We start from the raw sequence: 115,343 nt of genomic DNA, 5'->3' as shown, positions 1-115,343 counted from the left end.
CTTGAAGTCTATTTTCAAGTTCATTCAATCTCTCTTCTAATTTAGACAACTCTTCCAATGCAAGCATATTGACAGGTTCTAATTCCTCCATTCTTTTCTGCAAAGCTTCCAATTTAGAATGTAAAGCATCTAAACCATTATCTCTTATCTCATCTGAAATCAAAGGCTTTGGATTAGGAAGCTTCTTCTCTAATTCAGTACAGCGAATAGTTTCCATTCGTATTTCTTCCTTCATGTTTTTTTGATCTTCCCTTACACGTTGGAGATTCCATTGCATTTCTTGTAAAGTCAATCGTTTTTTAGCTACATCAGCTTCCACGCAATCTCTTTCTCTTCGTTGTTCCCCAAAACGAGTTTCTAAATCTTTTTGTTGATTGATCAAATCTTGCCGATTGATATCTAGTAGTTTGCTCTGCTCACGCCAAGCTATATGAGCAGAAGCAAGTGTATCTATGGAATCCTTTAAGCGTTTTTCTTCCATTATTAAAGAAGTTTCTTGATCATTTAATCTATCAATTGCAAGCTTATTTTGGGATTGCTTATTTGAAATCTCATCTCTTTTATTTCTAAAAGTAAGTAGATTTTTATCAGCATTTTCTAGATCATTTTGTAATTTAGACCAAACAGATGAGTCACTTGATTTGTCTATTTTTTTCTCCTCCTGCTCAATTTCTAACAAAACGTCCTCTAAAGGTTTAATACTCAAATTAATAGCTTCTAATTGAAATACTTTTTCTTTTTTAGATTTTTTTAGATCATTAATTCTTTTGGAGCGATGACTTTGGCGTTCTAATAATGGTGAATTTGATCTTCTAGAAGTTAATCTTTCAGCATCAAGTGCTGCTTTTTCTTGTTCTAATTGACTGAGCTGAGTTCTAAGATTCTCTAGCCTATGGATGAGTTGATTTTCGTTCTTTTGACAATTACTTAAAGTCTCACCTACTTCTAATAATCTATTCTTCAAAAGATCACATTCATCATTATCTTTTACTCTTCCAAAACTCAAACCCAAGGCTCTATTATTTAAACTTCCACCAGTCATCGCTCCACTCTTTTCCAGCAATTCGCCTTCTAAAGTAACAGATCTTTTTATCCCAATTTGATTACGAGCTGATGACAAGTCATTAAAAACAATTGTTTCACCAAATACATACAAAAAAACATTTTTATATATTGAATCATATTGAATCAAATCAATAGCCTTGCCGATTAATCCAGTGCTTTTATTGAGATTAGTGTGAACAGATCTCTGAAATACATCAGACCTGTTATGAGAGTTTTTTAAAATCTTATTAAGAGGCAAAAACGTCAATCTTCCAGCTCTTTTTCGTTTTAAAAGATCAATTGATTTTGCAGCAATTTGATCACTATCGACAACAACCTGTCCAAGCCTTGCGCCAGCTGCTACTTCAAGAGCAATCCTATAACGATCTTCCACTTCACCTAAATTAGCAACAGGCCCATGTATACCTTCTAAACCAGACTCTAATAACAAAGTTATTGCATTTGTACCTCGACTTTCGGATATCATTTCTCTCCTACTTTCTAAACGTGCAATATCATTTTGAAGCTTTACTTGTTCTTTCTCTAATCTATATTTAGTGCGCTCTTGTATACCTTTCTCGGATACTAATATTTTAAATTCTTCTTTTTTAAGAGACAGTAAATTTAAAATATCATCCCATTTTTTATTCAAATTACTAATTTCTATATGTACTTTTTTATTAGAAGATTCATCAGCTTGTTGATCAGTCTCTAACTCTTTTAAAATAACATTTAATTGCAATAAACTTTCTTCAATATTTTGTTTCTCTAGTCTTTTAGGATCTAATTCCAATCGAATTTTATTAAGGTCATCTCTCGCTTTCTGATGTTTTTCTATCCATTCACCAGAACGACCAGCTACATCTGAAAGTTTCCTTCTAGAGGAGTCAACCCAAGCCTGAGCTTCTTTACATCTTAAGTCAGCTTCTTCGAGTTCTTTAGGATTTATCTCATTCATTTTACTTTGCAAATCAGTTTGATAATCTTTCTTTTTCTGTAGAAGATTATTTCTAGATTCCTGTAATTTTTCTCCTTCATTTTTATGATTCAGTCCTTGTCTTTCTAGCTCTCTATGTTGAGATTCAATCCCTGCTAATTTACCTTGAACGTCAAGCAATTGATCTTCACCGAGGTCTTTAACATTTTTTTGTAAAATATCTAATTTTTCTATGCATTTACTTAAATCATTTTCATGATTAAGTAAATTTTCTGAATCTATTTTTTCTTTTTTAAGCAATTCTTGGTGATCTATATCTAATTTTTCCAGTCCCTTTTTGGCATTTTCATAAGATAAAACTAATTCTTGCTGTTTGCCAATTAATAATTGATTTTTTAGATCTTTATATAAACTTGCTTTCTCACAATCTTTTTGCAAGCGCTGTTTTGAAAGAATCAGTTCTTGTTCAACAATCCGACAACGTTCCTGTCTTTCATAAACATCATCCAACTTGGTACGAGTTTGATCAATACGTGTATCAAATAGTGCAACACCAGCAAGTTCGTCTATCAGGCCTCTACGATCCTTATTACTCATAGAAACAATTCGAGTAACATCTCCTTGCATAACAACATTGCTTCCCTCAGGATCGATTCTTAGGCGCCTTAATTGGGTCTGCAATTGCTGTAAATTACAATTCTCACCATCTGCACTGTAAGTGGAGGCATATGACCCTCCTGGCATAACTTTTAATCTTCTTGATACAGTCCATTCTTTTTGATCAGGCTTAATCCAAGGTCCTTCCTCAGTAGGTTCTATCCCTTCTTCGGCTTCATCAGGCTTCCAATCACTTAAATCAAATTTGACAGTTACTTTGGTTTCCGAAGATTTTCCAGCTTTTAATACGCCACTATTAACTAAGTCAGGCAATCTGTCTGCTCTCATGCCTCGACTATTTGCAAGCCCTAAACAAAATAAAACTCCATCAAGAATATTGCTTTTACCTGAACCATTTGGACCTGTTACAACAGTAAAGCCTTCTTCAAGTGGAATCGACATCGATCCACCGAAGGACTTGAAATGAGACAAATCTACGTGGTTGATATGGACCAACAGAACCCATACACAATAAGAATGACTTTAGCGATATATAAAAAAAACTCAAGTCCTTCTAACTCATAAGAAATAATTACTTTTTCTTACTGAGAAGTCTGCAACCATTTTCATCCAATAACAAATCCACTTCAAGCTTGTCCCATACCAACGATAAATTTATCGAATTACGCTCCAGTGATGCAAAAGATTGCAAAAAAATACCTTGCTTGATTCTCTTTGCAACTCCTCTATTTCCTGAAACAACTTTTTCTTTGATATCAAGCCAGGAAAGATTATGAGGCGCAGTATAAACAGAATCAACATAAGGTCCATCCAATAACGGAATATCACTCAAGCGCCATGTTTTGCAAAATTCTTTATCTTCCACAAGCAAATCATAATGGACACCTTTAATATCATCTGGTGATCCAATGTGTTTCAACAAAACCCACCTAGAAACATTTTTTTTACCAAGATTACTCAATTGAAAAATATTAAAAAACTAAACAGGAAATTTCCATAAAAATTATTCAGGAGATAAATCTCCTAAATAGAAAATGCTTAATGATAAATTTTTTAGCTTTTAGCCTCAGGGACAAACCTTAAAGCAATTAAAAGAAGGCTTCCAGCACCTGCAATTGCAGCTAGAACTAAGCCAAAATCAGTAGGGATTGTATTAGAGGCAAAAACCATTGATGAAATTCCGACGCCCATGGGTCAATTAGAAGATACCAGTGACGTTTAGCACTATACGTATTCGAATAGCAATATTTGTAAGCAAAGACGACGAAATATCCTTATGAAATTTTGGACTTCAAACATTTAAGACTTCAAAAAAAGAATTCTTGTGAGGCAACTTTTAAAATTGAATTGTATTAAGGGGTTTCGATTAGGGAAATATTTCTCTATTCTTTAATAAACCTTTAGGTTTATGGAATCAGTGAATTCCTCACCCTCTTCATCATCAAATTCAGTCGAAGCTGAAGAAGCTATTGCTGATAAGCCACCAGAACAGTGGTTCAATGAGCAGTTTGATAACTTATTGCCAAAAATTCAAGAGCGATGGCCAGATTTAGCTAAACAAACAATAGAAGCAACTAAAGGCAGTCTCGAAGATTTAATCAATGTCATATCTGTTCATTCAGGAAAAAACAGTTTTGGAGTGCAAGAACAACTTGAAGAAATTTTCCATTCAGCAACTAACACAACTAGAGGGCTAGCCGAGTCTTTGGAGCCTCTCGAAAAACAGCTTGAAGATATTTTAGATGAGTTAAATAGTAAGCTAAGACCACGAATTGAAAAGCCAGTAAGAAAAAGACCCCTCTTAGCCATAGGCATTGCTGCTGGAATTGGAGTTTTATTTGGCATACTGCTAGGTGGAGGCAGAAGAAATTAATGACCAACTCAGAACGCAAAAAAGGGATAGGAGCTGCCGCAAGAGTTACTGCATTAGCAAGTTCAGTGATGGACCTTCATGTCCGCATAGCACTGCAAGAAATGGACAAAGAAAAACGCCGCCTGATAAGTGGTTTAATTTTCTTAGCTACTGGTGGGGTATTGATGTTATTTGCACTAGTTGGATCTGAATTGATTCTCGGATATTGGCTTAGAGACTTACTTCAAACAGATAGCAAATCAACAATTTTAACTTTAGTATTTTTAAATCTTATATTAGCTGGGATTAGTCTAAGAATTGGAGGATATCTTGCAAAAGGTCCTTACCTTCCAGAAACATTGGAGGGAATCGCAAAAACTACTAAAGCTGTTTTAGGCAAAAATTAAATTATTTAATTTTATAATTCAACCATCGACAATCAATTGAACCATTATTTACTTGAAAGCGTCGACTAGCTTTCATCCCTAAATATTTACTTAGTTTTGGATTCCCATTAAGTAACCAAAGTTCCCAGCCAGAAGCTTTTTCCTTGCAATATGCTCCTAATTGTTTATAAAGATTAGGTAGTTGATTTTCATCTCCTATTCTTTTCCCATAAGGAGGGTTACAAATTAAAAATCCTAATCCAGGGGGTAATTGAAATTCTTGAAAAGGACAGTTAATTATTTCTATATAATCTTCTAAGCCCGCTTTTCTAACGTTTTCAATAGCAGAATGAGCAATCATTTCATCAACTTCACATCCAATTATCTTAGGTAACTTTCTATTTAAAGGTTTTATCTTCTTCTGTGCCATTTTTAATTCTTTATTCCAAATAGAGATATCAAAATCTGGCCAATTCTTAAACAGAAATTGTCTATCCACACCAGATGCAATTCCAATCAACATGCTCACTGCTTCAATCAAAAATGTTCCGGAACCACATAATGGATCTACCAAATTATTCGTACCATCCCACTCAGTCATTCTCATTAAACCTGCAGCCAATGTCTCCTTAATCGGAGCTATTCCAAGGGCTGGTCTATACCCTCTTTTATGAAGACTCGAGTTGCTACCATCAACGCTCAAAACAGCTTGATAATTTGACAAATGTAAATGAAAACAAATATCTGGATTGTTCAAATCAATGCTTGAACGTGAACCCAATCGGTCTCTTTGTAAATCAATAATTGCATTTTTCACCTGCAAAGCAGTGAAATGAGTATGTGATAATCCTTCTCCAAATCCAGTTACATCTACTCGAAAACTTTGTGTAGGCTTAAGCCAATTGTCCCAATCAATTAACCTTTGAACACCACCATAGAGTTCATTGGGACCATGGCAAGGAAATCTAACAACCTCTCTTAAAAATCTAAAAGACAAGCGAGCTCTTAAATGTATTCTGTATAAACAAGCCTTATCAGCTTCAAATGATATATGCCTCCTTGAAGCTTTAACTGATTTAGCTCCAAGTTCTATCAACTCTTTTGCACCCTCTTTTTCAAGACCTTGTGAAATAGATGCAACAATTTTCATTACTTTTAAGTTATTAAAAAAAGGTAAAGCAGATCTTCAAACACTAATCGATTAATTCCAAAAGATCTGTCAGAATGTATTTGTCTGTTTTCTAATGGACTAGGTGATTCACACCAGTATCTCGGACAGCGGTTCGATTCCGCTCAGCTCCATAAATGGGGCTGCAATGGCTTCGACGGGGTATCAGGAGAGTGACTGAAGCCTGCTCGGTCAGAGCAAAACCATAACTGCTAACAACATCGTTAGTTTCTCCCGTCAAACAGCCCCTGTTGCTGCTTGATCTTTTAGGAGATGGGGTCAGGTCAGCCTTATTACCCAATTGATCCATGGACGCTGGAAGGCGTCCTTTTTAATTACTTTTGCAAGAACAACAAAATCCATTTTTTCAAGATTCATTTCCCCTAAATAGCAGAAGAAACAGTGAAATCGAAAAGCATAAAAGCGTTCTATTCATAAAAAAGAAATTCAAATTCACTTTTAGAGCTATAAAGCGCAGAGAGGATTTAGATTTATAAGCGATTAAATCAATTCATCTTGAAAAGGTTTTCTTACAATCTTCAATACAATAATTTTTAATAAGTAATTAAATTTATAATAAACAGCCTGATAATATTTTTTAAAAAATTAATTCCATGCATCTATCTATTTTTGCTTTAGCCTCATCAGATTGGGGCATAGCTAGATTCACAACCGATTCTTTTGCTTTGATTGCATTAGGAATATTAATTAGTCTACCTGTTCAATTACTCAAGGATAAAGTAGGCTTTAAAAATATATGGACAAGTGAAAACGCTATCTCAAACAGATAAAAAAGTATTTTAAGCTTTATCTTCAATTTATAAATTAAAATCAGGTTTTAAATAGCTAATAGAGTTGTTGAGTACATTCAAGAAATTTTTTCGAATAATTCTTTGTGATAGTCCACAACATTTTGACAACTAATAACTGGAGTAATTTCCATATCGAGACCAAACTGAGCTCTCCAGGGGGCAAAATGTTGAAAAAGTTCTTTATCACCATTTGCATTGCATAGAATAACAACTCGACCCTCTCCAGGAGCGTGAACACGAAATAGCATTTCAAATCCGTCAAACTTATCTTGTTTAGACATCTCTCCATTTTCCCAAAATTTTACAAACTGCTTATAAGCAGCAATTTGATTATCACTATCCGTGAACTGGCAATCAACCAAATAGAGTTGCATTAGAAGTTCTATAAAAACAAATTTTAGCTAGAAACAAAAAATAAATGGTTGATATATCGATCAATCAACAAATGATGTTATAAAAAGAAGACAAAGGAAAAAAGATTTGGATAAAGATTTTCAAATAAGAAAAAAAACGATAGTTCCTCATCTAAAGATTTATTGAATTATCAAGGAGAATTGAAAAATCCATTTGAGAATAAAAATAAGGCCATAAGAATTAAAGGTCCTACTCCAAATACAAAGAGGACAATCTTTGCCGTTTTAGGTGTTGCCTGGTTCTCCTTATTTACGTCAATTTTTTTAGAAGTTAATTTTTTTTTCGATTTTTTATTAGGCATATTAAAAATAGACTTGAAGTAATATAATAGCAGTTGTAAGTTTCAAACGAAGCTATATTAGAAAAAGTAGTTTCAGGTAATCACGAGTTAATTTTATGAATCTGAATAATAATCAAACCAAATAATAGAATTGCTTTTAATAATTAATAGTTTAAATGTTTTACATAGCCTCAATTACCTTTCCACTGACAACCGAGAAAAGAAAGATTAATCGATTTCTTGAATAATTTTTTCTATAGTTTTAGCAGTATCCAACCAATTAAACGACTCAGCTCGTGATGGGCCCTCTTGAAGAGCTTTTTCAAAGCATTTTTTATCATTTATGACTGCATTCATCGCAGAAGCTATTGATTGAATATTGAATGGATTAATAAAATAACCATAATTTCCAATAACTTCGCGAAGCGCTCCCCTTTCAGAAGCGATAACTGGGGTTCCACAGGCCATTGCCTCAAGTGCTGGAAGGCCAAATCCTTCCCAAAGACTGGCAATAATAAGTGCGTGACATTCGTTTAATAAAGATAATTTTTCATCGTCATTAATCCAACCTTTCCAGACACATAAATCTTTAATATTATATTTATCAATTAGTTTTAGAAGGCTTGGTGTATGCCTTTTATCAAAAGGGCCTACAAAAATAAGCTTATAACCATTAATTTTGGCATGTGCAAATGCTTTGATAACCCTTACTAAATTTTTATGTGGATTATGCCTGCCGATAATAAGAAAGAATTTTTTTCGATTTTTCTTTATTGGATAATACTTTTTATTATCAAATCCTAACTTGATTGGAAATAATTTATGCATAGGAACCTTGTAAAATCTATGTAAATCATTAGCAGTAGATATAGAATTACATAAAATTAACTTTGATTGTTTTAAAATTAGAGGGATATAAATTAAATGATATAAAGTTAAAAATGATATCGAAGGATACCTAATTGGTATTAAATCATGGGCCAAAACAATAGATTTAATATTAGAAAATAATGGCGCTTCCAATAATGGTGATAGAAAATATTCAGCATTTAAATTATTCATTAATTTTGGAACAGAATCTTGAAGCCAGTAGAGTCGTCTAAAATGACTTTTCAAGCCAGAACCTGGAGACAAGTTATTAGGTATATAAATATCACCTTTTATACCTATATCTTTTGGGATGAGTGTAGTTATTTTATTCGATGAAAAAGAATATAGTAACTCCTTAGAAACAACTCCAATACCTGTATTTTTTTTAGTTATGTAGCTCCCATTAAAAACGATAGAAGTCATGGTTATAATATTCGCATAGATATCTATCTTAGATAATAGTCAGTCAAATGTTGAGAGCAAACTTTTTTAAATTTTTTAAATATCAAAAAAATAGTAGTCATCAAATTGTGCAATATAATTCATATGAAAATTTTTCCTTAGAAGATCAAATCCAAACTAAAATTATAGAGATTGATCAAAAAATCTTTGAGAATAACAAAGCGCTAGTTGAAGCACAGATTGTAAAATTACGTTCTACATTCTCAAAAACGAATAATTTTATAGAACAAATTGGAAAGAATGTATACAAAACAAAATTAAATAACTCAATTAATTGCTACCAAACACAACTTAAGGAACTATATCTTAGTCGTAGACAATTAGAAATCAATCTAGAAAAACTTAAAGGTATCTTTTGGCTAAATCGAATCAAAAGACTTCTGAGAATTATTTTAATAGGATTTTCTATCTTTTTAACTATATTTATCTTTTTATCTGGTTTTATAATTATTATTTATTTAATGCCATTAATTATATTAATCTTATTGGGATATTTTGTATCCCAACAAAGATATTAATCCATATTTAAATGTAAATCAAGCTTAAATAATAGTCAAATCAAAATAAATTTAATAATCTCTGAAGCATATTTCTTCAAAATTTTCTTTGTGCCTTTAATAGCATTGGCGTTAAAACTCATAACCAAACACCCAAGGAACTGGCTGAATAAGCATAAATAATTTCTCAAAATTAAGTAATTTTATAAAATGATTGGTACTAGCAAAACATATCATCTATTAATGCGCCTGCTTAAGGCACTACCAGTCAGAAGAAGAAGGTCTCTGTTGAAATTAATTCCTGTAGCAGCCTTGACTGGATTAGTAGATGTAATTGTAGTTGGACTTGTTTCTAGATTATTTACTGTTTTCATAGGCCAACCTAATCAACCTCCCTTACCGTTTCAAAATTTCATACCTGAAGATCCAAAAACAAAGGTTATCAGTCTAGTCATCATATATATAGCAATGAATTGGCTAGCCTCATTTTCGAAATTATTTCTTAAAGCATCACAAGAAAGACTTCGGGTAGCAGTGTGGAAGGACTTATCAGAATTAGCCCAGAAAAAATTATTATCTCAATCATACGAATTCTTCTTAAACAAGAAAAAATCTGATTTATCATCAAAAGTTTTAATCAACATTTCTAGAGTCTCAGAATTTCTAGTCAAACCAATACTTCAGATTTCTAGTGGGTTATGTGTGATTACTTTTATATGTATTGCTGTTCTTTTTATCGCAAAATCGATAGCTCTTTATTTAATAATAAGTCTCTTATTGTTTTATATATTTATTTCATTATTTATAACACCTTTCATAAGATATTCTTCTCGTCAAAGAATCAAATTAGAGAAAGAAACAAATAATATTCTCTCAGAATCAATGCGAACAATTATTGATGTTCACCTTACTAGCTCAGAACCTTACTTCGAAAAAAGGTATAAATTAGCAAGCAAAAGCTCTTTCCCTTTCATTTGGAAAGCTGAGGTTTTACCTGAATTACCTAGGTCATTGATAGAGCCTTTTGGTATCACTTTAATTTTTGCTATTGGTCTTTTCCCATACATCACTGGAAAGAACGATTCAATACTAATTGAGATAGTTCCATTCTTAGCAACGATTGCAGTAGCTGCATTAAAACTAACTCCGCCATTACAAGATTCATTTAGAGCATTGACTTCAATGCGTGCATCAATACCTGATTTAGAGGAGATCTTAAAGTTGATAGAACTTCCTTCTACTAGGCTAACTAAAAGATCCATAGGCGTACCGAAAAAAGAAGGGATTGAGCCGAGAAACAACATAAAACTTCAGAAACTGAGTTATAAGTATCCCAACAGCAACGAATACACTTTAAAAAGCATTAACCTGACTATTCCCATTGGTTCACGAATAGCTTTTGTAGGAGAAACTGGAAGTGGAAAAACCACCACAGCGAATCAATTACTATGTCTTCTGAGACCAACAGACGGACATTTGCTATTGGATGGAGTTGCAGTAACTGATACAGAAGTGCCTGCTTGGCAGGATTGTTGCTCTTACGTTCCCCAATCAATTACATTATTAAATAGCAATATTATTCAAAATATTGCATATGGTTTAGATGAACAAATAATTGATCATGAAAGAGTCTGGGATGCACTTAGGGCAGCTCAATTAGCAGATTTGGTATCACAAATGCCAATGGGTTTACATTCCTCAGTTGGTGAAAATGGTATCAGATTGTCTGGTGGACAACGACAACGACTAGCAATAGCAAGAGCTTTTTATAGACAATCAAAATTATTAGTTTTAGATGAAGCAACTAGTGCCTTAGATAACAGAACAGAAGCTGAGGTAATGAACGCAATAGAAATTATAGGTAGACGTTGCACAATAGTCACGATTGCCCACAGATTATCTACAATTGAGAGATCAGATTGCATATATGAATTTAACGCGGGGGAGATAGTTGCATTTGGAGATTACCAACAATTACTGAAGCAATCTCAAACTTTTTTTAATATGGTAGAAATAGCAAAAAGAACACACGAATCTAATTTATAAATAAAAAAAGTTTGACTAAAATCAAACTTTAAAAAAGAATATTAAAATCTATCAATTCTTTAGTTGATAGATAAAAAATTAGCCCTGTTCCAATAATTGATCCAAGTAATCCTCCGATTAAGCCAAAAAATAATGTACTAAGGTTTTTTCCATCAGTGGTAGGAGCTTGAGTAGATATAGGCAGTTGTTCAACTAGTTTTAAGCGCTCAGTGGCAGGTCTTCGACTGGTTTGTTGATGTCTAACAAGTGCTTCGAAATCTGGCATTGAATTTGTTGAGCAATGGAACAATAGGCCGACCAACCTGACATTCGCCTGGGATCGGATCGACCTTTATCGTCTACTGCATCAATCACAGCTGATCCCTGGTTTTCTGCTTTATCAAAAGCAGATAGTAAAGGGATATCACCTTCTAATACAGTTAAGTCAAATTTTTGTAAGGCTTCTCTTGCTTCATTTGCAATTCGCCTTTGACGGAAGTCAACCTTAACTAATAACACTGCATGAGGAATATTTAACTGTTTTAACAAAGAGGCTAATTCTACGGTTAATTCAACCGATCTTGCTTTTGGCGCTGTAGGCAAAAGAACAAGGTCAGAACCAGCTGCTAAATGTTTCAATTCTTCTTCATCAGTACTTGCTTGTCCATCAGTAATAACAATTTCTGAGAATCTTGTTGCTTTGGCAGCTGCCTCTACAGGGACAATATTAAATTTAAGATTACCTCTTAAACCATAAGCAAGAGCCGATCGGTTTCTATCAGCATCAACTAAACAAACATTTTTCCCTTCGGAAGACCATACACTTGCGAGATGAATTGAGGTACAAGTTTTAGCTACTCCACCTTTTTGGCCACATACAGTTATGAACAAAGGAAGGGATTTACATCTAAAAACAATCTGGAGGATCTCATTCAAAAGTCAAGTAGCAACCAGAAGATTAATCAAGTAATACTAATAAGAACAAGCAAATTTATAAGAAAAATCTATACATATGAGTCAATTTTGTATCTTCAAATACATCTTTACATAATAATTGGTAATTCAATCATCAAAGGAAAGTATTTATACTTGCAAGAAGTTTTTTCTAATGCATATTAATAATATGATTTCAAAAAAATATGTTGATTAAAAAAATTTTAATAAATACAAAAAAGAATCTTTTAAACATTTTAAGTATTTTTAACGTCCAAAAAGGAGACTTTTCAGATAGGTCTGAAAACCTCACATCTATACCTGGCATTGGAACAAAAAACTGCAATAATTTCTATGAAGCAGGATACCTGACACCTGAATCAATTATCTCTGCTTCTGATGAAGAACTTTTAACGATACCCGGAGTTGGTATTAGCTTTGTTAAAAAGTTAAGAGAAACATTAGGAAGGGTATAATTTCAAGCGTTAAATAATTATATAAAAATTTTTTTTACCAAGGTAAGACCTCGCCATTTGAATGCCAGAAGTTACCTGTATTTTCAAGTGTAAGTTCATCAATTCTATCAATTAGTCCTTTGACTGATTCTGTAGGATGAATACCATTAGAAGTAAATCCTGTCATTCGAGTACTGACTAAACCTGGATGTAAAATTCCAACCGAAATACCTCTAGGCTTTAAATCAACTGATAAAGATTTGCCAGCCATACATAAAGCAACTTTTGACATCCTATATCCATATGAACCACCAGAATTATTGTCCTCTATTGAACCCATACGACTACTTATTAAAGCTATTTTTGCAGATTTACTGAGCTTACTGAGCAAAGTATGAACACAACATAAAGGACTTAATGCATTTACCTCGAATTGATGAACAATACTTTGAGGATCTAAATTGGAAAGAGAGTTAAATTCTGCAATTCCAGCATTTTGAATCAAGACGTCAATACTAGAATCTTTTAAATTGTCTCTAAGCTTAACGACAGAGTCTCCTGAAGTGATATCAATATTTGTCTCAACTCTTACTGACAAGGAATTCAATTCTGGAGAAGTAGATCTACAAGTAGCTATCACATCCTCTCCTCTATCTTTCAATTGTCGAACAAGTTCTAAACCAATACCTCTATTGGATCCAGTAATTAAATAAGTAGTCAAAATAAGTATCTAGCTTCCACAAGCTTAAAACAAAAATCATTCGTATTGATAGAAAATACAACTTTGAAGGGAAAAATTATTATTAAATAAAGTAAGTTTCATGAATAATTCACATCCTCATAGATAAATAATTTATATCTAAAAAAGATACTAAGAGAATATTTGACCCTACAAAAATTAAATATTACTTTGCTTGTTAATTCTCAAGATAGTCGAATGCAATAGAAATCTTTTTTATGAACAAGTAATCTCCAAAGCTCGCTTCAGTCTGTAAATTGATCTAAGATTTTATTAATATAAAAAGTCTCATCTGAAGAATTAATTTAATGATTTGTTTTTTATCATTCTTTAAAAACTTTCTCAGAACCACCAATTGCAGTATTTAATGAAATTTGATAAGCCTTTTCATGTAGACCAAGCTCATTATTTCTTATTATAGAATCAAACCAATTATCATTATCAAGATTTTGAATTTTTTTTATCCTATACCCCAAGTTTAACTTCTGATATGCAAGTTTTCTCCAACTACCATCTTTCTTACGATATCCAAACTCAAAATAATATACACCTTTGTTTACGGGGATAGGAAATGTGATAGAAGATTGATATTTACTGATCTCAATCTCTTTCATAATACAAGTTGAATCATTTCTCCTTCTATTATTACTTATATCAAATAATCTGATAGCACAAAAACAGCTATTACTAAACTCAATCCGGAAATTATCAATCTTATCAATTTCCCAAATACATTTTACATACCCATTTCCAAGATTATTAACTTTTAAAATGCTAAAGCTATTAGTTAATTTATGTAAACCACTCCAAATATATTGTTTCAAGATTAAATTACGGCTAATTTTCATTATTATTCAAAAATATTTAGTAGTTTAGTTAATTCATGTTGTTTACCGTAAATTTTAAAGTTACTAGAACTTAATAAATTAGGCTGCTTGAGTACCATCTCTATCAGAAAGAATGGCATCGACAAAATCTACAGTAGCTCTTCTTGATGAAATATTACTTGTCTTCCAGTGATTAATTAAAGTTTTCAACTCAATTATCCTTTGTTCTGCAACTTCAATTCTTTCTTTATTTGACATCGAAATAAGATGGTGACTTATATGCTTTTAGCCTAACCTTTTTAAAATATATTTCAAGAGACTACTAAAAAATATTGAATTTGGATTATCCGAATACAAATATAGATCTGGAAAGGAGTTTTAGCATAAAAAAGCCAGCTGCTAAGCAGCTGGCTTAAAAATTAATAGCTAAATACAAATCTAACTATATAAATCTATTAATAATAAAACCGTTCGAGGCAAAAGTAACAGAAAAAACAAAATTTTTTCTAGCCATTGACTCTTGACCGATTAGTAGATGCGACAATGGATCACCTCCGTAAATAAACATGTAAAAATGATAGCAAAAAAAATCTAAGTCGATAAATTAATCTACAAATTTAGAAAAAAATAAAGATTTGAAGATGATTGTAGAAAGAGGACAGCTCATTCCAAAGGAGAGAAACTCCAATCAATCATGTAATACAAATTATTCAGACCAAAGAATTAAATATTCAAACTATTTATGTTGCAACAAAGATAAATAAAAAAAGTAGAAATTTGTTTATGTTACACGTTGAGTATATTTTTTCGCTAAAAAGATAATCCTTTATATCAGTCTCATGAGTCAATTACTTTTTGGAGGTTTACTATCAACCCCAGCACCGACAGCACCTATTGTAGGCATTGCGTTTATTGTTTTATTTGCAATCGTAGGAGTTATGGTTGGACCAGACTATGACGGAATGAATGCACCTGCGTTAAACGGTTCAGAAGAAACAAATCAAGACTGATTTAATTACAGATCAAATTGTCGATTTAAAAACGAAAATAGTTAATAGATTTAAATTATCTATTAACTATTTTTTTGGGAATATGAAAGTTAGAAAATGCCTGGTATGAATTGGCCGGTAGTAGCATATGCTCCTACACCTGCAACTATGCCTAACATCGCCATCAAGCCGTTGAAACGTTCAGCGCCAGAATTCATGTCTATAAATAAAAATAACATTAACTATGTAGATCAACTCAACGAGAAGGGGAATACCGAACAAGTTAGTACGTTTCAAAAATCTAAACAGACTAAATAAGAACTTAATTACTTGAACGCGAAGACATAGCACTTGAAGCAATCAATAGTATGCTTTGCAAAATAAAAAGGGTAGAGAGAATTTCCACTTCGAACAACTAAAACTAATACTAGTGTACTATACATCAACACCTTCGCAAATCTTTTGGATTTTCGTACATGCAATGTATTAACTTTAAATAATTACAGGATTATGCAAGAAAACCCTCAGAGGAAAAAGAAAAGAAGAGAAGACTATTAAAACAAAGTCGTATTGTTCCGACTTTGTTTCCGACCTTTTAAACCTATACAAAAGTAAGATTAGCTAATGCGTTTATTGCGCCAAATCCTTTACCTATATCTACTTTTTGAGAATCTGTATAAGAAATTGGTTTGCAAGCTATTAAATTAGCAGTGAGGGCGTAAAACCCGAATTAAGTACGCCATTGATATCCGCAAAGTTGGAGAAAAAACGGCAGTAGAGCCATTAATTGAATATGCCGGCCCTAAATATCGATCACTATTCCATGCCACTGCACGATTCGATTCATGAAAATAAGCATCAATGCTATTAATACCTGTAAGTGGTAGAGATTAATATAATTGCTCTGAAAAGCTAATAATTTGTGGATTTAAATTATTTGCAGTCACTTTTTTTATTTTTATATATAATGTAATTGCGTATGATAATTATTAACTAGCTATTAATAAGTAGTAAATAATTATTAATAGCTAGTTATTGGTTCTATAAAAGAAATTTGTAATTTTTATTATGAAAATAAATACAAAAGAATCTTTTATAGTAATTATTTTAGGGTTCTTTGTCATTTTTTTCTTGCAGATATCAATTTCACAAGCATTAGAATTGGATTTAACGGCAGCTCAAAATGCAGTTGGAAAAAGATTTGCAAGTAAATTCTGCGAAGCTAAGGAAAAAGGATTTTCGTCAGAATCTTCAAGTGAGTTTGCATTAAATAATACTTATTTAAAATTTGTCGCCTTTCCTGAAGATGATAAATTTTTAGAGGATCTTTGGGAGTTTACAATAGGAAGAATTCGAAATGATTGTGGTACATACGTTACTAATAATGAAGAAGCTATTTTAAGAGACTTTTTCAAAGAAGAAGGAGAAATAGCAAGTAATCGTGATTTATATTTACCACACTAATGACTACTATCTATGATTTTATAGTCATAGGTGCAGGAATATCTGCTTGCACGTTTGCATCACTTCTGAACAAAAAATCTCCTGATATTTCTATATTATTAGTTGAACATGGAAGAAGAATTGGTGGGCGAGCTACAACCAGACAATCAAGAAAAAATAAAATTCTTGAATATGATCATGGTTTACCATCTATTAATTTTAGCAAACATGTTTCAGAAGATATATTAAAATTAGTTTCGCCATTAATAGAGTCAAAAAAATTGCTAGATATTTCAAAAGATATTTTATTAATTAATGAATTTGGCCTTTTAAGTAAAGCATTGAATGCTAATTTAATTTATAGGAGTTCTCCCTTAATGGTAAACTTTTGTGAGGAAATAATCAATCAATCTATTAACCGCAAAAAAATAAATTTTTCATTTCAAACACTAATTAAATCAATTAAACATATAAATGACATATGGGAGGTAAAAGCTAATAATGGAATACTTATTAAATCCAAAAATTTGATTTTATCGAGTTCTTTAATAGCACATCCAAGATGTTTAAAAATTCTGAATATCACCTCTTTACCACTTAGAGATGCCTTTATTCCAGGAAAAGATAAAGTCGTGGATACTTTATTAAAAGAAACAAGAAAATTGACTTATATCATGCGAAAAGTTTATATTTTTTATGTTTCTAATTTGTCTTTAGTCCAAAGCTTTAATAATCAATATTTACAAATAATCTTTTCAAATGTAATTAAAGAGGATTTAAATTTCGAAAGAATTATTTTTCAAAGACAATCCGATGGATCTATTATTATTGCCCTACACTGCTTTTATATAAATAATCTACCCGAGATCAATATTAATAATATAATCAATTCTTTGAAATCACTATTTACAAACTATAAAGTATTTTTGGATTTGTTTTCCGAAGCAAGCCTTATTGATAAGATGGATTGGAGAGCTTCTCAACCTCTTAATCACTTATTACCCAAAGAATTACAGTGGTCTGATAGTAGTAAGATTGGCTTTTGTGGGGATTGGTTTGATATGAATAGTTATGGAGGCGTAGAGTCGGCAATGAATAGTTCACTCAGTTTGGTAAATTTTTTGAATCAGAGTTGATCTATAAAATGTCTTATAAATAATATTCTCATTATGGAAATATTAAAGAAGATCAGAAAAATTTTTAGATTTATCAAAATTTCAAAGAATTTATGTTTTACGTCTTGCTTTATTTATGAGGAGTAGATATATATGATTTGTATTTGTTATTATTATGATTACGGTTGTTTTTCTACTTGTTGTAGGCTTGGCTGGTTGGACTATCTCAACATTAATGAGTAAAGGAAAGCATCAAGATGACATTACTAAAGAGCTAGGAAATATTCTTGAAAGCTTAAAGTTGCTGACTTCATCAATAACTGCACTTGTCAAACTTTTGATGAAAGATTCTATTGCTTCAGCGAAGGAAGAAGATTTTCAACCAATCAGTTCTAATGTTATTGATCTCTTAAAGCTAGAAAAGAAAGGTGATAAGAAAGCCGCTTGATTTTTCGTCCAACAAATATTTAGGTTTTTATGGTTAATTTCTAGTCTTTAATTATGTCCAAACTCTAGCTTCTACTAATCCATAAACGCGCTCCAGAAAACCATTCTCCAAGATCATCTTGATCGAGATTGTATTTACGTAGTGTTCATTTGAACTTAGATCAAGTCCATTAAGCAATTCATCGATTTGATTTGAAATTTGATCTTGTCTTTGAATTCGTGAGGCTTTTCTGATCCAACTAGACAAGCTTTGATTCTTCGTCGCATATTCATTGATATAAATCCTTTCTTAAAGGGTTACCTCATTTCCAATTGAAATTCTAGTTAATATTTCTTTTATTAGAAGACAAGAAGATGTAATAAGCAAGATTAAATATCTATTCTGTTCTGTCTAGCTTGAAATATATGAAGTGTTGATTCAACTTTAGACTTATTTTGAATTTCTAGAAATCTTTTTCCAAAGTCTTTAGTCTAGTCCACTTTAGCGATACATATTGTTCTTATTATGTGTGATTGATATTACATACGAAATTATTGCAATAACACTTTGGTTAATGAATTCGCAGCACAATTTTTTTTATATAAGTTGTTTACTATCCATAAATTATCCATTATGTGAAAATTTTTTTAATGTCTCAAGGTTAATAATTTTCAAAGTACTTTCTTCTGTTGCTTCAAGATCAATTAAAGGAGCCATTCCATCTTCAAATGCTTCTTTCCATCTAGGAGCACAAAGACACCAGTGGTCGCCTTTTTTTAAGCCAGGAAAGCCCATTTGAGGCGTTGATAGATCATTTCCTTGAGCTTTGCTGTAAGTAAGAAACTGTTCAGTGATGACAGAACAAACAGTATGCATTCCTTGATCTGATATATCTGTTCTGCATGATCCATCTCGATACCATCCAGTCATAGGACTGCAGCAACATGATTTAAGTTCAGTGCCTAAAACGTTTTTTTGCAACATGACTTGTTTTTTCCTTATGTCTATAGTATGACTTGATCTAATTATTTCTCAAGTATTAAAGGTTTGAAAAGATGACAGCCCAATTAATACAAGTTGCCTCTGGTTATGGAGGGAAAAAAAAATTAACAACTCTTATTTTTAAACTGACCTAATCTTGTTAATCATACACTTATTAGATCAAGTTGATTATCCTGAACCTATATACAAGAAAACTCTAAACAAATGAATATCAATACCATTTTTCTTTTTCTTTTAGTAATAGCTGCTTATCTAAATTTATATTTAACGTTTACAAAAAAAAAGAAAAAAACAAAACTGCCCATATCATCTAAAGAGTGGAGAGAAAAAGTAGAAGATGAAAACTTTAAATCATGGATTTCTAATCGAAAACGATTAAAAGAGAAAAGGAAAGAAAATATTGATAAACCTCAAGATTACTCATGAAAACTTTATAAATTATTCACTATAGATGATATTTTTGTAACTATGACTTAATAAAATTAATTACAACATTAACTAGATGTTCCAGTAAAGCAAAATCCATTCTTAATACAAAAGTTATACGCAAATATTTTCAATGAGTCAGGCATTTCCTGCCATTGCATTTCTTCAAGATTATTTAATTGATCTGAGTTTAAACTCTCTTTCACTTCATATGCCTCCATCATATTGGCCCAACTTGAAGAAAAGCTATCAAGATAAAAAGCTTTCTGGTTTTGATTAAAAAAATTGATTATATCCTCATTGGTAACTACTTCTCTGGAAAGTTTCTTATAGTGTTCAAATTCTGAAGACCAATCTGGAGTTAAGCTGTCAGGCATCAATCACAATTTTTAATACATCATTATAATTTATGAAGTGCACAATTATGAGAGGGATGACCAAATGCACATAATGATTTAATTAGAAAATTCAACTTTGATCTTAAAAACTAGGCTCAGGTGATTAAAGGAAAATCGCTAATGACTAAATTTTCAACTCAAATTAATAATCTATATCAATCAATCCAAATAATAGAGGTTGGAAGAATCTATGCAATCTATACGAGAAAGAAAAATCAATTCCTAATTAATCTTTATTGGTGCAATGCTGTAAATGACGTAAGACTAAATTTCGATAACTTTGTTGAAACGATTGATTTCCAATAGGATATGAAAAAAGAGTTATTAATTTCTCTATGCAACTAAGGAGTTTAGAGGGATGTCGATTGGTAATAGGTAAATATCCACCATTTAGCTACAACGCTTATGGGGGAGGAGGCGAAGCGACATTACTTCCAAATCAGAAAAATAAACTCCTACATATCAACTTTTCATCTAAAACATTCTCAATTCCTCCTCTTACTTCAAAAACAACTAAATTTTTATCTTTTCCATTACCTCCAGGTTTCAAGATAGAAATGTCTATGGAACAGCTAAAAGGAACTATTAATATGAATTCTGGAGAAGTCTTATTGAAATTTGAATCCTATTTTCTTTTTAGCATTGGATCTATGCTTAAGTTTCCTAAATTAATAATTAAGACCTTGCTCACATCAGGAAAAGTAAAAGGTAAATTACACGAAGGAGAAGGTCATGTTCTTCAAAATAATGGAAAAATAAAGTTGGTAGGTATTTCCATTATCCCTAAAACTGGTAATAAGATCTTAGATACTTTCCTTGGCCTTCCTAATGAAGCATTAGCAGAACTACGCTGTGAAATTAAATAAAAGTTTAAGATACTCATATCTCCTTCTCCTAATCCAAGCATCAAATAATAAAATCAGATCATAGTCTGATCTTTATAATCACCCCAAGAAATAAAACTTATTCAGGTCTTGTGACAGAGACTATATTGCCTTTAGATGTTATAAAACTTTCTTAATTATCTGATCTTGATGTACAGAAATTTTATTTTATTAGACCAGCGAATCCACACCGAATCCAATCAATATTTCCTTATAAGAGTTATCTAGTTCTTCAAATAACGAATTAGAAAAAAGTAATATTTTGCTTGGGTATTACATACATATGAAATATTCTGTATTTTCTTCACTAATTTAATAATTTTATTTTTCACAAGTTTTATTTGAGTTGTTTCTTTATGAAACTCCGAAGTTTCCTTTTGATAAATTAATCCAAATGAAAATTAAATTTTCTTTATAACATAAAGGAATTTAAGTTGAATCTTATTTTTCTTATCTTTTATATAAATAGAAACCGAGATCTACAAAATCTTCTACTTAACTTATTTATTGTATTTTTAAATAAGCAAACAGAGAAAATTACTGATAAAAGCTAACAAATGCCTTTTCAGTAATGAATAGATAAAAAAACGGTGCTGCTCATGAATCGTAAAAAAAATAAGCAAACTACTCAAATCTATGGAGATTCATTCAGAAACATTTACAAGCCTGATTGAATTTGTTAAAAATTATCTAGTTAAAATAGAATTTCTGTGTCATTATCAAATTCAGTATCTCCGATATCTACACGGTCCAAAGATTTTAAGCTATGTAAATCGAGTAGCAAAACATGTATCAGATAAAGCTCATTTAAAAACAGATATTTATTACAGCAGATAAAGCAATTACTAAATCTTCTAAGCCAATACACCTACAACTCAATAACGAATGACTCCTGATCTGCCGATTATTCCTTCTTCAAAAAGAAAAAAGAAAAAACTAGAAAACACTAGGATTCATAAATGGACTCTTTTTTCTCTTTGTTTTATAACTACCTTAGTAGTCGTCAGCTTGATTAAAGCATATCTTCCATTGCTAGTCTCTGCACTTGCGATGCTTTTTGTATGGAGTCAAATGACTAAACCAATAGCAGAGATAGAAACTAAGGCTACAAATGATGACACTAACCAGTTAGATTTATTCCATAGGCAATACAAGATTGGCAGAAAACATTCCAAGATCAAGAGAGAGTTACATGAAAAGGAAGATTCAAAAGTTGCATAATATAGATCGCTTTAAGAAGATAATTGAAACCAAATAATATTTTTACTCTTGAGGATAAGAGGTAAGAAATGATGATGTTATGAATTATCTATTAAGTCAATGGTCGTTGTTGTTTAGCACATGAAAGGAATTGACAAGCTCAATAGACATGTGAAGATCGATTCATCCAACCATATCCTGAAGCTCCATGATTACCCTTTTCTGACTGCTCTGCTTGCAAATCATCATCATCACTGCTACAAATATTTAACTAAATGAGAAATCTTGATAGATCACGTATTGAACTCACTGAGTCAGAACTACTTATCATTAAGAATAAAATTCAAAGCTGGAGTACAAAGGATCAAATTATAGACATAATGAGATACCGATATGGTCGACTAGAAGATAAAGCTGCATAAAAGGCTTCTAAACCAATCATGAACTAAGCACTCAGTATGATTTCTATTTCAAAAACTCACCTAAAAATGAATAACTACAAAAATCATCTAATTTCTTATAGCTAATATCGTATAAGGAAAGCAGCAAATTAGTATCATCCCTATTGCAATCATTGTCTACCTAAGTAAAGCTAAATTTATCATAATTAATTAAAATGCTTTTAGAGTTTTACATCTTAGTTATTCCATTCTGCGTTATTCCTGTATTTCTAGTCTCACTAGATTACCTAAATAAAAGTGCTGAACTCAAGCGAAACAATCGTAATGTAATTGACTTTGATAAGTTCGTAAAACGTAAAGAAGAAGGAGATGATGTAGATATTGATATCGCTAAACTATTAGATATTGAAAAAATTGCAGCATGAATATTTCTCCTCCAAGTTATGATTATTCTTTAATAGTCACTAATTTCAAGACATCCTGGACTCTTACTCCCTCATTTAACCACTCTCTAAATTCTTCACTAATAGCTAATTGATCAAATTCATTAAGTCTTTCAGCTCGAATCATGAGACCTGTCATAGAATCAGCTATTAATTCTTCAATATCTGGGCTGTTACTCACTTAAAGTTTAACGATAATTTTAAAAACTTTAACCTGAGTTTTGAGGATCAATCCATCCACAAGTTGATATGAACACCCTTAACCAATATTTAGATGATAATTTATTCATCTCAATTCGATATGCTCAAGTATTTTTACCTCATAACAAGTTAATTAAGAGAGATAATCCAAATTAACCACTTGAGCTTTTAAGTTATAGAGAACCCATAGGAGATACGATCTTCTAAAGAAAAAAATCAACTAAATACAAATCCAGCCATAAACAATGCAAAAGCTTGGCATAAAAAAATATACTCTATATAAACGAAATGACAAGTTTCATATACAGTCGTCTACACCTCGATGCCTTAGTCCATAGTATTAAAATAGACATATATTCTATTCTTGTTTAGGGGACAATTTATCGATTTTATCTTGTTGAATTTTTAGTTTTTCTCTTTCTTTTTTGGCAGCCCCATAAGTGCTTCTAACGCTATAAGCTATGAAAATGGCATTAATAGTTCCCACTAAAATAATTCCAACAATAATTTTATTAATCCCCTCAGATGAGCTTAAATATTCCAAAATAGTCTCTTGCTTAAACATCTAGTACTCAATTAGCATTTTAAATATCATAGGAATGATGGCTCCTTTACCAAAGATAAGACAAAGAGATCTAAAACCACTAAAATCAAGCCTATTTAGATAACAAACAAATAGCAGATATTGACTCTCTGTCAGTTTCACTTTTCTACTTCAATAATTTCATAATAGGGACGGTCGCCATAATCAGCATCAGAACAACAAACATCTGAGTATATCTCTTCTAACAGATCATATGCCTCGTCATAGCAGTTAAATGATTGCAAAGTAATTTCATCGGATTCTTTATCGTACCTGATGATTTTATAAACCATAAAACAATTGATTAGCGCGATAAAAGTGTTCCAAACAATCCTGCAAAGGCAGAAAGGACAAAAATTGCAACGATACTAATTGCTAAAAGTTTAGAAATGCTTTTCATACGTTCATCTTCGCAATTCAAGGGAAGGTGTCCATAAAAACTGACACAAATTGATGAAAACTTTAAAGAGTTCGAGAACATGAGTAACTTCCAATTCACTGATGAACAGTTTGTAGAAATCAGAGAAATCTGGAGAGATATCAATTCTCAATGCAAATTATTGCGAGAGCAAACTGGTTGTCCTGATAGCGAGATAGTCAAAATGATTGACTCTGCATAAAGTTATTGGGAAAGCAAGAGTTCAAAAAAAACTATTTAAGCACTAATTTTTCCAGATCAACTCTGATTCTTTGATTAAGTCAATAGCCACGTTTCTACTAAGTATCTTTTGTGCCTTGTTCATCAGTTCTATGTATCTAAAGCCTTAGCTCTTAATTATCTATACGCTGCATTTGTATCTCATACAGAAACAGACTTCTCAACCAGTGCAACATTATGACTAGTAGATGCGTGCGAAAAGTTTAAAGAGGCATTGTGGTAGCTCATTGCAATAAGTCTGACTAACTGCTAAGCGAGAGAGGGAAATTGCTATGCAGAACAATTCCCCTAGCTCTAGTTGAGTGTCAAAAAGGCGCTTTGCAAAACCTTTTCAAGCACTTGTAGGTGATTGACCAACCCACACAACTTGTTAAATATTTTGGCTAGGAAACTTAGTTAATGAGTTAATTAACTAGTACGGTTATCTTTCTTGAACGTTGAAACTGCAATTAGGCATTTCTGGATCTGGTCTGATACCTTTCAACTTTTTCCATCTGAGGTAGAGAGCGCCAAGCAACCAATTATCAGTTAATGACTTTGTACGATTTTTTAATAGGTTTTCTTGTTTCTTATTGAAATTTTCCGAATCAAGCAGTTCTTGTTTCCAATCTATTTTTTCAGTCATTGACTTTTGCCCTCAACTTGTAGAAGGTTTCTTCACACCGACAAGAAACTCCCTTGTAGTGATCTGGGAAAGATTTCATCCAAGTAAGAATTGCCATTGTCACGGGATCACCTTTGATGTGAAAAACAACCTCTTTGTTTTTCTCATCTATGAAATAGGGAGGAAGACTCATGTTGCTACCTATTCATTTCATCAATACCTTTCTATTGACTACTCCGCAAAAGGGATTTCTTGATTTTGCGACCTTAGTAGCGACTTGCCAGGGGGTATGAGTGGTCAATAGGGTCCTAGCTTATATATTAATAGTGAAGAGAAATCTATTTTATTTTTTTTACTTTTTCTCAGACCTTCACTTCATCTAGTTCTGGAAAAAGCATGTTGATATAAGCCATTATTATCACAACCAAGGGAGGCATATTTGTTTTATCTTCTTTTGTAAGTCGCTTAATTTCTGACAGGAAACCCTTAGCTTCTTGTTCGCTAATTTTGTATTCTGGATTCTTTTCTACTTCGTCAACGAGGGCTTGGATTTGATTAGCTGAATCCATTAACTAAAGTATTGTTCTATGCCAATAAAACGAATGACTGATTGGACTACAAGTATAGATTAAAAAAACTTATCATCTCTGGTATTTCAGGGTTATGGCTTCAAAAATTTGAGTAGTCATTAGACAACTGTTTCTATGAGGAGCTAAAAAAGAAGTCCACTATTTTTTTATCTCTTGTCTATAGCAGTCACCTCTCCTTGTCCTGAGAGTACCGTTAATGAGCTAGGTATTAAAAACTGGCCAATCTGGACGTGTGAAACAAGCTCTTTCGATTGGACTTATGACGACCAAGAGACTTGCTTGTTGCTTGAGGGAGAAGTCACAGTTACTCCTGAGGGAGGAGAACCTGTGAAGTTTGGTGAAGGGGACTTAGTGGTTTTTCCGGCTGGTATGGACTGTAGATGGGATGTTCATAAGGCAGTCCGTAAGCATTATCGATTTGGTGATTAAATTGTATTTGTAGTATCTCATTGCTTTATTTTTCGATCCCATTCGAGTTCGAGATAGTCTCAATGCTTCTTTCCTAAAATAATTACAGGTTATTGCTCTATTTATAAAACAGCTTTTGAGGCTTCCTATTCGCAAAATATTAAGAGTAAATCTTTTCTCAAGTTTGCAGGTCTTGCTTCGACTAACAGATCAGCAATTGAATCTTGCCAAATTCTCTCACTGATTTGTTTACCTGAACCCTGATTCGTGAAGATATAGTAATCCATCTTTTTGTATTTAGTGATCATTCGTCTTCGTTCTTAGAACTTGGCAATGGGAGCTGCAACCCAGTAAGACCTACCTGTTTTGGTCTTCTAAGCTGGCACATCAATTTTGACCCAGATCTTTCTTTCTTTTCTGGTATTGCGGTGTTCTCACCGATATCGCTCCATTTTAATTTCCGTAAGCTACCTGTTCTCATCCCAGTATCCATAGCCACTCTCATTGCTAAGTAAGCAAGCTCTCTATAGATTAATTGCTTCTTACCTCTCTTCTCTCCAAAGGGTTGATTTGATCTGGTCTGATACTTTCTATTCTTATCTTTGTTGATTATGTAATTCTCATTGAGGATTCTTATTGTTCCTTTGATCCAATTGAGCCTGGTAACTGTTTCTTGTTCTTCCCATTCTTTAGCAGTTAGGTTATCTCATCTGTGTTTTTCATCTTTTGGTAATCGGATAGATGGTATATCAGGGACTGTATCTTTACTAATAAATCCATGAGTTACAGCCACTTCTGAAAAGACTCTTCTGAGATAAGACATCTCTTGATTAATAGTCGTTTGTTGTGGAATCTCTTTTTTAAATTCAATGGCTCTTTCTTTTCTCCACCTCTTGAAGAATTATTTGCATAATAAATTAACAACTTAGCCTGTTTCCCTTTCCCCTTTATAGCTGGCTATTGGATTTTAGAGGTCATGAAATATTCTTCTTCTTCTTCTTCTTTTTCTTCACTTTAATTCTAGTGTTAACAACAATAGCTTTACTTTTAAACTGAGAATTACCTATGAGAAGTACGTGACAAATCGAGAACCTCTCTAGTTGAACTAGCTTATCTATGTGTATAGATTAATCTATTTAAAGTTAGGTGGTTTTCATGAGTTTCTCTAAGAAGTTGTTGGGTGTTATTACTTTATTTATTACGGCATTATCTTCTCCTGTTTTGGCAGAAGATGATTTAAAAGGTATATACGCCACGGGTTATTTAGGTGTAAGTCAATCTACTGATTTAGATTTTGGAGGAGCAACAGGAACATTAGGTTTTGATCCTGGAATAGAAATGCAGGCTGGTCTTGGATATGACTTTGGAGGATTTAGAATTGAAGGTTTATATAATAGAAGTGGAGCAGATTTTGAAAATACAACAAAGAGCTCAACTTATGTTGATATTATTTCATCAACATGGGTAGCAAATGTTTTCATGGATTTTAATAATGATTCTAAATTTGTTACTTCTCTCGGAGTAGGCATTGGAGGTACAAAACATGAGGTAGCTTCAGATGAAGATACGGTGCTAAATACTGATTTCATGGTAGGCGTTGGTTATCAAATCACTGATAATACTATTTTAGATATAAAATATACATATAGAATCTATGACGACATAACATTTGGAGATGTACGAATCTCTGATGAATCTAGTCAATCTATTCTTGCAGGCGTGAAGATCTATTTATAAAAAAAGAATAATTCAAAAGCAGAACTATATAAAGTGGAAAAGTGTAAATCTAACTTGATCCAACCCACCTAAGACATTCCTCTGCTGGTTTGATCTTTCTACCTTTACCAAGGATCTCAGTTTCTCATGAGCACCTTCGTAGTCAAGTCTTCTTGTGTTCTTTAATTTGGTTGGAATACCTTCTTCAGCGCAAAACCAAAGTTTATTAAAGACAGTCGGAGAAACCATCACAGATTTCTTGTCACGGATAGGAAGAAGAATAAAATCTTTAGTTCGAGCGATTAAGCAATCTGAAGGAGTTGGACGTGCTTCTCTTGCTTCTTCATTCATGTAACTGATATCTGATGGTGGATTCATTCCTATAAAGATTCTGGTGAAGTCAGTAATCAGAGGGATGACGAAGTAGAGATAAAAAAAGCACCGCTCACTCCTGCTTTGCTTGCTTGCGTTTGCGACGGGGATCAAACTAATAAAACATACTTTTTCTGTCTAGTTGCTCTGGTCATCATTTTTTGACATTAAGAAGGGGCGAGTTTGTATCGCCCCTTTCGAGTTCAGCACTTTTGTATCATTTAGAAAATTCAGGCATTTCCTTGCTAACCCTTTGCTGGAAGGGAAGTGTTAGAACTCCTAATTCATTCCAAACAAATCTGGCTCAGAAGAACATGAGACAAAACCCCTTTTTTCATGGCATGAAGAAAGGGACCCTGCTGCTTCAGCGACCTTGAGTCCCTTTCTCTCTGTGTTAACAGAACTAACACTGGTAAGGATTTGTTCTGCTTTTGCTTTCTACTCAAACCCTCAAAGAGTCTGCATCAGGATAAATTCCTAATTAGCAATCAGCGTTTGCAATACCCATACCTAGAACAGCACCTAGAGGAATAGATCATGCGGAAGCATATTTCTTGGAAATTGCTGCGGCAAGACCACTTCTAATCAATCACCCTGTAGTTGAAATAGCAGAACGACAACTGACTCCGCTTGTTCGATAACTGCGAGAAACTAATACTTGATGGTGAGTTGGTCTGCAATACATGCGATGAGTGTAAGGAAAATTATGGATGTGATGATCTCCATCTGCTATTGGAGAGAGAATAACCGCAGTTAGAACTAATGGTTGGATTCATATTGCTCATATTTATCTCTATTAAAAACAAAAGATTTATCTAATCTTATAACAAGCAATTCAGATAATAACTGAATTGCTTGACGTATTAGAACGTAGGACTTTGTAGTTAAAAATGGTCATTTATAAATATATTTTTCTAGAAAAATTAACCAACTCAAGCAAATACTGGAAGACCAATTGTTGCGGTACCTGCAACAAAAGCAGTAAAGATAAAGAAAGGAAGGAAGGGGTACTTCTTGATCATCTATAAATTTAAATTCATAACATATTATAAGTAATTTTACTTAACGGTGTCTTTCGTTAGGCACAAAAAAGCCGCCTAGTTCTGTTAGGCGGTTTCTTTGTGAGATCAGGCGCAAGTGTTTCCTTGTTTCCACTGCGGAGGATCTCAACTCCTCACACACAGAATTTACCGGAAGAGGATTAAGAATAAATCCTTAACAGGAGGGTTTATTGATTGGCACAGGCACTAAAAAAGCACCCTATTGGATGCTCTTTTGGCACAGAACTATGTGTGAGGAGTTGTTCTGTATTCCCATTCTTATATATCCAAGACCAAGATGGCAATAACAAAAATAATATCTTAAATATTGGAAAAAATTTGTGTTCCAAAAAGGGTGTGGTAATCAAACTCAAAGACTGTTTGGTTGGCAGGATAATTACATACGTAATTCAATAAGAAACACCATAGTTTCTAGAACAGGTCAATAAAAAAGAAGTTCACCAGAGGAAAACTACTGTTTAGAGACAGACTTGAATACAAGTGCATCGGCTATACGAGGAAGTTCGCCAATAAACAAATCTCTATTGTTGCTCAAGTTGAAGAGGTTGCGTTGTTGTTTTTCAGGAGACTGTCTCAAGTGCGGATAAAGCAAGACCACAACTCGAGGCAGCATTAGGAACCTTTGAGGAAGGGGAAGAAATCGTATTCACCAAATTGGATAGGGGTTTTAGAAATCAGAGGCAGTGCATCAATACTCTTTACGACCTTCAAGAGAAAGGCATTCATGTAAGGACAACGGATGGAATGATTAATACCAGAGCACTTGGAAAGTTTGCTCCAATCATCATTGGTCTTTTATCTGGCCTGGGAGAAGTAGAGCATCAGATGGTGATTGAGAGAACTCAAGAGAGCATTAACCATAGAAGAGAAATAGGAGGAAATATTGGAGGCAGACCAAAGACAAATGATGAGAAAGAAAGTTTGGTTTTGCGTTTAAGATACGAAGGTTGTTATTATCGTTCAATTAGGAAACAAACTGGACTTGCTTGATCAACCTTCCGAAGAATTATTGTTGAACATAATGTGTGTTGATAGAGGTATGAGCAAGAAGACAGAAATAATGAATGCAATGGATGAATGTGTGGTGAATGCTTGCGAGAAAATGAAAACTCTCAACCCTCAAGACAGGTTCCATCTTCTATGTGAAATGGGTGAGTGGATGTATAACCCGATTTCTGAAGAAATAGATGATGTATTGACGGTTCCTAATTTTGATGAGAAGGAATCAGCATGACTAAAAAAACATAAGGGGTTTAAATGATTACATTGTTTTGAAAGAAGAGAAGGAAGTTATTTTTTATTTGCATAATATCTATCCAGATTGATTGGTAATTCCAGCAATCATGAAGGAATCGTTTCGTCATGATTTCAAGGGCGCAGTCACAATTGACTGGAATGAGATCAAGAAGTATGGGGGAAAGTGTGATGAATATTCCTCCCTATTTCATAGATGAGAAAAACAAAGAGGTTGTTTTTTACATCAAAGGTGATCCCGTGACAATGGCAATTCTTACTTGGATGAAATCTTTCCCAGATCACTACAAGGGAGTTTCTTGTCGGTGTGAAGAAACCTTCTACAAGTTGAGGGCAAAAGTCAATGACTGAAAAAATAGATTGGAAACAAGAACTGCTTGATTCGGAAAATTTCAATAAGAAACAAGAAAACCTATTAAAAAATCGTACAAAGTCATTAACTGATAATTGGTTGCTTGGCGCTCTCTACCTCAGATGGAAAAAGTTGAAAGGTATCAGACCAGATCCAGAAATGCCTAATTGCAGTTCAAGTTTTCAGGAGTGGAATAAAAAAATTGAAGATACAAACTTATGCCAGTCTTGATAATGGGGGGGAGTATTTATGAGAAACTCCCAGAGGAAGAACAAAAAGAGTTTGCATTAGTAGAGCGTTATGGCACTGATTATTTTTATGAGAGCTATGAGTATGAAAATGCGAAGGGGAACAAGAATTATGAATGGAGTAATCGATGCTTTAAGAATCAAGAGGAATTATTTGAGTTCTTCGGTTATGAAATGATCGAAGACTTAAATGCAAATGCCGTGTATGCAAGAAGAGTCGAAACGTTTACTGATGAGTATGAAAAGGGGTTGATGAAATTCTGTGATGCTGGTAATCAAATAAAAGTCATAGAAGCCAACTAATCACACTCTGTCTAAAACTAATCACGCTTTCAAATTATCTAGCCAGTGTTAATACGCATTGAAATTAAATAGATAAGTAAAGAAGTCTAGCCATATTTTTTAGAGGTAGTTTTAATAAATAGAGTTGTAGATTTTAAATGTCCCTTGGAATCACTGAGCTTGAGTTGACCGATACAAGTACAATTTCAATTCCTACAGATGCAATATTGATACTTTTTCTATTAACTGTCTTTGCATTCATAGGTTATTACTTTCACAACATTCTCGACAATCAAACAAATCAACTTGTCGAAAAAGTAGACGATAATTTACATCTTGAATTAGTCAAAGAAAAGCCAGAGGATCAATTAACTCTTGAGTCAGCAACAGTGAATCACGAAAAATCAGAAAAGCCAAATATTAAAAAACTAAATTTCATACCACCTTCAAAATTTTGGGGGATTGGTAGTTTGGTTGTTGTAGCCATAGGAGGCTCAAGTCTTTTAAGGATCCCAACTATCCAAAATTTATATAAAGGAGTGAACACTAGTCATGTCAATATCAAGACAGAGAATCAATCGACAAAATCTTTATTATCAATAGCTCAAATAAAATCATCAAATCAATCTCAAACTAAAATAAAAAAAATCAGTTATAATGATCCATTATTATCAACTAACAATAGTTCCGAAAATAATAATTTTTTACAGGTTCAGCAAAAACGAACAGAGGATTTTTTCACTTTCTAATTGGCTGAAGCAGAATTGACTGAGCTTCCATCTCTTGGTTCCATATTTAAACAAAGGTTTATAGGATTTTTTGCACTATCTATATTTCTTTTCTTTGTAAACCTTTAAGCTGGCTTCCTGCTCTCTTCTTTTCAACTTAGATTCTTTTTACTCGAGATATTCCCATTTCATCGGTGAATCTGATAATGCGTCGAATGCTGTTTTTACTTTTCATTGCCAGCACCCCTAGATATCAACAGCAGTTAGTGACTTAAGGCATATAGCAATTGCACCTTCTGAGACACGAAAATAAGCAGCTGCACACTCACATCCATCGTGAAGACATGATCTAAAACTGCAAAGCTAATTCCTCCTTTGAACCGAATCAATGAATTGATTGATGGGTTCACATTTGCTGAAGATATTGGTGCTGGAGGAGTCTTTGAATTAAATCTTGGCGATAGCGAGATACCTTTGACAACAAAGCGAGAAAGAGAACAAAAGCTTTTTGAAGAGAAGTTGAAGAAGAAAGAAAAGATGCACTTCAATGAATTAATCAAGCTATTCCAAAATGCAATCTATATCCCGCAGGATTACTGATTTATTAAAGGAAATACAACAAATACTTTCCAAAATTCTCTATAACTATAAAAAGTAATATGTTAGTTAAATGAGCATTGGAACAACTTCCGAATGACTTGGTCACTTAAGAATATTCAAGAACTTGACACACTTGGTGTCAGTCCTCACCTGGAAAATGATGTAGACAATAGTGGTGAAGCATATCAACTCTATTACACCGGCAATGGTGGAGTAACGATTGCTGCAATGTCTACTAATCTTAAATTAACCCAAGAAGGACAAATTAATTTCATACAAGACCTTACAATTGTTACCACCACAGAAGGAATACGTAGAGCCTATTACATAGAAGTGGACCCTAATTCGGGGAAACATGAAATTTTTACAGCATTAATCTCAAAGGATGGATTAAGTCTGTCTGGAGTTTCATCAACAGGTATCTCACACAACGGTGATGAGGCTTGGGGTGTGCCGGATTCAGTTGTTCTTCCAGATGGAAGAGTGAGAATATACTGGGTAAAATCAGATACTGAAGCGACCACACTAGCCAATGAAGTTATCCTCAGTGCAACTTCAACAACTACAAAAGGAACAAACTTTTTAGTAGATTCAGGGAAAAGAGTGGAAGGGGGATATGTTGACTTTGAGGTTTTAAAAGCAGAGGACAATGATTGGATAGCAATAATGTCTTCCTCACCTGTAACACTTCCAGATCAATCCCAAGGAATTTATGTTGGAGTCTCTAATGATGGGCTCACCTGGGAAATAAATGAGACAAATTTGGCTCCTCCAGAAAAGAGTTATCTTGATCCAACTGGACTACTATTTTCTAACTCGGCAAATAAATGGAGACTTATAATGAGCTCATCGCTATCAATTCTCGGAGATCGCGAATATTCACTAGTAGCAGCCGAGCTTACCTTTACTTCTAATTCAGCCACTGATTCATCAGACATTATTAATGGAACAAGTGAGGCAAATGAAATCAATGCACTAGATGGAGCAGATTCAATTACAGGGTCTGGTGGAAATGATGTAATTGATGGTGGGGCAGGTTCCGATACTTGTATTTATTCATCAAAATTTGCTGATTATTCCTTTACACGTAGTACTGACACACTACAAATCGCAGATCAAAGAACAACCGCAACAAATGATGGTACCGATACTCTAAAAAATATCGAATACATTCAGTTCTCTGATCAGACAGTAGAAGAATCAAAAGTAGACGTTATTAAAAACTATAGCGGTATTTTTAGTGATTATAAATTCTACAATAAAGGTAATGGATCATATGAGATTAAATCAAACTCAGGAACAACTGATGACATCACAGGACTACCATTATTAACATTTACAGGAGAATCAACAACCAGCTCATTTAGAGATATCAGTGCCATTGTTGATATTAAAGGAACATTTGATCAAGTAACTGGGTTAAATACAAAAGACGCAAAGATGTTCCGTCTCTATAACGCTGCTTTTAAAAGGCTTCCAGATTCTGATGGATTGAAGTACTGGATAGGCAAATACACATCTGGAGAAAATGATGATAGAGCAGTGGCATCATCCTTTCTTGTTTCTGCTGAATTTAAACAACGCTATGGTGAAGATGTTACGAACGCTAAGTATGTTGAAACTCTCTATGTCAATGTTTTAGGTAGGGAATATGACCAAGAAGGTTATAACTATTGGTTAGGAAACTTGAATAGTGGTTTAGAGACGAGATATGAGTTGCTTTTAGGGTTTGCTGAATCAGCAGAAAACAAAGCTCTCTTCACTGAAATGACAGGTTTCGGATAAGCAATGAACAAACTCTTACAACTAGATCTCACCACCACACTCCTCTTCCCTCCCTACCCCATCACAATCAGACACCAATCACTTGGGTAGTAGTGGAGTCTTCGAATTAGATCTAGGCGATAGCGAGATACCTTTGACACCTAAGCAAGAAAGAGAGCAAAAGGTTTTAGAAGAACAATTAAAAATGAAAACTAATGAAACTAAATAGACCAAATAAATTTAATAAGACACGTCAGTCGAACCATTTGCGTTGGCTGGTGTTTCAAAGATTTCAAAGGAGCGATCATTTAGCTATAAAGTATACAAAGGATATACAATAAAAATAACTGAGAGAATTCTCAATTGTGTTTTCTATGCAATTCTTCTAATCCAGAACTGATCTCCTTGCTTCATAGTGAAGTAAATTTATCTGATTCATTTAATACTCTAAATTCAAATAATAATAGTAATAGTAATAGTAATAGTAATAATACTACTCAAACTTCTGGCCTTAAATATTATCATCTAACACAAGATTCAAGTTGGTACGATAACGTTAAAATAAATAATAATACAATTAATATATGGATTGATACTGAGGGAGTTTCAACTACTTATAACAATTATTATATAGATGCTCTTAATATGCCTTCGTATAGAATAGATTTTATAAAAGAAACAATAGCTAAATTAGATGATATTTTAGGTGTAGATTTTCAATACGTATTTAATAGAACAGATGCCAATATAAGTATCTATGAACATACATATGCAACAACAGGATCTAGTTATGCTGGTCAAATGAATCCTGAAACAGATTCTTTAGGATATATGAATCATGAAGTTGCATTGACTTCAAAGAATAATGATCATTATAAAAATAAAGGAAGTAATTTCTGGGAACATTTAATTCTTCATGAATTAGGTCATGCACTTCATTTAGAGCATCCGTTTAGTAATAACGATGGAGATGTTTATGGCACAACATATTCTACGACAGTAGAAGAAACAGCGATGGCATATGGAGCCCCTGATGAATGGGGTAAATATCAATCATGGTTTTCTCTTGTAGACATTGAAGCATTAAAGAGTTTATGGGGTGATGAAGACTCAACAGCAGACACAACTGCACCATTAATTACGGGTCCTTCAGGAAGTGCTGGAGCATCAGAGTCCTCTAAAACCATTAATGAAAACACGACAAGTGTTCATAGATTTACTGCTAACGAAACTGTTACTTGGTCAATTAATGGAGGAAATGACCCCACATTCTTTTCAATTAATTCTAGTACTGGTGAATTAACATTTAATAACGCTCCTGATTATGAAAATCATCTTGATAGCAATTCCAATGGCATTTATTCGATATATGTAAAAGCAACCGACCTCTCTGGGAATTCTTCTAATCAATGGATTGAAGTTACCATTGCAGATGTTAATGAAGACACAACAGCACCATTAATCACTGGTCCTTCAGGAAGTGCTGGTGCGGAAAATAGTAAGAAAACAATCAATGAGAATACGACAACTGTTCATACCTTTACTGCCAACGAAACTGTTACTTGGTCAATTAATGGAGGAAATGATCCCACATTCTTTTCAATTAATTCCACTACTGGTCTATTAACATTTAAAGATGCTCCTGATTATGAAAATCATCTTGATAGCAATTCCAATGGCATTTATTCGATATATGTAAAAGCAACCGACCTCTCTGGGAATTCTTCTAATCAATGGATTGAAGTTACCATTGCAGATGTTAATGAAGACACAACTGCACCATTAATTACGGGTCCTTCAGGAAGTGCTGGAGCATCAGAGTCCTTTAAAACAATCAATGAGAATACGACAACTGTTCATACCTTTACTGCCAACGAAGCTGTTACTTGGTCCATTGGTGGAGGAAATGACCCAACATTCTTTTCAATTAATTCCACTACTGGTGAATTAACATTTAATAACGCTCCTGATTATGAAAATCATCTTGATAGCAATTCCAATGGCATTTATTCGATATATGTAAAAGCAACCGACCTCGCTGGAAATTCTTCTAATCAATGGATTGAAGTTACCATTGCAGATGTTAATGAAGACACAACTGCACCATTAATTACGGGTCCTTCAGGAAGTGCTGGTGCGGAAAATAGTAAGAAAACAATCAATGAGAATACGACAACTGTTCATACCTTTACTGCCAACGAAACTGTTACTTGGTCAATTAATGGAGGAAATGATCCCACATTCTTTTCAATTAATTCCACTACTGGTCTATTAACATTTAATAACGCTCCTGATTATGAAAATAAAATTGATAGCAATTCCAATGGCATTTATTCGATATATATAAAAGCAACCGACCTCGCTGGAAATTCTTCTAATCAATGGATTGAAGTTACCATTGCAGATGTTAATGAAGACACAACTGCACCATTAATTACGGGTCCTTCAGGAAGTGCTGGTGCGGAAAATAGTAAGAAAACAATCAATGAGAATACGACAACTGTTCATACCTTTACTGCCAACGAAGCTGTTACTTGGTCAATTAATGGAGGAAATGACCCCACATTCTTTTCAATTAATTCCACTACTGGTCTATTAACGTTTAATAATGCTCCTGATTATGAAAATCATCTTGATAGCAATTCCAATGGCATTTATTCGATATATGTAAAAGCGACAGACCTCGCTGGGAATTCTTCTAATCAATGGATTGAGACTACTATTGCCGATGTTAATGAAGCGCCTACAGACCTTCGATTAATCTCAACAAGTTTCAATGAAAATATTGCTGCCTCTACAATCGTCTCGGCAATAGGTAGTACAGATGCTGATACTTCCGATCTACGAACCTACTCTTTAATCAGTGGTAATGGTGACACCGATAACAGTTTATTCACCATCTATAAAGGAGTAGCAATAACATATTTAAAGATAAATTCTTCTCCTGATTACGAGACAAAGTCTTCCTACAATATCCGCTTACAAGTCACTGATAGTGGTGGTGAAACCTACGCTAAAGCTTTCACACTCTCGGTGAATGATCTCAATGAAACACCTACAGCATTAACCTTATCTTCAAGCAGTTTTAATGAAAATATTGCTGCTGCTTCTACGGTCGCAACTCTCTCTACGACAGATGATGATACATCCGATACGCATACCTACTCTTTAGTCACCGGTACTGATGATACAGATAACAGCTCCTTTACGATTGATGGATCATCCTTAAAAATTAAAGCCTCTCCGGATTACGAAACAAAATCCTCCTACAAGATTCGCTTACAAACAACTGATAGTGGTGGTGAAACCTATGCCGAAGCATTCACTCTGTCTGTCAAGGATCTCAATGAAGCACCTACGTCATGGAACTTCTCCTCCTATTACTTTGACGAAAATATTGCTGCAGATTCAACAGTTGCCATTATTTCAGCAGTAGATGAAGATCAATCAGATACTCATACATTTTCCTTAATTGGTGGTTATGTAGAAAGTTCAGGTAACAGTAATTTTTATATAGATGGTAATCAATTAAAAATCAAGACTTCACCTGATTATGAGGCTCAAAGTACTTATACAGTTGTTGTCAGAGTCACTGATGCAAAAGGTTTAACTTCTCCTGATTTATACAACACACTTATAGTTAATGATCTGGAAGAGTTCACAGCAACAATCTCAGGAACATCTAGCACTGACATTATACAAAGCACAAGTAGTAATGACTCGATTGATGGGAAAGCGGGTACAGACACCATTGTCTACTCTGGCAGCTTCTCTAAGTACTCCTTTACCCGTGGCTCAGACACCTTACAAATCGCGGATCAACGAACAACAGGAACAACTGATGGAACTGATACGCTCAAAAATATTGAATACATTCAATTTTCTGATCAAACCGTAGAGGAATCAAAAGTAGACGTTGTTAAAACTTATAGCGGTAAATTTAGTGATTATAAGTTCTACAACAAAGGTAATGGCGTTTATCAAATCAAAACTGATTCTGGGTATGACGACATCACTGGCTACCCATCCTTACAATTTACGGGAGAAGCAACTACAAGTTCATTCCATGATGTGAGTGCAATCGCAGATATCAAAGGCACATTTGATCAAGTCACTGGTTTAAATACAGATTCAGGTCGTATGTTCCGCCTCTATAACGCTTCCTTCAAGCGTCTTCCTGATGCGGATGGATTGAAGTATTGGATTGATAATTTCAGTTCTGGTAGAAATACAATCAGAGTGGTTGCCTCCTCCTTTTTAGGGTCTGCAGAATTTAAACAACGCTATGGAGAAGATGTATCTGATTCAACCTATGTCAATACTCTCTATAAAAATGTTTTAGGTCGTGAGGCTGATACGAGTGGTTTGATTTATTGGTTAGGTCAACTTAATAGCGGAGCTGAAACAAGATACGAAGCACTGCTTGGCTTTGCAGAGTCAGCCGAGAACAAAGCTCTCTTTACTGAAATGACAGGGTTTGGTTGACTAATGAATAACTTCGTAATAGTAGCTCTTACCACTGCACTTCTCTTACCTAAGCCATCACAATCAGATACCAATCACTTTAGTACAGGAGGAGTTTTCGAATTAGATCTATGCGATATCGAGATACCATTGCCACCGAAGCAAGAAAGAGAACAAAAGCTTTTAGAAGAGCAGCTGAAGAAGAAACAAAACTAATCTTATCTAATAGATGCTATGGAATAATAGCAACCCAAGAGAAGGCAAGTCCTATACCTATCCAAATACCAGCCACCAAATTACGGCTATTAATATCAAACTTTTTGATCACTTTTTGAGATGTTGCTGTTACAACTAAAAGTAATGATCCTTGTGCAAGAAGAAGACCAAAAAAATAACCTATGAGAGGAGTCGGTTCAGCACCAACAATTGTGCTTCCAAGTAAATAGCCATGTAAAGCGAACATTGGCAATAGCCATTTTGAGCTCAAAAGATTTAGAACAATTAACCCCTCTATGGCTAAAGATAAAGACACAACTGCTTCTGCCCAGGCAGACATTACATCAGGCAATGGCTGCAACTGCACTAATGCACTACCTAACAAGCCAACCACTAAAAGAGGGAACACCCATTGCTTCGTTTTTTTGATCCCAAGAAGGGCGATGCCTAACATAAAAAGCAAATGATCAGGTCCAAGTAATGGGTGCCCGATGCCACTAAGCAGAGCTTGCCAGGCTGACAGCCCAGCACTATCTCCCATACCAAAAGGGTGATGAGCGAACACTGGAGCAACTAAAAAAGTCAACCAAAACAAGAGTGGAAGAAAAGCTGCAAGAAATTGCTTACGCCCAAAATAGGGAAACGTCATAGATCGATCCTCGTCGAATTGTGAAATAAGGCGGGCGTTCTGACTGATATCGATGAATATCGATACTTCACAGCTGCGGGACAGTAGCGGATTTTCACCGCTTTTCCCCGTTACCTCCAATGGCTGTTTCCCCTTGGAACCTCAGTAATAACTTCACTAATTGTTCTTTGAGCAGAGAGTCTAAAAAAATAGATTTAAATCAAAGGTGAATAAAGTATGACCAAAAAATTAATCCCTACAATCAATTGGCATAACATAGATCAGGAGTTACGTTGTGTAATCGCATTAAGATTAATGATCTTTACAAGGTGAACAAACGTCGCATTCTGAACATTCACAGGGACAAACACAGCCACATCCTGGACATAATTCTTCTTCATTTCCATTGGAAATAATTGCATAGCTTAAAACTCTATACTTAAAGAAATTTTTAATCATAGTAACTTTTGTTTACATCTCTAACTATAATATAAGAAGAGTTAAAAGTCTATTATAACAAGGGGATATAAACTTCTATGTCCATAGATAATTACAATGATAATCATTTTTAAATTTCATAATTAGGGTACTTGGTTATTAATTATGTATATGATAATCATTTTTATTTTCAGTTAATTAAAGATTCTATGCATTATTTAGAGCTATTAAAATCATTTTAAAAGTTTCTAAACTTCCTTATATCTGAGCTGTCAAATTCGTTTTTTATTGCTCCTTGTTGTTTACTGTCTAAGCAAGTTCTCTAAGAGTCTTACAATAAATCTTGAGAATACTTAAATCATTTCTGAAAAGATACGTTTAAATCAACTGTGACCAAAGTGTGACCAAAAAAATATTTACAATTACAATCAATTCATATGACTACATTTACGAGCTAAGTCGTGTAATCGGCATTAATACGTACATAAGAATCAAAACCCAGTGACAGCAATTGATTGCAAGGATTAAGTTAGTGGTATATTTGCAGTTTTTCACCCGAAAACCCATTCATAGAAGACTTACCGGTATTTTAGTAGTATATAACTAACTCATGTAGATAATATAAATATAAAATTTTACTTATTTTAATTTACTTTAAATAAATTTCGGTACAAAAGGGTAGATATCAATTTTATATAGATAATTTTCACCAATATATTAAAGAAATGAAAATGATGATTAACTATTAGAAGTGCTTATATTGTAGCGACTATCACTTGTCATGATATTCAAGAAAATTCATTATTAATATTATTAATTATTAGGCTTAAAAAATGTCTGATTCCTCTAGTGAAATGAGTCCGCAGGAAAAACTTATTCAAGATAGAGTTAATCAATCTAGAAGTTTCCTCCGATTAAATGGTTTCAATCAATCATTAGGAGACCTTTGGAGAGAGATAAAGGAGGATTCAAAATATGATTTATTATAAAAATTTTTAGAAGTCTACTAAGATTTAAAATTTTAGCCATAAAAATAAATGAACTCGATCGCACAAAAATACAATTTTTATTGTTAATTTGCATACATTATTAATCATGCAATTTTGTAACTATTCTAACTGAAACAATCAAGATTTAATCGTATTAGTTAATTACCTATCTAATGAATATCTCTCGTTAGATATACCTTTCTTTACGTTGTTAAATTTGTTTCTATGTCATTTCCTGAATCAACTCAATTATTATTAAAAGCAAAAAAAGAAAAAAGATTAACCTTTGCAGATATTGGAATTCTATTAGGACTAGATGAAGTCTGGGTTGCTAGTCTTCTTTATGGACAATCAACTGCCAGTGATGAAGAGGCTGATAAATTATTAACTACTTTAGGACTTGGTACGGAACTTAAAGAGATATTGACAACTCCACCAGTAAAAGGATCACTAGATCCAGTAATTCCCACTGATCCATTGATATATCGTTTTTATGAAATCATGCAAGTTTATGGCATGCCAATGAAAGACGTTATTCAAGAAAAGTTTGGTGATGGGATAATGAGTGCAATAGATTTTACAATCAATGTAGATAAAGTCGAAGATCCGAAAGGTGACAGAGTGAAGGTTTCAATGTGTGGAAAGTTTTTACCCTACAAGAAATGGTAAAGATTAATTCCTTGATATATTTTCAAGTGGTAGTTTAGAAAAACTAGACCTCAAGATCTCTTCCAGTACAATGGATTTTAGGTTATCGTGTATAGTCGGCGTTGATACGTATTACAAACCTAATTCAGTAATTAGAAATAAAGAAAAGCGAATCTGAAAAAAAGAAACTATATCTGTTGCTTGAAGTAAGAGAGTGGGTTTTCATAGACGTATCAATTAAAGATGAACTCTTAATTCCCGACTGGGAGGAGGTCAACAATGAAAGTTGAAGTTTCTTGTTTCGTTGGAGGAATGGTCATCAAAGAAATAGTACATGTAGACAAATTTGAGGATGCGGATAAGGTCGCAAAATCAAGAAATCCCTTTTGTAGAGTAGTTAATAGAAAGGTATTAATGAAATAAATAGATAGCAACATGAGTCTTCCTCCGCATTTCATAGACGCAAAAAAGAAAGAGGTTGTCTTTCACATTAAAGGTGGTTATCCCGTGACGATGAGTATTCCTACTTGGATGAAATCTTTCCCAGATGAATACAAAGGTATTTCTTGTCGATGTGAAGAAACCTTCTACAAGTTGAGAGCAAAAGTCAATGACTGAAGAAATAGATTGGAAACAAGAACTTCTTGATTCAGAAAAGTTCAATAAGAAACAAGAGAACCAATTAAATAATGGTACAAAGTCATTAATTAAAAGTTGGTTGCTTGGCGCTCTCTACATCAGATGGAAAAAGTTAAAAGGCATTCGAGAACAACCAGCACCCGATTCCAATTCAAGTTTTCAGGGGTGGAATAAAAAAGTTGAGGATGTAAACACATGCCAGTCTTGATAATTGGTTGGAGCATTTACGACAAACTCCCAATGGAAGAGCAAAAAGAGTTTGCATTAGTAGAGCGGTATAGAACTGATTATTTTTATGAGTGCTATGAGTATGAAAATGCGAAGGGGAACAAGAATTATGAGTGGAGTGATAGATGTTTCAAGAATCAAGAGGAATTATTGGAATTCTTTGGTTATGAAATGATCGAAGACTTAAATGCAGATGCTGTTTACGCAAGAAGAGTCGAAACGTTTACTGATGAGTATGAAAACGAGTTGATGAAATTAAGTGATGCTGGTAATCAAATTAAAGTAATAGGAGCAAACTAATTACTTTAATCACACTTTGGTCAAAGTGGAAATTAAAATAGTTAAATAGAGTGACTTACACCATTAGAAAGGTAGAAATTAAATCCTTGATATATTTTCAAGTGGTATAAAAGCGGTATATTTGAAAAAGCAATCTCTCAAATCCATTCCAGTGGAATAGATCTTAGGTTAAGTCGTATAATCGGCATTGATACAAATATAACTACAAAATATTAGTCATAGCAGTCAATCTCAAGAAAGTCATTACTGTTTTATTAGTGTTTTATTTCTGTTAAAACCGCCCGAAACCTAGTCATAACCCCATCACCGTTTTATTAGTGTTTTATTTATGGCGCATGTAAATAATAAATAAAGCATAATATAGATCATTTATTTGATTAACTTTTAAATGGCATAACTATGATAGATCAATTAAATAGTTCAGGTAATTATGTTTCCTAAAATATAAATTTACTTTAATATTTTGTTTACTATATCTATCACTTTGCAAGACATATCGTACACCAATGCAAGACACGTCTTACACCCTGCAAGATATAACTTTCACGAAGAACTTACGAATATTAAAAAATATTTAAGAGTTGATTCCAATCTCATATATCCTTGATATGGTCTCTTCACAACGTAGTTTTAGCAATGTCTTCCAAAATCAAAACATCCAAGATTGTACTGATATCTCAACTTGAGGACAAGAAAGAAGAACTCTATGAAGCGTGGTCAATAATTACGAATCTAATTGATCTTATGGAGAGCAAATTACCCGAAAAAGATATTGAAGAAATCCGTACGCAACATAGAAAGTGGAAAAACGGCGAATGCTGGATAAATGAATATTGAACTTGATTTGATTTTGAACAGTTATCACCATTCTCATTATTAATTTTTTTCGTAAAAACCTTAAAGATCATGATTGATTTAAAAAGACATCCCAAAAAAGGATTCGCAAAAGCGACTGGAAAACGAGTTAAAAAAAAATCAATTTACTCTCCAAGGCAGAGTAGTGATTTTCAAATGAGTAGAAGTAAATTCTCCGATTTTCTTACGTGTCTAAGATGTTTTTATCTCGATCGGGTTTCGGGTTTAGAAACGCCAAAAACTCCTGGATGGACATTAAATTCAACAGTAGACAATTTACTCAAAAAAGAATTTGATGAGAGCAGAAAGAATAAAAAACCTCACCGATTATTCAAAGAAAATGGTTTAGGACATTTGGTTCCTTTTGATCATCCTGAAATGGATAACTGGAGAGATGCATTACATCATGGATTGAGACTTCGCTACAAAAACACAAATATTATTTTATCGGGAGGTATAGACGATATATGGCAAGATACGAAAACAAAAAAATTGATTGTAGTTGACTATAAATCTCAAGCAAAGAATGGAGTCGTCACTAAGCAAGATTATTTAGATGATGCATTTCATGACGGATACAAAATCCAAATGGACTTCTACGCTTATCTGCTATCAGGAATGGGATTTGATGTTGATCCAACATCTTATTTTTTAGTTTGCAATGCCAAAACAGATGAAAATGGATTTCATGCAACGATGCATTTTGATGAATATTTAATTCCTTACAACTGGAATAAGGAATGGATCGAAGACAAGATTGAGCAAATGCTTGTCCTTATAAACCAGCATGAAATTCCTGAATCACATCCAAGTTGCAGAAACTGTGCCTATGCAGATCAATATTCAAAAATATTGAAAGTAACTAGATAAACTAACATTAGTTATGCTTCAAGAAAAAGTAATTGTTGGTGTAAATGATTTATTAACGCTGCATCCTGAAGTAGCAGCGGAGGCAGATGGGTGGGATGCGTCTACTGTTGTTTCAGGTTCTTCTAAACGATTATCTTGGAAATGCATAAAGGGACACAAATGGGAGGCATCGGTTTATAAAAGAACCCGAGTGGGATCAGTCTGTCCTGTATGCAGTAATCAACATAAAATCTGTAGGGGTTTTAATGACCTACTAACCAAGTTTCCAGAAATTGCAAAAGAAGCAGATGGTTGGGATCCTTCGTATGTTACGGCAGGTTCCTCTAAACGATTATCTTGGAAATGCATAAAGGGACACAAATGGATTAATACCCCTGCTCAAAGGACTAGAGCAAAAAAGAGTAGTTGTCCATTTTGTGCGAATAGAAAAGTATGGATTCGATTTAATGACCTACTAACCAAGTTTCCAAAAATTGCAAAAGAAGCAGATGGTTGGGATCCTTCAACTGTGCTTGCTGGTGCTTTAAAAAAAATGCCTTGGCAATGCGCTAAGGGACACAAGTGGGAGGCATCTGTTTACAAAAGAACCAAGAACGGAAACAGTTGTCCGTTTTGCGCTGGTAAAAAACTTTGTGTTGGTTTCAATGACCTCCAGAGCAAGAGTCCAGAGATTGCAAAGGAGGCAGATGGATGGGATCCGTCAACTGTGCTTTTTGGTAGTAAAAAAAAGATGCCATGGAAATGCCTAAAGGGACATACTTGGGAGGCAGCAGTTGACAAGAGAACAAGGGAGGGAACGGGTTGTCGTACCTGTGCGGAATATGGGTTCGATCCTGATAAACCTACTTGGTTTTATTTGATGAAAAGAGAAGGGGAACAACAATTTGGCATTACCAATCATATTAAAGAGAGAATTAGATATCACTCTGATAGGGGTTGGAGTGAACTTCAAACAAAAGGACCACATGATGGTAATGAACTAGAGGCAATCGAGAAAAAATTGAAAAAATGGTTAAGAACAGAAGTTGGACTAGTTAAAGGTAAAACAGAAAATTGGTACACTTCCAAAATAGAAGTTCATTCTCTTGCCGAACTCAAAGAAAAGAGTGGTATAGAGACATCATTTTTTTAAAACACCAAAATAAAAACCGCTTTTTTTGACCAAATCCCAGTCATAACGACGTCACTGTTTTATTAGTGTTTTATTTGCTATACTTATCGCTGAGATCCACTGTGCTGCAATGGGTCTTACTTACGTTGTATAGTCGGCATTGATATGGACATATTGCTCAGACAAATCACATCCCCAAGCAGTAGCCGAGCCTATTCCTTTCCCTATCCTTAATCTGATCCTGATAAGATCATCGATCAAATATTTGCCTGTTAATCTTGCTTTCATAAACTTACTCACAATTTGTTTATCAAAATCCAAAGGTGTGCCATTAGAAAATATTTCATAAGGTCCAATCCATAATTTGACATCATTGAAATTAAAAGAAGTACCTGCACGACCAAGTGCAGCAATAATTCTTCCCCAATTAGGGTCGGAACCATTGACTGCAGTTTTAACCAAAGAAGATGAAGCAATTGTACGAGCTATGACACGAGCATCTAAATCACTTGAAGCACCTTCAACCTTTATCTCAATCAAACAATTAGCCCCTTCTCCATCCCTTGCAATAGCTCTAGCCAAGTGTTGAGCTGTTAAATACAGTCCCTCTTCAAGGATTGATAAATATCTTGGATCTAATTCTGCTCCAGAAGAAAAAGCTAAAAAAGTGTCATTAGTACTCGTATCTCCATCAACTGTAATGGAATTAAAAGATGATTCTGCAACACGCTTTATCATATCTGACCATAAAACATGATCTACTCCTGCATCACAGGTAAGATAACTCAACATTGTTGCCATTGAAGGATGAATCATACCTGAACCTTTAGCCATTCCTCCAATAGATATTCGTCTTCCTCCTAAAACTGCTTGATATGCAATTTGCTTTACCTGAAGATCAGTTGTCAAAATTGCATTTGCTGCATCCAGGTATGCCTCCTTATCTAAACTGTTTACAAGTTGATCCAAGTGACTATGAACCTTTTCAACAGGTATTGCCTCTCCAATCACACCGGTGGAACATATTAAAACTTCTTCATTAGATAATCCCAAGCGTTTAGCAAGCTCATGTGTGATCAGTTCACTATCAATTTTGCCTCGATTACCTGTACAAGCATTTGCGTGTCCAGAGTTAATAATTACAGCACGTATTTTTCCCTCAGATGCCTTGATTCGATCAATACATAGATCCACGCAATAAGCACGAGTGACTGATTGAGTAAATGTCCCACTGCAACAAGCACCATCAGGTGCATATAGCAAAGCAAGATCTTTCCTCCCAGAAGGCTTCAATCCTGCGGAAATGCCAGCTGCTAAAAAACCATCAGGGGCAGTAATACCACCAGATATTGGAGACCATACAGAAGATGTCAAAAGACTCAAATTCAGAAGAGCATTTTTCACTTACTATCAATATTAATGATTGACCAAAAACAAACAAACAAACTTTGTCTTAGATGGAAAGGCAGGCAAAGAAGAATAGGCATCACTGGAGGTATCGCCAGTGGAAAAACAATCATTGGAGATTTTCTATTTCAAGCCAAGCAATGGCCTATTTTAGACGCTGACTTATACGCTCATGAAGCATTAAGTGCTGAAAGTCAAATAGCCAAAAAAGTCTTTTTGAGATATGGAAGTAAAATAATTAAAAATTCAAGTCAAAATGATCAAATTATTAATCGCAAAGCATTAGCCAAAATAGTTTTTCAAAATGAAATTGAAAAAAAATGGCTGGAGGGAGTAATACATCCATTCGTCAACAAAAGAATTGAAGAAGAATTAGAGAAATTGAAATCAAATTCAATTGTAATTTTGATCATTCCACTCCTATTTGAAAAGAATTATACAGGTTTATGTAGTGAGATTTGTTACATAGAGTGCCCTAGGAACATGCAATTAAAGAGACTTCAGTCAAGAGATAATTTAAGTCTTAAGGAGGCAAATCAAAGAATTGATGCACAATGGGAGAACTCTTTAAAAAAACAATTTGCAGATTATGTAATTAATAATTCTAATGATGATGAGACTTGGAAAGTGCAATTAAAAAAATTATATAATTTCTAACCTTGTAATTTTTTATTTAATATTTGATTTGCGAGTTTTGGATCCGCTTTCCCTTTTGTTTCCTTCATTAATTGACCAACAAAAAAACCTAAAAGTTTCTTCTTCCCAGCCCTGAAAGATTCAACCTCATTAGGATGCCTAACGATCAATTGATCAATAATTTCTTCAATCACTTTTGGATCACCAATCATACCTAAACCACGTTCTTGGACTAATTGCTTTGGGGAACCACCGTTATTTAATAGTTCAGGTAAAATGTCTTTCGCGATTTTTCCACTTATTTCTCCAGAATCAATCATTTTTAACATTTCTGCTAATTCATTTGGCTTAAAGGTTAATTGATCAAATGATAATTTATTAGACTTTATATAGGCTGCTATATCTCCTGTTATCCAATTTGCTGAAGATTTTGCTGCCCCACCTTCATTAACAACTTTCTCAAAGTATTTAGCCATTGAAGATTCATCAGTCAAAACTCGTGCATCATAAATAGAAAGACCGAGCTCTGCTGAATATCTATTTCTTTTTGCAGCTGGCAATTCTGGTAATTCTGAACGCCATTTTTCTTTTAAATCATTACTGACTTCTATCGGACCTAAATCAGGATCAGGAAAATAACGATAATCGCTACTGCCTTCTTTGGATCTCATACTTTTAGTCAGTTGCTTACCTTCATCCCATAACCTCGTTTCTTGTTTTACTTCTTCTCCGGATTCATAAGCTTTTATTTGCCGTTTAATTTCATATTCACAAGCTTTCTGAATAGCCGAAAATGAATTCATATTTTTTATTTCTACTTTTGTGCCAAATGGGTCGTTAACAGTCGGTCTGACTGAAATATTCACATCACAACGCAAAGAACCTTCCTGCATGTTCCCATCAGATACTCCCAAATAACGCATTATTCTTCTAATCTCAGCTGCATATTCCGCAGCCTCTCTACCTGTTCTTAAATCAGGTTTACTAACTATTTCAGCTAGTGCCACACCTGCCCTATTGTAATCAACCAAAGAATGTGTGGAACCTGACAATTGATCACTACCTGCGTGAACAAGTTTTCCCGCATCCTCCTCCATATGTAGTCTTTCAATACCTATTTTTTTGACATAAGTTTCTTTGCCTTTTTCAGCCACTTCTACCTCTATCCAACCATCTTCTGCAATAGGTTCATCAAACTGAGATATTTGATAGTTTTTTGGTAGGTCTGGATAAAAATATTGCTTTCTATCAAATTTGCTATGAGAAGCAATATTTAGATTCAAAGCCATTGCTGCTTTTACTGCATATTCCAAAACCTTCTTATTTAAAACTGGTAAAGTGCCTGGTAATCCGCAAACAACTGGGTCGATATGAGTATTTGGATCGTCACCAAAATTTGTTGATGCGCTGGTAAATATTTTGCTATTAGTCCCCAACTGCACATGCGTCTCTAATCCGATTACCACTTCCCATGAAACATTGGATTCTGTCATTAATTTGACCTAGATATGTGAATCTTATGAAAGAAAAGCTCTGTCATGGAAGCTAACGTAATCTAAAACATTGAAAATAACATTTTCTAAATTCAAGCAATGGGTGGCTTAAATGAAAAACCATTGTTAATCCTCGGAGGAGGATTAATGGGTCTTGCAATAGCCCATGAACTTGCTCAAAGAGGCAAACATGTAGAAGTTTTAAGTAGAAGCAGAAACGAAGCCGCAGGCTTTGTTGCCGCTGGAATGCTTGCTCCTCATGCTGAAGGGTTGCAAGGTAATTTATTAAATCTTGGTCAAACTAGTCTTCGAAGACACCCAGCATGGATAAAAAGCATTGAGTCAAATAGCAAAATGTCATGTGGTCTCAAAACTTGCGGAATTGTTGTTCCGTTTGAAAACCAGAAAGAATGTGAATCCTACCCAACTTACAAATTTGGTGAAAAGCTAAAAAAGAATGAGCTCCTTAGAGAAGTTCCTGGACTCTCAGAGAAATGGAAAGCAGGTTTACTTTTTAGACAAGACGGTCAAATCGATAATCGAAGACTTTTAATGAGAGCACTTGAAAAAGCTTGTGTTGAATTAGGTGTTCACTTTCAAGAAGGAGTAGAAGTTATTGAAATCCTGAAAGAATCAGGCGCATTTCATGGAGTCAAAATTAAAGACATTAATGGAAATATCAAGCATTTAAAAAGCGAAAAAGGAGTTCTCTGCTGCGGAGCTTGGAGCAAACAAATTTTTAAAACACTCCCTATTTTTCCTGTTAAAGGCCAGATGTTATCTATTCAGGGGCCAAAACAGATCCTGAAAAGAATTGTTTTTGGGCCTGGCATTTACTTGGTTCCAAGAGATGACGGTCTAATAATCGTAGGTGCAACTAGTGAGCGTGAGGCAGGCTTCCAGAAAGGACTGACTCCAAAAGGACAAAGCGATCTAAAAAAAGGAATTCAATCTCTTATTCCTGAACTTAATCAATTACCTCATATGGAGAGATGGTGGGGTTTTCGTCCATGCACACCAGACGAAGAACCATTAATGGGAATGTCATCAATTAATGGTCTCTGGCTTGCTACAGGGCATCATCGCAATGGGGTTCTATTGGCCGCGATAACTTCAGAATTAATAGGCAAATCAATTTGCTCGATCCCTTTAAATAATGAAGAAAGTACTTTTATGTCCCAATTCAGTTGGGACAGATTTTAAAAACCACTAACAAAAAGCTTTTGAAGTTCAAAAATAATTTATTCAACTCTCCATACTTGATCTGATGGAGTCCAATCAACAAGTTCATTTTCTTGGAACCATAAGTTGATTTCAAAAACTGCCGTCTCAGAACCATCAGAACCATGAATGACATTACGACCAATATTCACCGCTAAATCACCTCTAATAGTTCCAGGTTCTGCCTCAAGAGGCTTTGTTGCTCCAATCAATTTTCTCGCACTTGCAATAACACCTTCACCCTCCCAAACCATAGCTATAACAGGTCCACTTGTTATGAAATCAACTAAACCTGAAAAGAAAGGACGATCTTTGTGAACACCGTAGTGTTTTTCAGCAAGTTCTTTGCTTGGTTTTAGTTGCTTTAGGCCTACTAATTTGAACCCTTTAGTTTCAAAACGACCAAGAATCTCAGCGATTAAACCTCTTTGCACACCATCTGGCTTGATAGCAACAAAGGTTCTTTCCAAAGTCATTGCGATATTCAATAATATGAAGCCATAGTCTTCCTAAAACTGCCCTCTTGGCAAGTAAAACATGACACTTAATAAAACTGTTCTTAGATTTAATTGTATTAATCGTGAATGATCAAAACTTGGCAACTTTGTTATCGCATAAATGGCTGTGAAAAATACTAACCAATCTCTCTCTTGGACTATCCAAAATAGCTCAGAGCTCTATGGAATTGATCGATGGGGAAAGGGTTATTTCACTATCAATGAAAAAGGGAATATTAGTATTTGTCCTAACGGTTCCAAAAATAAATCTCATGATTTGATGGAACTCTTAGATGAACTTGAAAGTCGAAAACTAAAATTTCCTCTCTTAATAAGATTTGACGATATTCTCGAAGACTGCTTAAAAAACTTACACAAAGCTTTTGAAAAAGCGATTAATGACTATCAATATCAAGGAAAATACCAAGGTGTATTTCCAATCAAATGTAATCAACAGCGTCACGTAGTTGAAGAATTAATCACCTGTGGTTCTAAATGGAATTTTGGCTTAGAAGCTGGAAGCAAGCCAGAGTTACTAATTGCTTTATCAATCCTAGAAGATCCTCAAGCCTTACTCATATGTAACGGCTATAAAGATCAACGTTATATTGAAACAGCTATTTTAGCACGTCAGCTTGGACGTCAACCTATAGTAGTTATAGAACAAGCAAGTGATGTTGATCTTATAATCAAATCTAGTAATTTACTGGGAGCATCTCCACTCATAGGAATGCGAGCCAAGCTATCAAGTCAAAGCAGTGGGAGATGGAGTAGCTCGATTGGTGACAAGTCAAAATTTGGACTTTCAATTCCAGAAATATTGAAAACAATCAAAAGGTTAAAAGAAGCAAATCTTCTCAATGAATTAAAGCTTTTACATTTTCATCTAGGGAGTCAAATTAATGATATAGGTGTTTTAAAAGATGCCTTACAAGAAGCCGGACAAATTTATGCCGAATTAATTAATCTTGGGGCACCTATGGGATACTTAGATGTTGGAGGTGGTTTAGGAATTGATTACGATGGAAGTCAAACTGCCTCAATAGCATCTACTAACTATTCACTTCAAAATTATGCAAATGATGTAGTAGCAACAATTAAAGAATGTTGTGAATCAAAAAAGATACCACTACCCACTTTAATCACAGAGAGTGGAAGAGCTATTGCGAGTCACTTTTCGATTTTAATCTTCAATATTCTAGGCAAAAATTCGTTACCTTCTGACATTCCTAAAGAAGACGAAAAAGAATGTCTCTCTGTCAGAAATTTACGTGAAACATTAGTCCATATAAATTCTCTAGAACTTAAGCAAGAAGAAGATTTAGCCAAACTACAAGAAGCATGGAATGATTCTCTAAAATTTAAAGCAGATGCACTTGCAGCTTTTCGACTAGGTTATATAGATTTAGTTGAACGTGCAAAAGCTGAGCAGTTGACATGGGCCTGTGCAAAAACAATAGTTAATCAGTTACCAAAAAACATACTTCTACCTAAAGAACTAAAGAAATTAAGTGAAAGCTTAGCCGTAACGTATTACGCAAACCTTTCCGTATTTAGATCGGCTCCAGACACTTGGGCCATTGATCAAGTTTTTCCAATTATGCCAATCCATCGGCTAAGCAAAGAACCGAAAAAACTTGGTCACTTTGCAGATTTAACATGTGATTCAGATGGAAAGCTTGACCAATTTATTGATAATGGAAAAATTAAAAATTTGCTACCTCTTCATGAATTTAATCAAGACGAAAAATATCTAATTGGTCTTTTCTTAGGTGGCGCTTATCAAGAAGTAATGGGAAATCTACATAATTTATTTGGGAGTACAAATGCAGTCCATATAAGATTTACAGAAAAAGGGAACTATAAAGTTGAGCATGTCATTCGTGGGAATACAAAATCAAATGTTCTTGAATATTTGGAACATGATCCAGAAATATTATTAGAACGATTACGAAAATCAAGCGAATTAGCTATCCAAGGCGGGCATCTAAAAATCCATGATGCACAAAAACTAATAGAGCATGTAGAGGCAAGCCTCCGACAAAGTACTTACCTACAGAGCTAGATTAAGAGAATTGTTGAGTCAAATCCTCATTAGCTTTTTCTAAAGCTAGATCCAACGATTGAGGTTGACTACCACCAGCTTGGGCGAGATTTGGACGACCACCACCACCACCACCACACATTTTTGCAACCCCGCTTATAAATTTGCCTGCATGTAAACCATCTGAGACTAAATCAGGAGAAAATGCCGCAACAAAGACTAATTTATTATCAATCTCCTGATTTGGAATGCCTCCAAAAATAACAGCAGAGTACTTGCCTAAATGATCTATCAAACTTGAAGCAGCAGATTGCAATCCAGATCCGTCAATTCCATCTAAACGTCTAATTAATAATTTACTCTTACCAACAGATTTTGCATAACTCGCTAAACCCAGTGCCTTCGCCAAAGCGAGTTCATTTTTTACTTTGATAAGTTCTTTTGTTTTATCTTTCAATTCCAGTTGAAGAGATGAGACTCTCTCAACAATTTCATATGATTGAACTTTGAATGATTTACTTAACTCCTTAACTACCAAATCACGTTCATTAAAATAATCTAAAACTGATGGACCCGCTATGGCCTCTATTCGTCTGACACCTGAAGCAATACCTGTCTCATTAATAATCTTAAATGTACCTAATTGTGACGTGCGAGTCACATGGGTTCCTCCGCATAACTCCATAGAAACGCCTGGAACATCTACAACACGTACTACGTCACCATATTTCTCACCAAACATTGCCAAAGCACCAATAGCCATAGCCTTCTTAATTGGCATTGTTTTAATCTGAATTGGATGATCTTCGTTAATCCATTGATTTATTCGTACTTCCACATCTTCAAGTTCTTTTATTGTCAAAGGTTGTGGAGCATTAAAATCAAATCTCAATCGATGATTTGAAACTAAAGAGCCTCTTTGACTTATACTTGAGTCAATAGATAACTTTAAAGCTGATTGTAATAGATGTGTAGCAGTGTGATTTGATGTAGTTCGTTGACGAAAAGATGGAGTAACATTCATCTGAACAGATGAGTTAACTTTTAGAACTCCAGTGTTAACACATCCAGAATGAATATAAATATTCTTCTTTTTTCTAACATTTTCGATGGATACCTCAAGATTCTTAGACGTTATTAAGCCTTTATCTCCTATTTGGCCACCCGACTCAGCATAAAAAGGCGTTCTATTAACAATAATCTTTACTAAATCACCCTGAACAGCTTGTTTCACTGATTCATTATTTTTAAAAATGCCTATCACAGTTGAAATGGTTTCTAATTTTTCATAGCCCTGAAATCTTGTTTCATCAAATAAAGAAATTTCTCTTTCAATTGAACCTTCTTCAGTTAAATCAATACTGACAGAAGCCTCTTTTGCACGTTTACGTTGCTGTGCCATCTCATTCTCAAAACCATTAGTATCAACAGAAATACCTTTTTCATTCGCGATCTCTTCTGTTAATTCCAAAGGAAAACCATAAGTATCATAAAGCTCAAATGCCTGCGCTCCAGAGATAAGATCACATTCATGAGCTGTTATCTCTGCCAAAAGTTTCTCTCCCCGTTCAAGCGTTTCAAGGAAACGAGATTCTTCTATTTTTAACTCATTAAGAATAATTTTCTTTTTCTCAAGTAATTGAGGATAAGCATTTTTCATCAACTCAATAGCAATTTCAGCCAGTTGAGGTAAAAACGGCTGATTAATGCCTACCAGTCGACCATGTCGAATCATACGCCGTATGAGACGACGAAGAATATAGCCTCGCCCTAGATTACTAGCACTTACACCATCACAAATTAAATGAGTAACAGCCCTGCAATGATCTCCAATAATTTTTAATGATGTTTTATTTTTTTCATCTATAGTTTCATACTTAATTTGAGCTAATAAAGCCGCTGCCTCAATGAGAGGAAAAATAAGATCCGTTTCATAATTATTAGATTTGCCCTGCAAAATTTGAGCCATTCTTTCTAAGCCCATTCCTGTATCAATATGACAATTCGCCAATGGTTCAAGATTGCCCTTTAAGTCGCGGTTGTATTGCATAAAAACCAAATTATAAAATTCTATAAATCGACTATCGTCTTCAAGATCTATTTCATCACTTCCTAACTCGGGTTTAAAATCAAAATAAAGTTCCGAACATGGACCGCAAGGTCCTGTAGCTCCAGATGACCAAAAATTATCAGCAGCACCCATTCTGATGATTCTTTTTGCATCAACCCCTACAACTTCTTTCCATATTTGTTCTGCTTCTAAGTCTTCTTTAAAAACGCTAATGACTATATTTTGTGGATTTAGTCGAAAAACCTCAGTAGATAATTCCCATGCCCATTGAATTGCCTCTTTTTTAAAATAATCACCAAAAGAAAAATTACCGAGCATCTCAAAAAAAGTATGATGCCTCGCAGTTCTTCCTACATTTTCAATATCATTTGTTCTTATACATTTTTGACTGGATGTTGCCCTCGGAGTAGAAGACTCTTTTAGTCCTAAGAAGATAGGCTTAAAAGGTAGCATCCCTGCAATTGTCAATAAAACTGTTGGATCATCTGGAATTAAAGAAGAACTTGCTAGTTTTTTATGATTGTGTTGCACAAAAAAGTTTATAAATGCCTCTCTTATTTCATCTCCTGAAAGAGATGGCGGATTGATTAAAGAGGAAGAACTTTTTTCCATACCTAAAAATTATCTCTAAAAAGGTTTTTGAAAACAATCACAAAAAACGTCAAATTTGCTCAACTCACCCTTAAACAATAACAAAATAGAAACCCGTGAGACTTTGAAAGAGAAAAATACGCAAAAAAGGCAATCAAGAACAGTATCTATTGCAAAGAAATACTATTTACGGGAAGCAGTATCACACTTGCAATCCTCAGTATCCTATTATATTTGAGCTGATCTAGGTATTTTCACTTAGCAATCTGACTTGTTGCGACTGTCCAGCTTTCTTCAATTAATCGCTTTAGGAACATGATTTTTACTGAATCAACAGCTTTAGAAAATCAGAAAAGCGATACTCCTAAGCTTTCACTGCAATATGAACAAATTGCTACAGATACACATACTTTAAGGTCATTGGATTGGGATCGAAGCAGATTTGATATTGAATTTGGCCTTCGAAATGGGACAACATATAATAGCTTTCTAATAAGAGGTAAAAAAACTGCACTTATAGATACAAGTCATTTAAAATTTAAAGATATTTGGTTTGAAAAACTAAGACAAGAAATCAATCCAATAGAAATTGATTATTTAATAGTCAGTCACACAGAACCAGATCATTCAGGACTCATAAAATATTTAATTGAATTAAACCCAAATATTGAAATCGTCGCATCTAAAGTAGCTATAAAATTCCTTGAAGATCAAATTCATCAACCTTTTAGGTCAAGAGCAGTCAAAAGTGGAGAAGAACTCAATTTAGAAATTAATTCAATAAGTGGAATCGTACATAAAATTGAATTTATTAGTGCACCAAATCTACACTGGCCCGATACTATTTTTTCTTTTGATCACGGTACACAAGTTTTATATACTTGTGATGCGTTTGGTTTGCATTATTGCTCAGAAAAATTATATGACGAAAATCCAAGTTTATTAAATGAAGATTTTCGATTTTATTACGACTGCCTCATGGGTCCTAATGCCCGCAGCGTAGTTCAAGCATTAAAAAAAATTGATGCATTGCCAACTATCAATACTATTGGTGTTGGACATGGGCCAATCCTTAATTTTAATACGCAGTTATGGCTGAATAATTATAGAGAATGGAGTAAGCAAAGAAGTACAGGCGAAAATTACGCTGTGGTTTGCTATCTGAGCCAATATGGTTTTTGTGATCGACTTAGTCAAGCAATTGCTCATGGTATAGGCAAGGCAAACGCTCCAGTCCAATTAGTTGATCTTATTGCTTCAGACACTCAAGAGTTAAGTGCTTTAATTAGTGAAGCAAGTGCAGTCGTTGTACCAACTTGGCCTATCAAATCTGATTCAGAATTACAAAGCAATATTGGAACTCTACTTGCATCCTTAAAACAAAAGCAGTGGGTAGCGACTTATGACTCCTATGGCGGAAATGAAGAGCCTATAGACTTTATTACCAACCAATTAAGAAAGCTTGGACAAAAAGAAGCTTTTAAACCACTTCGAGTTCATGACGAGCCAAACAAAAGTATTTATCAACAATTTGAAGAAGCTGGTACAGATTTAGGTCAAATTCTTACTAGAAAGAAAAATTTAGCTGCTACTAAAAGCATTGATGGAGACTTAAATAAAGCACTTGGTTGCTTAAGCGGTGGACTCTACATTGTTACAGCGAAAGACAGTGAAGGGGCGGACAGTCGAGACGGTGCGATGGTCGCAAGTTGGGTTAGTCAAGCAAGTTTTGAACCACCAGGAATAACCGTAGCGGTAGCTAAAGATAGAGCTATTGAATCACTATTACAAGTCAATGATCGTTTTGTTCTCAATATCCTTCAAGAAAATAACTATTTGCATCTCTTCAGACACTTTTTAAAACGTTTTCCACCAGGTGCTAATCGATTTGAAGGAGTTGAATTAATGAATGATCTTGCAGTTGGGGGACCAGTTCTGTCTGATGCGCTAGCGTTCCTTTCATGTAAAGTTATGCAAAGAATGGAGACAACAGATCATTGGATCATTTATTCATCAGTTGAAAAAGGTAATTTATCTAATACTCTAAGTAAAACAGCAGTTCATCACAGAAGAGTTGGTAGTAATTATTAACAATGATAGTAGACAATATTTCTTCATCAAATTTAAATACTTTCATAAAAAAAACCATTCAGATTCCAATTGAGGAGAACTTCATTTGCTTAAGAAGCCTAAACCCAAAAAGAACAAGATTTGAAGTTGAATATTCTCTTGAAAAAGGTAGTTGCACTAATTCTTTTTTATTTAAGTCTTCTAAAGATGAACATTGTAAATCACATGATTATGTTTTAATTCATCCTCCTGGTTTAACATTTGAAAAAGAATTTTTAGAAGAGTTTGAGACATTAATTAGCAGTGATTCTTCTGCAATAAAGTTAGTCATGGGTCATATCAATCCTAATAAAGTAGCTTTTGTGAAAAGAATGAATGTGAAGTATAAAAATTTAACGGTTATTTGTTCTAATCCAGGTGCAAAATTATTCAAAGAGATTTGGAATTTACGAAAACCATCGCAAAATACAAATCCTCAAGAAGCATTGGAGACAGTTGAAGTTCTTCCAAATATACAAATCATTAAGCAATTAGAAACTCTGTCACTCGACAGTCATTTTGAGATTAATTTCATTCCCGCGCCAACAGCTCGCTGGCCTGGTGGATTAATTGTTTTTGAAAAGCAAACTGGTTTGTTGATGAGTGATAAATTATTTGGTGCACATATTTATGAAGAAAATTGGGCTGAATTAAACAGTAGTAGCACGGAAGAAGAGAGAAGACATTACTTCGATTGTCTAATGGCACCAATGTCTACGCAAGTGAATAGTATTATCGAAAAATTTGAAGACTTTGAGATTGATACGATAATACCTGGGCATGGACCTGCAATTAGCGGAAGTTGGAGGAGTTTATTAAACAACTACCAAAGCTGGGGAGAAAGCCAAAAATACAGCAACTTAAGAGTTGCTCTATTATTTGCTAGTGCATATGGAAATACTGCTGCTATTGCTGATGCAATTGCTAGAGGAATTAGTAAAACAGGGGTCAAAGTTAAGATAATTAATTGTGAATTCACCGCATCAGATAGCTTAGTCACTGAAATTCGTAAAGCAGATGGATATTTAATTGGATCGCCAACATTAGGAGGACATGCACCCACCCCGATTGTTTCTGCACTTGGCTCGCTTTTGGCTGAGGGAGATAGAGGAAAGCCGGCTGGAGTATTTGGGAGTTATGGATGGAGTGGAGAAGCCCTTGATTTACTTGAAAAAAAATTAAAAGATGGAGGCTTTAAATTTGGATTCGAACCTATCAAAATCAAATTCAGTCCCGATCCTTTAATGATTAAAAAACTTGAAGAAACAGGTATCCAATTTGGTAAGAAATTAATTAACTCAAAATTACGTCAACAAAGAAAAGCTAATGTCGGTTTAAATACAAGTAAAAGTGATCCAAAGATTAATGCACTTGGAAGAGTCGTTGGATCACTATGTATATTGACTGCTCAAAAAGGAGATAAAGATAATATGATTAGCGGAGCTATGGTTGCAAGTTGGGTTAGTCAAGCAAGCTTTTCTCCTCCTGGTATTACGATTGCAGTTGCTAAAGAAAGAGCTGTAGAAAACTTACTGCATAAAGGAGATAACTTTGCTCTAAACATTTTAGAGCAAAACAATCACCAAAGCCTCCTTAAACAATTTCTCCAATCATTTAAACCTGGAGATAATAGATTTACCGATCTTGAGATCAAATTAAGTCCAAGCAATCAGCCATTATTAAACGAAGCTTTAGCGTGGCTGGAGGGTACAGTTAATCAACGAATGGAGTGTGGGGATCATTGGCTGATATATGCTGAGATTAAACATGGAAAAGTCATTAAAAAAGATGGAGTAACAGCAGTTCATCATCGAAAAACCGGAGCGAACTACTAGATCCATTACAAAAATGACATCATCCATTTACACTTCCCTGTTGATTCACAATGTCTAATAAAAAGCTTCTTGTTATAGCTGCTAGTAATGGTGAAAATCTCAAATTAGCCAAAAGATTTCTAGCCGCAGGCAAAGAACTCAATTACTCATGCGAATTACTTGATTTGACAGAATCAAAAAATGATTTACCTATATTTAATCCACGTCATGATTCAAAAGATAAAGCACCAGAAAATCTTAATTCGATCAATACTCAAATGGAGAGCCACTCACACTGGGTCATTTGTGCACCTGAATATAACGGCTCAATTCCTCCAATTCTTACAAATGCAATAGCTTGGCTGTCTGTGCAAGGAAAAGATTTTCGCAGTTTATTCAACGAACGTCCAATTGCAATTGCAAGTTTTTCTGGAGGAGGATGTATGGAGTTATTACTTTCGATGCGAATTCAATTAACCCACCTTGGGGCTTTAGTCTTAGGTCGTCAATTAGCTACGAACAAATCAAAAGTTGCTGAGGATAAATCAATCAACGCTATTCTAAATCAACTACTACAACTTAATCACACAAATTAAATCTATTCATCATTTTTACCACTACTTGATTGGTTAGAAGTCTGCGCCTCATACCATGACTGCAACATTTTTCTTGCCATAGGGAGAGCATGTACTGAACCTCCTCCAGGAGTATTCTGAGCAAATGCAACAATAACAATTTCTCCAGAGTCATAAGGTGCAAAGCCAGCAAACCATGCATGATCAGCACCTCCACTACTATCTTCTGCTGTACCAGTTTTACCAGCAACCGGAGGTAAAATAGATGTATCTAGATTGATTCCCATAGCAGTACCACTAGTTACTACTTTACGAAGCCCACGACGAATTGTGTCAAGTGTCGTATCTTTAATATCTACTTTTTTTAAATATTTCTCTGATCTCCAGTTTATATTGGCATTAACTAAATGAGGAGTAATCAAATAGCCACCATTTGCAAAAACTGCGTATGCTCGTGCTAATTGCAATGGAGTAACTAAAACAACAGATTGCCCAATAGATGCACTAGCCATATCCTCTACGATCCAAGGCGTTTCTCCAGGATTTCCCCACCCACGACCCTCATCAGCCCATTTCTTATTCCCTACTAAACCTTTATTTTCATCAATAAAAGTTTCTATACCAGTGTAATTGTCAAAGCCAAGTTTAGTTGCCGCATCATATAAAGCCTTCGAACCAGAACCAACCCCAACTTGGTAAAAGAAAGTATTACTGGAGACTCTCAATGCATCTTCGTATCCAATCCAACCAAAACCTCTTTTATTATATTCTGGAAAACAATGACTCCCATAAGTAATACAAGGAACCGTATATAATTTTGTACTGGCAGGAAATTTGCCACTTTCCATCCCTGCCATAGCAGTTATGGGCTTCCACGTACTTCCTGGATCGTATGCATTAAATACCCTACTCAAAAGAGGAAGGTTCGATGACAAAAAAAGATTGTTATATTCTTTATTGGTAAAAGGCTGAGAAAAAAAATTAAGGTCGAAAGTGGGTTGACTAGCAATTGCTCGTATTGCACCAGTATGGGGATCAATAGCTACTATTGCCCCACCAGTTTTATCGGATAAAACTTTTTCTGCCGTACGTTGTAGCTCTAAATCTAGAGTTAATTTGATATCCCTGCCTGCTTTTGGCAACTTTAAACCTAGGCTTCGTTGAACCGTACCTATTGAATCAATCTCAAGCATTTCACCTCCCCATGTACCTCTCAATTGAGATTCAAAAGCAGCTTCTATACCTTTCCGTCCAATTCGATCAGATAGTTTATATCCTCTTTCTGAAAGCTTAGAAAACTCGTTTTGAGTTATCAGCTGTGTATAACCCAAAGCATGTGCAGCTAAAGACTTATATGGATAGTTTCTAATTAAACCAATATCAATTTGAGCACCATACAAGTTATTCTCTTGTTCTTTAAACCTAATAACCTGCTCCACCGATAAATCAGTTAAAAGTACTTTTTTATAAGGAGTGTCAGAATTACTTCTATTAAATGCAATCTCTAATTGATCAGTAGAAACATTTAATAAAGCAGATAGAGAATTTCTTAGATCAATCCAATCACTATTTGTTAGAAGTCTAGGTTGAATAGATAATGAGTAAAAGAGTTTATTATCGGCAAGAACTACGCCATTACGATCTAATAATCTTCCTCGTATTGGTGGATTAGCAATTAGCTTGACTCTATTTTCCTCTGAAAGTTTTTTATAGTATGGTCCCCTAATTATTTGTATCCAAAAAAGACGCGCACCTGTTACTGAAAAAATTAAACAAATAAACAAAAAGAAAATCAGAGGTTGATTAAAAGCACCTACATGCTTTTTAGAACTAAGATGTAATTTTTCTTTTTTCTTCATGTCTAAAAATTAAGAATATTTATTAATCATCTATACTCAATGAGTCATTACTAATCATACGTCTCAAATAATCTAAGTCATTATCAATTCTATTTAAAGTTGATACTAAAGAATCTTGATCATTGATGTCATGATCAGGATAATTCTCTTCAACAGTTACATCAACTGAAACAACTGGATAACCCAAGCCAGGAATCAATTGATCAATCTTATCCCTCACTTTCTTTGCCGAGGTTTCGCCATCAACCTGGAATTCTGAAAATGGATCTTTTGATTTAATTACATTCATTATTTTTTTTAATCCACCAGTTTTAGCATTTTTAATAATGCCCATACCAAATGGCAAAGCAGACTCCATTGCAAATAAATGGAAATCCTTTAATTGATCTTTAGCCATAATGGCTCGTTGAATGCTACTTAAGAATACCTGTTTCTGAGGTTGAAAAGTATGGAGTACAACTATTATTTGAAATACCTATGGACCAACCAGCAAAGATTGACATCACAATTATTGCTGCAAATGGCAAAAAAGCTTGATGGGTAGTTTCAAGAGTCAACCACTCTTTCCAACCTCTTATCAAACGTTCTCTAGCAAACCTATTGCGCTCTTTTGAAGCTTGATTAATTTTTTTTCTAAAAGATTTTTCTACCCAACGTTCAAACGACTTTTTTTTAGTTACTGCCATTTTTCTCTCTACCTCTAATAATTGTCCTGCAGTGAGATGAGGGTGAAAAGTACTTATTAATTCAAGCGTTTTTAAAAACATTTCAACTGCCGCGTCTTTAATAACCCGCTCTTCGTCTCTAAGAAAAGTCCAATCAAGTTCAGGATAAAAACGAGCTCTATTGAGATTGATCTGCTCCTCCCCTAACTGACCAGGCTCTCTCAACCATCTATCAGTATTGTTATCGAAGCGTCGCCAATACAGAAAGGGATTAATGTAAATAACCTTTCCTGAGATAGTAATACTATCCTTCTGAAGCCGTCGGCTTAAATGCGAATCAGTCTGATGTGCAACTATCAAAAGTAATAGGCCATTGAACTAAGTTATCTTTTTTTTTAGTAGGAGACCACCCCCCTAATAAGATTACTCAACTTAGGAATACTTACAATTGATCTAACTTAAAAAAGTACAGATAAAATTTATTCTGATCAATTACAGTCTAATTCTCTCTTTTGTTTAATTAACTGGAAAGCTATATCGGACGATTTCATACTAATTATCTTGACAAACGATATTCAGATTCTCACAAGAACAAGTATCTTCTTGAGTCAGTTGATGCGAAATAACAATTATTCAGTTATGTTCATGATGAACATACTCAAATAAAAGCAATGTTACGTAAGCAAGAAAAAAATGCTATCACAAGAGGAGTGATCCTTGCGATTGGTTGGGGATGGGGTTTAGATAGATTTTATGAAGGTGACAAAAAAGGAGGAATTCTCTCCATCATTGGCTGGGGAATTATCTTCACAAGTTTTCTTTATTTGAAATGCTCAGGAATCGAATATGTTGATGGTGTGAAAGACTATTCTAATTATAGTCTAAACCCTTTAATAGTTCTTCCCTTAATTGCTGGTTTATACGGAATATATTTAATTCTAAGAAAAGGTTTTAGATTAGCAAAACAGTTTGAGAACGCAGAAGACTAAATTAATCTTGAAGGGTATAAAACAATTTACCTTCATGATCTAAGTCATTTCCATTTTAGTAGTGACAAAAACTCTTCATTAGAGTAGAAATAAATTTAACAAGACAACTCCTCACCAAATCGTTCTGTTTAAAAAAGCACCCATCTTCTTGCAAGGAGGGTGCTTTTTTAATGACTACTTTTACGAATGCTGACATATGACAATCAATAAAGCAACCTGCCAATATTTGAGTTTGTTCATCAAATGTGCAAATAAATTTTTAATGAGGAGTTGAGATCATCCACAGTGGAGACAAGGAAACACTTGCGCCCGATCTCATAAAAACCGCCTTGGTCATAACGACGCGGTTTTTATGACATTATTTAAATTTAGAAAAAACAACATCCAAAACAAGCAAGTAGAACGGTATTCACGACATTTTTATGAAATAATTAAACCACCAAATCAATTAAATTTAAACATTAACCAAATCACTTATGACTGAAGAAAATAAAACTGACAAAAAGAAGTGTGGAGGGAAAAGTAAAGCGATGTTTGCTTATGGCATTATTCAACTAGGTTCTAGTGTTCTTTCTGCTGTGGCTCTTGCGGCTATCGCCATTAGTTTTTGTTCTCTCAAACAAGAATCGAACGTATTCATTGAATGTGTTGAAGAGGTACAAGCTACAGGCAAGAGTTCATCTAATGCAGTTCGCTTCTGCAATGGCGGTAAATAGTTTTCAATCAACAAATTTAAAGGGTTATTCCACTAATCAACTGATAACAGATATGTGATGCACTTATTTTTTATCCCATTTTTTATTTCATAGTTTATCCAGTATTCGTCCAAATACTCCTTTCAATCTTTCTGCGATAGAGAGCTATGGCAACATCTCCATTTCCTTTTCTGAATTTGCGTCAGTTCCACTCAATGACACCATTAAATCTATAGCTTCATATTCAGTAAATTATTTTCCGTTTTTGATTTGAATATCATTATTAATCAGTATTAGTAGGAAGCTGAACTACATTAGAAATTTTGTTCTTTTTATCTTGTACACCAATTGATTCGCTGAATCCAGATGCAAGTATTCCAGTGGGTATTGCAATTGCAGCAATACCCATAAGAGAAGTAATCGATGCAATTATTTTTCCAAATGCTGTAACTGGTATTGAATCTCCATATCCAACAGCACTGACAGTTGTAATCGACCACCAAAGACATCTTGGGATTGAACCTAACAATTCTGGTTGAATAGAAGATTCAGCAAGATACATAAAAGTACTGCTAATCAACAAAAGTAAAACTGTATAAAAAGTCGAAATTTGTAGTTCTTGACTCTTGGATCGAAGTGCATAATTAAAGTGATAAATACTCTGCTTAAATTTTTCACTTCTTCCAATTTTCAATATTCTTAAAAGACGAATAATTCTAAGAATCTTTAATTCGGCACGAACACCAAAAAAAGATGGGACGATTGCAATTACATCAATAATTGCCAATGGTGAGATTACATAACGCAAAACGCCTTTCCAACCTTGTCCGTACTTTTTTTCAAGTGGTGCGACCCATAAACGACAAAGATATTCCACGCAAAACAAACCGCCAATAATCCAATCCAAAAAATCTATTTGATCTCCAAATTGATAATCGATTGAGTTTTCAGTAATGATAACAGCAAAAAAAATCGAAATAAAAATAGTAACACCACAGATTTTATTGGATACAGAAGTTCTGCCTCCTGGTGAGTTATTTATTAGCTCCTTATAGATTCTTAGACGTAATTCATTCATAGCTTCCCGTAAAATGAAATAGGAATGCATACAAGTTAGGCAAATCTTTCTGATTTTTCCTCAAATTACTTGACGACACTAAACGCCGAAAGAGTGTATCTGTACTAAGATTGTCACTCACGAAAGCATTCTTGAGCAAAAAGCACCTTGTTCAATACTAGTAAAAAGGTGCTTTTTGGATCTTTTGAATTATCCAAGAGACGGATGAATGAACGAACTATGACTAGAGGCATGACCAACGATTACAGGTTGATTAGTTTATTCACAAAGAGATTTTTGAGTGTTATTTACCCTGATCCAAAATCAACAACTAATTTCCCACCTTTATTCAGTCAACTTTACTGAAAGACTATTGAAGGAAGTCCCACAAAATTAAAGACACAAAAGAAATCAATTTAGATATTGCAACAGAACTCGAAGAGAACTAATTTGCAATAGTTGGGAATTAGTAGACCATCAAATTCATAAAAATGCCACTTAAGCTTCACTGATCTCAAGGGTTGCCCTAGTTTCATCTACAAAATGAATTTCAAGTTCATTACTGAAGATGTCCGTGCCATTAGAGGGAGTAACAAGAGGTAAATCTCGGTAAGTAAGCAAACAATTTTCCATATTTAAGTCCTTTGATGAAAAATTCCCCTCGTGTAGTCCACCCTCTGTCTTAAACTCTCCTGCTTCGGTTCTCGACCAGATTATAAACCAATCCAATTGTTCCAATTTTTCTAGTTTTGCCTCATTCGATACGTGGTAGTCGTCAGAATCAAAAAACTCCATTATCGATGTCTCTACACTTTCACCATCAACTTCGACTGTTCCTTCAGCCAAGTGAATTTTGTATTCCTCTGCCCCATCCTCTTCAAGAAGAACTTCATTATTAAAAGTCTTCTGTGCTAATGCCAACATCTCTTCTTTTCTGTCATCAAGAATCTTGCTGATAACCATGTCTTCATCCCATATATGCTCATCAATAATGTATCGAAGTGAGCCAAATCTTTCAGAAAGTGCTTTATTAGCAGCATCTTTAGCAATCTTCGCTGCCTTTTCACTATCTTCATCAAGTTCCTGTTTAAGGCGTTTTAAGTCACTAGCTATTGCATCCATTTTTTTATAAAACTCGCCATAATATTTTCCAGCTCTCGTTTTTTCAGTTGAGTAGAAAACCTTAACGTATTGAATATCCCCGTTGTAAGTAACTTCAAATGACATTGGACCCTAACTATCTCTTATTTAAATGATCACGTCTTTTTTGAAGCCTCGCCATAATTTATCCTTGATTAGAATACATTGTTCTGTGCTAAGAGAGCATCCAAAGGGGTGTTTTTTTGTGCTTTTTAAGTAGTGAATACAGAAAAATATATAGAGAAATCGTCAATTAATGTTCCAAATTTAGATCCCTATAGATTTGACTAAAAATAGTAGATGTAGAGAAAAACGACTTTCTACGATTTCTCAATAGAAACGGTGACAAGTGGAAGTGGAAGTATATTTTGAGTAGTGGACAACGTTTGACTGCCCTAAACTATACCCTCTCAAAAGGTTTTCGCAAAAGAAGACCCCCTAAAACCAAGTCATACCAACAAATTACAAGGGGATATACACTCAATGAAACTTTTATAGAGAAATAATATAGAGACCTAATTTTCTTCTCGCTCTATCAGTTCCAAAATAATTTCAGAAAGAATCAACAAGGATTGGAGTATGTAGTAAAGTCCAGTAATCAAAAGATAAAAACGGCATAGTGGAAGAATCCGGTCCAATAAAAGAGGTTAAAAAAAAAGTCACTGAAATAACAACATTCCCAGTTCCATTTAGTTTAGGAGAAATTAAAGAGAATATCTCTATTTCCACTAACACGCCTTCGAAACCTTCTAAAGAACAAATAATAAATCAAGCATTTAAGTTTCATTCACAAGGAAACATTTCAGAAGCAGAAAAATATTATCAATATTTCATTAATGAAGGTTTCTCTCACCACAAAGTTTTTTGTAATTATGGAGTCATATTAAAAACTCTAGGCAAATTACAAGAAGCAGAATTGTCATTTCGCAAAGCAATTGAAATTAATCCTGAGTACAGAGATGCGTATGTAAATTTGGGAGACATATTAAAAAATGTTGGCAAATTACAAGAAGCAGAATTATCTACTCGTAAAGCAATTGAAATTAATCCTAATTGCGCTATGGCGCATTCCAATCTGGGAGTCATATTGAAAGATCTTGGCAAATTGCAAGAAGCAGAAATCTCATATCGCAAAGCAATTGAAATTAATCCTGATTTCGCAGAGGCGCATTCCAATCTAGGAAACATATTGAAAGATCTTGGCAAATTGCAAGAAGCAGAATTGTCATTTCGCAAAGCAATTGAAATTAATCCTGATTTCGCAGAGGCGCATTACAATCTGGGAACCATTTCGAGAGATCTTGGCAAATTGCAAGAAGCAGAATTGTCATTTCGCAAAGCAATTGAAATTAATCCTGATTTCGCAGAGGCGCATTACAATCTGGGAACCATTTCGAGAGATCTTTGCAAATTCCAAGAAGCAGAAATCTCATATCGCAAAGCAATTGAAATTAATCCTGATTTCGCAGAGGCGCATTCCAATCTAGGAAACATATTGAAAGATCTTGGCAAATTGCAAGAAGCAGAATCGTCATTTCGCAAAGCAATTCAACTTAAACCTGATTTCGCAATGGCGCATCTAAATATGGGAAACATATTAAATAATATTGGCAAATTACAAGAAGCAGAAATCTCATATCGCAAAGCAATTGAAATTAATCCTGATTACGCAGAGGCGCATTCCAATCTGGGCATCATATTGAGTGATCTTGGTAAATTACAAGAAGCAGAATTGTCATTTCGCAAAGCAATTCAACTTAAACCTGATTTCGCTGAAGCTGCTTGGAATTTATATGGATTAGCCAATACTATTGAGGAAGCAGAAGAAAGGATTAATCAATGCTTGAAAATAGATGAAAATCATTTAGAAGCAAAACTCTCTCTAAGTGGTCTAAAATTACATCAAGGTTATCAATCATTATTTGATAATCTTATACAATCAATTTATAAAGATCATCCTACAATCCGTTCCCTAAAATGGGTTTCTACTTTACCAAAGTTACCTGAATTGTTTTTTCATAGATGGGCATTATTTGACAGTATGATTAATAAAAGCAAAACAGATCGCCCTTTCTATGAGTTTGGTGTTTGGCGAGGTGAATCCTTTCAGTACTTAATTAATACCTTCAAAAAAGGTTATGGATTTGATACTTTTCAAGGCTTACCAGAAGATTGGCATGAAGAGAAACAAGGATTTTATTCAGCAGATGGAGTCATTCCCAACATTGATGGCGGAACATTTATAGCAGGTAAATTTGAAGAAACACTTCCAACTTTTTATTCCAAACCTAGACCTATCGCATCACTAATCAATTTTGATGCCGATCTATATTCTTCTACTATTTGTGCCTTGAACTATTCAAAGTCTGTCATAGATAAAGATACAATTTTAATATTTGATGAGTTTATTATTAATAAAAATTGGGAGCAGGATGAATATAAAGCACTCAATGAATTTTGCTCTAATAATAATTTAAGTTATGAAGTTTTGGCGATCTCCTATATGACGAAGCAAGTTGCGGTGAAATTAATAGGAATTTAAGGAAAAGACAAGACGCAAACAAACTTACAAACGTGACCAAAACATGAAGAGCAACACCCCACGACCTTCATAGGAATGTTTCAATTCTGGGCGTGTAATACGGAAAATTGAAAAGTCCACACCATAAAATATTTAATTTTGTAGAGAAAAACCATCTTTCTACGATTTCTCTGCAGAGTAGGTGACAAAGTCTCACGAGTAACAGAGCACTTGAAAACCCTTGTCACTTCCTCAGTTCACGTTCACAGAGAACTCACGGGGAATATATATTTTAAGTCTATAACTACGTTTTAGTAGTCAGTATTATTCCTACCCAATAGCACAGCACCTACTTGAATTATTTAGTGGTATATAGGGATTTGCTCCCCTGTTTTACCACATGGACCTTACGTGGAACCGTCAATTAGCAAATATTTTCATTGACAAGGGAGCAAACAATTATTTGCCTTCCCTTAACTCCGATCGATTTTTACGCCAAAACCCTCAGGCATCTCGTCATTAATATCTTTTAAATCCATCCATTTACTCTCTTCATCTACAGTTAAGTTTTTGAACTTTCTGACATAGACATCTCCTGCTAGATCAGGGTCTACAACTCCAAAGAAATCGCATATTTCTTCTACTCGTGCCCAATGCTCAATTTCATTCGTTGCTCTTTTGAATTCAGTAATCTCAAATTTCCCTTGTTCTGCCTGACTTAATTTGTTTAAAACTGAGAAGGAAACAGAGACAGTTGCACCATCCCATTTCGCCCTATCTTCTCCTTCCAACTCAATATTTCTTTGATTGAGTTCTTTTAACCAAGTTTCATCCATAATCTTCTATTTTTCACAAATCCACTCAGAAAGTTTATTTGATTCAGGATCTAATGATTGATAGAACTCGTGCAAGGTCGCCACTTTTTATTCTTGGATCCTTTGTTCTTATTCCTATTTTGTAGGTTCTCATCAGTTTATCTTTTTAGTAGTGACAAAAGGTGCATGCAGGAGTAGAAATGAAATAACAGAATAACTCCTCACACAATAGTTCTGTTATAAAAAGGCACTCAACTTCGCTTAAGTGGGGTGCTTTTTTAATACCTTATGTACAAGAATTGTCATATGTGACAGTTCAAGAACTCAAATACTCAGGATTCCTTCTAAGAGTCATGTTGATTAAGTTTATTTTGTGAGGAGTTGAGATCCTCCGCAGTGGAAACAAGGAAACACTTGCGCCTGATCTCACAAAGAAACCGCCCTAACAGAACTGGGCGGTTTTTTTGTGCCTTTTCTAGAGTGGTCTAATGATATTTCCACCTCCCCAAGTTGTTTTTGGATTACTGCTTTTAAGCACAGCAGTAGTTTTGATTTTTGATATCAGATACAACCCATTCGGAAACAGTGAGGACGATATCTAATTAGGAATTTTTTCGGATGCAGAACCTTTGTGAAATTGATTAGAAAAGGAAAAGCAGAACAACTCCTTACCAAAATTCGTTCTGTCAATGAAGAGAGGGACTCAAGGTCGCTGAAGCAGCAGGGTCCCTTTCTTAATGCAATTTAAATGAATTCAATCAGTCTCCTTTATCGTGAATATCTCCCGAATAAGATTGAGGTCCTATCTCTGGTGGTGGATTATTTCCGAAGTTATCAACTAAAGCATCTGCCTCACTAGTAAAAAGTTTGGTGAACCATTGTCTAGTTGCAATGATTGCTGTCCAAATCTTGTCTCTTTTTCTAGTCATAGAGATACCTCAAATGAAGTAAGGGGGCATGTATTTCTCCCCTTCGAGTCCATCACCCCAGAAATTGAAGTGCTTTGACTCCTGATCTTGTTCTACTCCTATTAAATGGAAATTCATAGGGGTGAGAACACCAAGGTATTTCTACATTTGGATTCTCTGCATAGATATTTTTGATTAGTGGTATTGAATATAAATTAAGAGTAATAGCACTCTCGAAGATATTAAAAAAAGGGAAATGTACATTGACTCTAAGGAGACATCTCACACCTCCTGATGTGAACAGAGTCACCTTTCGTGCGGTCTCTGCAATGGTCGGAACAACCCAAACCCCTGATTAGTTGCAGGGTTTTTTCTTTGTAGGGTAATCAGAGTTAATACTTTAGGGTTTTTGTCCTATAGATATTTTTTATTAGGAGGAGTAGATATAAATCAAGGCACTATTAGGAGGTCAAACCATGGCATGCGGTAATCCTTTTAAACATGCAATCGAAGACGTAAAAGAAACATTCTCGAAATCTTGTGGAGTTCCGATGCAAGGGAACGATTGGTGCGATCTGGTTTCGAATTATGAAGCTGATTTTGATGAGGTCGATTATGAGAATGAATGCTTGCAGTTTGGCAACTGCTCAATGGACTACTAAAAAACATTGAACTAACAGGAGGTCTAATTATGCAAACAACACGTAGTTTCAGATCCAATGGGTCGAATACTCTTTCATCGATCTTTCTTTGGTTTTCTGTCTTTTTAATCTCACTTGGAACACTTCCACACCTTGTTCCTGATTACTTAAAGTTGAAATATTGAGGTAAAACGAATGATTCCCGATCTTCTCAAACTCATTCTCAGAAAACACAAAGATTATTGGGTGGTTGGTTAAACAGGAGTTTTTTCTCATGTTCTACCTGATCTGGATTTTTAATTAATGAATTAGAAGTCACAGCACCTTCTGTGGGTCAAAGTAAATAAAGGATGAAAATTTAAGTTCAGTCAGTTGAGTGCTTGACTCAGAGGGAGCGACCAAAATCTCGCTCCCTTCTTTAATGGAACAAAATAAGTGACTTGACCTAATAGATAAATATAGTACATTTGTATTAGTATTGTCCCCATCACTAAACCGACAAAGAGAGTCAAAATGGATCGAATTAAAGCACCAAACAAAGGGGTTCATCTTTACAAATAGCACGTAAAGCCTACGTAAAACAGACCCATCCAAAACCTAGCCATAGGTTCTCTATCCTCTCATGTAAAACCTACGTAAAACCATATAAATCAAATTATCACTGGAAAGTAGACGTTTCTGCTATTCCCACTCAATAGCAACTATGGAAATTATTAAGTGGTGCATATGGTTTGCACCACTTAATATGCGGTGTGGAAATGGTGTGAAAATGAAAATGCCATAACTTTTAAGGTTTTTTCGTGTGGAACTATAAAATGTAGAGAAGTAGTATATTATTTCTCTACGATTTATGTGGCCATCTATGTTTTTGTCAGCTGGTCATATACGTAAAGAAATAATATAGAGATCTACTTTTTATTCTTGCTCTATAGGTGGTATATGATTTCAGAAAGAAGTCATAAGAGTTGAGATTAGTAGTAAAGTCAAAAGAACCAGGAGAGAAGATGGATCTTTCTAGTCAAGAAGATGAAGGAAAGAAGAAGATGTCCGAGGTGAAAACATTCCCAGTTGCATTTGATTTAGGAAAAATCAAAGAAAATCTTACTATTAATACAAATACTTCTTCTAAACCATCTAAAGAACAAATCATTAATCAAGCAATCCAGTTTCATTTACAGGGAAACGTTTCAGAAGCGGTAAAATATTATCAACTTTTTATTAATCAAGGTTATAAGGATCACAAAGTTTTTTCTAATTATGGAGTGATATTGAGAGATCTTGGGAAATTAAAAGATGCGGAATTATGCCACCGAAAAGCAATTGATATTAAACCTGATTTCGCAGAAGCACGTTCCAATCTAGGAATAACATTGAGAGATCTTGGCAAATTAAAAGATGCAGAATTATGCCACCGAAAAGCAATTGATATTAAACCTGATTTCGCAGAAGCACATTACAATCTGGGAATAACATTGACAGATCTTGGCAAATTACAAGACGCAGAAATCTCATACCTCAAAGCAATTGAACTGAATCCTAATTTCGCAGAAGCACATTTAAATCTGGGGATAATATTGACAGATGTTGGCAAGTTAGAAGAAGCATTTGATTCTTACTTGCAAATAATTAAAATTAATCCAACATATCCTAATATTTATTCCTTCATAACGGAATTTCTTAGAGATTTTGATACGTCAAAGTTAAGCAAATCAAAAGTGAAAACTATATTAAATCTTCTACTAGAAAGAAATGATATATCTCATAAAGAATTAATAAACTCATTTAACTATGTATATAACAATGAAATAATCAGTAAACTAGAAAAATTAGATTCAGAATGTTCCCAGATAGAATTAATAATTAATAATAAAGTCATAATCAATGCCCTTAAAAAAATAACTTTTCAGGATATTAGATTTGAGAAATTGCTAACGAATTTAAGAAAGTATTTATGCATTAAAATTGCAAAGAATAAAAAAGAAATAAATTACTATGAATTACAATTTATTATTACTTTAGGAAAACAATGCTTCCTTAACGAATATATTTTCTCATTAACTGAAGAAGAAAATATATCTCTAAATAATATCATCAAAAGATGCCAAAATAATGAATTAAATGAGATAAATATTTCAATTTTATCTTGTTATTTTTCTTTATATAAACTCCTGGATAGGATACCATCTTTGAAATCTTTTAATTCTTCAAATCAAAGTTTTAAAGAATTAATAAACATACAAATATCAGAACCTCTAGAAGAAATTGACTTGTCTAAGAATATAAAAAAACTAGGTAGAATAAATGATTATATTTCTCGAAAAGTAAAATCACAATATGAGAAAAATCCATATCCTAGATGGAGGTATGGGAATAATTTAGAAAGTCAAAAGATATCTATTACACAGGCAATAAATAATGAAATAAAACCTAGTTCTATCAATTTCAAATCTGAAAATAGTCAATTAAAAGTTCTAATTGCTGGGTGTGGAACAGGTCAACAGATTTTACATGCGAAAATTTATAACCATGCTACGATTACTGGCATAGATTTAAGTTTGTCTAGTCTTTCTTATGCCCAAAGAAAAATAAAAGAACTTGAAATCAATAATGTTAAATTGATTCAAATGGATATCTTAGAAGTTAATTTACTAGAGGAAAAATTTGATATCATTTTATGTTCAGGGGTTTTACATCATATGGATGAACCCTCAAAAGGTTTGAAAGCATTATTAGGGGTTTTAAAAACTAATGGATTTCTTAAATTGGGTTTATATAGCGAATTAGCAAGACAAAATATTATTAAAGCAAGGAATTATATTGCCAGCAAAAAACTTCAAACAAATGAGGACCATATTCGTAATTTTAGAGAAACTATCTTTTCCGGAAAAACACCAGAAATAAACTCTCTAACAAAGAGTTCTGATTTCTATACACTTTCTTCTTGCCGTGATCTTTGTTTTCATGCACAGGAACATAGATTCAACATTAAGCAACTACAAGAAATTCTCAAATCTAATGAATTAAAGTTTCTTGGATTCTTGCTTCAAAAACAAATTAAATCGATCTATGAGCAATATTTCCCAGAAGATAAAAAACAAACGAACTTACAAAACTGGGCAAAGTTTGAAGAAAAACATCCCAATACCTTCGAAGGTATGTATCAGTTCTGGGTTTGTAAATCGTAAATCTGACTAATTAACAAGTATAAAAATATTGAATATTTCAGAGAAAAACACCTTTCAACGATTTCTCTACGAAAATATGCATAGTTGCATAGAGCAGAAATAAACTTTTGTTCTTTATCATATGGACTTTTCAAAGGAGGACGAAGTGAAATACTGGAAAAGGAATAAGTAGTCATCTTAAAAAAGTAGTCAATAAGGAACAAGGAAACACTTGCGACTGATCTTCAAAAAGAACTGCTTTAGGTCAGGTTTTGTTGTGCCTACTCATCCTCATAACCAATCTTGTTTGATGGGTTAGTAATAAAGAGAATCATTAGAAAAACTACGTTTGCAGGCAAAGAAAGTTTTTTTAGCAGCAAAAGAGTCATACCCTGCGTCACGTTGAATTTCTCTTTTCCCTTACTCATATTATTTTTCCCAAAAAAGATACAAATTAGAGAATTGATTAGACGTATCAACCACAGCAGTACTGGTAGAGACTAATTTCCATCCCAATGAATTTCGTTTTTTAATAATTTCTCCGATCTCAGTTTCTTGCCTAGAAGTATTGGCATTCCCAACTGCATAGTAAATATCAAGATCATTTTCAGTTTTTGCCATAAGACCTAATCAGGTACTTCTAACGATTGAATTTGAATCTTAGAAGAATTAAAAAGAAATCAGGAGTTCTAGCACTTTCGTTCCAGTAGGTCAAAGTTGGTTAGTACGGATGGAAAGTTCAGTTGGAATTATGAGTGCTGAACTCAAAGGGGGCGACCAAAATCTCGCCCCCTTTTTCATGCAATGTACTTTTTGGGTCTGATTAATTTTTTAAATCCGTAGAGAAATCGTCAATTGATTTTCAAAATTAAGAACCATCGTAATTTGACTAAAAATAATAGGTGTAGAGAAAATGAACTATCTACGATGTCTTTACAGAGAAGGTGACACGTGGAACTTACTCTTCAAATCCCTGTCACTCTGTCACTTAAATTTCTACGTGGAACTCACGTGGAACAAGCACTTTGAGTGGTGGACTGGGTTTGACTGCCCTAAACTATTCCCACTCAATAGTCCTTTGCAAAAGAGCACCCCTAAACCCCAGTCATACCAACGGATTTCATCTTTATACATAGCACGTAAAACCCACGTAAACCCCAGTCGTGCCAATGGATTACAAGAAAAAATATACTCAATGATGCTTTTGTAGCGAAATAATATACAGACCTACTTTTTATTCTCGCTCTATAAATGATAAATGATTTCAGAAAGAATTAATCAGGATTGAAATTAGTAGTAAAATCGGAAAAACCAAAAGAGAGAAAAGATAAGAGAAGATGGATAGTTCTACTCAAGAAGGAGGAGAAAAGAAGAAAGTCACTGAAGTAAAAACATTTCCAGTTCCATTTGCTTCAGGAGAAATCAAAGAAAATCTTACTATTAATATCAATACTATTTCTAAACTTTCTCAAGAAAAAATAATTAATCAAGCAATTCAGTTTAATGTAAAAGGAAATATTTCAGAAGCAATAAAATATTATCAATATTTTATTAATCAAGGTTTTAATGATCACCGAGTTTTTTCTAATTATGGAATCATATTAAAAGATCTTGGCAAATTACAAGAAGCAGAATTATCTACTCGCAAAGCAATTGCACTCAAACCTGATTTCGTAATGGCACATTCCAATCTGGGGAATGTATTGAGAGATCTTGGCAAATTACAAGATGCAGAATTGTCATACCGCAAAGCAATTGCACTCAAACCTGATTACGCAATGGCGCATTCCAATCTGGGGAATGTATTGAGAGATCTTGGCAAATTACAAGATGCAGAATTGTCATACCGCAAAGCAATTGCACTCAAACCTGATTTCGCAATGGCGCATTCCAATCTGGGGAATGTATTGAGAGATCTTGGCAAATTACAAGATGCAGAATTGTCATACCGCAAAGCAATTGCACTCAAACCTGATTACGCAATGGCGCATTCCAATCTGGGAGTCTTATTGAATGATCTTGGCAAATTACAAGATGCAGAATTGTCATACCGCAAAGCAATTGCACTCAAACCTGATTACGCAATGGCGCATTCCAATCTGGGGAATGTATTGAGAGATCTCGGCAAATTACAAGATGCAGAATTGTCTCAACGCAAAGCAATTGCACTCAAACCTGATTTCGCAATGGCGCATTCCAATCTGGGGAATGTATTGAGAGATCTTGGTAAATTACAAGACGCAGAATTGTCATACCGCAAAGCAATTGAACTTAATCCTGATTTCGCAAAAGCATACTATTCACTATCATTAATTAACTATTCTGATGAGAATAAGATATGGCAGGATCAACTCTTATCAAAAAATATTTTAAAAAATAAATTACAAAAGAATCAAGTTGATATTTACTTCGCAATAGCAAATATTTTGCATAAGGAAAAAAATTATAAGGAAAGTTCTAGATACCTTAAATTAGCGAATAAATTAAAACTTGATATTAACCCATCTAAACCTAAAATAAGGTTCAATAAATCTAAAGCATTACTTATTGAGTCTGATAAGAAAGAAATTAATAAAAAAGCATCAAGAAATTCTTCTCAGAGTATTTTTATTGTAGGAATGCCTAGATGTGGTTCTACATTATTGGAATCAATTCTTAGTATGAGCAATGATGTATATGATCTAGGTGAAATTAATATTCTTGAGGAATCGTTCCTTGAGTATAAGAAGTCTAAACAAGATATAAATCTTGCTGACTTATATAAGAAAAAAGTAAATAATAAGACGGAAATGAATATCACAACCAACAAATGGTTATACAACTACCAATACGCAGGTATTATTCATTGTCATATACCCAACGCATACATTATTCACTGCTATAGAAATCCTTTAGATAATATTCTTTCAATTTACAGAACACATTTTGCTAATGGAAATGATTATTCCTCTTGCTTGGTTGATTGCACAAGAGTTTATTTAGATCAAGAAGACTTAATGACAAAATATAAGAATAGATTTAAATCAAAAATATATGACCTAAATTATGACTCATTAGTCAACAATCCTAAGGAAGAAATTAAATCCTTGATCTCTTGGTTAGGGTGGAAATGGCAAGATTCATTTTTAACACCGCATCTAAATCCACGCTCAGTATCTACGGCAAGTAGTGTTCAAGTTCGTTCCCCAATCAATTCAAAATCAATTGGTGGATGGAAGAACTATAAAGATATGCTGAAACCTGCGATTGAAATCCTTACCCAAACTGATAAATACAAAGACATCGCCTCCTAAACAAACTTACAAAACTGGGCAAAGTTTGAAGAGAAACATCCTAATACTTTCAGGGGAATGTATCTATTCTGGGTTTGTAAAGCGAAAATCAGACCTCTTCACAAGTATAAAAATAATTTGGTTGTGTAGAGAAAAGCATCTTTCTACGATTTCTTCATGGAGACGGTGAAAATGTGCCACGTAAAACCCACGTAAAACTGACACTTCAAAACCCTAGTTATATCCTCATCATACCTCTCACGTAAAACCTACGTAAAACCATATAAATCAAGTTATCACTAGAAAGTAGACGTTCCCGCTACTCCCACTCAATAGTTCCTGGTGGTTTACTTGTTATATCCAAAACAACTCTATTAACTCCCTCGACTTCGTTAACTATTCGATTAGAAATTTTCTCTAAGACTTCATACGGTAAACGAGACCAATCAGCGGTCATTCCATCCTCACTAGAAACACAACGAACAACAACTGGCCACTCATAAGTTCTTTGATCTCCCATTACTCCAACTGAATACACAGGCAACAAGACAGCAAAAGCCTGCCAAATCTGGTTATACAAGCCTGCATTATTAACCTCCTCTCTCACAATTAAATCTGCATTCCTTAAACAATTTAGTTTCTCATGAGTAACCTCTCCTAAAATTCTGATAGCCAATCCTGGACCTGGGAATGGATGTCTGCGAACAATCTCATCAGGCAATCCCAGTGATGTACCAACTTTTCTGACTTCATCTTTAAATAAACGTCTCAATGGCTCTACCAATTTAAATTGTAAATCTTTTGGTAAGCCTCCTACATTGTGATGACTTTTGATTTTAACCGCTATTCGTTCGCCAGTTTTTGGATCAATATTTGTTCCAGAACTTTCAATTACATCTGGATAAAGCGTACCTTGAGCCAAGTAATCAAAAGGTCCCAATCGAAGACTCTCTTCTTCAAAAACCCGAATAAATTCTCTACCTATGATTTTACGCTTTTGCTCAGGATCAGTTACTCCTTTTAATTTTGAAATAAATCTTTCTCTGGCATTGATATATTCAACATTAATTTTGAACTTCTCATCAAAAAAAGACATTAAAAATTCTGGCTCACCTTTTCTCATAAAACCTTGATCAATAAACATGCACGTCAATTGAGGTCCTATGGCTTTGTTTAATAAAAATGCAAGAGTTGATGAATCAACTCCACCAGATAGAGCCAATAAAACTTTTTTATCGCCTACCTGTTCTTTTACTTGAGAAACAGCTTCATCTATAAATAAATTTGTTGTCCAGTCTGGCTCACAGGAGCAAATAAAATATACGAAATTTCTTATTAAAACCATTCCATGAGTGGAATGAACAACTTCGGGATGAAATTGCACTCCATAAAAACTCTTATCGTGCAAAGCAATAGCTGCCTCTAAAGTATTTGAAGTATGAGCTAATCTGACAAATCCATTGGGTAATTTCTGAACTGAATCAGCATGACTCATCCACATTGTTGATCCACTTATAACATTAGTTAATAACGCTGTTGGATCATCAACTTCTAAAGGAGCCTTTCCATATTCGGCTTTGCCAGTAGCAGGTTTTACAGATCCTCCTAGCAAATGAACCATTAATTGCATTCCATAACAAACACCAAGAACAGGAATCCCTAAATTAAAAATCTCTGGATCACAATATGGAGCACCTTCTTCGTAAACAGATCCAGGGCCTCCGCTTAAAATAATTCCCTTAGGCTTGAGATGACGTAATTGGTCAGCAGATGTTGTGTAACTCATAACTAATGAATAAACCTCTGTCTCTCTAACCCTTCGAGCAATTAATTCTGAATATTGAGAACCAAAATCGAGAATTACGATTGCTGGATTACGTTTTTCAGCTGAAATCATTGAAGCCATATCAACCTGATGAATCCTTATGAAACATTCTTATCAAATAGACTAATTAAGAGAATAGGAATATGCCTATCGCTTAAGAATTAACCCAAAAGAATTAATTTGTTTTAACCCGTCAAAACCAGCCCAACGAATTTGTCTTTTACGATCAAATAAAACAGATCCTATTTCCATCGATGAAGACAAGTATCTATTCACATAGTTTCTGCTTTTAATTTCAATTTCTTTGGCCATCCTTCTCCAAATCAACGACACAGCCTCTGGGTTACTAACTTCAAGGGTCAATAAAGCATTTTCCACCGATGTTGATTTACTTATTAACTCAATCAAATCAAATGAGATGCCCTCTCTAAATGCAAGTGAGGTGAGAATTTCAATCCTTCCATCGGCAAGATGATGATGTGTATGAAAAACGCCACCAGACAGTTTTATCAGTTTTCCATGATACCCAAATAATAAAAGTTTCTTGACTCCATTTTCTGCAGCAGCAACAAGAAGAGGACCTAACCAATTCCCCGTTTTAATAATTTGATTAGCTGGAAGTCCATATTTCATTGCTAAGTCCATTCCATTTTCACCAATTACAAAAGTCAGACATCCATCAAATGTTGCTTCAGAGCATTTGTGTTCCAAGATCTCTTTACAGTTTTTCAACTGATCGGGAGACGCACTAATTTGAACCTCCGCCTGTGTCCCAATGAGAGACAATCCATCTACAACTCCAAAGGCTTCATTACTTGTCTTTAATGCACGGTCTTTCCCTTCAGGTAAAATAATTTCGACTTTAATTAAATTACCCTTGGGCAAAAGGGGGTATAGGTTCATACAAAGCAAATCACGCGCAAACTGAGATATACATGGCTGACCGGATCCTTGCAATTTACCTACTCCAAAACCTGCATGAAAATCAAGCCAATCGGGGAAACCATTTTCAACTACCCTTTTAGATTGAAAACTTGTTTTACTAAATTGAACATATGCCCAGATTTCTACTCCTCTTGTTATGTCAAGAGCCAATCCAGACTGACAATGAGTTACTGCTAAAGATCTATCACCCTTATCAAGTAAAGCAGAAGAAGAAATAGGTACAGTAATCGATTCTTCTTTATTTGGTAAATCAATACTCTCATTATCCAAAAATTTATTGCCAATAAGAGTGTTTGTTGCTGACTTTGCAGCCGCAACGACCCAAACGGGAAGAGTAAATTGATTCAAATCATTGGAAGAGCTGACGATAAAGGAAATTCCCTAAATAATTTTTTAAAATAATAGTAATCTAGATTTAAATAAGTAAATGCAGGACAAACTCAATCTAATGATTCCTGGACCGACACCGGTTCCAGAGAATGTTTTGAGTTCCATGAGTAAACACCCCATTGGTCACAGAAGTGGAGATTTTCAAAAAATTGTTCAAAAAACAACTGAGCAACTCAAATGGCTTCACCAAACAACTGCAGACGTCCTAACAATTACAGGAAGTGGGACAGCTGCAATGGAGGCAGGAATAATTAATACATTAAGCAAAGGTGATCAAGTCATTTGCGGCGATAATGGAAAATTTGGTGAAAGATGGGTAAAAGTAGCAAAAGCATATGGATTAAATGTAAAAGTAGTCAAAGCTGATTGGGGAACTCCTCTTGATCCAAATCAATTCAAAAAGATTCTTGAAGAAGACACTAATAAAAAAATTAAAGCAGTTATTTTAACTCACTCAGAAACTTCAACAGGAGTGATTAATGATCTTAAATCGATTAATAATGAAGTAAAAAATCATAGTCAAGCTATTACTATTGCTGATTGTGTAACAAGTCTTGGTGCATGTAACATCCCCATGGATGACTGGGGAATAGATGTAATAGCTTCAGGCTCTCAAAAAGGTTACATGATTCCACCTGGCCTTAGCTTTGTTGCTATGAGCAAAAGAGCATGGGAAGCAAATAATAAATCTGATTTACCTAAATTTTATTTAGATCTAAAACAATATTTAAAGACAGTTAATCAAAATAGCAATCCTTTTACCCCTGCAATAAATTTATACTTTGCTTTAGAAGCTTCACTCACAATGATGCAAAAAGAAGGGTTAAATAATATATTTGCCCGTCATTCTCTTCATCAGAAAGCAACTCAAGAAGGAATAAAAGCAATGGGTTTGAAGTTATTTACAAAAGAAGATTTTGGAAGTCCAGCGATAACAGCTGTTAAACCTGAGAATATCGACGCTGAAAGTATAAGAAAAGCATTAAAAAATGATTTCGACATACTCCTTGCTGGAGGTCAAGATCATTTAAAAGGAAAAATATTTAGAATTGGACATTTGGGTTTTGTCAATAATAGAGATATTATTAGTGTCATATCAGCTTTAGAAAGTACTCTTGATAAAATGGGCAAACTAAACGTCCCCATTGGTCAAGGAATTGCAAAAACAATTTCAGTACTAAATAAAGAATAATATTTAATAGATCAATAGAATAACTTTTAACTTTATTGTTTTAATTAGATGAAGCACTTGAGGTCCTTCCCTAAAAGCTTTTATCTAATTATGAAAAACAAGCCAGCACATGATTGTAAATTTTCTTCCTCAGCATACTTAGATAAATTTTTAAAGAACAAATAAGCCTCTTTTAAAATATCTATTTTTCACTTGAACTGCATTCATTAGTATTTTTGTAGGCACAAAAAATATTGTTGAACTACAATAAAAGAAAGATAGATATAAAAAAAATCAAAATCTCATTCAATATTTTTATATACAATTTTTCCAAAGTCAATGTCGTAAAGTTTATGCGATAAAAAAAAACTAATACTAACTAACGCTAGACAGAAGCAAAAAAAATAGATAATTTAAATTTGATAATTCTCTTAAAATCATGCCATTAGGGATAAAGCGAAACTTTTTACCACTTTCAATAATTTGTTTACTCTGCAGCAGCACTTTAGGATTAAGAATTAACGCAGCAGTCACAAATGGAGCAGATATATATTGCTTCATGAGGAATGGGGGCAATACTCATGAACCAAGCTGGCAAGCAGCCTATCAATTTATAAAAAATAAAAAACAAGGTTTATTCAAAACTTCCCCAAAACAAGCTGCTTCATTAATTGTTGAAGAAGTAGTTCAAGATCCTACAAAATATGCAGATTGCATTAATTATTTAGGTGATCTATATACGGGTGACTCGAGTTCTATAGGAATTAATAATGATAAAGAATTAGGAAATGAAGTAACTTCTTCAGGGGAAAGTGAAGAGAAAACTCCAAAAGGGAAATATATAGATCGTTATAGTTATTAGTTAATTTAATATAAACAAGAAGACTTTAGATCTAATTCAAAGTCAATTTAAAAAAAAATCTTATAAAGTACAATATTGCAATATCCGATACATTGACTTATCGGTCTATCAAGGCAAAATTCAACTAGCTAATTTCTACACATGCATAACAGGGATGCGGTTTTCTTAGAAGATCTATGCCCAAAGCTACGTGATCGAAGATGGCGCAAATCATTACATGAATTCACCGGAAACAATTGTATTTATTGTGGGAAAAATTCAGAATCAATTGACCATATTCTACCTAGAAGTAGAGGTGGGTTAAGCACTACTGAAAATTGTGTGCCTGCCTGCCTCTCATGTAATGGAAGCAAAACAGATAATGATGCTTTTGAATGGTACAGAAAACAACGTTTTTACGACCCAAGACGATCTATGGCAATAAGAGCTTGGACGGAAGGAGACATACGTTTAGCTTTAAGGCTTCTAAAATGGGCTGAGCCTAAACCTAATGAGAGTCGTAAAAATTCAAAATCGCGATCAAATGAAGATTATTCTTGGCAAGCAGCTTAAAACTCTACCAAACTTGACAAGCGGCAGAAGAATTATATTTTTCACAAATCGAAGTCAAGTTAGAAGGTTTTTCTGGTACAAGAATGATGCAAAAAAGAAAGCAAATTGACGCGAGTATGGGTTTTATAATGATCTGATTTTTGTCTTGTTCAGATATTCTTTTATAGTTCCTTAATTTCCTAGCGCCATTAGAGGAATTCAGACTAGGCTTTAAATAAGAAGCAATCATTGCTAAATAATCAACATAATACATTTGTACTAATGATTCAAGATATTGTCAAGCGATCTGAGCCTCTACCGCCTAGATCAAAATTAATCATATTTGGAGGTGGATTTAGTGGTCAAAGAATCGCAAGTGTAGGAAGGCATTTAGGAGTAAAAGTTTTATGCAGCCGGAGAAAAGAAGGTAGCAAAGGAGCTGATTTTGTATTTAACACCGATCAAAAATTTTCTAATGAAATTCTGGAAGGAGCAACACATGTCTTAAGTTGTATACCTCCTTTATTAAGTGGAGAAGATCCTGTGCTTCTTAAACTTAAAAATCAATTACTAAATTCAAAAAAGATAAAGTGGGTGGGTTATTTATCAACTACTGGTGTATATGGAGATTCAAAAGGTAACTGGGTAAATGAGAATACGTCTCCAAACCCTCAACAAGAAAGAAGTATTCGTAGATTGTCCTGTGAAAAACAATGGCTAGATACAAAGCTACCGATTCAAATACTCAGATTACCAGGAATTTATGGGCCTGGAAGATCTGCATTTGAAAGCCTGTTAAATGGAACAACGAAAATGATCGATAAACCCGGTCAAGTTTTTTCAAGAATTCATGTCGATGATATTGCTGGATCTGTCTTATTCTTAATTAATCTCTTTTTTCAAGGGAGAACTCCATCAGTAGTGAATGTAGCCGATAACTTGCCAGCAAGTAATCTTGACGTGCTTAATTTCGCAGCCAAAATAGCCAAAAAATCTCTACCATCAACAGTACCTTTTGAAATTGCGCAAACAACAATGAGTCCAATGGCAATATCTTTTTGGCAGGAGAATAGAAAAGTTGATAACGAGTTATTATGTAAAAAACTTGGCTATTCTCTAATTTATCCTGATTTTAAATCTGGGTTAAAGAATTGTTTTTCGCATATAAAAATGAATTAATAATCTTTATTTTTTTAAATTATCATTAATAAATGTATTTTAAAAGTCATTTTAACCTAGTTACTAAATAATTAAAGTCAAATGAAATTAACCCAATATTTTAAAAAACTTATTCCAATCTATTGCAAGCCAACTTTTACTTAACACTTGGCTAAAAAATTAAAACCCCAAAGAAAAAATCGAAACATGACAAAATCTCAAAATACAAAAGAAAAGAAAACTAAACTTATTATTTCATTAGGAGATCCTGCAGGCATAGGGACTGAAATAACATTAAAAGCTCTTGGCTCTAAGAGGTTAAATAAAAATATAAAGCCTTTGCTTGTTGGATGCGAAAATAATATTCATGAAACCTATTCAAAGTTAATTAAGCATGGAATAGATAATATTCCCGATCCGAACAAGCTTGATATTATCGATATCCCTTTAGAAAATAAAGTTATTCCAGGAATAGTAGACAAATATTCTGGTTCAGCGAGCTTTAAATGGCTTGTAAATGCAACTAATATACTTTCCGAGGGAAAAGCTAATGCTCTAGTAACAGCACCTATTTCTAAAATTGCCTGGCATAAAGCTGGTCATAAATTTGCAGGGCAAACTGATTTATTAGGTAAATTAACTAATAAACAAACATCTATGCTTTTTACAGCTATCTCACCAAATAATGGATGGAGATTTAATACTTTATTAGCCACAACACATATACCACTTAATAAAATAAATAATACTTTAACAAAAGCATTGATCAGGCATAAATTAGATACCTTGTTGAGTTTCTGTCGTAAGTTCAAAGAAAAGCCATCAATACAAATAGCCGGCTTAAATCCACATGCAGGGGAAGAAGGAAAAATTGGAATAGAAGAACAAAACTTAATCATTCCTATTTTAAATGAATGGAAATTAGATAATCCAAGCATCAAAATTAGTGGACCCATACCTCCAGATACCTGTTGGATTTCATCAGGAAATGCATGGAATGCCGCCTCAAGTCAAAATAATGCACCTGATGGAATACTCGCTTTGTATCACGATCAAGGTCTGATCCCTGTCAAACTAATTGCCTTTGATGAAGCTGTTAACACAACTCTTGGGTTGCCTTTTGTGAGAACATCACCTGATCATGGGACTGCTCTTGATATTGCAGGAAAATTCAAAGCAAGAGAAAAAAGTATGATTGCAGCAATGAATAATGCTTGGCTCCTTTCTCAATAAATAAAAAATTTACACAGGTTTTAATCTCATTAAAACTTGACCAAACTCGACTGGTGTTCCGTTCTCTACAAGAATTTCAATAACTTCACCGCTTACCTCTGATTCTAATTCGTTCATTAATTTCATTGCCTCAAGAATACAAACAGCTTGACCTACAGTAATTCTGGACCCAATCTCCACGAAAGGGGGCTCTTCAGGGCCTGGTGCTCGATAAAAGGTCCCAACCATAGGAGCTGTAACTTCAACTAAATCAGAGCGTGATCCTGGAACGGAAGGAGGGGGGGTGCTTTGTACAGGAGAAGCATCAATTTTAGATTGAGTTGGGGTTAGTGGTGGATCAATGTCTTCTGAAGTGATTTTCCTATTGGAAGTTATTGAATCTGAAGAAGTCCCAAGATTACGTTTAACTTCCAAGCAAAAGTCTTCTCCCTCAAGTCGAAACTCTTGAATATCACTCTCAGCTAAAGTTGCCAATAAGCGATGAAGCTCTTCGTGATCAAGATTCATAGTCATTGTGTTTCTCGGCCTAGATAACTGTCATTTCGAGTGTCTACTCGAATTTTCTCACCAATTGAAATAAATAATGGGACCATTACTTGGGCTCCTGTTTCCAAGATTGCAGGCTTTGTTCCTCCAGAAGCAGTGTCACCTTTTACGCCAGGATCAGTTTCTTTTATTTCTAAAACAACTGAATTGGGCAATTCAACTTCAAGAGGTTTTTCATTCCAAGACACTACATTAACCTCCATACCTTCCTTTAGATATTTCCTGCTTTCACCAATTTGTTTAGCTGATAGACGAGTTTCTTCATAAGAAGTCATATCCATAAATACAAAATCATCTCCGTCCATATAAGTGTGTTGCAACTTTGATTTCTCTAAAAGAGCTTGAGGAACCATTTCCCCAGCCCTAAAAGTCTTTTCAACAACACTACCGCTCACGACGGCCTTTAATTTGGTCCTAACAAAGGCAGAACCCTTACCAGGCTTGACATGTAGAAATTCAATAACACGCCAAACTGCACCGTCTAACTCGATCGTAGTGCCAGTGCGAAAGTCGTTACTTGAAATCATTCACACAAAAGATACCAATCGATCATAAGTCTGTGCCAAAGTCATGCAAAACATAGAATTAACATGGCGAAAAAGATTTGCATTCTTGCCCTGATAACAATCCTGTTTTCTTTAAGCTCTCCATGGATTGACCCTGCTGTTGCAAGCCTTCCAAATGGTAATCGATTGAAAGATCCATACGCAATATTAAGAAATTCTTTACCGATTGACCAAAAAGAATTACGTGAATTACAAAACAAACTAGAAGATACCAGTGAAGATCTTCGAGGAAGTAGATGGTCAGCTATCAGCAAAGCCACTTCAAGAAGTCAATTCCTAGTCAGTAACAAAAAAAATCAAATTCTTGATTCAATGCCAGAGGAAAATAGAGAAAATGCGGCTAATCTACTTTCTAATTTGAAAAAAGAGCTTGATGAGTTAGGTCAAATAGCGAACGAAAAAAATAAAGTCTCATTTCTTGACGTAAGGCGTCAAAGCTTAAAAACAATTGATGATATAGAATCTCTTCTTATTACAAAAAATTTCCCATATAAAATACCCAGTGAATACAATAATCTACCAAGACTTTTAGGTAGAGCAAATGTAGAAATTAAAACATCAAAAGGAAATATGAATGCAATTATTGATGGTTACAATGCTCCGCTTACAGCTGGTGCGTTTATAGATCTTTCAATGAAAGGTTTTTACGATGGTTTACCAATCAATAGGGCTGAAGAGTTTTTTATTCTTCAAACTGGGGATCCTAAAGGAGAAACAATTGGATATATAGACCCTGATAATAATGAGTTGCGAAGAGTTCCATTAGAAATAAGAACTTCTAGTTTGGAAGATACACTTTATGGAGAAACTTTTGAAGACGTTGGTCTTTACACTGAGACCCCAGTTCTTCCATTTGCAACTTTAGGAACACTTGGCTGGGCTCACTCTGATACAGATTTAAATGATGGTTCATCGCAGTTTTTCTTCTTCTTATATGAAGCTGAATTAAATCCAGCTGGACGTAATCTTATTGATGGAAGAAACGCAGCTTTTGGCTACGTCATAGAAGGTTCAGAAATATTAAATAAACTTGGAGTAGATGATAAAATTATCTCGATTACAGTATTAAATGGTTCAGAAAATCTAAAACTTAAAGCTTAAATTTGAAACAAAGTGACAACTACAATTAAAGATTTAGGTGAAATAGAATTACTAAATCGTTTAAAAAAGTTTATGCGCTGCGGACAAATAGATGATGATGTCGCAGAAATAAATACAAAAAATAAAAGTTTATTAATTAATACTGATTTACTTGTAGAAAAAATTCATTTTTCAGATGAAATATCTAATGCTAAAGATATTGGCTGGAAATGTATTACCACAAATATTTCTGATCTTATTTGCAGCGGCTCAGAAAATATAATTTCCTTTACTGTTGGGCTTGTTTTGCCGCCAAACACAGATTGGAAATGGGTTGAGAATCTATATGAAGGAATGTGGGAAGCAATGCAAGAATTTGGAGGAGAAATAATCGGTGGAGATTGCTCATGCGGAGAAACAAAAATGATTTCAATTACAGCAATTGGAGAAATGAATCTACCCAGACTACATAGAGGAAATGCTTTACCTGGAGATTACATTGTTAGCACTGGATTCCATGGATTAAGTAGGCTAGGATTGGCCCTTTTAACATCCGAGAAACTGCCAAGTGAATCCCACCTAAGTCCTGAGCTGATTAATAAGGCTGTCAAAGCACACAAACGCCCCTATCCTGCATTAAAAGCACTCAAAGCATTAATAGCTTGTAAACCTCAATCAACGAGTTGGAGAGCCGCAGGAACTGATAGCAGCGATGGACTAATTGAATCAATTAGAGGAATTTGCCAAGCCAGTAATTGTCAAGCAGTTTTATCAAAAACTTCTATTCTCAAATATCCCGACTGGCCAGAAGATGATATTTGGGATGAATGGATCCTGAATGGTGGTGAGGACTATGAATTGATACTGAGTCTTCCTAAAGAATGGGCAAAGTCATTATCAAATAAATTAAAACATGCCAAAATTATTGGGTTTATCAAAAAAGGTAAACCCAATATTTTCTGGGATAATTTAGAACAAACTAAAATTGACCAATCCAGTAGATTTCGACATTTTTAGCGCTATAACTTAATTTTTACTTCCATTTCTGAGCAACAATTTCAGCCAAGTCAACAACCCTTTGACTGTAACCCCACTCATTGTCATACCAAGCTAAAACTTTGACCATATTGTCATCGATACACATTGTTAAAGCTTCATCAACAATGGTTGATTCATTCGTTCCTGCATAGTCAGTAGAAACCAGAGGCAAATCACCATATTTAATGATTCCTTTCATTTCTCCCTGTGAAGCAGTTTTCAATAATGAATTGACCTCTTCAGCACTAGTTTTACGACTTGATTCAAAAACCAAATCAACTGCAGAAACATTAGGAGTAGGGACTCGCATCGCAATACCAGTTAATTTCCCTTTCATTTGTGGATAAACAAGTGCAACAGCCTTTGCCGCTCCGGTTGAAGTAGGGACCAAATTCATTGCTGCTGCTCTTGCACGACGTAAATCGCGATGAGCATTATCAAGAATTCTTTGATCTCCCGTATAACTATGAATCGTGGTCATTAACCCTTTATTAATTCCCAACTTTTGATCTAAAACTTTTACGATTGGAGCTAAACAATTGGTGGTACAACTTGCATTGCTGAGGATATCAAAATCTTCATGAGAGTAGGAATCAGCGTTAACACCAACAACATATGTACCTACACCATCACCCTTACCAGGTGCAGTAAGAATGACCTTCTTAGCCCCAACTTGTAGATGCTTACTAGCACCCACATCTGTATTAAATACGCCTGTTGACTCAATTACTAAATCAATTCCCCACTCTTTCCAGGGAAGATTTAAAGGGTTTCTATCTGAGTAACATTTTATAGTTTTGCCATTAATTTGAAATGTATCGTCTGTATGTGAAATTTCGGCGTCTTTTATAGCACCTAAAATAGAGTCATATTTGAGCAAATGTGCACAAGTTTTTGGGTCAGAAGTGACGTTAATGCCGACCACCTCAATATTTGTATTTGCACCCCTACTAAGCCAACAACGCATAAAATTGCGTCCAATTCTTCCGAATCCATTAATCGCTACACGCAAGGTCATTTCAAAAACGGTAAAACCGCACAAGCTACTGGCCGCTAATCATACAGAACGATGATCATTTTCTGCGCATTTTGAAAAATAATTGAAGCGTTAAGGACATAAAAAGTACAAAAACTCTCTAATTCTTTAAAAAATGTGCCTTTAAATCAATGAAGAGTTATCTTTCTAAGGACACTGAAGTGAAATTGAAGAAAACAACAGAGTTACCAACTCATATTCATTTTATTGGAATCGGTGGTATTGGTATGTCTGCTCTAGCAATGATTCTCGCGAAAAAAGGATATTCAATTTCTGGCTCTGACCAGAAAAAAAACCTAACTTTAAAGAAATTAGCAGAAAATAAAGTCCACACCTTTCCAACCCAAGCAGAATCGAATATTGATGAAATTCTTAAAGTCCATGGAAAAAATATATTAGTTGTTAGAAGTTCAGCAATACATCGAGATAATTCAGAATTATCTAAAGCAAGAAAATATAATTTAACAATTAAACATCGTTCTGAAATATTGGCCTTTTTAATTGAACAAAAAAGATCAATAATTGTCTCAGGATCTCATGGCAAAACAACTACAAGTACTTACATTACAACATTATTTTCATATGCCAATAAGAATCCGACGGCTATCATAGGCGGAATTATACCTCTCTACAAAAAAAACTACAATTTTGGCAATAGTGAATTTTTGATCGCAGAAGCAGATGAATCGGATGGATCGTTAGTAAACTTTAATCCAAATATCGGATTGATTACGAATTTAGAACTTGAACATGTTGATCATTATCTAGATCTAGAAGATTTAATAAAAACAATGAAACAATTTGCTCAAAAGTGTGAATGCTTAATTACTAATTTTGATTGTGAAAATCTTAGAGATAATATACAGAGTTCTAAATTATTTTCGATTAAAAAAATTAATAATATAGATTTTGCACTAATTCCGAAAGAATCTAATGGATATGAAATTATTGCAGAGTATTATGAAAAAGAAAAGTTTATTGATGTTATAAAAATACCAGTTCCTGGAATACACAATTTAAGCAATACAGTAGCTGCAATAGCTGCATGCAGAGTAGCTGGAATTCTTTTCAAAGATATAAAAGAAGGAATTAAGAATTTAAAGCTCCCTTCAAGAAGGTTTGAATTTAAAGGATTATGGCAAAATAGATTAATAGTTGAGGATTATGCTCATCATCCGAGCGAAATTGATGCTGCAATATCAATTGCATCTACTATCATCAAGACAAAACATAAACTTTCAAAAATTTTGCCTAGAAGATTAGTTACCATATTTCAGCCACATCGATATAGTAGAACTCAAAAGTTTCAAAAGGAATTTGCAAAAAGTCTAAGTCAATCTGATTTAGTAATTATAACTCCAATTTACTCTGCTGGAGAAGATAAAGTCGAAGATATAAATAATAAGAATATTGGAGATGAGTTAAAAAAAATTAAACCTAACCTAGAAATATATACACCAGATAACAATCAAGATGTGATAAAAATAATAAAAAAACATACACTTGAAAAAGACTTGATTTTAATAATGGGAGCAGGAGATATTAATCTAATATGTGAAAATCTATTTTTAGAATTACTCAATAATAAATTAATCAGCAATAATATAGCCGCTTAATAAATGAATTCCATTAAATTAGAGAAAAATATTTCCTTATCAAATTTCACTACTTGGAGAATAGGGGGTCCTGCAGAATGGATTGCTCAACCAAAAAATATAGAAGAAATTAATTATTTAATTACTTGGATAAATAAGAAAAAAATTCCTTGCAATATTATTGGTGCTGGATCAAATCTTTTAATAAATGACAAAGGAATTAAAGGTTTAAGTCTATGTATGCGTAATTTCAAAGGAATTCAAATTGATAAAAACAATGGAATTATCGAAGTCCTTAGCGGTGAAATGCTTCCTACTCTGGCGAGAAAAGCGGCTGCGAGTGGACTTCATGGCTTCGAATGGGCTGTAGGAATACCAGGAACAATTGGTGGGGCTGTAGTTATGAATGCTGGGGCACAAGAAGATTGCATATCTAACTATCTCGAGAGTATTACAACGCTATCTTTGACAGGTGAATACAAAATGATCAAGGGCAAGGATCTCAATTTTGGATACCGACACAGTCTGCTTCAAAATGAAAAATTAATTGTTATCTCTGCTCGACTCAAGCTGATGTCAGGTCATGCAGAAGAAATTCGACAGGTCACAAATGAAAACTTAAATCATCGATTAAAAACTCAACCTTATCAAGCTCAAACATGCGGCAGTGTTTTTCGTAATCCAGAACCTTTGAAAGCTGCAAAATTAATTGAAGAAATTGGTTTAAAAGGATTTCGTTTTGGTGGAGCAGAAATATCCAAAATACATTCAAATTTTATAATTAACGCAAACCAAGCTTCCTCTTATGACGTCAGAGAATTGATTAAATATGTCAAGAAAAGAGTTTTTGATTCTTATGGAATCTTGTTAGAAACAGAAGTTAAACAATGTGGCTTTTAAATTTAAACCCTAAAATCAATAACAATAGGAAATTCTCATGGCTGGATTCGGACTACCAAATTTTGGACAACTCACAGAAGCTTTTAAAAAAGCACAACAAATTCAGCAAAATGCCCAAAAACTTCAAGAAGAGCTTGAAGTTATGGAAATAGAGGGCACAAATAATGACAATAGGGCAAAGATATGGATGTCAGGGAATCAAAAACCTTTACGTGTAAAAATTGACCCATCTCTTCTTTCTGAAGACAAAGCAATAATCGAAAAAGCCATATTAGATGCTATGAAATCCGCTCACGAAGTTTCAACTTCGACAATGAAAGAGCGAATGGAAGATTTAACCGGTGGATTCAAACTTAACCTGCCTGGTATGGGAGATGAGAATTAATCATTTCCTCAAGGTTCTCACGATAAAAAGAATATCTTTCAAGATCTTTATTAATTACACAACCCGGCTCATCTCTATGCAAGCAATTACGGAACTTACATTGTGATGTGGCTAACTGTGTTCGAAACTCAGGAAACAAAGAAGCAAAACCAGTTGGCTCACATACTATTTCTGGACGATTAAACCCTGGTGTATCAGCAAGAAGTGAACCATTTCCAATTGCAAAAAGTTCGACATGTCTAGTCGTATGTGTGCCTCTCTTTAATTTTTTTGAAACAGTTGAAGTAGGTAGAGAAACGGATGGGATTAAATGATTAATTAAACTTGTCTTTCCTACTCCAGAAGGACCCGCAAGAACAGTTAATTTTGTCTTTCGAAATCGTTCTATTAATGAATCAATACCCTGAGAATTATATATAGATACAGGTAAACAATCATACCCCCAAGATTTAAATTTATTTATATATAAAATTAAATCATTCTTTGTAATTAAATCTATTTTGGTTAAGATTATTAAAGGCTCTATATTTGCACATTCAGCTGTTAATAAAAAACGGCTTGTTTGCTCAATATCAAATAAAGGCTCATCAACTGAGATACAAATAGATAATAAAGTAACGTTTGCCACCGCTGGACGTTTTAAAAAACTTTTTCGCGGCCCCACTTCTGAAATTACAGCTATTTTGTTTTTATAATCTATAGACTCAACGGAAACTATATCCCCTACATCTATAAATAAACCTTGATAATCTAACTTACTTCTTCGAGTGCATAAAAGTCTAATTTTTTCATACAATTGATCAAATGAATCGTCCTTAAAATTTAAATAGTCAATCTCAACAATTAAAAAATTTGCCTTCAGTGCAACAACAATACCTTTAGATTTATTAGGTTTATTTTTATTCACTCGATATTATCAAAGATACTTTTTTAGAGTGTTTAGTCAATATTTTTACTTTATAACCTTTCTCTTGCAAACCATCGATAACACTAGTTTCTGCTTCGCCTCTATCAAGATCTACTTTTAAAACTTGATTTGACGATAAGTTTTCTAAAGCCAGACAACATTTAACAAAATTTACTGGACAAGGAAGGCCACTCAAATCTAAATAATGATCAATGAAGATATTTTTCTCCACTATTATTTACCAAATAACTTACTAAATAAGCCACTTTTATGATAATGATGTTGAGGTCCACGTGCAGAGTAATGTCCAGCTAATTCTTCTAATAAATTTCTTTCAGAATCTGATAATTTTGTAGGTAATTTAATCTTTACTGAGACTTGATGATTACCTCTAGCAACTGGATTGCCTAGTTTCGGCACCCCTTTATTTTCTAAATTCAAAATAGAGTTAGGTTGGGTTCCTGCTGGAATTTGCAATTTAGTAGGGCCATCTACAGTCTCTATTTCAATAGTATCTCCTAAAATTGCCTGAAGGTAACTAATATTAACTTCAGATAAAATTGTCAATCCATCTCTCTTTAAATTAGGATGATTTTTAACTTTTAAAAAAACATATAGATCTCCAGATGGACCACCCTTTAATCCAGCATTACCCTCTCCTGAGACTCTTAATCGTGTTCCGCTATCAACACCAGCAGGAATATTAATTTTTAATTTTTTTCTTACTTGTTTAACCCCTTTCCCTCCACAAGCATTACAAGGATCTTTAATCACTTGTCCAGTACCACCACAGGTTGGACATTCAGCGACTTGAGTAAAACTTCCAAAAGGTGTACGAGTCGCTCTTCTTACTTGACCTGCACCACTACATGTAGGACAAGTAACAGGACCAGTGCCTTTCTTAGCCCCAGTGCCTCTGCAAACATCACAAGTTTCTAAATGAGGGACCGTAATCTCTTTTTCTTGTCCAGAAATAGCTTTATCAAAATCTATCGTTAGGTCGTAACGTAAATCGTCTCCCTGTTGTGGTCCGCGTCTTTGAGGGCGAGAACCTCCAGCTGAACTAGCACCACCAAAGCCATTAAAAAAGGTATCAAACAAATCTGCAAAGCCACCCATATCTCCCATATCCGGCATGCCAGCGGCCCCACCTATTCCAGCTTCTCCAAATTGGTCGTAACGAGCTCGCTTTTGAGAGTCGCTTAAAACTTCATATGCTTTGCCTATTTCTTTGAACTTATCCTCTGCACCTGCTTCCTTATTGACGTCAGGATGATATTTCCGAGCTTGCTGTCTATAAGCTCTTTTTAAAGTGTCAGCATCAGCATCTCTGCTGACACCCAATAGATCGTAAAAATCAGCCATTAGTACATTTAAACAAATTCAATTCCGTTTCGATCATCATGTAGTTAATTCTCATCTTTAGTTGAACCATCTACAGATTCACTTAGTTCTTGATTAGAAGCACTCTGATCAGGAATCTCTTCATTAACGGCTTTCGGGCCTGGACCCATAGAAACTTTAACCAAGGCATGCCTTAAAACACGACCGTTAAGGTGATAACCCCGTTGTAATTCTTCAATCACAATATCCTCAGCCTTTTCATCGCTGGGCTCTCTCATAACTGCCTCATGCAAAGACGGATCAAAAGCCTGATCAACCACTCGCATTGGAGCAACGCCAAGATTCTTAAGAACTTCAACTAATTGTTTGTAAAGCCCTTGGTAGCTTCGGTGTAATGCTTGAGCTTCTTCACCCTCAGGATTCAACTGCTGCCTTGCTCTTTCAAAATTATCAACAATAGGAAGTATTTCACTAAGGGTTGTGCAAGTAAGTTGAATTTTTAGATCATCTTGATCACGCGTCTGTCGCTTTCGGAAATTATCAAAGTCAGCAGCTATTCTCATATATTGGCTGTTTAAAGTTTCATGCTCTTTTTCTAATTGCTGTAATCTTGCTTCAGTATCTGAACCTTTAATATTTGAATCACAACTAGTTGAAGATTGTTCGTTTGATGTATCTACCGAATCATTCTTCACTTGAGGCTCTACGTCGGGATTATCAGAAAGCTCAACTTGATTAACTGATTCATTACTTTTAGGAGAACTTACAGAATTTTCACTGGGATTATTTTGTGATGAACCATCTTGTGATAATTCATATTCGGAAGAGGAAACGTCTGAATTCATATAATTCAATCAGCTTTTAGACCATGTTGATTGCAAAGGGTTTTTTGTACAAGCTACGGAAGCCCACACCTATTTGAATAGAAAAGATAATCATTTACGAATCAACTTCAAAAGCAAGAGCTACACCATTATTACAATATCGTTTACCAGTGGGTCTTGGACCATCATTAAAAACATGTCCTTGATGCCCACCACATCGTCGACAATGATATTCAGTTCTGGGGACAATTAATTTGAAGTCTGTTTTTGTCTCTATTGCATCCGGTAAATGATCAAAAAAGCTTGGCCAGCCTGTTCCACTGTCAAACTTTGTTGTTGAAGAAAATAAAGCAAGACCGCATCCTGCACAACGAAAAACTCCTTTCCTTTTTTCATCATTTAATGGACTTGAAAACGGTCTCTCTGTTCCTTCCTTTCGTAAGACGTAAAAAGCGTCTTTGGGTAAACGATTTTCCCAGTCTGCATCAGTTAGAGTTTTATAGTTTTCCATAGGTTTAGAGGAGGCAAAAGCGCTTTTTGGTTTGATAGTAAAACCAAAAAGAGTATTCAAAAGTCCAAACATAAAAAATCTACGCTTCAAAGAAATTTCTCAAGTCAGTGAATCTTAATAAAATTTACTCCCTAAAAGTTGAAAAAATTAATTCATAAAAAATGATTTCCAATTCTTTAAAAACAAATGAAATAGCTAACTACAGATTAAGTATTGCTCCAATGATGGATTGCACAGATAGGCATTTTCGTGTCCTTATGCGCCAGATCACCAAAAAATCGCTTCTCTACACTGAAATGATTGTGGCCCAAGCGCTCCATTACAGCAAAAACAGGAATAAATTATTAGATTTTGATGAGATTGAGCATCCTATTTCCATACAACTAGGAGGAGACAACCCGAAACTTTTAGCTGAAGCAGCTCAAATGGCTGAAGATTGGGGCTATGACGAAATTAACTTAAACATTGGATGTCCAAGTCCGAGAGTAAAATCTGGCAACTTTGGAGCTTGTCTTATGGGAAAACCAAAGATAGTGGCTGATTGTATTGAGAAAATGAAGAAATCATGCAATAAACCAATAACCATCAAACACAGGCTTGGTATTGATAATCTCGACAGTGATGATTATCTTCTAAAATTTGTTGATACTTGTTCACTTGCAGGAGCAGACAGATTCATAATTCATGCAAGAAAAGCTTGGCTTAATGGATTAAATCCAAAAGAAAATCGTACAATTCCACCTCTTCAATATGAAAGAGTTCAAAAATTAAAAAATAACAGGCCGGAATTAATTATTGAGCTGAACGGTGGACTAAATACGATTAATGATTCCATTGAAGCTCTCAAAGTATTTGATGGAGCAATGGTGGGAAGAGCTGCATACTCTCATCCATTTCTTTGGACAAAAATTGATTCATTAATTTTTGGACAAAAAGAAAAATATTTATCAAGATCAAAAATAATAAAAAAGCTTATTCCTTTTGCTCAAAAGCATTTAGAGAATGATGGACGTCTTTGGCAAATTTCTAGACACATTTTAAATCTGATAGAAAATATTCCTAATGCAAAAATATTGAGACAAGAATTAAGTGAAAAATGTCAAACTCAGAAAGCTGATATTTCCATTTTAAAAAAAATTGCCCAACAACTCGAAGATGCTGGGCAATAAAAAAATAAACGAAATCTTTAAGATTCTGCGCCGCCATAATCTGCAGTAGAGTCAGCTCCCCCTTCAGGCGAAGCACCTCTTCTTCTTCTACTACGACCTTGATCAAAGTCATTTACATCTTGAGAAGCATTACCATGACTACGATCTTCCCAGCCTTTGGCTCCAGAAGGTCTATCTTGAGCTGATTGATCAGACTGACCGCCACCGCCATAGCCGCCACCGCCGTAGCCGCCTTGACCGCCACCGCCGTAGCCACCTTGACCGCCACCGCCGTAGCCGCCTTGACCGCCACCGCCGTAGCCACCTTGACCGCCACCGCCGTAGCCACCTTGACCGCCACCGCCGTAGCCACCTTGACCGCCACCGCCATAGCCGCCTTGACCGCCACCGCCGTAGCCGCCTTGACCGCCACCGCCGTAGCCGCCTTGACCGCCACCGCCATAGCCACCACCGCCATAACCGCCTTGACCGCCACCGCCATAGCCGCCACCACCGCCATAGCCGCCACCGCCGCCTCTTCTGGGAGCACTCCCTCTAGGTTCGGCTTTGTTGATTCTTAAAGGACGGCCCATGAGCTCAGCACCTTGTAGAGATTCAATTGCTGAAGCTTCAACTGCTTCATCAGCCATCTCAACAAAAGCAAAACCTCTTTTGCGTCCCGTATCTCGTTCTAAAGGTAAAGAACAATTTGACACCTCCCCAAAGGGAGAAAACAATTCCATGACATCTTCCTGCTCAGCGCGGAAGGGCAAGTTGCCGACAAAAATACTCACTTGAAAATTGACTTAAAATAAAATGTAACTAATCGGCTATGAATAGCCAAAATTAATAACTCTAAAATGAGTTATCACTAAACACTTTAATACCGAAAGCCCTAAAATAGATTTATAACGAATTTTTTAATTAAATAATTTTTCTCGCCAAGAAAGAAGCTGTTCTTGAACTCTCTCAAATCCAGTTCCACCAGCACTCAAACGAGACTCAACCACACTTGACGGTAAAAGCTTTTCGTAAATATCTTTTTCAAAAAATTTATGAAATGTTTTCCATCTTTCCAAAGTAATGTCTTTTAGTAAAATCCCTTCCTCTAAAGAAGTTTTTACAATTCGCCCGACTAATTGATAAGCCTCTCTGAATGGTATGTCTTTAGCCACTAAATAATCAGCAACGTCAGTGGCATTTGAAAAGTCTGATGAAACAGCGTGATTAAGTCTTTCTTTTCTAAAAATTAAACCTTCTTCAAACAATATTGATATGGCAACCAAGGAATTCTTAACTGTTTTAACACTATCAAAAATGGCTTCTTTGTCTTCTTGAAAATCTTTATTGTAAGCCAAAGGTAATCCTTTGATCATAGTAAGCATAGCTTGTAAATGTCCAAATACTCTTCCTGACTTACCCCGAACAAGTTCTGGCACATCAGGATTCTTTTTTTGAGGCATAAGACTACTTCCGGTAGCACATCGGTCGGTTAATTGAATAAATGCAAATTCTTCCGATGCCCATAAAATTACTTCTTCAGATAATCTACTTAAATGAGCCATAATTAACGAAGAGGCTCCTAAAAATTCTACGACAAAGTCTCTATCACTTACAGCATCTAAACTGTTAGCGTAAATATCTTGAAAGTGTAATTCTGAAGAAGTAATTTTTCTGCTTATAGAAATAGATGTTCCTGCTAAAGCAGCTGCTCCTAGCGGGGAAATATTCACTCGTTTTCTTACGTCTTTCAATCTGTTTCTATCTCTTTGTGCCATCTCAATATATGCCAATAAATGATGCGCCAGAGACAAAGGTTGTGCTCTTTGTAAATGCGTATAACCAGGAATAAGCGTGTAAAGATTTTCTTCTGCTAATAAAAAAAGAGCTATCTGAAGACGCTCCAAATCCATATCAATTTCATCAATACGCTTTCTTAGCCATAATCTAAGATCTGTTCCAACTTGATCATTACGACTACGGCCAGTATGTAGTTTTTTTCCTACCGAGCCTATCAAATCTATTAATTTTTTTTCTACTGCAAAATGCACATCTTCATCTGAAATGACAGGATGAAATAAACCATCAGATGCCTCTTTTCTAATCTGTTGAAGACCATTTTCTAATTTAATGGCCTCTTCCTTGGTAATAATCCCTTGGATTCCAAGCATACGTGCATGGGCAATTGATCCATCCAAATCTTCTTCTAATAAACAAATATCAAAATCGATTGAAGCATTAAATTTTTCTATAAAAGGATTAAGTCCTTTATCAAATCTCTCGCTCCAAGTTTTGCTCAATGCTTTTTCCATATTACTAATATAAATAAAGCAAGAGTCTTCGCAATTGTCAGGTGATTACTAAGTTAATTCAGGAACCGTTAATTCATCATTGACTTTTAAAACCACCATTGATGCATCATCTTCAAGATGATGATCACTAACACCAACAAAACCATCTAATCTTTCAAAAAGTTTATTTAATATTTGTTTAGCCCCCAAGCCTTCCTTAGCAAATTTATCTAAAAAAGTTATTAAACGATTTTCATCAAAACGTTCACCCGAAATACCAGGTGCCTCAGTAACACCATCGGTGTAGTACAGAAGAACATCACCAGGCTGAAGAAATATCTCCCCACATCCATATTCCGCTTCAGGTTGAAGACCTATTAATAGACCAGGGGTGTCTAATCTATGGATTGATTTTGACTTAGCGCTCCAAAGTAAAGGAGGATTATGTGCTGCATTAGCAAAACGTAATTTTCTTGATTGAGCGTCAAAGTCCGAATAAAATAAAGTTACAAACCTATGTGATTGAGTCAAATCTTCAAGAGCTAATTGATTCAAGTCATGCAAAATAACATCAGGGGGTAATCCTGTTAAAACTTCGGCTCTAAGCATCCCTCGTAGCATAGTCATCAACAATCCAGCAGGAACACCTTTACCCATAACATCACCTATCACAAAAGCCCACCGCCCACTAGCTTTTGCTGTTTCATTTAAATCTGAGCGAGTGGGCATAAAATCGTAATAATCACCACCTACTTGAAAAGCTGGCCTGCAACAAGCAGCTAATTCAACTCCTTCAATGACTGGACATTGATCTGGCAATAATTGTGATTGAATTTCGGCGCCAATACTTATTTGTCTATCAACTTTTTCATGATTACGAATCACCTGAAAAATGGCATCATTTTCTATAGCTACTCCGGTCAGATCAGCAACTATTTGAATATATTTTCGATGAACATTACTTCCTAAAACAATCTCTTTTTTATCAAATACATATAATCGACCTCGCGGTCTTCCTCTCGAAACTATCGATGTAGCGATCACATTACAAGATTCAAAATGTCTTTCAACTAAGCGATCTAACATTTCAATATTCTTTTCCTGCATGCCAAAACCCGTTTTCTTCCCTTCCTCTAAAAGAAATAATTTTCTAAAGAGTTCCTGATCTTCATCCATAGGAACCATTTGTAACTGTTCCCGCCAAAGACTTCCATTATCTTGAAATGAAATTAACAATGATCCTTTAACGCCAACTAATTGAGTAATAAGAAGAGGAATAAGTTCAAGAAAACGCTGTAAATTAGTAAAACTTCGCAAAGCAAAGCTCAATGAAAGCAATAAATCTTGATTAACAATTTGCTCTTGAGAAAGACTGTGAACCAAATCGCTTAAAGACTTGGAAGCAGCACTTGATAAGAAGTTATTAGGGTGTTGACTTTGTTGTTCTGAAATTGGAGAATTTTCTTTCACAATTCTCCGGCAATAAAGAAATTAAAACCTAGCAACATATACACAAAATTTCTAAAAATCATTTAACAGTTAAAAGTGCCTCAATAAACTCAAAACTATTAAATGGTCTCAAGTCTCTAATTTTCTCACCAGCTCCGATAAATCTGACAGGAAGTTTTGCTTCTGATGCAACAGCCATAGCAACACCTCCTTTAGAAGATCCATCAAGTTTTGTAAGTATTACTCCTGTTAATTCTGCTGAATCAGCAAATGCTAGAGCCTGCCTTAGCCCATTTTGACCTTGACTAGAATCAAGCACTAGTAAAGATTCAACATTTGCTTTAGGAGCAAGTTTATCGATAATTTTTCTAATTTTTTTTAATTCCTCCATTAAATTATTTTTCGTTTGTAATCTTCCTGCAGTATCTACCAATAGTAGATCTATATTCTTTGACTTACTTGCACCAATAGCATCAAATACTATCGATGCTGGATCGGCATTCTTAGATTCATTTGCAATAACTTCAACCCCTGTTCTTTCACCCCATACCTTGACTTGTTGAACAGCTGCAGCTCTAAAAGTATCTGCAGCAGCAATCATTGCTGAAAAACCACTTCTTTTTGCAACACTTGCCAATTTACCAAGAGTCGTCGTTTTCCCAACACCATTAACCCCTACTAGCATCCAAATATTTAAACAACCTTTTTGTGGAGAAAGTAAATCAACACCACTATCTTTGATTGGCTTTTCTAAAACATTGACTAGTTGTTCTTTTAAAAAACGCAAACCCTCAGAAGCTTCAACAACTTCCTCGTTTAACTTAGTTCTTAGAGATTCTAAAATTTGATCAGTAGCAGAAACTCCAGCATCTGCTCTAAGTAAAAGAGTTTCTAAATCATCAAGAACTTCAGGAGTAAGTGGATCGTCGCCTAATTTATCTAATAAATCAGTAACAAAGCCTTTACGAGTTTTTTCTAATCCTCGCTTCAGCCTGCTGAGCCAATCAATTTCATCTAATGAAAATTGATCAATTTTTTTACCTTGAGCGGCTAAAACTTCTGCTGACCATGTGAAAGTATCGTCAAAATCTCCTAGTTGAGGCTGATCTTCTCCTTGTGTTTCTTGACTAACTTTCAATCTATTTTCAACTTTACTATTTGACTTAAAATCCTCGTTTATATTTGTTTTAGTATTCAGTATCTCTTTTTCTTCAATTTCTTTTTGAAATAACTCTTTTTCCTCTTTTTGCTTTTGCTTCAGTTGCAAATAAACTTGTTTTGCCCAATCTAAAGAGTCATCAATCCCAGAAGATGAATTCTCACTTTGCTCCACATTAGAAGAATTCTGTTTGTTCTGAGAGAAATCGTCTTTCATTTCAAATTTAGTATTAAAGCAGAATTTTGAAGTTTCCTTAAAACTCCATTAATCATTCTTCGTCCTTGTTCATCGCTATAACGATTAGCCAGATTTACAGCTTCATTACAGGTAACAGCCATAGGAGTATTAAAATCGATTAAATCAACCCATGCCAATCTCAAAATATCTCTATCAATTCTAGGTAATCTTTTTAAACGCCAACCTTCCATAACGCTATCAAGCTTATGATCAATCTCATCTTGCTTTTCAATAACTAAATTAACACGCCTCAGAGCGAAATCACGTATTTCCTTTTGATCAACTAAAGCTAGTAATCTTGGTAATTCGATACTTTCAGACAAGCAGTTAAGTATATTCTCTGAGTCAATCAAGCAAGTTTTCAAATGATTTCGAGATTTAATTAACAATCCGGCATCTCCTTGAAATTCACTATCCAATAATTCCTGATTGGCTTTTTCTAATTGCGATGCACATGAATCTAATTGTTCTCGCCAATGTTGAGTTAAAGATTCAATTGCTTTACTAAGTAAACTTTCAGTATTTAATTTATTAATATCTTTTTTTTTAATTTGTCCTAAGAGTAAAAGAGCTAATTCTCTGGAAATTGATTTTAATTGCATAACTTTAACTAAAAGCCTTACGACGATGATGCTCTTAACTGAGAAAATAAACTAGAAAAAGATGTATTTGTAGAGTTACTCCTATCATCAGGATTTACAATTCCAGCAGAAATAATAGTTCGAAAAGCATCTTCAACCGTGATATCTAAATCTTTAACAGAATCTTCTGGCACTAATGTGTACCAACCAGTTGTAGGGTTTGGTGCAGTAGGTATAAAAACGCTTAACAAAGGTTGCTTTGGTTCAGTTTGTAAAGATGGTCCAACAATACCAGTCACAAAACCAACGCTGAATAAACCTTCTCGGGGATATTCAACTAACACAACTCTGCGAAATCTAGTTGAATTATCTCTCAAAAAGGTTTCTAGAAGTTGTTTAAGAGTTTTATAAACTGATCCAGCAAGTGGTATTCGAGACAGAGTTCCTTCCCCAAACTCAAGCAACCATCTCCCTACAAAATTTCTGGCCATAAGACCTATCAACAAAATACCGAGTAATGGGACGGTTAAACCCAAAGCAAGATTGATAAGGTCTTGCAATAAAGGATTAAGAGTAATGAAAGGATTTAATTGTTTTGGTATTGAAGTTAATATCGCCAAAACAAAGCGGCTGACAATTGTAGACAACCAAATAGTGGTAGCTAAGGGGATAACCACCAAAAGACCGGCTATTAGGTCGTTTTTAAGATCCTGCTGAAGCCTTGAGCCAAGAGTCAGATCTTCCTTGGGAGAGGACTGCACCAAATAAAGAGAGTCCGAAAAATATATATATACACAATCTAACCAAATTAAGTGCATTAATTAAATAATTTAAGCTATTAATAGAAATAAAACATCAAAAGAAAGCATTTAAAGCTCCTAATAAAGTCGGAATTGACTAAAAAACCTTTTAATGAAAGGCAAAAGCATTATTCATGAAAAACTAGCTCCAATCTTGAAAAATTCTATTGATCTGGCAAAAAAAATTAAAGAAAAAGCTTTTGAAGAAGGCTTTGATGCAGTAGGAATTGCAAAAGTTCCAGGATCTTCAAGAATCAAACTTCGAACCGCTTCATTAGAAAGATGGTTACAAGCAGGCCATCAAGCAAAAATGGAATGGATGAAGAGCCCAAGAAGAAAAGATATAGAAAGCCTTCTCAAAGGGGTAAAAAGTGTTCTTGCTGTTGGACTTAATTACTATGTAGATACTGACAGAGCACCTAAAGACATATCAATTGCCAGATATGGATGGGGAAAGGATTATCACAAAATTATTGAAAAAAAATTAAAAAAAATTGCTAAGTTTTTAGAAACAGAAAGACCAAATGCTAAATGGAAAATATGTGTTGATACAAGCGCATTTTTAGATAAAGCATGGGCAGAAGAAGCTGGTATTGGATGGATTGGAAAACACAGCAACATAATTAACTCTGAGATTGGTTCATGGATGTTTTTAGGTCATCTCTTATCTACTGAAGTTTTAGAATCTGATAAGCCTTCCAAACCAATATGTGGTGAGTGTGAAAAATGTATTGAAGCCTGCCCAACTAAAGCAATAGAAGAACCATTTATTATAAACTCAAACAAATGTTTGGCATATCACACCTTAGAAAACAGAGATCAAGAATTACCAAAAAACATTATTAATAAAATGGGCAATTGGATTGCTGGTTGTGATATTTGCCAAGATGTATGTCCATGGAACCAAAACAATATTCCGAGCACAGCAGAACCGGATCTTCAGCCATCTGAATGGATATTAAATACAAGTAAACAAGATCTATTGTCATGGGATGATTCAAGATGGAAAGAAAGTTTAAAAAATTCAGCACTAAAACGAATTAAGCCATGGATGTGGCGTAGGAATATAGATTCAATATCAAAGAATACATAAAAATGATTATGATGAAAACTTCAAAAATTTTTCAATATTTACTTAGTCTAAGTCTAATTGAAAGTTTTTTTATACCTAATTCGTCAATTGCATTTTTTCCAAAGATTAACGAACCAAACCAACAAGAATTTGAATCTACTTCAATACAAATCGGAAAAACAGCTATTCAACTGATTCAATTTGGTCAATATAAAGAAGCAATTAAAATTTTAAAACTTGCATTACAACTAAATCCTAAAGAAGAAACTCTTTGGATGGCTCTTGCAGAAGCACAGTTGAAATCAAAAGATAGTGATAGAGCATTATTATCATTGGATAAAGCTTTAGTAATAAATCCTAAAAATGCCTCAATATATTTTACTAAAGGTTCTATATATATGAATTCAAAACATCTTAAGAATGCTATTTTAATGCTTAAACAAGGATTATTTTTAGATAATAAAAATGAAACAGGCTACTTCCAACTTGGAAATGCATATTTTATGCTAAAAGAATATACTAAAGCATTAGATACTTACAATAAAGTAATTAAATTAAATCCTAATTTTTGGCAAGTAATTAATAATAAAGGTCTCATTCTTTATGAAATTAATAAAAAAAAAGAAGCTATCTCAAAATTTAAATTAGCAGCAAAATTAAGTAATAATGCTGAGCCTAGACTTGCATTAGCAATTTCAATCTATTCAACGAAAGGAAAGTCAATTGAATCATTAAACATAGCAAAAAATGCTTTAATAGATAATCCACAATATGCTGATATTGAATATCAATCTGAACAATTGTGGGGAAGAAAGTTACAACAGTCAGCAAAACTTTTTTTTAAAACGAAAGAAATGAAAAAAGTAGTTAGAGAAGCTAGAGAAAAAACTCAATGAGTTAATGTTTAACAAAAAGCTGGTTTTTGGCAAATTAGTTAGTAACCTAAACAAAGAAATTTAGGCCTCTTTCATACTTCAAGATGGCCAAGGAACGGCTGAAACCTATATCGTTGCATCAGGAAATGCAGCGTTCTTATCTCGAGTACGCAATGAGCGTAATCGTTGGGAGAGCATTGCCAGACGCGAGAGATGGATTGAAACCGGTGCAAAGAAGAATTCTTTTTGCAATGCACGAATTAGGACTTACGCCCGAAAGACCTTACAGGAAATGTGCTCGTGTTGTAGGAGATGTTCTTGGCAAATATCATCCACATGGAGATCAAGCTGTCTACGATGCACTTGTAAGACAAGTTCAAATATTTAATTCAAGATATCCAATTCTTGATGGTCACGGAAACTTTGGATCTATTGATGATGATCCTCCTGCAGCAATGAGATATACGGAAACTAGACTTGCGCCAATATCTAACGATGCAATTTTAAGTGAAATAGATCAAGAAACTGTTGATTTTTCACCAAATTTTGATGGCTCACAACAAGAACCAGATGTTTTACCCGCTCAATTACCTTTCCTCATCTTAAATGGAAGTACAGGGATTGCTGTTGGAATGGCTACAAGCATTCCTCCACACAATTTGAATGAGGTAGTAGAGGCCTTAATAGCAATAATAAAAAAACCTTCACTAAACGAAGAAAAATTATTAGAAATGATACCTGGACCTGACTTTCCAACGGGTGGTGAGATATTGATAAGTAGCGGAATAAAAGAAACTTACACAAAAGGGAGAGGAAGTATAACCATGAGAGGAATAGCTCACATTGAAGAAATTAATCCTGGAAAGGGTAAACACAAAAGAAGTGGGATTATTATTTCAGAACTACCATATCAATTAAACAAAGCTGGCTGGATTGAAAAATTAGCTGACCTTGTAAATAATGGAAAAGTTTCGGGAATAGCAGATATTAGAGATGAAAGTGATCGAGATGGAATGCGAATTCTTGTTGAAGTTAAAAGAGATTCTGATCCAAAAAAAATTCTAGATTTTTTGTATCAAAAAACTGCTTTACAAAGCAACTTTGGTGCCATTTTACTTGCATTAGTTAATGGCCAGCCAGTACAACTTACGTTAAGAACATTATTAAATAATTTTTTAGAATTTAGAGAAAATACTATTTTACTCAGAAGTAATTATTTACTTAAAAATATTAAAAATAGACAAGAGATAGTAGAGGCTCTAATCCAAGCTACAAATAATCTTAGAAAAGTAATTGATTTGATTGAAAATTCTAAAGATACAACTGAAGCAAGAATTAATTTAATTATTAGCTTAAAGATTAATGAGAGGCAAGCAGATGGGATCCTCGGTATGCCTTTAAAGAAAATTACAAGTCTCGAAAAAGATTCTCTAAAGAATGAAATAAAAGATTTAAAAAATAAGAGAGCAGAACTCGAATTGATAATTAATAACAAAGAAAATTTAATGAAAGTTATGATTAAAGAGCTAAAAGATCTTAAAAAAAGATTTGGTAGTAAAAGAAGAACAAAATTAATAGAAGGTGGAGATGCTCTTATTGCTGAAAAAATGGCAAATCAAAGACCAAATAAAGAACTTCAAAGAATAAATGCGTTAAAAGAATTATCAACGGATTCTGAAATAATTATACAATCGAATAATGAAATAAAAATAGTTCCTTCACTAACAATAAAAAAATTAAAGTTAAAAGAAAGTGATCAAGAAAGAAAAGATATTCTCCCTGCAAAGCTAATATGGCCAATTAAAGATGAGCCCAAAATATTAGCCGTTAGTCAAGAAGGTAAAATAGGTCTTATTAAGTGGGAATTTGCAGGACAAAAACCCGGCCCTCTAAAACGATTTTTACCAGCAGGTTTAGAAAATGATAAAATAATTAATCTTATTCCACTAACAGAAATACAAGATATAAGTATAGGATTAATAAGTACTGATGGAAAGTTTAAAAGAATTTCAATCAATGAGATTAGTGATATTTCTAATCGGTCAACTACGATTTTAAAATTAAAAGACAGTGTAAAGCTTCAATCTTGCATTCTTTGTAAAGAGAATAGCTATTTGTATATAGTGAGTGATATTGGAAGAATTATTAAAATTAAAATAGTAGAAAATGATTTCCCATTGATGAGCAAATTAGCTCAAGGAACAAATATAATAAAATTATTTCCAAATGAAAATATAGTTAAAGCCTTAAGTTTCAAAGAAGAAGAAAAAAAACAAAATAAAGATTTAATTTTAATAACTAATAAAGGTTATTTCATAAAACATTCAATTAAAGAAATAACTATTTCCAAAAAAGGAGCATTAGGAACAATGGGAATACATTTTAAAGATAATAAAACAATTAAAGAAAGAGTAATTGATTGTTTTATAAATAATAAACACGTTTATATTAGCACTGATAATGCTAAATATCAAAAATTAAAAACCGATCAAATTGATAATAGTTCATATAAAAAACAGAATAGATTAAATATAGAATTAAACAATAATGAGTTTTTAAAATCTAGTTTTTCAATGAAATTACCAGAACAAAATTAAGACAAAGATGTTTTTTCAACCCAAGTTAAATATTCATCAGTGACTGTTCCAGTAACATATTTTCCTGTAAAGCAAGATAAATCTAATTCCTTTATTCTAGAACCTTGCGTAATAGCTTTAGTAAGATCGTCTACTTCTTGATAAATCATTTTATCAATAAATAAATTATTTTCTATTTGTTTTATATCTCTATTATAAGCGATCAATTCATTCCTACTTGGCATATTAATTCCGTAAACATGTGGATATCTAATTGGTGGTGCAGCAGAAGTAAAAGTCACTTTATTAGCCCCAGCACTTCTTGCCATTTGAACGATTTGCTGAGATGTGGTTCCTCTAACCACTGAATCATCAACTATCAATACATTTTTATTTTTAAATTCTGTACTCATAGCGTTTAGCTTCTGACGCACTGAGCGTTTTCTTAAAGATTGACCAGGCATTATAAATGTTCTACCTACATAACGATTCTTGAAAAAACCTTCTCTATATTCAATACCTAACTGTCTTGCTACCTGCATTGCAGCAGGTCTAGAAGAATCAGGAATTGGCATTACTACATCTACATCACCAAGAGAAATTTGTTTTTTTATAGTTTCTGCTAATAAATCCCCCATTCTTAATCTTGACTCATAAACAGAAATACCATTCATAATTGAGTCAGGTCTAGCTAAATAAACATATTCAAATGAACAGGGGAATAATTGTGGATTATCTGAGCATTGTTTAGAAAAAAACTCACCATCTGAAGTTATAAAGATCGCCTCTCCTGGTTCAACATCTCTTACAATTTCATAATCATTATTTTCAATAACTAGAGATTCACTAGCGATTACCCACTCAGGTTTGTTATTTTCTTTTATCCTTCTCCCAATAACCAAAGGGCGAATTCCAAAAGGATCTCTAAAGGCTAAAAGACCATGACCTGCTATTAAAGCGATTGAAGCATAGGATCCCTCAACTCTCGAATGAAGTCTTTTAACAGCATTAAAAAGATCATCTGGATCTATATCTTTTCCTTTTATTTCACTATTTAATTCTGTTGCCAAAACATTTAATAACATTTCAGTATCGCTTGATGTATTTGTATGTCTTTTATCAACTTTAAAAAGTTCTTTTTCTAGCTCTCTTGTATTAGTTAAGTTGCCATTATGAACAAGAATAATTCCGTAAGGAGCATTTACGTAAAAAGGTTGTGCTTCTTCTTCTCTATGAGCAGCACCTTTAGTTGCATAACGTACATGCCCCAATCCTGATCTTCCAATCAAAGCTCTCATATCTCTAGTTCTATAAGCTTCCCGAACTTGACCTTTAGATTTATTAATATGAAAAACACTGCCATCCATTGTTGCTATTCCCGTAGAATCTTGACCTCTATGCTGAAGCAGTAGCAAGCTATCGTAAATTTGTTGATTACATTGATCAGTTGAGACAACACCTACAATTCCACACATGATTATATTCCTTGGTTACGTGACCTAAATTTAATTTTAGAATTATAATTCATAGATGATTTTATTTAGTTATTTTTTTATAAATAGTGTCTTTGTATATATCTTTCAAGTCTGAAATATTAACATCTATAATTGTATGATTAGATTGAGATACTAATAGTCTTTTTTGATTATTTACATTACCTAAATGAGATATTGAAAAAAGATTAGATTCTTGTAAGGAAATATTTTTATAGTATTTCCTTAATTCTAGGCTTTGATCACTTGAACAACTAACTAAAACTCTTGCTCCTCCTTCAGCAAATAAGAGTCTATCTAATCTTGATTCACTTGGAGAGAGCATAATATTTGCTCCATAGCCAGAAGAAATACAACATTCAGCTATAGCTACTGCCAAACCACCATCACCTAAATCATGGGCAGAGTTAATAATACCTTTTTTTATTATTTCTCTTAAAAATGCATGAACTTGTTTTTCTAAATTTAAATCTATTTCTGGAGGTCTTCCTGTTTTCAATCCATGAATATACTCTAAAAAAGATGATGCAGATAGTGAAATTCTTGGATCTTGATTGATATTATTTTCCAGAGGTAGACCAATCATCCATATTTGATCTTTAGCTTTAACCCAAGATTTTTTACAAATTTTATTAATATCCTCTATTAATCCAACCATACCAATTACTGGCGTTGGATGTATTGGGATAACGGTATTATTGGGCAATTTAGTATCATTATATAATGAGACATTTCCTCCTGTAACTGGAGTATTCAATGCTAAGCAAGCTTTAGTTATCCCTTCACATGACATTGATAATTGCCAAAAACCAACTGCTTTGTCTGGAGAAGAAAAATTTAAATTATTTGTAATTGCTATAGGTTCAGCTCCCACAGAACTTAAGTTCCTAGCTGCTTCTGCAACAGCAGACATACTTCCTCTTAGAGGATCTAAATAAACCCATCTATCATTACAATCTACGACTGATGCTATTCCCCTATCTTTCTTTGGTTTGGTTTGAAAATCATTTTGAGAACGAATCCTAATAACAGCTGCATCAGCTTCTCCAGGAGAAACAACTGTATTAGATTGCACTTGATAGTCGTATTGTTTATAAATCCAATTTTTTGAAGCTATTGAAGGCGTACTTAATAAATCTGATAGAACATTATTCCAACTAATAAATAAATTATTTTTTATATTAATAATTCCATCATTTAAAGTTTTGGGTAGTAAATCTTCAGTCCATTTCCAATGTTCTTGCAAATATTCAGGTATTGAATTTATTAATATATGTTCTTCTATAGGTGTATCATCGGCAAGCGCAGATGCGGGCAGATTTGCTACTACTTCATCATTATGAATCACTCTAACAACTTTTTCTTTTAAAACTTTTCCAACAACTTCAACATATAATCCCCATCTTATAAATAATTGTCTCAACTCTTCTTCTGAACCAGGTTTCACAACAAACAGCATTCGTTCTTGTGATTCAGACAACAAAAATTCATATGCAGTCATTCCCTTTTCTCTCGCCGGAACAAGGTCAAGGTTTAATTCAATTCCTACCTCACCTTTAGACGCCATTTCAGAACAACTACATGTCAACCCCGCCGCTCCCATATCTTGAGCAGCAATTACATAACCTGTTTTAAAGGCTTCTAAACAAGCTTCTATTAATCCTTTTTCAAGAAAAGGATCACCAACCTGAACTGCAGGTCGATCATCTAGTGAAGTTTTAGAAAGTTCAGAACTAGCAAAGCTTGCTCCTCCCATACCATCTCTACCAGTTGTATTTCCTACGTAAAGAACTGGAAAATCTATTCCACTAGCACCTGAACAAACTATTTCTTCTGTTTCCATCAAACCCAACGCCATTGCATTAACTAAGGGGTTACCTGAATAACTACTATCAAATCCCACTTCTCCTCCAATAGTAGGAACACCTACACAGTTTCCATAGTGAGAAATACCTGCAACTACACCTTCCATTAAACTAATATTTTTTTCATCATCTAATGGACCAAACCTTAAAGCATTCAACAAGGCTATTGGCCTAGCTCCCATAGTAAAAATATCTCTAAGAATTCCACCTACCCCAGTTGCTGCTCCTTGAAACGGCTCTACAGCTGATGGATGGTTATGACTTTCAATTTTAAAAACTAATCTTTGCCCTAAACCAATATCAACTACACCTGCATTTTCTCCAGGCCCTACAAGGATTCGACTACCTGTTGTGGGAAAATTTTTAAGTAAAGGTCGAGAGTTTCGATAGCAACAATGTTCAGACCACATAACACCAAACATTCCTAATTCATTTCTGTTTGGAGCCCGATTGAGTCTTCTACAAATTTCTACATAATCAGATTGTTTTAAGCCTTCTTGCTCAAGAACAGACATAACATCATATTCAACAAGAAATTTTGATGAATTAATGAATTGGTTAAAATCACTATTTTCAAAAGACACTGTCATTTCTTAAATCCAAGGATCAAGATCTCTTTCATTAGTGGAATTTGTATTTTTCTTACGTTTATTCATTCTATTAAATTCTTCGGCACTATCTATATCTAAATTGTCTATCCAGTCATCATATGAAGCATCGTCATTCAATATTTCATAAGAATTATTAACAAAATCGTTATCACTTTCGCTAATTTGATCATCGATCCACCCCTCAAGCTTATCAGAAGCGTTATGAGTTAAATCTTGAAATTGAGTTTTCCATTTTCTACTCTTACTAAGAAATTCTTCTTTTAAACTAGCTTTCTGTATTGGTAGGTCTTCAAATGTATCAATATCGCAAGAGATAGAACCTGGCTGTTTATCAATAATTTGAGCTATGTTTAAACGCCATCTACTAGTTCCTGGAATAAATGGATTAGATCTACTAACTAAATAATATTGTATATTTCCTTTCTTTAGCTCAAAAAGAAAATCAGCTATTAAGCCTATTCTTTGACCACTTCTATTAAAAACATTTGCATTCATTAAAGTAGGGAAACGATCTAAGGTTTGTTCGTCAGAAACTGAACAAGGACCTTTTACAAACACTTCTTGTTGATTTATTCCTTTTAGTTGATCTAATCTCCACACCTCTCTGTCAAGTCTCAAGTTAGAAGGACGAGTTATAAATCCTAATAATCTATGAACAGGTGGATGCATCCATGGACTAATAACTGGACCATGATCAATTCCACTCTCACAACGAACGTTATGTTTTAATAAATCACTAAATAATAATTTTTTAGGAACAGCCAAAATTAATTTCGTATTTGTATGGGCATTACTAAATAAGTAAAATTAACATCACTATTAATAGGTGAGAAAACTGCAGGTGTAGTAGGAGAATTACAACTTAATTTAATCAGATTTGAATCTATAACTTTAAGTCCATCTAATAAATATCTAACATTAAATGCTATTTGAAATGATTCACCTTTATAAGAGACAGGTATTGATTCATAACCTGCTCCAATATCTTGGGCATCTGTACTAATTTTTATTAAATTAGCAGAACCATCAGTAGTTACTTTTATAACATTATTATGTTGATCTGCTAAAACAGCAATTCTTTCTAATGAAGATATAAATTCTTTCCGATCAAATTCTAATTCTTTTTCAAAAGTATCAGGCAATAATTGTGAATAATTTGGATAAGAACCTTCTAAAGCCCTGATAGTTATAATATCATCGACAGATATAAAAACTACTTGACCCTTTTCAATAAAAAAATTAATTGGTTGACTAATATCACAAGTACTTAAAAATTTTTCCACTTCTCTTAAAGATTTAGAAGGTAATGTAATAGAAAATTTTTCTAAATTATTTGAACTATCTGTCTCTTTTGAATCAGATAATATATTATTTAAATTAAGAACAGCTAATCTATGTCCATCAGTAGCTGCAGATTCAATACCATGGCCGTTAAAGGTAAGATTCACACCAGTAAGTAATTGTTTAGCGTCGTCAGTACTACTTGCAAATAAAGTTGATTTAATTGCATTGGATAATAATAATGGATTCAACTTAAGCGATATACCACTTTCTACTAAAGGTAAATCAGGAAAATCATCAGAAAGCATTCCTCTTACTTGATATGTTCCACTTTTACTTGTTAACTCGACTTGTTGACTATTTTCATCTGATGCCAAAATTATAGGTGAGTCATTAGATAATTTCGAGACAATTTCACCAAATAACTTAGCAGGCAAAGTTATAGCACCACTACTCTCTATAGAAGCAGATATTGAAGTTTGTATTCCTAAACTTAAATCAAAACCAGTAAGACGAAGTTTACCAGTTACCTCATCAGCAGCGAGCAAAACATTAGCTAATACAGGGTGCGTCGGTCGGTTAGAAACTGCTTTACTAACCAATTGAAGAGCAGTATTTAATTCAGACTGGGAACAATTTAACTTCATTCTGTTATTTCAAATAAAAATCCTTGATATAAGAATTTCATAGCTATTTCCAAAAAGCAATACCGTTAAAAAAAACAAAACTTTTCACTTCTATTCAACTTCTTTATTTCTTATATGAAATTGAATTAGTAGTAGTAGAGGCTGTGGTTTCTGTGGTTAACACAGAAACCATAGTAATCATCTATTATTTTTCAAATTTTGCTTGTGGAGAAGTTATTTTGAAAGTGGAAAAAAATATTTTTTCTACTAATTTTAGTCTCTGTGGAAAAACTAAAAATAATTATTAACTAGTTTTAGTGAGTTTTCCACAACACTCATAAGCATAAACAATTGAAATTAACAGACAGTTTTATTTTTGGATATTCGAATGTCC

At 34.2% G+C, this 115,343-nt stretch carries 121 protein-coding genes, 1 pseudogene and 1 riboswitch (1 of these 123 running past the window's edge); of the genes and pseudogenes, 65 read left to right on the top strand and 57 right to left on the bottom strand.

Annotated elements, in window-relative coordinates; genetic code table 11:
* The 3 genes from smc to EW15_RS10735 all read right to left on the bottom strand — a co-directional run.
* A protein-coding gene (smc, locus tag EW15_RS00550; protein WP_038650623.1) for a chromosome segregation protein SMC crosses the window boundary here: on the bottom strand, window positions 1–3,094 show its 5' portion. The gene continues 512 nt to the left of window position 1, outside the view; only the first 3,094 of its 3,606 coding nucleotides appear in the window; the start codon lies at window positions 3,092–3,094; its stop codon lies off the left edge, out of view.
* Between the two features lie 76 nt (window positions 3,095–3,170).
* Entirely contained in the window at window positions 3,171–3,560 is a 390-nt protein-coding gene (locus EW15_RS00545; RefSeq protein WP_052041141.1) for a hypothetical protein, read from the bottom strand.
* A 92-nt stretch (window positions 3,561–3,652) separates the two neighbouring features.
* A complete protein-coding gene (locus EW15_RS10735; RefSeq protein WP_011294050.1) occupies window positions 3,653–3,790 on the bottom strand; it encodes a hypothetical protein in 138 nt (45 codons plus the stop codon).
* Between the two features lie 217 nt (window positions 3,791–4,007).
* Here EW15_RS10735 and EW15_RS00540 point away from each other — a divergent pair, with 217 nt between their 5' ends.
* A complete protein-coding gene (locus EW15_RS00540; protein WP_038650620.1) occupies window positions 4,008–4,472 on the top strand; it encodes a YqjD family protein in 465 nt (154 codons plus the stop codon).
* Window positions 4,472–4,858, top strand: a complete 387-nt coding sequence (locus tag EW15_RS00535) for a phage holin family protein (protein ID WP_038650617.1) — start codon at window positions 4,472–4,474, stop codon at window positions 4,856–4,858. The genes EW15_RS00540 and EW15_RS00535 overlap by 1 nt, the downstream gene beginning before the upstream one ends.
* Window position 4,859: 1 nt before the next feature.
* Here EW15_RS00535 and EW15_RS00530 read toward each other — a convergent pair whose 3' ends face one another.
* The gene (locus tag EW15_RS00530) at window positions 4,860–5,987 is read right to left on the bottom strand and encodes a class I SAM-dependent RNA methyltransferase (RefSeq protein ID WP_038650614.1); all 1,128 of its coding nucleotides are present in this window, start codon (window positions 5,985–5,987) and stop codon (window positions 4,860–4,862) included.
* A gap of 632 nt (window positions 5,988–6,619) precedes the next feature.
* Here EW15_RS00530 and EW15_RS10730 point away from each other — a divergent pair.
* Window positions 6,620–6,796: a hypothetical protein gene (locus tag EW15_RS10730; protein WP_156095704.1), complete on the top strand. Its 177-nt coding sequence runs from the start codon at window positions 6,620–6,622 to the stop codon at window positions 6,794–6,796.
* Window positions 6,797–6,873: 77 nt separating this feature from the next.
* Here EW15_RS10730 and EW15_RS00525 read toward each other — a convergent pair whose 3' ends face one another.
* Both EW15_RS00525 and EW15_RS00520 read right to left on the bottom strand, forming a co-directional pair.
* A complete protein-coding gene (locus EW15_RS00525) occupies window positions 6,874–7,191 on the bottom strand; it encodes a DUF3303 domain-containing protein (RefSeq protein ID WP_038650611.1) in 318 nt (105 codons plus the stop codon).
* A gap of 548 nt (window positions 7,192–7,739) precedes the next feature.
* Window positions 7,740–8,804 carry a glycosyltransferase family 1 protein gene (locus EW15_RS00520; protein WP_038650608.1) on the bottom strand — a complete coding sequence of 355 codons (1,065 nt, stop codon included), beginning with the start codon at window positions 8,802–8,804 and terminating at the stop codon, window positions 7,740–7,742.
* Between the two features lie 47 nt (window positions 8,805–8,851).
* Here EW15_RS00520 and EW15_RS00515 point away from each other — a divergent pair, with 47 nt between their 5' ends.
* Window positions 8,852–9,361: a hypothetical protein gene (locus EW15_RS00515; RefSeq protein ID WP_038650605.1), complete on the top strand. Its 510-nt coding sequence runs from the start codon at window positions 8,852–8,854 to the stop codon at window positions 9,359–9,361.
* Between the two features lie 189 nt (window positions 9,362–9,550).
* On the top strand, window positions 9,551–11,386 hold the full coding sequence (locus EW15_RS00510) for an ABC transporter ATP-binding protein (protein ID WP_038650603.1): 1,836 nt from the start codon (window positions 9,551–9,553) through the stop codon (window positions 11,384–11,386).
* Between the two features lie 28 nt (window positions 11,387–11,414).
* Here EW15_RS00510 and EW15_RS10990 read toward each other — a convergent pair whose 3' ends face one another.
* A complete protein-coding gene (locus EW15_RS10990) occupies window positions 11,415–11,651 on the bottom strand; it encodes a hypothetical protein (RefSeq protein ID WP_197049689.1) in 237 nt (78 codons plus the stop codon).
* Window positions 11,585–12,256 (bottom strand): ParA family protein, encoded by a 672-nt coding sequence (locus EW15_RS00505; protein ID WP_038650600.1) that lies wholly within the window; start codon window positions 12,254–12,256, stop codon window positions 11,585–11,587. Before EW15_RS00505 ends, EW15_RS10990 begins: the two co-directional genes overlap by 67 nt.
* 248 nt (window positions 12,257–12,504) lie before the next feature.
* Between EW15_RS00505 and EW15_RS00500 the strand changes: the two genes are divergently transcribed.
* Entirely contained in the window at window positions 12,505–12,774 is a 270-nt protein-coding gene (locus EW15_RS00500) for a helix-hairpin-helix domain-containing protein (RefSeq protein WP_038650597.1), read from the top strand.
* Between the two features lie 34 nt (window positions 12,775–12,808).
* On the opposite strand, the gene EW15_RS00495 is transcribed toward EW15_RS00500, so the two are convergent.
* From EW15_RS00495 to EW15_RS00485, 3 genes are all read right to left on the bottom strand, one after another.
* Entirely contained in the window at window positions 12,809–13,474 is a 666-nt protein-coding gene (locus EW15_RS00495) for an SDR family oxidoreductase (protein ID WP_038650594.1), read from the bottom strand.
* Between the two features lie 341 nt (window positions 13,475–13,815).
* Window positions 13,816–14,340: a DUF4912 domain-containing protein gene (locus tag EW15_RS00490; RefSeq protein ID WP_225866575.1), complete on the bottom strand. Its 525-nt coding sequence runs from the start codon at window positions 14,338–14,340 to the stop codon at window positions 13,816–13,818.
* 78 nt (window positions 14,341–14,418) lie between these two features.
* Window positions 14,419–14,577, bottom strand: a complete 159-nt coding sequence (locus tag EW15_RS00485; RefSeq protein WP_225866574.1) for a hypothetical protein — start codon at window positions 14,575–14,577, stop codon at window positions 14,419–14,421.
* Between the two features lie 581 nt (window positions 14,578–15,158).
* On the opposite strand from EW15_RS00485, the gene EW15_RS10985 reads away from it, so the two are divergent.
* The 4 genes from EW15_RS10985 (at window position 15,159) to EW15_RS00465 (ending at window position 18,314) form a co-directional block, all read left to right on the top strand.
* On the top strand, window positions 15,159–15,329 hold the full coding sequence (locus EW15_RS10985; RefSeq protein WP_197049688.1) for a hypothetical protein: 171 nt from the start codon (window positions 15,159–15,161) through the stop codon (window positions 15,327–15,329).
* Between the two features lie 1,047 nt (window positions 15,330–16,376).
* Complete coding sequence (locus tag EW15_RS00475) at window positions 16,377–16,772, top strand: hypothetical protein (RefSeq protein ID WP_038650588.1); 396 nt, start codon at window positions 16,377–16,379, stop codon at window positions 16,770–16,772.
* Window positions 16,772–17,887, top strand: a complete 1,116-nt coding sequence (locus tag EW15_RS00470; protein WP_038650585.1) for an NAD(P)/FAD-dependent oxidoreductase — start codon at window positions 16,772–16,774, stop codon at window positions 17,885–17,887. Before EW15_RS00475 ends, EW15_RS00470 begins: the two co-directional genes overlap by 1 nt.
* Window positions 17,888–18,041: 154 nt before the next feature.
* On the top strand, window positions 18,042–18,314 hold the full coding sequence (locus tag EW15_RS00465; RefSeq protein ID WP_038650582.1) for a hypothetical protein: 273 nt from the start codon (window positions 18,042–18,044) through the stop codon (window positions 18,312–18,314).
* Window positions 18,315–18,365: 51 nt separating this feature from the next.
* Here the strand turns inward: EW15_RS00465 and EW15_RS11415 are convergent, their stop codons facing one another.
* Both EW15_RS11415 and EW15_RS00455 read right to left on the bottom strand, forming a co-directional pair.
* Window positions 18,366–18,560, bottom strand: coding sequence for a hypothetical protein (locus tag EW15_RS11415; RefSeq protein ID WP_225866573.1), 195 nt, complete (start codon window positions 18,558–18,560; stop codon window positions 18,366–18,368).
* 357 nt (window positions 18,561–18,917) lie between these two features.
* Window positions 18,918–19,277, bottom strand: coding sequence for a DUF2237 family protein (locus EW15_RS00455; protein WP_038650578.1), 360 nt, complete (start codon window positions 19,275–19,277; stop codon window positions 18,918–18,920).
* A gap of 222 nt (window positions 19,278–19,499) precedes the next feature.
* Between EW15_RS00455 and EW15_RS00450 the strand changes: the two genes are divergently transcribed.
* Window positions 19,500–19,721, top strand: a complete 222-nt coding sequence (locus EW15_RS00450; RefSeq protein ID WP_038650575.1) for a hypothetical protein — start codon at window positions 19,500–19,502, stop codon at window positions 19,719–19,721.
* A gap of 68 nt (window positions 19,722–19,789) precedes the next feature.
* On the opposite strand, the gene EW15_RS00445 is transcribed toward EW15_RS00450, so the two are convergent.
* On the bottom strand, window positions 19,790–20,098 hold the full coding sequence (locus EW15_RS00445; RefSeq protein ID WP_038650572.1) for a hypothetical protein: 309 nt from the start codon (window positions 20,096–20,098) through the stop codon (window positions 19,790–19,792).
* A gap of 141 nt (window positions 20,099–20,239) precedes the next feature.
* Here EW15_RS00445 and EW15_RS00440 point away from each other — a divergent pair, with 141 nt between their 5' ends.
* The 5 genes from EW15_RS00440 (at window position 20,240) to EW15_RS00425 (ending at window position 23,029) form a co-directional block, all read left to right on the top strand.
* On the top strand, window positions 20,240–20,425 hold the full coding sequence (locus EW15_RS00440) for a hypothetical protein (RefSeq protein WP_038650570.1): 186 nt from the start codon (window positions 20,240–20,242) through the stop codon (window positions 20,423–20,425).
* 29 nt (window positions 20,426–20,454) lie between these two features.
* Window positions 20,455–20,985: a hypothetical protein gene (locus tag EW15_RS00435; protein ID WP_038650567.1), complete on the top strand. Its 531-nt coding sequence runs from the start codon at window positions 20,455–20,457 to the stop codon at window positions 20,983–20,985.
* Window positions 20,986–21,888: 903 nt separating this feature from the next.
* Window positions 21,889–22,224, top strand: a complete 336-nt coding sequence (locus EW15_RS00430; protein ID WP_038650564.1) for a hypothetical protein — start codon at window positions 21,889–21,891, stop codon at window positions 22,222–22,224.
* A gap of 254 nt (window positions 22,225–22,478) precedes the next feature.
* Complete coding sequence (locus EW15_RS10975; RefSeq protein WP_197049687.1) at window positions 22,479–22,625, top strand: hypothetical protein; 147 nt, start codon at window positions 22,479–22,481, stop codon at window positions 22,623–22,625.
* A 194-nt stretch (window positions 22,626–22,819) separates the two neighbouring features.
* Window positions 22,820–23,029: a hypothetical protein gene (locus EW15_RS00425; protein WP_038650561.1), complete on the top strand. Its 210-nt coding sequence runs from the start codon at window positions 22,820–22,822 to the stop codon at window positions 23,027–23,029.
* 22 nt (window positions 23,030–23,051) lie between these two features.
* On the opposite strand, the gene EW15_RS10970 is transcribed toward EW15_RS00425, so the two are convergent.
* The 3 genes from EW15_RS10970 to EW15_RS10965 form a co-directional block, all read right to left on the bottom strand.
* On the bottom strand, window positions 23,052–23,228 hold the full coding sequence (locus EW15_RS10970) for a hypothetical protein (RefSeq protein ID WP_197049686.1): 177 nt from the start codon (window positions 23,226–23,228) through the stop codon (window positions 23,052–23,054).
* Window positions 23,229–23,606: 378 nt separating this feature from the next.
* Window positions 23,607–23,813, bottom strand: coding sequence for a hypothetical protein (locus EW15_RS00420; RefSeq protein WP_038650558.1), 207 nt, complete (start codon window positions 23,811–23,813; stop codon window positions 23,607–23,609).
* 137 nt (window positions 23,814–23,950) lie between these two features.
* On the bottom strand, window positions 23,951–24,124 hold the full coding sequence (locus tag EW15_RS10965) for a hypothetical protein (protein WP_197049685.1): 174 nt from the start codon (window positions 24,122–24,124) through the stop codon (window positions 23,951–23,953).
* A gap of 186 nt (window positions 24,125–24,310) precedes the next feature.
* Here EW15_RS10965 and EW15_RS10725 point away from each other — a divergent pair, with 186 nt between their 5' ends.
* Window positions 24,311–24,451, top strand: a complete 141-nt coding sequence (locus EW15_RS10725; RefSeq protein WP_156095702.1) for a hypothetical protein — start codon at window positions 24,311–24,313, stop codon at window positions 24,449–24,451.
* A 459-nt stretch (window positions 24,452–24,910) separates the two neighbouring features.
* Here EW15_RS10725 and EW15_RS00415 read toward each other — a convergent pair whose 3' ends face one another.
* The 3 genes from EW15_RS00415 to EW15_RS00405 all read right to left on the bottom strand — a co-directional run bounded on the left by EW15_RS00415 (window position 24,911) and on the right by EW15_RS00405 (window position 25,662).
* Complete coding sequence (locus EW15_RS00415) at window positions 24,911–25,114, bottom strand: hypothetical protein (protein WP_038650556.1); 204 nt, start codon at window positions 25,112–25,114, stop codon at window positions 24,911–24,913.
* Window positions 25,107–25,286 (bottom strand): hypothetical protein, encoded by a 180-nt coding sequence (locus EW15_RS00410; protein ID WP_038650553.1) that lies wholly within the window; start codon window positions 25,284–25,286, stop codon window positions 25,107–25,109. The genes EW15_RS00415 and EW15_RS00410 overlap by 8 nt, the downstream gene beginning before the upstream one ends.
* Window positions 25,287–25,455: 169 nt before the next feature.
* Entirely contained in the window at window positions 25,456–25,662 is a 207-nt protein-coding gene (locus EW15_RS00405) for a hypothetical protein (protein ID WP_011295066.1), read from the bottom strand.
* A gap of 174 nt (window positions 25,663–25,836) precedes the next feature.
* Between EW15_RS00405 and EW15_RS00400 the strand changes: the two genes are divergently transcribed.
* On the top strand, window positions 25,837–26,112 hold the full coding sequence (locus tag EW15_RS00400) for a cupin domain-containing protein (RefSeq protein ID WP_038650548.1): 276 nt from the start codon (window positions 25,837–25,839) through the stop codon (window positions 26,110–26,112).
* 125 nt (window positions 26,113–26,237) lie between these two features.
* On the opposite strand, the gene EW15_RS10720 is transcribed toward EW15_RS00400, so the two are convergent.
* Both EW15_RS10720 and EW15_RS10285 read right to left on the bottom strand, forming a co-directional pair.
* On the bottom strand, window positions 26,238–26,378 hold the full coding sequence (locus tag EW15_RS10720; RefSeq protein WP_156095701.1) for a hypothetical protein: 141 nt from the start codon (window positions 26,376–26,378) through the stop codon (window positions 26,238–26,240).
* 17 nt (window positions 26,379–26,395) lie between these two features.
* The gene (locus tag EW15_RS10285) at window positions 26,396–26,596 is read right to left on the bottom strand and encodes a hypothetical protein (RefSeq protein WP_052041139.1); all 201 of its coding nucleotides are present in this window, start codon (window positions 26,594–26,596) and stop codon (window positions 26,396–26,398) included.
* A 650-nt stretch (window positions 26,597–27,246) separates the two neighbouring features.
* Between EW15_RS10285 and EW15_RS00390 the strand changes: the two genes are divergently transcribed.
* The gene (locus EW15_RS00390; protein ID WP_081930448.1) at window positions 27,247–27,828 is read left to right on the top strand and encodes an outer membrane protein; all 582 of its coding nucleotides are present in this window, start codon (window positions 27,247–27,249) and stop codon (window positions 27,826–27,828) included.
* Between the two features lie 24 nt (window positions 27,829–27,852).
* Here EW15_RS00390 and EW15_RS00385 read toward each other — a convergent pair whose 3' ends face one another.
* On the bottom strand, window positions 27,853–28,185 hold the full coding sequence (locus tag EW15_RS00385; protein ID WP_071841015.1) for a DUF1651 domain-containing protein: 333 nt from the start codon (window positions 28,183–28,185) through the stop codon (window positions 27,853–27,855).
* A 1,664-nt stretch (window positions 28,186–29,849) separates the two neighbouring features.
* On the opposite strand from EW15_RS00385, the pseudogene EW15_RS00380 reads away from it, so the two are divergent.
* From EW15_RS00380 to EW15_RS00335, 11 genes and pseudogenes are all read left to right on the top strand, one after another.
* Window positions 29,850–30,230 (top strand): annotated as a pseudogene (locus tag EW15_RS00380) (recombinase family protein); the annotation flags it as partial.
* Window positions 30,231–30,279: 49 nt separating this feature from the next.
* Window positions 30,280–30,474: a hypothetical protein gene (locus EW15_RS00375; RefSeq protein ID WP_197049684.1), complete on the top strand. Its 195-nt coding sequence runs from the start codon at window positions 30,280–30,282 to the stop codon at window positions 30,472–30,474.
* 128 nt (window positions 30,475–30,602) lie between these two features.
* Complete coding sequence (locus EW15_RS00370; RefSeq protein WP_156095700.1) at window positions 30,603–30,845, top strand: hypothetical protein; 243 nt, start codon at window positions 30,603–30,605, stop codon at window positions 30,843–30,845.
* Window positions 30,838–31,077: a hypothetical protein gene (locus EW15_RS00365; RefSeq protein ID WP_038650541.1), complete on the top strand. Its 240-nt coding sequence runs from the start codon at window positions 30,838–30,840 to the stop codon at window positions 31,075–31,077. The genes EW15_RS00370 and EW15_RS00365 overlap by 8 nt, the downstream gene beginning before the upstream one ends.
* Window positions 31,065–31,397 carry a hypothetical protein gene (locus EW15_RS00360; RefSeq protein ID WP_038650538.1) on the top strand — a complete coding sequence of 111 codons (333 nt, stop codon included), beginning with the start codon at window positions 31,065–31,067 and terminating at the stop codon, window positions 31,395–31,397. The genes EW15_RS00365 and EW15_RS00360 overlap by 13 nt, the downstream gene beginning before the upstream one ends.
* 137 nt (window positions 31,398–31,534) lie before the next feature.
* Window positions 31,535–32,125 (top strand): hypothetical protein, encoded by a 591-nt coding sequence (locus tag EW15_RS00355; RefSeq protein WP_038650536.1) that lies wholly within the window; start codon window positions 31,535–31,537, stop codon window positions 32,123–32,125.
* A 354-nt stretch (window positions 32,126–32,479) separates the two neighbouring features.
* Window positions 32,480–32,704, top strand: a complete 225-nt coding sequence (locus EW15_RS00350; protein WP_038650534.1) for a hypothetical protein — start codon at window positions 32,480–32,482, stop codon at window positions 32,702–32,704.
* A gap of 93 nt (window positions 32,705–32,797) precedes the next feature.
* A complete protein-coding gene (locus tag EW15_RS10280) occupies window positions 32,798–34,489 on the top strand; it encodes a DUF4214 domain-containing protein (protein WP_052041137.1) in 1,692 nt (563 codons plus the stop codon).
* An 82-nt stretch (window positions 34,490–34,571) separates the two neighbouring features.
* Entirely contained in the window at window positions 34,572–34,697 is a 126-nt protein-coding gene (locus tag EW15_RS11515; RefSeq protein ID WP_255327226.1) for a hypothetical protein, read from the top strand.
* A gap of 176 nt (window positions 34,698–34,873) precedes the next feature.
* Window positions 34,874–38,953, top strand: coding sequence for a DUF4214 domain-containing protein (locus EW15_RS11410; RefSeq protein WP_225866572.1), 4,080 nt, complete (start codon window positions 34,874–34,876; stop codon window positions 38,951–38,953).
* A 3-nt stretch (window positions 38,954–38,956) separates the two neighbouring features.
* Window positions 38,957–39,148, top strand: a complete 192-nt coding sequence (locus tag EW15_RS00335) for a hypothetical protein (RefSeq protein WP_038650532.1) — start codon at window positions 38,957–38,959, stop codon at window positions 39,146–39,148.
* A gap of 16 nt (window positions 39,149–39,164) precedes the next feature.
* Here EW15_RS00335 and EW15_RS00330 read toward each other — a convergent pair whose 3' ends face one another.
* Window positions 39,165–39,797, bottom strand: a complete 633-nt coding sequence (locus EW15_RS00330) for a HupE/UreJ family protein (RefSeq protein WP_038650529.1) — start codon at window positions 39,795–39,797, stop codon at window positions 39,165–39,167.
* A gap of 11 nt (window positions 39,798–39,808) precedes the next feature.
* Window positions 39,809–39,956, bottom strand: a riboswitch (cobalamin riboswitch).
* A gap of 1,091 nt (window positions 39,957–41,047) precedes the next feature.
* Here EW15_RS00330 and EW15_RS10960 point away from each other — a divergent pair.
* From EW15_RS10960 to EW15_RS10275, 9 genes are all read left to right on the top strand, one after another.
* Window positions 41,048–41,203: a hypothetical protein gene (locus EW15_RS10960; protein WP_197049683.1), complete on the top strand. Its 156-nt coding sequence runs from the start codon at window positions 41,048–41,050 to the stop codon at window positions 41,201–41,203.
* Between the two features lie 225 nt (window positions 41,204–41,428).
* On the top strand, window positions 41,429–41,872 hold the full coding sequence (gene cynS / locus EW15_RS00325; RefSeq protein WP_038650526.1) for a cyanase: 444 nt from the start codon (window positions 41,429–41,431) through the stop codon (window positions 41,870–41,872).
* Between the two features lie 258 nt (window positions 41,873–42,130).
* Window positions 42,131–42,274, top strand: coding sequence for a hypothetical protein (locus tag EW15_RS10710; protein ID WP_156095699.1), 144 nt, complete (start codon window positions 42,131–42,133; stop codon window positions 42,272–42,274).
* Window positions 42,275–42,286: 12 nt separating this feature from the next.
* Window positions 42,287–42,469 (top strand): hypothetical protein, encoded by a 183-nt coding sequence (locus EW15_RS00320; protein ID WP_038650523.1) that lies wholly within the window; start codon window positions 42,287–42,289, stop codon window positions 42,467–42,469.
* On the top strand, window positions 42,462–42,698 hold the full coding sequence (locus EW15_RS00315; protein WP_052041136.1) for a hypothetical protein: 237 nt from the start codon (window positions 42,462–42,464) through the stop codon (window positions 42,696–42,698). The genes EW15_RS00320 and EW15_RS00315 overlap by 8 nt, the downstream gene beginning before the upstream one ends.
* A complete protein-coding gene (locus EW15_RS00310) occupies window positions 42,686–43,018 on the top strand; it encodes a hypothetical protein (RefSeq protein ID WP_038650521.1) in 333 nt (110 codons plus the stop codon). Before EW15_RS00315 ends, EW15_RS00310 begins: the two co-directional genes overlap by 13 nt.
* A gap of 636 nt (window positions 43,019–43,654) precedes the next feature.
* Window positions 43,655–43,855, top strand: coding sequence for a hypothetical protein (locus EW15_RS00305; protein WP_156095698.1), 201 nt, complete (start codon window positions 43,655–43,657; stop codon window positions 43,853–43,855).
* A gap of 69 nt (window positions 43,856–43,924) precedes the next feature.
* Window positions 43,925–44,743, top strand: coding sequence for a PD-(D/E)XK nuclease family protein (locus EW15_RS00300; protein WP_038650515.1), 819 nt, complete (start codon window positions 43,925–43,927; stop codon window positions 44,741–44,743).
* A 13-nt stretch (window positions 44,744–44,756) separates the two neighbouring features.
* Window positions 44,757–45,875: a zinc-ribbon domain-containing protein gene (locus EW15_RS10275; RefSeq protein WP_052041135.1), complete on the top strand. Its 1,119-nt coding sequence runs from the start codon at window positions 44,757–44,759 to the stop codon at window positions 45,873–45,875.
* A gap of 120 nt (window positions 45,876–45,995) precedes the next feature.
* Here EW15_RS10275 and argJ read toward each other — a convergent pair whose 3' ends face one another.
* The gene (argJ, locus tag EW15_RS00290; RefSeq protein WP_052041134.1) at window positions 45,996–47,258 is read right to left on the bottom strand and encodes a bifunctional glutamate N-acetyltransferase/amino-acid acetyltransferase ArgJ; all 1,263 of its coding nucleotides are present in this window, start codon (window positions 47,256–47,258) and stop codon (window positions 45,996–45,998) included.
* A 15-nt stretch (window positions 47,259–47,273) separates the two neighbouring features.
* On the opposite strand from argJ, the gene coaE reads away from it, so the two are divergent.
* The gene (gene coaE, locus EW15_RS00285) at window positions 47,274–47,918 is read left to right on the top strand and encodes a dephospho-CoA kinase (RefSeq protein WP_038650514.1); all 645 of its coding nucleotides are present in this window, start codon (window positions 47,274–47,276) and stop codon (window positions 47,916–47,918) included.
* On the opposite strand, the gene gatB is transcribed toward coaE, so the two are convergent.
* Complete coding sequence (gatB, locus tag EW15_RS00280; protein ID WP_038650511.1) at window positions 47,915–49,390, bottom strand: Asp-tRNA(Asn)/Glu-tRNA(Gln) amidotransferase subunit GatB; 1,476 nt, start codon at window positions 49,388–49,390, stop codon at window positions 47,915–47,917. The two genes, coaE and gatB, sit on opposite strands and share 4 nt — an antisense overlap.
* 99 nt (window positions 49,391–49,489) lie before the next feature.
* On the opposite strand from gatB, the gene thiO reads away from it, so the two are divergent.
* Window positions 49,490–50,593: a glycine oxidase ThiO gene (gene thiO / locus EW15_RS00275; RefSeq protein ID WP_038650508.1), complete on the top strand. Its 1,104-nt coding sequence runs from the start codon at window positions 49,490–49,492 to the stop codon at window positions 50,591–50,593.
* Window positions 50,594–50,631: 38 nt separating this feature from the next.
* On the opposite strand, the gene ndk is transcribed toward thiO, so the two are convergent.
* On the bottom strand, window positions 50,632–51,087 hold the full coding sequence (gene ndk / locus EW15_RS00270; RefSeq protein ID WP_038650506.1) for a nucleoside-diphosphate kinase: 456 nt from the start codon (window positions 51,085–51,087) through the stop codon (window positions 50,632–50,634).
* Window positions 51,088–51,229: 142 nt separating this feature from the next.
* Here ndk and speA point away from each other — a divergent pair, with 142 nt between their 5' ends.
* Window positions 51,230–53,173 carry a biosynthetic arginine decarboxylase gene (speA, locus tag EW15_RS00265; RefSeq protein WP_038650503.1) on the top strand — a complete coding sequence of 648 codons (1,944 nt, stop codon included), beginning with the start codon at window positions 51,230–51,232 and terminating at the stop codon, window positions 53,171–53,173.
* Window position 53,174: 1 nt separating this feature from the next.
* Here speA and alaS read toward each other — a convergent pair whose 3' ends face one another.
* Complete coding sequence (gene alaS / locus EW15_RS00260; RefSeq protein ID WP_038650501.1) at window positions 53,175–55,835, bottom strand: alanine--tRNA ligase; 2,661 nt, start codon at window positions 55,833–55,835, stop codon at window positions 53,175–53,177.
* Window positions 55,836–56,129: 294 nt separating this feature from the next.
* Here alaS and EW15_RS00255 point away from each other — a divergent pair, with 294 nt between their 5' ends.
* Genes EW15_RS00255 through EW15_RS00245 form a run of 3 tightly spaced genes read left to right on the top strand, consistent with a single transcriptional unit; the run spans window position 56,130 to window position 60,333 of the window.
* Window positions 56,130–57,905: a diflavin flavoprotein gene (locus EW15_RS00255; RefSeq protein ID WP_038650499.1), complete on the top strand. Its 1,776-nt coding sequence runs from the start codon at window positions 56,130–56,132 to the stop codon at window positions 57,903–57,905.
* A 2-nt stretch (window positions 57,906–57,907) separates the two neighbouring features.
* Window positions 57,908–59,758 (top strand): diflavin flavoprotein, encoded by a 1,851-nt coding sequence (locus tag EW15_RS00250; protein WP_081930447.1) that lies wholly within the window; start codon window positions 57,908–57,910, stop codon window positions 59,756–59,758.
* A 50-nt stretch (window positions 59,759–59,808) separates the two neighbouring features.
* Window positions 59,809–60,333 carry an NADPH-dependent FMN reductase gene (locus EW15_RS00245; protein ID WP_038650496.1) on the top strand — a complete coding sequence of 175 codons (525 nt, stop codon included), beginning with the start codon at window positions 59,809–59,811 and terminating at the stop codon, window positions 60,331–60,333.
* Between the two features lie 2 nt (window positions 60,334–60,335).
* Here the strand turns inward: EW15_RS00245 and mrdA are convergent, their stop codons facing one another.
* From mrdA to EW15_RS00230, 3 genes are read right to left on the bottom strand one after another with little or no spacing between them, the layout of a single operon-like run.
* Window positions 60,336–62,171, bottom strand: a complete 1,836-nt coding sequence (gene mrdA, locus EW15_RS00240) for a penicillin-binding protein 2 (protein ID WP_038650493.1) — start codon at window positions 62,169–62,171, stop codon at window positions 60,336–60,338.
* Window positions 62,172–62,193: 22 nt separating this feature from the next.
* Window positions 62,194–62,568, bottom strand: a complete 375-nt coding sequence (locus EW15_RS00235; protein ID WP_038650491.1) for a hypothetical protein — start codon at window positions 62,566–62,568, stop codon at window positions 62,194–62,196.
* A 16-nt stretch (window positions 62,569–62,584) separates the two neighbouring features.
* Window positions 62,585–63,196, bottom strand: coding sequence for a hypothetical protein (locus EW15_RS00230; protein WP_038650488.1), 612 nt, complete (start codon window positions 63,194–63,196; stop codon window positions 62,585–62,587).
* Between the two features lie 311 nt (window positions 63,197–63,507).
* Here EW15_RS00230 and EW15_RS00225 point away from each other — a divergent pair, with 311 nt between their 5' ends.
* Together EW15_RS00225 and EW15_RS00220 are read left to right on the top strand one after the other, a co-directional pair.
* Window positions 63,508–63,825 (top strand): hypothetical protein, encoded by a 318-nt coding sequence (locus EW15_RS00225; protein ID WP_038650485.1) that lies wholly within the window; start codon window positions 63,508–63,510, stop codon window positions 63,823–63,825.
* A gap of 476 nt (window positions 63,826–64,301) precedes the next feature.
* Window positions 64,302–64,541 carry a hypothetical protein gene (locus EW15_RS00220; protein ID WP_038650483.1) on the top strand — a complete coding sequence of 80 codons (240 nt, stop codon included), beginning with the start codon at window positions 64,302–64,304 and terminating at the stop codon, window positions 64,539–64,541.
* A 262-nt stretch (window positions 64,542–64,803) separates the two neighbouring features.
* On the opposite strand, the gene EW15_RS00215 is transcribed toward EW15_RS00220, so the two are convergent.
* Both EW15_RS00215 and EW15_RS00210 read right to left on the bottom strand, forming a co-directional pair.
* A complete protein-coding gene (locus EW15_RS00215) occupies window positions 64,804–65,598 on the bottom strand; it encodes a potassium channel family protein (protein WP_038654916.1) in 795 nt (264 codons plus the stop codon).
* Window positions 65,599–66,075: 477 nt separating this feature from the next.
* Window positions 66,076–66,804: a hypothetical protein gene (locus tag EW15_RS00210; protein WP_038650481.1), complete on the bottom strand. Its 729-nt coding sequence runs from the start codon at window positions 66,802–66,804 to the stop codon at window positions 66,076–66,078.
* Between the two features lie 532 nt (window positions 66,805–67,336).
* On the opposite strand from EW15_RS00210, the gene EW15_RS10395 reads away from it, so the two are divergent.
* Window positions 67,337–69,259, top strand: a complete 1,923-nt coding sequence (locus tag EW15_RS10395) for a tetratricopeptide repeat protein (protein WP_071841013.1) — start codon at window positions 67,337–67,339, stop codon at window positions 69,257–69,259.
* Between the two features lie 452 nt (window positions 69,260–69,711).
* Here the strand turns inward: EW15_RS10395 and EW15_RS00200 are convergent, their stop codons facing one another.
* The 3 genes from EW15_RS00200 to EW15_RS10700 all read right to left on the bottom strand — a co-directional run bounded on the left by EW15_RS00200 (window position 69,712) and on the right by EW15_RS10700 (window position 71,271).
* Window positions 69,712–70,074: a hypothetical protein gene (locus EW15_RS00200; protein WP_038650479.1), complete on the bottom strand. Its 363-nt coding sequence runs from the start codon at window positions 70,072–70,074 to the stop codon at window positions 69,712–69,714.
* Window positions 70,075–70,811: 737 nt separating this feature from the next.
* Window positions 70,812–70,982, bottom strand: coding sequence for a hypothetical protein (locus EW15_RS10705; protein ID WP_156095697.1), 171 nt, complete (start codon window positions 70,980–70,982; stop codon window positions 70,812–70,814).
* 52 nt (window positions 70,983–71,034) lie between these two features.
* A complete protein-coding gene (locus EW15_RS10700) occupies window positions 71,035–71,271 on the bottom strand; it encodes a hypothetical protein (RefSeq protein WP_156095696.1) in 237 nt (78 codons plus the stop codon).
* Between the two features lie 166 nt (window positions 71,272–71,437).
* Here EW15_RS10700 and EW15_RS00195 point away from each other — a divergent pair, with 166 nt between their 5' ends.
* Window positions 71,438–71,623, top strand: coding sequence for a hypothetical protein (locus EW15_RS00195; RefSeq protein ID WP_038650477.1), 186 nt, complete (start codon window positions 71,438–71,440; stop codon window positions 71,621–71,623).
* A 944-nt stretch (window positions 71,624–72,567) separates the two neighbouring features.
* Entirely contained in the window at window positions 72,568–74,787 is a 2,220-nt protein-coding gene (locus tag EW15_RS00190) for a tetratricopeptide repeat protein (RefSeq protein ID WP_038650475.1), read from the top strand.
* Between the two features lie 408 nt (window positions 74,788–75,195).
* Here the strand turns inward: EW15_RS00190 and EW15_RS00185 are convergent, their stop codons facing one another.
* Complete coding sequence (locus EW15_RS00185) at window positions 75,196–75,387, bottom strand: hypothetical protein (protein WP_038650473.1); 192 nt, start codon at window positions 75,385–75,387, stop codon at window positions 75,196–75,198.
* A 716-nt stretch (window positions 75,388–76,103) separates the two neighbouring features.
* On the opposite strand from EW15_RS00185, the gene EW15_RS00180 reads away from it, so the two are divergent.
* Complete coding sequence (locus tag EW15_RS00180) at window positions 76,104–78,059, top strand: tetratricopeptide repeat-containing sulfotransferase family protein (RefSeq protein WP_052041133.1); 1,956 nt, start codon at window positions 76,104–76,106, stop codon at window positions 78,057–78,059.
* Between the two features lie 298 nt (window positions 78,060–78,357).
* On the opposite strand, the gene guaA is transcribed toward EW15_RS00180, so the two are convergent.
* Entirely contained in the window at window positions 78,358–79,944 is a 1,587-nt protein-coding gene (gene guaA, locus EW15_RS00175) for a glutamine-hydrolyzing GMP synthase (RefSeq protein ID WP_038650471.1), read from the bottom strand.
* A gap of 66 nt (window positions 79,945–80,010) precedes the next feature.
* On the bottom strand, window positions 80,011–81,156 hold the full coding sequence (gene cbiD / locus EW15_RS00170) for a cobalt-precorrin-5B (C(1))-methyltransferase CbiD (RefSeq protein WP_038650470.1): 1,146 nt from the start codon (window positions 81,154–81,156) through the stop codon (window positions 80,011–80,013).
* A gap of 79 nt (window positions 81,157–81,235) precedes the next feature.
* Here cbiD and EW15_RS00165 point away from each other — a divergent pair, with 79 nt between their 5' ends.
* From EW15_RS00165 to pdxA, 5 genes are all read left to right on the top strand, one after another.
* The gene (locus EW15_RS00165; RefSeq protein WP_038650467.1) at window positions 81,236–82,390 is read left to right on the top strand and encodes an alanine--glyoxylate aminotransferase family protein; all 1,155 of its coding nucleotides are present in this window, start codon (window positions 81,236–81,238) and stop codon (window positions 82,388–82,390) included.
* A 418-nt stretch (window positions 82,391–82,808) separates the two neighbouring features.
* Entirely contained in the window at window positions 82,809–83,231 is a 423-nt protein-coding gene (locus EW15_RS00160) for a DUF6554 family protein (RefSeq protein WP_038650464.1), read from the top strand.
* A 141-nt stretch (window positions 83,232–83,372) separates the two neighbouring features.
* On the top strand, window positions 83,373–83,783 hold the full coding sequence (locus EW15_RS00155; protein ID WP_038650461.1) for an HNH endonuclease: 411 nt from the start codon (window positions 83,373–83,375) through the stop codon (window positions 83,781–83,783).
* Between the two features lie 261 nt (window positions 83,784–84,044).
* The gene (locus EW15_RS00145; protein WP_038654907.1) at window positions 84,045–84,941 is read left to right on the top strand and encodes an SDR family oxidoreductase; all 897 of its coding nucleotides are present in this window, start codon (window positions 84,045–84,047) and stop codon (window positions 84,939–84,941) included.
* A gap of 186 nt (window positions 84,942–85,127) precedes the next feature.
* Window positions 85,128–86,153 (top strand): 4-hydroxythreonine-4-phosphate dehydrogenase PdxA, encoded by a 1,026-nt coding sequence (pdxA, locus tag EW15_RS00140; RefSeq protein WP_038650456.1) that lies wholly within the window; start codon window positions 85,128–85,130, stop codon window positions 86,151–86,153.
* 9 nt (window positions 86,154–86,162) lie between these two features.
* Here the strand turns inward: pdxA and accB are convergent, their stop codons facing one another.
* A complete protein-coding gene (accB, locus tag EW15_RS00135) occupies window positions 86,163–86,666 on the bottom strand; it encodes an acetyl-CoA carboxylase biotin carboxyl carrier protein (RefSeq protein WP_038650453.1) in 504 nt (167 codons plus the stop codon).
* A complete protein-coding gene (gene efp, locus EW15_RS00130; protein ID WP_038650450.1) occupies window positions 86,663–87,226 on the bottom strand; it encodes an elongation factor P in 564 nt (187 codons plus the stop codon). Before efp ends, accB begins: the two co-directional genes overlap by 4 nt.
* Window positions 87,227–87,289: 63 nt before the next feature.
* Between efp and EW15_RS00125 the strand changes: the two genes are divergently transcribed.
* Together EW15_RS00125 and thiL are read left to right on the top strand one after the other, a co-directional pair.
* The gene (locus EW15_RS00125) at window positions 87,290–88,366 is read left to right on the top strand and encodes a peptidylprolyl isomerase (RefSeq protein WP_038650448.1); all 1,077 of its coding nucleotides are present in this window, start codon (window positions 87,290–87,292) and stop codon (window positions 88,364–88,366) included.
* Between the two features lie 12 nt (window positions 88,367–88,378).
* Window positions 88,379–89,362, top strand: a complete 984-nt coding sequence (gene thiL, locus EW15_RS00120) for a thiamine-phosphate kinase (RefSeq protein WP_038650445.1) — start codon at window positions 88,379–88,381, stop codon at window positions 89,360–89,362.
* Window positions 89,363–89,378: 16 nt separating this feature from the next.
* Here the strand turns inward: thiL and gap are convergent, their stop codons facing one another.
* Window positions 89,379–90,401 carry a type I glyceraldehyde-3-phosphate dehydrogenase gene (gene gap / locus EW15_RS00115; RefSeq protein WP_038650443.1) on the bottom strand — a complete coding sequence of 341 codons (1,023 nt, stop codon included), beginning with the start codon at window positions 90,399–90,401 and terminating at the stop codon, window positions 89,379–89,381.
* Window positions 90,402–90,580: 179 nt separating this feature from the next.
* Between gap and murC the strand changes: the two genes are divergently transcribed.
* The 3 genes from murC to EW15_RS00100 are packed head-to-tail and all read left to right on the top strand — an operon-like array spanning window position 90,581 to window position 93,299.
* Entirely contained in the window at window positions 90,581–92,035 is a 1,455-nt protein-coding gene (gene murC / locus EW15_RS00110) for a UDP-N-acetylmuramate--L-alanine ligase (RefSeq protein ID WP_071841073.1), read from the top strand.
* 3 nt (window positions 92,036–92,038) lie between these two features.
* Complete coding sequence (murB, locus tag EW15_RS00105) at window positions 92,039–92,914, top strand: UDP-N-acetylmuramate dehydrogenase (protein WP_038650441.1); 876 nt, start codon at window positions 92,039–92,041, stop codon at window positions 92,912–92,914.
* A gap of 37 nt (window positions 92,915–92,951) precedes the next feature.
* Window positions 92,952–93,299: a YbaB/EbfC family nucleoid-associated protein gene (locus EW15_RS00100; RefSeq protein ID WP_038650438.1), complete on the top strand. Its 348-nt coding sequence runs from the start codon at window positions 92,952–92,954 to the stop codon at window positions 93,297–93,299.
* Here the strand turns inward: EW15_RS00100 and rsgA are convergent.
* The 5 genes from rsgA to msrB all read right to left on the bottom strand — a co-directional run bounded on the left by rsgA (window position 93,268) and on the right by msrB (window position 96,957).
* A complete protein-coding gene (gene rsgA / locus EW15_RS00095; protein ID WP_038650436.1) occupies window positions 93,268–94,206 on the bottom strand; it encodes a ribosome small subunit-dependent GTPase A in 939 nt (312 codons plus the stop codon). The two genes, EW15_RS00100 and rsgA, sit on opposite strands and share 32 nt — an antisense overlap.
* Window positions 94,199–94,438: a sulfurtransferase TusA family protein gene (locus EW15_RS00090; protein ID WP_038650433.1), complete on the bottom strand. Its 240-nt coding sequence runs from the start codon at window positions 94,436–94,438 to the stop codon at window positions 94,199–94,201. The genes rsgA and EW15_RS00090 overlap by 8 nt, the downstream gene beginning before the upstream one ends.
* A gap of 2 nt (window positions 94,439–94,440) precedes the next feature.
* Complete coding sequence (gene dnaJ / locus EW15_RS00085) at window positions 94,441–95,571, bottom strand: molecular chaperone DnaJ (RefSeq protein ID WP_038650430.1); 1,131 nt, start codon at window positions 95,569–95,571, stop codon at window positions 94,441–94,443.
* Window positions 95,572–95,615: 44 nt separating this feature from the next.
* Window positions 95,616–96,395, bottom strand: coding sequence for a nucleotide exchange factor GrpE (gene grpE / locus EW15_RS00080; RefSeq protein WP_038650428.1), 780 nt, complete (start codon window positions 96,393–96,395; stop codon window positions 95,616–95,618).
* Between the two features lie 94 nt (window positions 96,396–96,489).
* Window positions 96,490–96,957, bottom strand: coding sequence for a peptide-methionine (R)-S-oxide reductase MsrB (gene msrB / locus EW15_RS00075; RefSeq protein WP_036906078.1), 468 nt, complete (start codon window positions 96,955–96,957; stop codon window positions 96,490–96,492).
* A gap of 89 nt (window positions 96,958–97,046) precedes the next feature.
* On the opposite strand from msrB, the gene dusA reads away from it, so the two are divergent.
* Complete coding sequence (gene dusA, locus EW15_RS00070) at window positions 97,047–98,054, top strand: tRNA dihydrouridine(20/20a) synthase DusA (protein WP_038650425.1); 1,008 nt, start codon at window positions 97,047–97,049, stop codon at window positions 98,052–98,054.
* A 17-nt stretch (window positions 98,055–98,071) separates the two neighbouring features.
* Here dusA and EW15_RS00065 read toward each other — a convergent pair whose 3' ends face one another.
* The 6 genes from EW15_RS00065 to EW15_RS00040 form a co-directional block, all read right to left on the bottom strand.
* On the bottom strand, window positions 98,072–98,827 hold the full coding sequence (locus tag EW15_RS00065) for an RNA-binding protein (RefSeq protein WP_038650422.1): 756 nt from the start codon (window positions 98,825–98,827) through the stop codon (window positions 98,072–98,074).
* A 126-nt stretch (window positions 98,828–98,953) separates the two neighbouring features.
* Window positions 98,954–100,345, bottom strand: a complete 1,392-nt coding sequence (gene argH, locus EW15_RS00060) for an argininosuccinate lyase (protein WP_038650420.1) — start codon at window positions 100,343–100,345, stop codon at window positions 98,954–98,956.
* Window positions 100,346–100,393: 48 nt separating this feature from the next.
* On the bottom strand, window positions 100,394–101,794 hold the full coding sequence (locus tag EW15_RS00055) for a PP2C family protein-serine/threonine phosphatase (RefSeq protein WP_038650417.1): 1,401 nt from the start codon (window positions 101,792–101,794) through the stop codon (window positions 100,394–100,396).
* A gap of 58 nt (window positions 101,795–101,852) precedes the next feature.
* Window positions 101,853–103,148: a signal recognition particle-docking protein FtsY gene (ftsY, locus tag EW15_RS00050; RefSeq protein WP_038650415.1), complete on the bottom strand. Its 1,296-nt coding sequence runs from the start codon at window positions 103,146–103,148 to the stop codon at window positions 101,853–101,855.
* The gene (gene nusB / locus EW15_RS00045; RefSeq protein ID WP_038650412.1) at window positions 103,145–103,771 is read right to left on the bottom strand and encodes a transcription antitermination factor NusB; all 627 of its coding nucleotides are present in this window, start codon (window positions 103,769–103,771) and stop codon (window positions 103,145–103,147) included. Before nusB ends, ftsY begins: the two co-directional genes overlap by 4 nt.
* 17 nt (window positions 103,772–103,788) lie before the next feature.
* Window positions 103,789–104,514, bottom strand: a complete 726-nt coding sequence (locus EW15_RS00040; protein WP_038654901.1) for a DUF502 domain-containing protein — start codon at window positions 104,512–104,514, stop codon at window positions 103,789–103,791.
* 148 nt (window positions 104,515–104,662) lie between these two features.
* Here EW15_RS00040 and queG point away from each other — a divergent pair, with 148 nt between their 5' ends.
* From queG to EW15_RS00025, 3 genes are all read left to right on the top strand, one after another.
* Complete coding sequence (gene queG / locus EW15_RS00035; protein WP_052041131.1) at window positions 104,663–105,643, top strand: tRNA epoxyqueuosine(34) reductase QueG; 981 nt, start codon at window positions 104,663–104,665, stop codon at window positions 105,641–105,643.
* A gap of 11 nt (window positions 105,644–105,654) precedes the next feature.
* Window positions 105,655–106,518: a tetratricopeptide repeat protein gene (locus EW15_RS00030; protein ID WP_225866571.1), complete on the top strand. Its 864-nt coding sequence runs from the start codon at window positions 105,655–105,657 to the stop codon at window positions 106,516–106,518.
* 83 nt (window positions 106,519–106,601) lie between these two features.
* Window positions 106,602–109,094, top strand: a complete 2,493-nt coding sequence (locus EW15_RS00025) for a DNA topoisomerase (ATP-hydrolyzing) subunit A (protein ID WP_038650407.1) — start codon at window positions 106,602–106,604, stop codon at window positions 109,092–109,094.
* Here EW15_RS00025 and purF read toward each other — a convergent pair.
* The 4 genes from purF to dnaN form a co-directional block, all read right to left on the bottom strand.
* Window positions 109,091–110,548 (bottom strand): amidophosphoribosyltransferase, encoded by a 1,458-nt coding sequence (gene purF / locus EW15_RS00020; protein WP_038650404.1) that lies wholly within the window; start codon window positions 110,546–110,548, stop codon window positions 109,091–109,093. The two genes, EW15_RS00025 and purF, sit on opposite strands and share 4 nt — an antisense overlap.
* 61 nt (window positions 110,549–110,609) lie before the next feature.
* Window positions 110,610–113,021, bottom strand: coding sequence for a phosphoribosylformylglycinamidine synthase subunit PurL (gene purL / locus EW15_RS00015; RefSeq protein ID WP_038650402.1), 2,412 nt, complete (start codon window positions 113,019–113,021; stop codon window positions 110,610–110,612).
* A gap of 3 nt (window positions 113,022–113,024) precedes the next feature.
* On the bottom strand, window positions 113,025–113,807 hold the full coding sequence (locus EW15_RS00010; protein ID WP_038650399.1) for a PRC-barrel domain-containing protein: 783 nt from the start codon (window positions 113,805–113,807) through the stop codon (window positions 113,025–113,027).
* Window positions 113,808–113,809: 2 nt separating this feature from the next.
* Complete coding sequence (gene dnaN / locus EW15_RS00005; RefSeq protein WP_038650396.1) at window positions 113,810–114,970, bottom strand: DNA polymerase III subunit beta; 1,161 nt, start codon at window positions 114,968–114,970, stop codon at window positions 113,810–113,812.
* Window positions 114,971–115,343: the final 373 nt, after the last annotated feature.

Source organism: Prochlorococcus sp. MIT 0801 (genome assembly GCF_000757865.1).
GTDB lineage: Bacteria > Cyanobacteriota > Cyanobacteriia > PCC-6307 > Cyanobiaceae > Prochlorococcus_B.
This window is presented reverse-complemented; position numbering and strand designations above follow the sequence as displayed.

Bases quoted from the DNA above. Each gene is read 5' to 3' on its own strand.
- EW15_RS00475 (WP_038650588.1), top strand. From the start codon at position 16,377: ATGAAAATAAATACAAAAGAATCTTTTATAGTAATTATTTTAGGGTTC.
- EW15_RS00435 (WP_038650567.1), top strand. From the start codon at position 20,455: ATGCAACTAAGGAGTTTAGAGGGATGTCGATTGGTAATAGGTAAATAT.
- EW15_RS00235 (WP_038650491.1), bottom strand. From the start codon at position 62,568: ATGGCTAAAGATCAATTAAAGGATTTCCATTTATTTGCAATGGAGTCT.
- EW15_RS10990 (WP_197049689.1), bottom strand. From the start codon at position 11,651: ATGCCAGATTTCGAAGCACTTGTTAGACATCAACAAACCAGTCGAAGA.
- EW15_RS00180 (WP_052041133.1), top strand. From the start codon at position 76,104: ATGGATAGTTCTACTCAAGAAGGAGGAGAAAAGAAGAAAGTCACTGAA.
- EW15_RS10735 (WP_011294050.1), bottom strand. From the start codon at position 3,790: ATGGGCGTCGGAATTTCATCAATGGTTTTTGCCTCTAATACAATCCCT.
- EW15_RS00305 (WP_156095698.1), top strand. From the start codon at position 43,655: ATGTCTTCCAAAATCAAAACATCCAAGATTGTACTGATATCTCAACTT.
- EW15_RS00455 (WP_038650578.1), bottom strand. From the start codon at position 19,277: ATGTTGCAAAAAAACGTTTTAGGCACTGAACTTAAATCATGTTGCTGC.
- EW15_RS00160 (WP_038650464.1), top strand. From the start codon at position 82,809: ATGCCATTAGGGATAAAGCGAAACTTTTTACCACTTTCAATAATTTGT.
- EW15_RS00525 (WP_038650611.1), bottom strand. From the start codon at position 7,191: ATGCAACTCTATTTGGTTGATTGCCAGTTCACGGATAGTGATAATCAA.
- EW15_RS00390 (WP_081930448.1), top strand. From the start codon at position 27,247: ATGAGTTTCTCTAAGAAGTTGTTGGGTGTTATTACTTTATTTATTACG.
- EW15_RS10960 (WP_197049683.1), top strand. From the start codon at position 41,048: ATGTCTGATTCCTCTAGTGAAATGAGTCCGCAGGAAAAACTTATTCAA.
- EW15_RS00465 (WP_038650582.1), top strand. From the start codon at position 18,042: ATGATTACGGTTGTTTTTCTACTTGTTGTAGGCTTGGCTGGTTGGACT.
- EW15_RS00405 (WP_011295066.1), bottom strand. From the start codon at position 25,662: ATGGATTCAGCTAATCAAATCCAAGCCCTCGTTGACGAAGTAGAAAAG.
- EW15_RS00335 (WP_038650532.1), top strand. From the start codon at position 38,957: ATGAATAACTTCGTAATAGTAGCTCTTACCACTGCACTTCTCTTACCT.
- EW15_RS00415 (WP_038650556.1), bottom strand. From the start codon at position 25,114: ATGACTGAAAAAATAGATTGGAAACAAGAACTGCTTGATTCGGAAAAT.
- EW15_RS00025 (WP_038650407.1), top strand. From the start codon at position 106,602: ATGGCCAAGGAACGGCTGAAACCTATATCGTTGCATCAGGAAATGCAG.
- speA (WP_038650503.1), top strand. From the start codon at position 51,230: ATGGCTGTGAAAAATACTAACCAATCTCTCTCTTGGACTATCCAAAAT.
- EW15_RS00530 (WP_038650614.1), bottom strand. From the start codon at position 5,987: ATGAAAATTGTTGCATCTATTTCACAAGGTCTTGAAAAAGAGGGTGCA.
- EW15_RS00520 (WP_038650608.1), bottom strand. From the start codon at position 8,804: ATGACTTCTATCGTTTTTAATGGGAGCTACATAACTAAAAAAAATACA.
- EW15_RS00155 (WP_038650461.1), top strand. From the start codon at position 83,373: ATGCATAACAGGGATGCGGTTTTCTTAGAAGATCTATGCCCAAAGCTA.
- nusB (WP_038650412.1), bottom strand. From the start codon at position 103,771: ATGCAATTAAAATCAATTTCCAGAGAATTAGCTCTTTTACTCTTAGGA.
- EW15_RS00165 (WP_038650467.1), top strand. From the start codon at position 81,236: ATGCAGGACAAACTCAATCTAATGATTCCTGGACCGACACCGGTTCCA.
- guaA (WP_038650471.1), bottom strand. From the start codon at position 79,944: ATGGCTTCAATGATTTCAGCTGAAAAACGTAATCCAGCAATCGTAATT.
- ftsY (WP_038650415.1), bottom strand. From the start codon at position 103,148: ATGAAAGACGATTTCTCTCAGAACAAACAGAATTCTTCTAATGTGGAG.
- coaE (WP_038650514.1), top strand. From the start codon at position 47,274: ATGATTGACCAAAAACAAACAAACAAACTTTGTCTTAGATGGAAAGGC.
- EW15_RS00030 (WP_225866571.1), top strand. From the start codon at position 105,655: ATGAAAACTTCAAAAATTTTTCAATATTTACTTAGTCTAAGTCTAATT.
- accB (WP_038650453.1), bottom strand. From the start codon at position 86,666: ATGACTATGAATCTTGATCACGAAGAGCTTCATCGCTTATTGGCAACT.
- EW15_RS00370 (WP_156095700.1), top strand. From the start codon at position 30,603: ATGATTTCAAGGGCGCAGTCACAATTGACTGGAATGAGATCAAGAAGT.
- EW15_RS10280 (WP_052041137.1), top strand. From the start codon at position 32,798: ATGACTTGGTCACTTAAGAATATTCAAGAACTTGACACACTTGGTGTC.
- gap (WP_038650443.1), bottom strand. From the start codon at position 90,401: ATGACCTTGCGTGTAGCGATTAATGGATTCGGAAGAATTGGACGCAAT.
- grpE (WP_038650428.1), bottom strand. From the start codon at position 96,395: ATGAATTCAGACGTTTCCTCTTCCGAATATGAATTATCACAAGATGGT.
- pdxA (WP_038650456.1), top strand. From the start codon at position 85,128: ATGACAAAATCTCAAAATACAAAAGAAAAGAAAACTAAACTTATTATT.
- EW15_RS00195 (WP_038650477.1), top strand. From the start codon at position 71,438: ATGGCATGCGGTAATCCTTTTAAACATGCAATCGAAGACGTAAAAGAA.
- EW15_RS00200 (WP_038650479.1), bottom strand. From the start codon at position 70,074: ATGGATGAAACTTGGTTAAAAGAACTCAATCAAAGAAATATTGAGTTG.
- EW15_RS00485 (WP_225866574.1), bottom strand. From the start codon at position 14,577: ATGTCAAATAAAGAAAGAATTGAAGTTGCAGAACAAAGGATAATTGAG.
- EW15_RS10975 (WP_197049687.1), top strand. From the start codon at position 22,479: ATGAGAAATCTTGATAGATCACGTATTGAACTCACTGAGTCAGAACTA.
- EW15_RS00250 (WP_081930447.1), top strand. From the start codon at position 57,908: ATGATAGTAGACAATATTTCTTCATCAAATTTAAATACTTTCATAAAA.
- EW15_RS00375 (WP_197049684.1), top strand. From the start codon at position 30,280: ATGAGCAAGAAGACAGAAATAATGAATGCAATGGATGAATGTGTGGTG.
- EW15_RS00210 (WP_038650481.1), bottom strand. From the start codon at position 66,804: ATGTCATTTGAAGTTACTTACAACGGGGATATTCAATACGTTAAGGTT.
- EW15_RS00315 (WP_052041136.1), top strand. From the start codon at position 42,462: ATGACTGAAGAAATAGATTGGAAACAAGAACTTCTTGATTCAGAAAAG.
- EW15_RS00360 (WP_038650538.1), top strand. From the start codon at position 31,065: ATGCCAGTCTTGATAATGGGGGGGAGTATTTATGAGAAACTCCCAGAG.
- msrB (WP_036906078.1), bottom strand. From the start codon at position 96,957: ATGTTTGGACTTTTGAATACTCTTTTTGGTTTTACTATCAAACCAAAA.
- efp (WP_038650450.1), bottom strand. From the start codon at position 87,226: ATGATTTCAAGTAACGACTTTCGCACTGGCACTACGATCGAGTTAGAC.
- EW15_RS00490 (WP_225866575.1), bottom strand. From the start codon at position 14,340: ATGAAAATTAGCCGTAATTTAATCTTGAAACAATATATTTGGAGTGGT.
- mrdA (WP_038650493.1), bottom strand. From the start codon at position 62,171: ATGAAGAAAAAAGAAAAATTACATCTTAGTTCTAAAAAGCATGTAGGT.
- EW15_RS10705 (WP_156095697.1), bottom strand. From the start codon at position 70,982: ATGACTAGAAAAAGAGACAAGATTTGGACAGCAATCATTGCAACTAGA.
- EW15_RS00445 (WP_038650572.1), bottom strand. From the start codon at position 20,098: ATGCCTGACAGCTTAACTCCAGATTGGTCTTCAGAATTTGAACACTAT.
- EW15_RS00385 (WP_071841015.1), bottom strand. From the start codon at position 28,185: ATGAATCCACCATCAGATATCAGTTACATGAATGAAGAAGCAAGAGAA.
- EW15_RS00255 (WP_038650499.1), top strand. From the start codon at position 56,130: ATGATTTTTACTGAATCAACAGCTTTAGAAAATCAGAAAAGCGATACT.
- EW15_RS10710 (WP_156095699.1), top strand. From the start codon at position 42,131: ATGAAAGTTGAAGTTTCTTGTTTCGTTGGAGGAATGGTCATCAAAGAA.
- dnaN (WP_038650396.1), bottom strand. From the start codon at position 114,970: ATGAAGTTAAATTGTTCCCAGTCTGAATTAAATACTGCTCTTCAATTG.
- EW15_RS00470 (WP_038650585.1), top strand. From the start codon at position 16,772: ATGACTACTATCTATGATTTTATAGTCATAGGTGCAGGAATATCTGCT.
- EW15_RS00410 (WP_038650553.1), bottom strand. From the start codon at position 25,286: ATGAGTCTTCCTCCCTATTTCATAGATGAGAAAAACAAAGAGGTTGTT.
- EW15_RS00535 (WP_038650617.1), top strand. From the start codon at position 4,472: ATGACCAACTCAGAACGCAAAAAAGGGATAGGAGCTGCCGCAAGAGTT.
- queG (WP_052041131.1), top strand. From the start codon at position 104,663: ATGAAAGGCAAAAGCATTATTCATGAAAAACTAGCTCCAATCTTGAAA.
- ndk (WP_038650506.1), bottom strand. From the start codon at position 51,087: ATGACTTTGGAAAGAACCTTTGTTGCTATCAAGCCAGATGGTGTGCAA.
- murB (WP_038650441.1), top strand. From the start codon at position 92,039: ATGAATTCCATTAAATTAGAGAAAAATATTTCCTTATCAAATTTCACT.
- EW15_RS00365 (WP_038650541.1), top strand. From the start codon at position 30,838: ATGACTGAAAAAATAGATTGGAAACAAGAACTGCTTGATTCGGAAAAT.
- EW15_RS00330 (WP_038650529.1), bottom strand. From the start codon at position 39,797: ATGACGTTTCCCTATTTTGGGCGTAAGCAATTTCTTGCAGCTTTTCTT.
- EW15_RS00425 (WP_038650561.1), top strand. From the start codon at position 22,820: ATGCTTTTAGAGTTTTACATCTTAGTTATTCCATTCTGCGTTATTCCT.
- EW15_RS10965 (WP_197049685.1), bottom strand. From the start codon at position 24,124: ATGGTTTATAAAATCATCAGGTACGATAAAGAATCCGATGAAATTACT.
- EW15_RS00420 (WP_038650558.1), bottom strand. From the start codon at position 23,813: ATGTTTAAGCAAGAGACTATTTTGGAATATTTAAGCTCATCTGAGGGG.
- EW15_RS10720 (WP_156095701.1), bottom strand. From the start codon at position 26,378: ATGGATTACTATATCTTCACGAATCAGGGTTCAGGTAAACAAATCAGT.
- EW15_RS00220 (WP_038650483.1), top strand. From the start codon at position 64,302: ATGACTGAAGAAAATAAAACTGACAAAAAGAAGTGTGGAGGGAAAAGT.
- purF (WP_038650404.1), bottom strand. From the start codon at position 110,548: ATGTGTGGAATTGTAGGTGTTGTCTCAACTGATCAATGTAATCAACAA.
- gatB (WP_038650511.1), bottom strand. From the start codon at position 49,390: ATGACAGAATCCAATGTTTCATGGGAAGTGGTAATCGGATTAGAGACG.
- EW15_RS00310 (WP_038650521.1), top strand. From the start codon at position 42,686: ATGCCAGTCTTGATAATTGGTTGGAGCATTTACGACAAACTCCCAATG.
- EW15_RS00100 (WP_038650438.1), top strand. From the start codon at position 92,952: ATGGCTGGATTCGGACTACCAAATTTTGGACAACTCACAGAAGCTTTT.
- EW15_RS10985 (WP_197049688.1), top strand. From the start codon at position 15,159: ATGAGTCAATTACTTTTTGGAGGTTTACTATCAACCCCAGCACCGACA.
- EW15_RS00225 (WP_038650485.1), top strand. From the start codon at position 63,508: ATGTTACGTAAGCAAGAAAAAAATGCTATCACAAGAGGAGTGATCCTT.
- EW15_RS00510 (WP_038650603.1), top strand. From the start codon at position 9,551: ATGATTGGTACTAGCAAAACATATCATCTATTAATGCGCCTGCTTAAG.
- dnaJ (WP_038650430.1), bottom strand. From the start codon at position 95,571: ATGGCTGATTTTTACGATCTATTGGGTGTCAGCAGAGATGCTGATGCT.
- EW15_RS00185 (WP_038650473.1), bottom strand. From the start codon at position 75,387: ATGGCAAAAACTGAAAATGATCTTGATATTTACTATGCAGTTGGGAAT.
- EW15_RS00125 (WP_038650448.1), top strand. From the start codon at position 87,290: ATGGCGAAAAAGATTTGCATTCTTGCCCTGATAACAATCCTGTTTTCT.
- EW15_RS00355 (WP_038650536.1), top strand. From the start codon at position 31,535: ATGTCCCTTGGAATCACTGAGCTTGAGTTGACCGATACAAGTACAATT.
- EW15_RS00515 (WP_038650605.1), top strand. From the start codon at position 8,852: ATGTTGAGAGCAAACTTTTTTAAATTTTTTAAATATCAAAAAAATAGT.
- cynS (WP_038650526.1), top strand. From the start codon at position 41,429: ATGTCATTTCCTGAATCAACTCAATTATTATTAAAAGCAAAAAAAGAA.
- EW15_RS00300 (WP_038650515.1), top strand. From the start codon at position 43,925: ATGATTGATTTAAAAAGACATCCCAAAAAAGGATTCGCAAAAGCGACT.
- purL (WP_038650402.1), bottom strand. From the start codon at position 113,021: ATGACAGTGTCTTTTGAAAATAGTGATTTTAACCAATTCATTAATTCA.
- EW15_RS10285 (WP_052041139.1), bottom strand. From the start codon at position 26,596: ATGAGAGTGGCTATGGATACTGGGATGAGAACAGGTAGCTTACGGAAA.
- thiO (WP_038650508.1), top strand. From the start codon at position 49,490: ATGGGTGGCTTAAATGAAAAACCATTGTTAATCCTCGGAGGAGGATTA.
- argH (WP_038650420.1), bottom strand. From the start codon at position 100,345: ATGGAAAAAGCATTGAGCAAAACTTGGAGCGAGAGATTTGATAAAGGA.
- EW15_RS00440 (WP_038650570.1), top strand. From the start codon at position 20,240: ATGACTAAATTTTCAACTCAAATTAATAATCTATATCAATCAATCCAA.
- EW15_RS00500 (WP_038650597.1), top strand. From the start codon at position 12,505: ATGTTGATTAAAAAAATTTTAATAAATACAAAAAAGAATCTTTTAAAC.
- EW15_RS00215 (WP_038654916.1), bottom strand. From the start codon at position 65,598: ATGAATGAATTACGTCTAAGAATCTATAAGGAGCTAATAAATAACTCA.
- EW15_RS00430 (WP_038650564.1), top strand. From the start codon at position 21,889: ATGACTCCTGATCTGCCGATTATTCCTTCTTCAAAAAGAAAAAAGAAA.
- EW15_RS10275 (WP_052041135.1), top strand. From the start codon at position 44,757: ATGCTTCAAGAAAAAGTAATTGTTGGTGTAAATGATTTATTAACGCTG.
- EW15_RS00245 (WP_038650496.1), top strand. From the start codon at position 59,809: ATGTCTAATAAAAAGCTTCTTGTTATAGCTGCTAGTAATGGTGAAAAT.
- EW15_RS00450 (WP_038650575.1), top strand. From the start codon at position 19,500: ATGAATATCAATACCATTTTTCTTTTTCTTTTAGTAATAGCTGCTTAT.
- alaS (WP_038650501.1), bottom strand. From the start codon at position 55,835: ATGGAAAAAAGTTCTTCCTCTTTAATCAATCCGCCATCTCTTTCAGGA.
- dusA (WP_038650425.1), top strand. From the start codon at position 97,047: ATGATTTCCAATTCTTTAAAAACAAATGAAATAGCTAACTACAGATTA.
- EW15_RS10730 (WP_156095704.1), top strand. From the start codon at position 6,620: ATGCATCTATCTATTTTTGCTTTAGCCTCATCAGATTGGGGCATAGCT.
- EW15_RS10725 (WP_156095702.1), top strand. From the start codon at position 24,311: ATGAGTAACTTCCAATTCACTGATGAACAGTTTGTAGAAATCAGAGAA.
- EW15_RS00540 (WP_038650620.1), top strand. From the start codon at position 4,008: ATGGAATCAGTGAATTCCTCACCCTCTTCATCATCAAATTCAGTCGAA.
- EW15_RS00145 (WP_038654907.1), top strand. From the start codon at position 84,045: ATGATTCAAGATATTGTCAAGCGATCTGAGCCTCTACCGCCTAGATCA.
- EW15_RS00320 (WP_038650523.1), top strand. From the start codon at position 42,287: ATGAGTCTTCCTCCGCATTTCATAGACGCAAAAAAGAAAGAGGTTGTC.